Origin of the sequence: Variovorax sp. H27-G14 (genome assembly GCF_046156345.1) — a bacterium.
Classification (GTDB): Bacteria; Pseudomonadota; Gammaproteobacteria; order Burkholderiales; family Burkholderiaceae_C; genus Variovorax.
On sequence record NZ_JAYLVN010000001.1, the window covers coordinates 1 to 110,843 of the forward strand.

Here is a 110,843-nt window from a genome sequence, read left to right on the forward strand (position 1 = left end):
CGGGAGCCCAAGCCCACGCCGGCGCCGCAAGCGCCCGTCGGCGTGACGGAGCCGCCACCCCCTCCGGCGCCACCGGCACCGCCTGCCCCACCGGCGCCTCCCGCGCCGCCGCCCGCCCCGCCGGCGCCGCCCGCCGTGCAGTTGCCCTCGAGCAACGCCGATTACCTGCAGAACCCGAAGGCCACCTACCCCGCCATGAGCCGACGGCTCGGCGAACAGGGCAAGGTCATCGTGCGGGTGCTCGTGGGTGTCGACGGCATGCCCAGGAGCGCTGAAGTCAAGCGGTCCAGCGGCTTCGATCGGCTGGACGAAGCCGCCGTCGAATACATCATGAAATGCCGGTTCGTCCCCGGCAAGGTCAACGGCGTGGTTCAGGCCATGTCCTATGACGCCCCCGTCAACTACGTTCTGAACTAATTTTTCTCTGGAGCAACTTCGTATGGATTCCCAATTTGGCTTGATGAACGTCTGGAACCAAGGCGATTTCGTCACCAAGGCCGTGGCGGTGCTGTTGATCGGCATGTCGCTCGCGTCGTGGATCGTGATCATCGTCAAGGCACTCGACGTCATTCGCTACAAACGCCTGGCCAAGCACTCGCAGGACTTCTGGCACAGCGAAGACTTTGCGACGGCGCTGAACAAGCTCGGCACCGACGACACCAACCCGTTCCGCGCGCTGGCCCTGGAAGGCCGCGAAGCCGCCGCCCACCACCGCAACACCAAGGTGCATCTGCATGACGCTCTGGACGTGAGCGACTGGATCACGCGCTCGCTGCGCAACGGCATCGACGCCTTCACCGCGCGCCTTCAAACCGGCCTCGCGATCCTGGCGTCGGTGGGCTCCACCGCTCCCTTCATCGGCCTGTTCGGCACGGTCTGGGGCATCTACCACGCGCTGATGAGCATCGGTTCGGCCGGCCAGGCGACCATCGACAAGGTGGCCGGCCCGATCGGCGAGGCGCTGATCATGACGGCGCTCGGCCTGGCCGTGGCCATTCCCGCGGTGCTGGGCTACAACGCGCTGGTTCGCGGCAACAAGTTCGTGCTGACCAAGCTGAACGCCTTCGCACATGACCTGCACGCCTACTTCGTGACGGGCGCCCGCGTTCAGAGCGGCAGCGCAGCGATCGTGGTTCCGCTCAAGAAGGGCTGAGCATCATGGCTTTCGGTACACAAGACGAACCCGATGAGGTGATGAACGAGATCAACATGACGCCGCTGGTCGACGTCATGCTGGTGCTGCTGATCATCTTCATCATCACCGTGCCGGTGATGAAGCACGCAGTGAACATCGACCTGCCCCGCGCCAGCAGCGAGCCCGAGCAGCCCAAGCCGCAGAACATTCTGTTCAGCGTGACGGCGGACGGCACCTACTACTGGAACGAAGAGAAGATCGACGACAGCGTGCTGCCCGCGCGCCTGGCGGCCGAAGCCGCCAAGGAACCGCAGCCCGAGCTGCACATCCGTGGCGACAAGGCCGTGCGCTACGAGCGCGTGGCCAAGGCCATGTCGGAAGCGCGCGAAGCCGGCGTGCGCAAGATCGGCTTCATCACGGAGCCCGACGCGAAGTGAGCTGAAGGGGTTCGCAAAAAAATTCATCGCGACGATTGACTTTTTATTGCGAATCATTATCATTCACTCATCGCTTCGATAAGGGAACTCCAAATGCCAGCCTCGCCCAACGCCTTTTCTGTTCTGAACCATCCTTCGCTCGACCAATCGGGTGGCGGGCATGCGTCCATCCAGGCAGCGCGGCCGGCGCCGATGGTCGAAAGCACGGAGCTTCTGAAAGGAAGCAAGACCGTGGGCATCATGCACAACGGCTCCCTCTACCGGCTTCAGGCCACCAAACTCGGCAAGCTGATCCTGACCAAATAAGGTCGCTCAGCCCGCCCCTCGCAAGTTTCATCGTGGGGCGACTCGAGGAGATTCATCTCCAAAGGGTCGTTTTTTGCTAGCCAACGGTTCGCCGACTAGCCAAGCTTTTTTTCACGCTGAAGCATCCAAATGAAAACGCCGACCCGAGGGTCGGCGTTTTGCCTTGCGCGAAAGAAGAATCAGAGGCCGAGGGCCGCGATGCCTGCCTTGGCAATCTGTGCGTCTTCGTTCGACTTCACACCGCTCACGCCCACGGCGCCGATCACATGGCCGTCCTTCATGATCGGCACGCCACCTTCGAGCAGGCCCTGCACTGCGGGCGCGGTCAGGAACGCGGTGCGCCCACCGTTGATGATGTCTTCATAGACCTTGCTCTCGCGGCGGCCCATGGCGGCCGTGTGGGCCTTGGCGGGGGCGATGTGCGACGACAGCGCGGCGGCGCCGTCCAGGCGCTGCAGCCAAAGCAGGTTGCCGGCGTCGTCCGAAATGGCGATGGTCACGGCCCAGTTGTTCTTCAGGGCCTCGGCTTCCGCTGCGGCGGCAACGACCTTGACATCGGCGAGTTCGAGGAAGGATTTGGTCTTCATGGTGTGCTCAGTTTGCGTGAAACCCGACAGCATAACGGCCACGCCGCCAGCAGTGCCTTCAGCCCGGTGCCAAGCTAGGGAACAAGCTGCCCGCGGACTTTATCGAAACCTGCTCTTGCAGCCCCCTAGAATGCGCCCCAACTGCGTCTTCGCAGCAACCACAGGAGCTCCGGCCATGAACGACCGCGTTACCACCCTAGACACCTCTACCGGCTACGGCCAGCCACTGGCCCAAGCCGAACGCCAGCGCGTGCTGCGCAACACCTACTGGCTGCTTGCGCTGAGCATGCTGCCCACCGTGCTCGGCGCGTGGGTCGGCGTCAGCACCGGCCTGACGCGCTCGCTCACCGGCGGGCTCGGCCTCATCGTTTTCATGGGCGGCGCGTTCGGCTTCATGTTCGCCATCGAGAAAACCAAGAACTCCGCCGCCGGCGTGCCGGTGCTGCTGGCCTTCACCTTCTTCATGGGCCTGATGCTGTCGCGCCTGATCGCGATGGTGCTGGGCTTCAAGAACGGCTCCGAACTCATCATGACGGCCTTCGGCGGCACCGCCGGCGTGTTCTTGGTGATGGCCTCGCTGGCCACGGTCATCAAGCGCGATCTGTCGGGCATGGGCAAGTTTCTGTTCGTCGGCGCAATGGTGCTGATGTTCGGCGCGGTCATCAACGTGTTCGTGGGCTCGAGCACCGGCATGCTGGTGATCTCGGTGGCCGCCATCGGCATTTTCTCGGCCTACATGCTCTATGACCTGAAGCAGATCATGGACGGCGGCGAAACGAACTACATCACCGCCACCCTTGCGCTGTACCTGGACCTGTTCAACGTGTTCCAGAGCCTGCTGGCCCTGCTGGGCATCTTCGGCGGCGAACGCGACTGAGCGATTCACGCAACATCAAAAAAGGGCCCCGAGGGGCCCTTTTTCATTCCAGATCGAACACCGCGATCGACTCCACATGCGCCGTGTGCGGGAACATGTTGACCACCCCCGCGAAGGTGCAGCGGTAGCCCGCCTGGTGCACCAGCAGGCCGGCATCGCGCGCCAGCGTCGACGGGTTGCAGCTCACGTACACGATGCGCTTGGGCGGCGTCCAGCCGTCGGTGCGCAGCTCGGGCTGCTCATGCAGTTCGACGATGGCCTTGGCCAGCGCGAAGGCGCCCTCGCGCGGCGGATCGACCAGCCACTTGTCGGCGCTGCCATCGGCCACCAGCATCGCCGGGGTCATGTCGAACAGGTTGCGCGCCACGAAAGTTGCCGGTGACAAGGCGCGGCGCGCGGGCGTTGCGGGCTGGTTGCGCTTGAAGTTGTCGGTGGCGCGCGTCACCAGCGTGTCGCTGCCCTCGATGCCCAGCACCTCGCGCGCCCGGCTCGCCAGCGGCAAGGTGAAGTTGCCAAGGCCGCAGAACCAGTCGATCACCCGCTCGTGCGCCTGCACGTCGAGCAAACGCAGCGCCTTGCCGACCAGCGCGCGGTTGATGTGCGGGTTGACCTGCGTGAAATCGGTCGGCTTGAACGGCATCGTCACGCCGAACTCGGGCAGGCGGTAGGCCAGCGGCTCACCGCCCTCTTCCAGCAACTTGACGGTTTCGGGCCCCTTGGCCTGCAGCCACCACTGAACGCCTTTGTTCTGCGCCGCAAAGGCCTTCAGGCGGTCGATGTCTTCCGGCGACAGCGGCGCCAGGTGCCTCAGCACCAGCGCGATGGTGCCAAGCCCGATCGTGTCGGGCGCGTCGCCGCAGGCCAGTTCGATTTGCGGGCAGGTTTCGCGCGCGTCCATCGAGCCGATCAGCGCCCGCAGCGGCATCAGCATCGCGCTGACCTGCTTGGGCAGCACCGGGCACACCTGCATGTCGGCCAGGTAGCGGCTCTTGCGCTCGTGGAAACCGATCAACACCGTGCCCTTCTTGACCACATGGCGCACCGACAGCCGCGCGCGGTAGCGGTAGTGCCACGCGGGTCCTTCGAGCGGGCGCAGCAGGTTCTCGGGGCGCACCTTGCCCAGGTGCCACAGGTTGTCTTCCAACGCGCGCTGCTTCACGGCCACTTGCGCGGCGGGGTCCAGGTGCTGCATCTTGCAGCCGCCGCAGGCACCGGTGTGCAGGCCGAAATGCGGGCAGCCGGGGCGCACCCGCTGCGACGATTCGCGCCGGATAGTGGTGACCGTGCCTTGCTCCCAGTTGTTCTTGCGCCGGTGCACGTTGAATTGCACTTCCTCGAAAGGCAATGCGCCTTCGATGAACACGACCATGCCGTCGGCTCGGTGGGCAACGCCCTGTGCTTCGAGGTCGAGCGACTCGACCTGCAGCCACTCTTCGGAGGGCTTCACTGGAACTGTTGCGGGGTCGTTCGCGGGGGTTTTGTTTTCTTCGATGGATTCCGTCATTCCCCGATTGTCTCAGCGTGGAAGGCCTCGCTAGAACAGCGCGTCCCGCCCGACACCCGAGCGGGCCAGTTGACGGCGCATCTTGGCCAGCGCCTCGTTCTGAATCTGCCGCACGCGCTCGCGCGTGAGGCCCAGGCGCACGCTCAGCACCTCAAGGGTTTCGGGCTCGCGGTCGTGCAGGCCGTAGCGGCCTTCCAGCACCTCGCGCTCGCGCGCATCGAGGGCATGCACCCATTGGTCCAGCAGGCGCTCCACCTCGTGCGTGTGGGTCACCTCGGTCGGGCTGCCGTGCGCGTCCTCGGAGGCCACCGTGTCGGCCAGCGTGAAGCCTTCTTCGCCGCGCGCATCGCCCGCGTCCAGCGAGCGCGGCGCCTCGGACAGCGCCAGCAGATCGGCCACGGCCTGCACGTCGCGACCGAGCAGCGCCGCAATGTCTTCCACCCGCACGCCGTCGGGCCGGTGCGCCAGAAATTCCGCATCGCCTTCGAGGGTGCGGCGCGCGCGCAGCACCTGTTGCAGTTCACGCACCACATGCACCGGCAGGCGAATGGCACGCGCCTGCGTCATGACCGCCCGCTCGACGGACTGGCGAATCCACCAGGTCGCGTAGGTTGAAAAACGAAATCCGCGTTCGGGCTCGAACTTGGTGATGGCATGCATCAACCCGAGATTGCCTTCTTCGATGAGGTCCGACAGCGGCACGCCGCGGCCCAGGTAGCTCTTGGCAATGTTCACGACCAGCCGCAGGTTGTGCTCGATCATCGATTGCCGAGCATCGAAATCACCGGCGCGCGCGGCGCAGGCGGCCTGGTACTCCTGAGCGGGCGTGAAGAGCTCGGTGCGCCGGACCTGGCGCAGGTAGATGGTCAGCGCGTCTGCGCCTTCGCCACCTAGCCGTTCGCTCGCTGCACCGTGGCGCAGTGCCGAGTCGATCGCTTGCGGATCGGCCGCTGCGTCTACGGTGTCTGCTGCGTCTGCGGCAGAAAGGTTGTCTTCGGAAGGCTCTGGTGGGCTGCCTTTGCCCGCCGACCCGCGCACAGGCAGTGTGCGGCGGGGGCGGGAGGCAGCCATGGCATCACCGGCCGGGCAGGTAGCGCGAAGGGTCGACGGGCTTGCCCTGGCGGCGGATCTCGAAATGCAGCTTCACGCGGTCGGCGTCGCTGTTGCCCATTTCGGCGATCTTCTGGCCCTTTTGCACCGACTGGTCTTCCTTCACCAGCAGCGTCTGGTTGTGCGCATACGCCGTGAGGTAGGTGTTGTTGTGCTTCAGGATGATCAGGTTGCCGTAGCCACGCAAGCCGGCGCCCGCATACACCACGCGCCCGTCGGCGGCGGCGAGCACGGGGTCGCCCGCCTTGCCGCTGATGTCGTAGCCCTTGTTCTTGGCTTCGTCGAAGCCCGCAATCAGCGAGCCGCTCGCGGGCCAGATCCAGCCCAGGTCTTCGTCACCCGAATTACCGCTGCCCGGCGCCGATGGCGAAGCCGTGACCGGCGGCCTGACCGGGCTGCTGGCCGGAGGCGTTGGCACTAGGGCCGGCGGCGGCGTCACGGGCTTGGTAGTCGCGCCTTCGGAAGGCGACGTACTGACCGGTGGGGCTGCGGCAACGGCGGTGCCGTTCGGTGGAATCACGCGCAGCACCTGACCGACTTCGATCAGGTCGGGGTTGTCGATGTTGTTCCAGCGAACGATGTCCTGCCAGCGCTGGCCAGTGTCCGCACCAATGCGGCGGATGGAGTCGCCGGGACGCACGGCGTAGTAGCCGGGCTTGCCATAATTTTCGATACCTGCCAGCGGCTTGCCATTGGCGTCGGTGGTCATGGGAGGGCCGCCGGGCACTGCTGCGCCGGGTGCGCGCGTCATGGTGCCGCGGTCTTCGACCGGCGCCGGCCCACGCGGTGTGGAACAGCCCGCAATCACCAGCACAAAGGCCAACGTGACGCCAGCGAACCAACTCCGATTGCCAAAACCCTGCATGTGTTATTCCTTCAAGCGATGCCTGATTTTAGGGGGACAAAGTGAACCGCCTCAAGAATGAGCCGCTCCAGTCCCCGGGGGGTCTTGTCGATGACCACAAGGGCCTGGCCACCGCTGGCGGAATGCGTCGGCGCAACGATGCGCCCGCCCACCGCCAACTGGTCGATCCAGGCTTGCGGCACGGCCTCGCCGCCTGCCGCGGCAATGATGCCGGCATAGGGCGCGCCCTTGGCATAGCCGATCATTCCATCGCCCAGCATCAGGTGCACCGTGGCCAGCCGGAACGGCCGAAGATTCAGCCGCGCGCGCTCGTGCAGCCCGCGCAGACGTTCGATGCTGTAGACCTCCGAAGCCACATGGTTCAGCACTGCGGCCTGGTAGCCGCAACCCGTGCCGATCTCCAGCACGCGGCCGAGCTTGTCCTGCGGTTTTCCCGCCAGCGCGGGGGCACCCAGCAGCAGCTCGATCATTCGGGCGACCACGCTCGGTTTGGAGATGGTCTGACCCAGCCCGATCGGCAGGCTCGTGTCTTCATATGCCTGGTTGACCAGCGCGCTGTCGACAAAACCATGCCGCTCCACGGCGCTCATGGCGCGCAGCACGCGGGGATCGGAAACCCCCTGCGCCGTGAGCTTCTGCACCATGCGTGCGCGCACCGCGGCGGACGCCATCGAGGGCGTGGTCGGCACCATCGGCTTGAACGGCACGGCGGGCATGCGCCCGCGCGTGGCTGCGGAAGCGGTGGATGTCAGGCGAACCGGAAAACTGGGCCGTTGGGTGGCCATGTCAATTGCCGAGACGGGCCACCGTCTCGCGCCATTGGCCCAGGTTGGCGTGGTCGGTCAGGTCGATCTGCAGCGGTGTCAGCGCGATGTGGCCGGCCGCGGTGGCGTAAAAGTCCGTGCCCTCGCCGCTGTCCTTGGCGCCGCCCGCACCGGCGATCCAATACATGGTTTCGCCACGCGGGCTGTCTTGCGTGATCACTTTTTCAGCGGCGTGACGGCGGCCGAGCCTGCAGACCTTCACGGGCTTGAGTTCGTCGAACGGTTTGTTCGGCACATTCACGTTCAGCAGGAACGCCGGGCCTTCGAGCATGCGCTCGCGCTCGATCTGCTGCACCAGCCGCCGCGCCACCTGGGCGGCAGCGTCCACATGCGCCCAGCCCTTTTCGATCTGCGAGAACGCGATGGCCGGAATGCCGAACAGGTAGGCCTCCATGGCCGCGCCAACAGTGCCTGAATAGATGGTGTCGTCGCCCATGTTGGCGCCGTTGTTGATGCCCGAGACCACCAGGTCGGGCCGGTAGTCGAGCAGCCCCTTCAGCGCGATGTGCACGCAATCGGCCGGCGTGCCGGTCACGTAGCGAAAGCCGTTGTGGGCTTCGCGCACGTACAGAGGTGCGGCCAGGGTCAGCGCATTCGACTTGGCGCTGTTGTTGTGCTCGGGGGCGATCACCTCGACGTCGGCGATGTCCTTGAGCGCGTCGTGCAATGCGACGATGCCCGGCGCCTGAAAGCCGTCGTCGTTGGAAATGAGTATCTTCATGGTGTCCTGAGTGCGTCGGATTGTAGGCGTCGGGTGCGTCGCAGCAGGGACAAGCCCACCCCGGTGCGCCGCCTATCATCGCCCGCATTCATTGCCCCCACCCGACTTACACGAAGGAGACTCGAGCATGCACGCATGGCTTTGCGAAAACCCCACCGGCGTCGACGCCCTGACCTGGAAGGAACTGCCGACACCGACCCCGGGCCCGGGCCAGGTGCTGATCGAAATCAAGGCGGCGAGCCTGAATTTCCCCGACCTGCTGATCGTGCAGAACAAGTACCAGATGAAGCCGCCCCTGCCCTTCGTGCCGGGCTCCGAATATGCAGGTGTCATTCAGGCCGTGGGCGAAGGCGTCACGCACCTCAAGGTGGGCCAGAACGTGGCCTGCTTGTCTGGCACCGGCGGCTTCGGCACCCACACGCTGGCCCCCGCCGCGCTGTGCATGCCGCTGCCCGAGGGCTTCGGCCACGTCGATGCTGCGGCCTTCATCATGATCTACGCCACGTCTTGGCACGCGCTGATGGACCGCGCGCAACTCAAGGCCGGCGAAACCGTGCTGGTGCTCGGCGCGGCCGGCGGCGTGGGCACGGCAGCCATCCAGATTGCCAAGGCCGCCGGGGCCAAGGTGATTGCAGCGGCCTCGACCGACGAGAAATGCGAACTTTGTCGTTCCATTGGCGCCGACGCGACCATCAACTACACCACGCACGCACTGCCCAATGGATTCCGCGACGCCATCAAGGCAGCGACCGATGGCAAAGGCCCCGACATCATTTATGACCCGGTGGGCGGTGATTTTGCGGAGCCGGCCTTTCGCTCGATTGCGTGGCGCGGGCGGTATTTGGTTGTAGGTTTTGCGTCGGGCCCCATTCCGTCGCTGCCATTGAATCTGACGCTGCTTAAAGGTGCCTCGTTGGTAGGCGTGTTCTGGGGTGATTTCGCTCGACGCGAACCCAAGGCGAATGCCCAGATGATGGCCGAATTGGCGCAGTGGTACGGTCAGGGAAAGATCAAGCCCGTGATCGACAGCACGATGCCCATGTCCGAATTGAAGGCCGCATACGCCCACATGGGTTCGCGTGGGGTCAAAGGAAAACTCGTGATGGTGAACTGAGCCTGCGTCCGCCTCGTCGACACCCAATAAAAAAGCCCGCATGAGCGGGCTTTTTTATTGGGCAAATGCCCAGGAAACCAACAGGCGCTTACTTGATTTCGTAATCGGAAAGCGACTTGCCTGCGGCCAATGCCTCGGTCACCCAACGCGGCTTGCGGCCACGGCCACCCGACCAGGTTTCGCCAGACGGACCGCGGTATTTGGCGGCAGCCTTGGCGGGTGCAGCGCCACTGGAGCGCTTTGCCGATACTGCGCGGCCGGCCAGTTTCAGATCCGAAGCGGTCAATCCGTATTCGGCGATCTTGGCGCGCAACTCTTCGATCACGCCCGCGCGCTCATGGTTGCGCAAGTCTTCGGCTTGCTTGCGCAATTGCGCAATCAGCTCGTCATGCTTCTTGATCTGGGAATTGATATCGGCGAGGGTCGAAGCCATTGTTGGACTCCATAAATTGAAAACGGTCGAAGTTTAATTCAATTTTCTTTTGCCGCAAGTATCTATCGACGCAAAATAATTGCCGTGGCATTGCATTGATGCAACAACACGCAACAAGAGCGCTCCGTTTTGGGCGCGCCATACATCGAAAAAGAGGGAACGGTTGGGAGCGCGCGGCAAGAAAAAGCGGCGATCCGGAAATGACAACGCCGGGGCAAGCCCGGCGCTGGAATCCCTTGAATGCTATTGAGCAATAGCGCAAAGGAGATATTTTTTGGGGTGGCTGATGGGACTCGAACCCACGACGACCAGAATCACAATCTGGGACTCTACCAACTGAGCTACAGCCACCGCAGAGCCTTCGATTCTAGCGTCAAAAATCGCGGTTTACATGCTTCCAATGAAAAAGACGCGATTTGAAAGCCACATCAGCCCGCAACCAGCGCTCCGCTCGCCGTTGCGCCCTCCTGAATCTTGATTGATCCGTCGGGCCGTTCGTACGTGCCGATGATCAGACCGCTAGCGACCGCATGCGTCTTCAGCGTGTCGACCAACTCGTCGCGCCCGGGCGCTTCGGAGAACACTGGCACCTGCCCCAGCGCAAACAGCTGGAACGCATAACGGTGAACGCCATGTCCCGGAGGTGGGTCCGGCGGCAGCCAGGCAGCTTGCAACGCCGAATTGCGGCCCACATGCAAGCCACCGCCATCGTTGCCCTCGCTCGGCATCGCGGCCTCCGCCAACGAGGCTCCATCGACTGGCAACCCAACCACGATGGCATGCACCAGCGGGTTGGGCGTGGGCGAATCGGCATCCTCGACGATCAGCACGAGCGAAGCGGCGCCGGCCGGCACCCCCGTCCATTGCAACGGCGGGGAAACGCCCTCGCCATCGGGCGCGTCCGCGGTGCAGCGCGCCGGCAGCGGCGCGTGGTCCGCGAAGGCCACGCTGGTCAAAGCGATCGACGCCATCCCCTCGCGCATGCCGAGGGTGTTGAAGACGATGTTGTCCAGTCCGGCGCGCACGCCGCTCAGCGCATGGCCGATCACATCAGGGAGTTTTTCCAGCATGCGTACAGGTGTACCGCGCCCGCACAAGGCCGCCTGTAGGACGCCGCGCAGCCTCAGCGTCACGGCGGCAGGCAAAAATTTTCACCACCCGAATTCATCCACATTGGCGGACACATGCGCCCAAATCGCTCCGCTATCATGGCTTTTCGCCGCTCCACCTCACCCCCCAAAAGGAATTTCTTCATGAGCATCGTCTGGACCATCCTGATCGGTTTCGTTGTGGGTCTCGTGGCACGTGCCGTGAAGCCGGGCGACGATTCCGCAGGCTTCATCGTCACCACGGTCATCGGCATTGCCGGCTCCTTGATCGTCACCTACGTCGGTCAATCGATGGGCTGGTACACCGCAGGCCAAGGCGCCGGCTTCATTGCCTCCGTGCTCGGCGCGATCGTGCTGCTGGTGTTGTACGGCCTGATCAAGCGCAAGAGCTGATGGCCTCGCGGCCGCGCCGCGTCTCGCGGCCGGCCGCCAAGGATGTGGCGCCGCGCCGCATCAAACGAGCGGCCGCCACGGATGCCATGCCGCGCAAAGCGCGCGCCAGGCATCACGTCTATGTGATCGAACTCGACGACCGTGTCTGGAACAACGCCCGCTTCAGGCGCGCCAACCCCGAGTACCAACTCGGCAAGCCCTTCGTCTACGTCGGCATGACCGGCCTGGACCCCGACATTCGCTTCGACAAGCACAAGGCCGGCATTCAGGCCAACAGCTTTGTGCAAGCGTTCGGGCTGCACCTGCTGCCCGCGCTCTACGAGCGCTACAACCCGCTGACCTACGAAGACGCGCGACTGATGGAAGTGGACCTGGGCATCGCACTGCGCAAGGCTGGCTATGGCGTGTGGCAAGCCTGAGCCCGCCGGCCCGAGTCCCCAAGGCCTTCAGGCGTACGTGACCCAGTCCTCATACGCCGGCCCATCCAGATGCGGCAACGTGTTGTAGGTCACGAGCATGTGCCGCTTGGGCGTGAAGGCGAACTCCGTCACCGAAGAATTGCGGATGCGCAGGTTGAGCTCGATCGTCGTCTCCGCGCTCGTGCCGAGCACATGGCCGACCGCCGTGCTGATCGGCCCGCCGCTCGACACCACCAACACCTTCGCGCCGTGGTGCTTCTCGCGCACATGGTCCAGCGCAGTGGTTACGCCCGCCAGAAAATCAACGTAGCTGGGCATGCCGACCGGCGCCGTCTTGCCCTGCATCCACGCACCCAGGCCTTCGCGCAGCAGCCGAAAATGATGACGGTACATCTCGGGTGAATCGGGCTTCTCGAGCTTGCCCTCGTGGATCGTGGCAATGACCGCCTCGCTGTCGTATTCATTGAGTCCGGGCCATGGCAACACATCGTCGCGCGCGACGCCCAGGCCCTGGGCAATGCCCTCCCACGTCTGGCGGTGGCGCTTCAGGGTGCCGGTGATGACCGCGTCGAAGGTCATGCCGCGCTCGCGCCAGTAAGCCCCCAGACGCACGGCCTGCCGGTGCCCGAGCTCGCTCAGGTTGTCATAGTCGGCAGCGCCAAAACTGGCCTGTCCGTGGCGCACGAGGTAGAGGGTTCCCATGCGTTGATTCTGGCAAGAAGCAACGACCCCGCTTGTCCCTCGTGCGACCAGTTCGCGCGCCCCAAATGAAAAAGCCCGGGCCATGGGCTCGGGCTTTTTAGCGAGCGCCGCGAAGGCGGCGGCGCAGGGTCAGCGGCCTGCTGCAACCGGCAGCGTGTCCGCCGGCTTGGGCACCAGAATCTGAGCCTTGAAGCGCTCTTTCAGCAGGTTGTAGTAAGCCGCGTCCTCGGCAGCCGACACCGACTGGCCGACCTGCGCCTGCTCCTGCTTGGCGAGTTCTGGCGTGGGCGGCGTGCGCGGCACAACCTTGGTCACACGAACCACGGTGTAGCCTTGCGCGCCAAGGTCCACACCCACCAGCGTGGGCAGCTTGGTGGCGTCGGCGCGCAGCGCGGCGTCGATGACCGCCAGCGGCTGCGATTGCGCTTCACGGCGCGACACCGTCACCGGTGCACCGAAAGTCGCGCCATCGGCCTTGGCGGTCCAGGCCGCGAGCTTGGCTTCACCTTCGGTCTTGGCCAGCACTGCAGCACGCTCGGTGACCAGTTGCGCGCGGATCTTGGCCTTCACATCGTCCAGCGGCACCGCGTGCGCCGCCGTGTACTGCGTGACACGACCTGCTGCGAGCTGGCTGGAACCCACTTCGATGGCCTCGGTGTTCTGCTTGCGATTCAGCGAGTCGGGCGCGAACAGCGCGCTCAAGAAGTTGCGGCTGGCCAGCGCGCCGGTTGCACCGGGTGCGGGCGTGCGCGCCACGTTGTTCGCCGTCTGGATCGTGAGCTTGAGCTTCTCCGCGGCGGGCTTCAGGCTGTCGGGCGACTGGTACACCGCGTCGGTGAAGGCCTCGGCGGCCTTGGCGAATTCCTGCGTGGCCTGCTGCCCGCGCACTTCGTTCTCCAGCGTCGCGCGCACCTTCTCGAAAGGCGGCACCACGGCCGGCTTGATGTCGGTCACTTCGATGATGTGATAGCCGAACTCGGTCTCCACCACGCCACTGATCTCGCCCTTCTTGAGCGAGAACATCGCGTCCTCGAAAGGCTTGACCATCGCACCGCGGGTCACGAAGTCGAGGTCGCCGCCCTTCTCCGCCGAACCCGTGTCCTGCGAATTCTTGCGTGCTACATCAGCGAAGCTGGCGGGCGTCTTCTTCACTTCGGCGAGCAACTGTTCGGCCTTGGCCTTGGCCTTTGCGCGGTCGGCCGCAGGCATGCTGGACGGCGCCGTGATCAGGATGTGGCTGGCGCGGCGCTCTTCCTTCGTGCCGAAGCGCGCAGTGTTCTGCTCGTAGTAGGTCTTGAGGTCGGCGTCGCTCACCACGATGTTCTTCTTGGCCGCTTCCAGGTCGAGCACCAGGTACTCGATGCTGGCTTGCTCGGGCGCCTGGAACTGGGCCTGGTGGTCCTTGTAGTACGCCTCGATGTCAGCGTCGCTCACCGTCACCTTCGACGCAAAGCTCTCGGGGGTGAAGCGCGCGACCTGGATCTCGCGGCTGTCGTAGAAGGCGTTGATGGTGGTGGCGGCCAGCGCGGGCGGCGTGAAGGCCGTGCCCGACACGCCCAACAGCACCTGCTGCGTGGCCATGTCCGAGCGCACCGACGCTTCGTACTGCTCCGGCGTGCGGCCGGTCACGCGCTGGAAGGCGTCGCGGTCGAACTTGCCGTCGGGCGTGCGGAACGATGCCAGGCCCGTGTCCTGCGCGAAGATGCGCGACAGGCGATCTTCGGACACGGTCATGTTGCCCTTGGCGGCGGCAGCGGCCAGCACGCGGTCGCGCACCATGCGTTCCAGCGTGGCGTAGCGCAAGGCATCGGAGTCGAGCACGGTCGGGTCGACGTTGGGCGACTGCTGACGGATGCGGTCGGACTCCACGCGGTGCTGCTGGTCCCACTCGGGCTTGGTGATGTCCTGGCCGTTGATGCGGGCCACTTTCTCGTCGCTGCCGGAGCCCTGGTAGCGCTCGACACCGAAGAGCACGAACGAGGGAATGATCAGCAAGAACAAGAAAATCATGACGATCTTGTTGTACTTGCGGAAGAAATCAAACATGCTTGAACACTCTTTTTCGACGGATGTCGGACGGCAATAAAAAAGGCGAACTTGCGGTTCGCCTTTGCATCGGGTGGGTGGTGGGTGCTGAGGGGCTCGAACCCCCGACCTACGCCGTGTAAAGGCGGCGCTCTACCAACTGAGCTAAGCACCCCACTCGGAAATACGCTCCGAGTCTAACGCCTCAGTTCAGCGCGTCTTTCAGCGCCTTGCCGGGACGGAACTTCGGAATCTTGGCGGCCTTGATTTTAATCGCCTCGCCGGTACGGGGGTTTCGACCGGTGCGGGCCGCGCGCTTGCCGACTGCGAAAGTGCCGAAACCGACGAGCGACACAGAGCCGCCTTTCTTGAGCGTGGTACGAATAGCGCCAATGGTGGACTCGAGCGCACGGGTTGCTGCGGCTTTGGAAATATCGGCGTTCTTTGCGATGTGCTCAATCAGTTCGGTCTTGTTCACAAGGGCCCCTTGCAGAAAAAAAGTTGGTCGGCTTTCGTCAGCTGCGACCCGGCCGCGAGGTGTGCGACTCAAGAACCTGGCAGGCCTGACGCCTCGGCAGCGCACTGCCAGCGAGGATTACAACCACTGGTCTGCAGGGTGTCAATAAGACGCGAGGCCTTGCAGATCAGCGGAGCGCGCGATTCTAGGGGCGTTTTGTGAACAGCTTTTCTGCAGCGGCACAAACAGGTTCAGAGGGCCTGCGCAATCGCCTTGCCAAGGTCGCTGGTGCTTGCATTTCCACCGATGTCCGGCGTGCGCGGCGCTCCGCTTTGGGGCGCCAGCACCTTCTCGATGGTCGACAGGATGGCGTCGTGCGCCGCCTTGTGGCCCAGAAATTCGAGCATCATCGCGCCGCACCAGATCTGCCCGATCGGGTTGGCGATGCCCTTGCCCGCGATGTCGGGTGCCGAGCCGTGCACCGGTTCGAACAGCGACGGCGTGGTGCGCTCGGGGTTGAGGTTGGCGCTGGGCGCAATGCCGATGGTGCCGGTGCACGCAGGCCCCAGGTCGGACAGGATGTCGCCGAACAGGTTGCTCGCCACCACCACGTCGAAGAAGTCGGGCCGCTGCACAAAGTGCGCGGTAAGAATGTCGATGTGAAACTTGTCCAGCGCGATGCCCGGATAGCTCTTGGCCATCTCCACCACGCGCTCGTCCCAGTAGGGCATGGTGATGGAAATGCCGTTCGACTTGGTGGCGCTCGTGAGGTGCTTCTTGGGCCGCGACTGCGCCAGCTCAAAAGCAAACTTCAGCACCCGGTCCACGCCGATGCGCGACATCACCGTCTCCTGCACCACGATCTCGCGCGGCGTGCCCTGGTACATGCGCCCGCCAATGCTGGAGTACTCGCCTTCGGTGTTCTCGCGCACGATGTACATGTCGATCTCGCCGGGCTCGCGCGGCGTGCCGTCGCGGCGCACCACCGGCGCGATGATGCCGGGCATCAGCCGCGCGGGACGCAAGTTGATGTACTGGTCGAACTCGCGGCGGAACATCAGCAGCGAGCCCCACAGCGACACGTGGTCGGCAATCTTCTCGGGCCAGCCGACCGCGCCGAAGAAGATGGCGTCGTGCCCGCCGATCTGGTCCTTCCAGTTGTCGGGCAGCATCTGGCCGTGCTTTTCAAAGTAGTCCCAGCTCGAGAAGTCGAAGTGGTCGAACTTCAGGTCGATGCCAAACTTGCTCGCTGCCGCTTCGAGCACGCGCAGGCCCTCGGGCATGGTTTCCTTGCCGATGCCGTCGCCGGCGATGACTGCGATTCTCTGGGTGCTCATGGGGTGTCTCCTGCTTGCGGGGTCGGTGAAAAAAAGGCCAGCGCCTCGGCGAGCAAATCGTCCGGGGCCTCTTCGGGAACATAGTGGCCGCATGGCAATGCGCGGCCCGACACGTCGGCGGCGCGCTCGCGCCACAGCGCCAGCACGTCGAAGGCCTTGCCCACCGCGCCGTGCTCGCCCCACAGCACGCGCAGCGGTTGCGTCAGCTGTTGGCCGGCGGCGATGTCCGCGCGGTCGTGCACGAGGTCGATGGTGGCGGAGGCACGGTAGTCCTCGCAGATGGATTCGGCGGTGCCCGCGATGGCGGCGCAACGCTCGTATTCGGCCAGTACCTCGGGCGCGAACGGCGCAAGCCCCGCATGCCGCCCGCCCATCACGCTGCGGATGTAGCGCACCGGGTCGGAGCCAATCAGCGCCTCGGGCAACGGCGGCGGCTGGATCAGAAAGAACCAGTGCCAGTACGCCTTGGCAAAGGCCTCCGAGGTTTGCGCGTACATCGCCAGCGTGGGCGCGATGTCGAGCAGCAGCATGCGCTCGACCGCCTCGGTGTGGTCCGCCGCAAGCCGGTGCGCCACGCGCGCGCCGCGGTCGTGTGCCAGCACGCCGAAGCGCTCGAAGCCGTGGTGCTGCATGGCCGCCAGTGCGTCCAGCGCCATCTCGCGCTTGCTGTAGACCACATGCTCGGCGTCGGCCGCAGGCCGGCCCGAATCGCCATAGCCGCGCAAGTCGACCGCAACCACGGTGAAGCGCTCGGCCAGCGCCGGCGCCACGCGGTGCCAGATGGCATGCGTCTGCGGATGCCCGTGCAGCAGCAACAGCGGGGCGCCCTGCCCGCCGATGCGGCCATGGATGCGCACGCCGCTGCGCTCGGTGTCGAAACTGGGAAAGGAAAGGAAGGTCACGCAACGATTGTGCGTTGCACCCCGGCGATCATCAAGCAACAATCGGCCAATTCATACTTTCCATTTCGGCATGAATCCCCTCTCGATGGACCGCGGCGACCTGGCATTGGTGCTCGCCATTCGCGACCAGGGCAGCCTGGCCGGCGCGGCCGCCACGCTCGACGTGGTGCCCTCGGTCGTCACCAAACGGCTGGGTGCGCTGGAGGCTCGGCTGGGCCAGCGCCTGTTCGAGCGCACCACGCGCCGGCTCAGCGTCACGGCCGAAGGCGAAGCCGTGTGCCTGCATGCACGCACGCTGCTCGACGGCTTTGCCGCGCTCGAAAGCGAACTGGGCGAACGCCAGAACGCGCTGACCGGCACCATCCGCCTGGCCGCCACCTTCGGCTTCGGCCGGCGCTGGCTTGGCCCGGCGGTGGCCAGCTTTCAGGCGCGGCACCCGGCCCTGCAGATCGATCTGGTGCTGACCGAGCAGTTGCCCGACCTCGGCGCCCAGGGCTATGACGGGGCGGTGTGGCTGTGGGCCGTTCAACAGCGCCATGCGGCCGACTGGGTGTCGCGGCGCGTGGCGCGCAACCAGCGCGTGCTGGCCGCCTCGCCCGATTACCTGGCGCGCCGCGGCACGCCGGCCACGGTAGAGGCGCTCGCACTGCACGACTGCCTGGTCGCGCGTGAGAACGGCAACGACGGCCAGCGCCAGCATGCGCTCTGGACGCTGCGCCATGCGCGCGATGGCAGCACGGCGCGCGTGCGCGTGCAGGGCCCATTGGCCAGCAACTCGGGGGAGATGGTGCGCGACTGGTGCCTGGCCGGGCACGGCGTGATGCTGCGCAGCCTGTGGGACATCGCACCGCAACTGGCCAGCGGCGAGCTGGTGCGGGTGCTGCCGCAGCACGCCATGGCCGACGCGGACATCCACTGGATCGCACCCTGGCGACCCAAGACGCCGCGCCGCGTGCGCCTGCTGGTCGACCATCTGGTGGAACAGTTTCGCGGCGAGCCCTGGAAGCCGGGCAAGGCCGGCGCGCGCTGAAACGGGGAAAGAGGCAGCGGGCTCAGCGGCCGCTGCGCACCACCAGGCTCACGCCCGCGGCGGTGAGCGCAATGCCCAGCACCGTCACCAGCGTGATCGGCTCCGAGAACAACAGCCAGGCCATCACCGCCGTGCAAGGCGGCACCAGGTACAGCAGGCTGGTGACTGCAGTGGCCGTGCCGCGCTGAATCAGCATGTAGAGCAGCGAGCTGCCGCCCAGCGACAGCGCCAGCACCGACCACGCCATGGCGCCGCCGGAATAAGCGTTCCATTCGATGCCCTGCGATTCCATGGCCGCGAACGGCAGCGTAACCAGCAGCGCTGCCGCCATCTGCACCGCGCTGGCGCTGCGCACGTCGCAGGGCGCGACAAAGCGCTTCTGGTACAGCGTGCCTGCGGTGATGCTCAGCAGCGCCATCACGGCCAGCCCCATCGTCAGCGCATTCACCTCGGCGCCCTGCCCCAACTTGCGCGACACCACGAGCACCAGCCCCGCGAACCCCAGCAGCAGCCCGCTCCATTGCCGGCCTGAAATGCGCCCGCCGTTGAACGCCAGCCACACCGCCGTCAGCACCGGCTGAATGCCGACCAGCAACGCCACCAGCCCCGCGCCCATGCCGGCATGCACCGCGGCCCAGACCCCGCCCAGGTACCCCGCCTGCATCAGCACGCCAGTCACCGCCAGGTGCCCCCACTGCGCGCGCGCCTTCGGCCACGCGACCCGCGCCAGCGTGACCCACATGGCAAAGCACGCCAGCGACAACGCATAGCGCACGGCAAGAAACTTGAGGGGTGGCGCATACGGCATGCCGTAGCGCGCGACGATGAAGCCCGTGCTCCAGATCAGCACGAAGACCGCCGGCATCGCCCGCAGCCAGCCCGCGTGGCGGGCCGCGGCTGCCGCGGTCATTTGGTACGGGCCCGGATTTCCGGAATGGCCTTCTGCAGGTAATACACCATCGACCAGATGGTGAGCACCGCGGAAACCCAGATCAGCACCTGGCCCCACAGGCCGGTGTCGATCACCTTGAACAGGCGCCCGTCATAGAGCAGGAACGGAATGGCCACCATCTGCACGGTCGTCTTGACCTTGCCGATCATGTGCACCGCCACGCTCTTGCTGGCGCCGATCTGCGCCATCCATTCGCGCAGCGCCGAAATGGCAATCTCACGCCCGATGATGATGAGCGCCACGAACACGTCGGCCCGCTGCAAGTGCACCAGCACCAGCAGCGACGCGCACACCAGAAACTTGTCGGCCACCGGATCGAGGAAGGCGCCGAAGGCCGACGTCTGGTTGAGCTTGCGCGCCAGGTAGCCGTCGAGCCAGTCGGTCGCGGCAAAGACGATGAACATCACCGTGGCGATCAGGTTGCGCATTGGCTCGCTGATCGGCAGGTAGAACACGCCGACGATCAAAGGGATCGCGACGATGCGCGTCCAGGTCATGATGGTCGGTAGGGTCCAGAACATCGCTTGATTGTGTCATGGCGGCAATGACCTTCAACGGAAGGCCATGCCTCAGTGCAATGCCTTGTAGATCTCTTCAGCGAGCTCGGACGCGATGCCCTCCACCGAGGCGATGTCTTCCACGCTCGCGGCCGCCACCCCGCGGATGCCGCCGAAGCGCTGGAGCAAGCGGGCCCGCCGCTTCGGGCCGATGCCCGGAATGTCCTCCAGCTGGCTGCCGCCCACGCGCACCTTGGCACGCTTGGCCCGCATGCCGGTGATGGCGAAGCGGTGCGCCTCGTCACGGATCTGCGCGACCAGCATGAGCGCGGCCGAGTCCTTGCCCAGGTACACCTTTTCGCGGCCGTCGGCGAACACCAGTTCCTCCAGGCCAACCTTGCGGCCCTCGCCCTTTTCGACCCCGACGATCAACGACAGCGGCAGACCCAGCTCGCTGAATACCTCGCGCGCCATCGACACCTGGCCCTTGCCGCCGTCGACCAGCACCAGGTCGGGCATGCGCACGGTCCGGGTCTTGCGGGGGGTATCACCGGGATCGCCGTCATCGTCGCCCTTGCCATCGCTCTCCGCGTCGCCAGGGGCCAGCGCCTCGGTCTCCGCGGCCATCGCCTCGGCCAGCTTGCCGTAGCGCCGGTGCAGCACCTGGCGCATGGCCGCATAGTCGTCGCCGGGCGTGATGCCCTCGATGTTGTAGCGGCGGTATTCCTTGTTCTGCATGGCGTGGTGCTCGAACACCACGCACGAGGCCTGCGTGGCTTCGCCCGCGGTGTGCGAAATGTCGAAGCATTCCACGCGGAAGGTGTCCAGGTCGTCCGACGCCAGCTCCAGCGCGTCGGTCAGCGCGCGTGTGCGGGCCTGCTGCGAGCCCTCTTCGGCCAGCAGCCGGGCCAGCTGCAGCTTGGCGTTGGTCTCGGCCATTTCGAGCCAATGCCGGCGTTGCTCGCGCGGCTGAAACACGGCGGTCACGCGCGCGCCGGCGTGCAGCGAGATGGCCTCGATCAACGAACGGCTCACCTGCTCGCTCAGCACCAGCGTGGCGGGCACGGGCACGTCGATGTAGTGCTGGGCGATGAAGGCTTCGAGCACCTGCACCTCGATCGGGTCGGCGGCCACGGGGGGCACACCCTCCTCGCCGTCGTCGTTGTCCAGTTCGCCGTGGTGGATCTGCGCCGCGTCTTCCACATGCACCGGAAAGTAAGGCCGGTCGCCCAGGTGCCGGCCACCACGCACCATGGCCAGGTTCACGCAGGCCTTGCCGCCCTGCACCTGCACGGCCAGGATGTCCACGTCCTTGTCTGAGGCGATCTCGATCGACTGCTGGTGCAGCACGCGCGAGATGGCAGACATCTGGTTGCGAAGCTCGGCCGCCTGCTCGAACTCGAGCTTCTCGGCGTGCGTGGTCATGCGCAGTTCGAGCTTGGAGAGCACGAGCTGCGTGTCGCCCATCAGAAAGGCCTCTGCGCTGGCCACGTCCTGCGCATACGCATCGGGCGCGATGTGGCCGACGCAAGGCCCGCTGCAGCGCTTGATCTGGTACAGCAGGCACGGCCGTGTGCGGTTGGCGTAGACCGTGTCCTCGCAGGTGCGCAGGCGAAACACTTTCTGCAGCAGCTGGATCGATTCCTTCACCGCCCACGCGCTCGGGTACGGCCCGAAGTAGCGGTGCTTCTTGTCGGTCGCGCCTCGGTAGTAGGCCAGCCGCGGAAACGCGTGCGACGCGATCTTCAGGTAGGGGTAGCTCTTGTCGTCGCGAAACAGGATGTTGTAGCGCGGCTTGAGCGTCTTGATCAGGTTGTTCTCGAGCAGCAGCGCCTCGGCCTCGGAACGCACCACCGTGGTTTCCATGCGCACGATCTTCGAGATCATGTGACCGATGCGGGTGCCGCCGTGGCTCTTCTGGAAGTAGTTGGCCACCCGCTTCTTGAGGTTGCGCGCCTTGCCCACATAAAGCACCGCGCCGGCCGCGTCGAAATAGCGGTAGACGCCCGGCAACTGCGGCAGGGCCGCGACTTCGCTGAGCAATTGATCTGAATGCACGTCTGACATGGCGGCTATTGTGGCGCGCGGCGCGAAGGCATCGTGCTTGGCGACACCTTCACGCCCTGACGGCCACGGCGGGGCGTGTGGCTGGGTCGGCAACGGCCGCTGTCACGCGCCCCAGGAACGCAAGGATGCGCCAGCTCACGTCGGCGCCCTCCTCATGCAGCACCCAGTGCCCCGCGCCCTCGATGCGCTGCAGCTCGCCCTGGTCGCACAGGGCGATGCTGGGCTGGGCCATCTCGATGCCGAGCGCCTCGTCCTGCACGCCCCACAGCAGCAGCGTGGGCATGGTGATGCGCGCGTCGGCGTGGATGCGCGCACGGCTGCGCATCAGCGCGCGGTACCAGTTGAGCATGGCGGTCAGCGCACCCGGACGGCCCCACGCTTCGCGGTACAGCGCAATTTCCGCATCCGAAAAGGCACCGGGCCGGCTGCCCTGGCGCAGCACCCGCACCAGCCCGCGAAAGTCTCGGCGGCTCAGCAACCGCTCGGGCAAGCGCGGAATGCGGAAGAAGTGCATGTACCAGCTGCGCAGGCGCTGTCGCCCGCCGGCCATGTACCGCAGCATCACCGCCAGGTGCGGTGAGTTGACGATCACCAATCGCTCGACCAGTTCAGGATTTCGCGCCGCCACGCGCCAGCTCACCGCGCCGCCCCAGTCGTGTCCCAGCAGCGTCACCGACGCGCGGCCCGTGCTCTGGATCAGCGCGCAGACATCGTCGGCCAACGTCTCGAGGTCGTAGGCCTCCACGCCCTGCGGCTTGTCACTTTCGCCGTAGCCGCGCTGGTCGGGCACCCAGACGCGGTAGCCGGCCTTGGCCAGCGCATCGATCTGGCCGGCCCAGCCGCGCCAGAATTCCGGAAAGCCGTGCAGCAGCATGGCGACCGGCCCGTCGAGCGGGCCAGCCTGCACCACATGCAGGCGAATGCCGTTGACCTGCACAAAAACATGTTCAAGGGTGTGCTCGAACGCAGGCTCGAAAACATCGCTCATCGTGCGGCCCCGCTCACTTCGCCAGTTCCGACACCAGCCGGTACAAGAACTCGCGACCGTCGTACAGGCGCTGCACCTCGATGCGTTCGTCCAGCCCGTGCGCCCGCGCGTCCGACGGTTCCAGGAACATGCCGGTCACGCCGTACATCGGAATGCCCGCGTTGCGCATGAAGCGGCTGTCGGTGGCGCCGGTGCTCATGGCGGGCACCACGGGCACACCGGGCCACATCTGCTCGGTGAGCGATTCCACCGTCTTCACCAGGTCGCCGTTCAGCGGCGAGGCCGGGCTGCGCAACGGCTTGCCCATGTTGCGCACCACGATCTTGTCGTTGCCGACGGCCTGGGTCAGCAGGCGCTCCACTTCTTCGGGGTCGTCGTGCGGAAGGATGCGGCAGTTGACCGTGGCCTTGGCCGACTGCGGCAGCGCGTTTTCCGCATGGCCGGCCTGCACCATGGTCGCCACGCAGGTGGTGCGGAACTGGGCGCTGTACGCCGGGTTGGCCGACATGCGCTCGATGACGGCCGGCTCGGGGTTGCCCGCGCCCACCGCGCGCATGTCGTCGGCCAGCTGGCCGGTGGCAAAGGGCGCGCTGCGCGCGAAGTAGGTCTTCGTCACGTCCGCCAGCTTCACCGGAAAGGCGAAATTGCCCAGCCGTTCGAGCCCCGCCGACAGCGCATAGATCGGGTTGCTCTTGGTCGGCACCGAGCTGTGGCCGCCCACGTCGCGCACCTCCAGCATGTAGGTGGTGTACATCTTCTCGGCCACCTGCATGCGGTGCAGATTGGGCTTGCCGCCGCGCAGTTCGCCGCCGCCGCCTTCGTTGATGCCGAACTCCGCCTGCAGCAGCTCGGGCTTGTTGTTGATGAGCCAGAAGGCGCCGTTGCTCAGCGCGTCGCCGCGCTCCTCGTCGGCGGTCAGCGCCAGGATGATGTCGCGCTTGGGCTTGAAGCCTTCCTGCTTGAGTTGCCCCACCACCGACACCAGCGCCGAGGCCATGGCCTTGTCGTCGATGGCACCGCGCGCCGTGAAGTAGCCGCCGGTTTCCTGCAGCTTGAAGGGGTCGGTCTTCCAGTCTTCGCGACGGGCCTCGACCACGTCGATGTGCGCCAGAAGCAGCAGCGGCTTCTTGCTGCCGTCGCCCTTGAAGCGCAGCACCAGGTTGCCCTTCTTGGGAAAGGGTTCGAAGATCTGGATGTCGCCGGGCGCGAAGCCCGCGTCGATCAGGCGCTTTTGCATGGCGCGTGCCGCCACCGTGTTGTCGCCCACCGAGTGGGTGGTGTTGATTTCAACCAGCTCCTTGTAGATGTCATGAAAGCGCTGCTGGTGCGCGGTGAGCGCCGGCGGCGTCTGTGTTTGCGCCACGGCGGCGGTCAGGCCGCCCAGGGCCAGTGACACGGCAAGCACGGTTCTCGCGGCACGCAAGGTATGCATCTTCATGGTCATCTCTCTCCAATGGTTGTTGTGCGGCCAGCATAGCAAGCGGTGCTGAAGAACACGGCACACTCCCGGCCATGCAAACCATGCGCTGGGACATCTTCTGCCGGGTCATCGACAACCACGGCGACCTGGGTGTCTGCTGGCGCCTGGCCTGCCAATTGGCCGAGCGCGGCGAGCGCGTGCGGCTGTGGATCGACGACGCAACGGCGCTGCGCTGGATGGCGCCTTCGGGTTATTCCGGCGTCGAGGTGATCGACTGGCACGATGACGCCGCGCTGCATGCGGCTGTGGCGGGCCCGGCGCCCGACGTGCTGATCGAGGGCTTCGGCTGCGAGCCGGCGCCGGAACTGATCGCGCGCTTTGCCCAAGGGCCGGGGCGGGCCTGGATCAACCTCGAATACCTGTCCGCCGAACCTTATGTGGAGCGGCTGCATGGGCTGCCATCGTCGGTGTTCAGAGGACCTGGCGCCGGGCTCACCAAGCGATTTTTCTACCCCGGCTTCACGCCCGCCACCGGCGGGCTGCTGCGCGAACCGGGGCTGATGGAACGGCGCGTGCGCTTCGACCGCGCGCCGTGGCTGGCCGCGCAGCAGGTTGGCTGGCAAGGCACAGAGCGGCTGGTGTCGCTGTTCTGCTACGAGCCGACCGCGCTGGCCGCACTTCTCGCGCAACTGGCGCAGGGCCCCGAACCCACCCGGCTGCTGGTGACGGCGGGTCGCGCCACGCAGGCGGTACAGGCGCTTCTTTCAGATGAAAGCACGCCATCGCCATCACCATCACCATCACCATCACGCGCGTCGGTCGAGCGTGGCGCGCTGTCAATTTCATACCTGCCGTACCTCACGCAGCCCGATTTCGACCACCTGCTGTGGTCCTGCGACCTGAACTTTGTGCGCGGAGAAGATTCATGGGTGCGCGCGCTCTGGGCCGGCGCGCCGTTCGTGTGGCAGATCTACCCGCAGGACGACGACGCGCATCACGTCAAGCTGAATGCCTGGCTCGACTGGCTCGGCGCCCCGCCCTCGCTGCGGCTGTTTCACCACACGTGGAACGGCTTCGGCGACACCGCCTTGCCGCAGCTGGAAACACAAGGCCCGTGGCAGGAAACGGTGCTGTCGGCCCGCACCCGGCTGCTTGCGCAAGACGACCTGGTCACGCAGCTGTGCAAACTGATCGGCCAAAAAAGCTAAAATAGCGGGCTTTGCGGATTTCGGCCCGGATCTCGAAGATCCGAGATGCTCTCCGCTGAACCCCTACCCAACCCGCCGTTAGACATGTAACGCGAGGCCAGACAAACCGGCAAACGTCGACGCGTCGCCGATGGCCCCGTGCACCGAGCGGCCAACATCCAGAGACCCTGTTATGAAAATCGCTCAAGAAATCCGCGCCGGCAACGTCATCATGCACGGCAAGGACCCGATGGTCGTGCTGAAGACCGAATACAGCCGCGGCGGCCGCAACTCCGCCACCGTGCGCATGAAGCTCAAGAGCCTGATCGCCAACTTCAACACCGAACAGGTGTTCAAGGCCGACGACAAGATCGACCAGATCGTGCTCGAGAAGAAGGAATGCACCTACTCCTACTTTGCCGACCCGATGTACGTCTGCATGGACACCGAGTTCAACCAGTACGAAGTCGAAGCCGAGAACATGGGCGACGCGCTGAACTACCTCGAAGACGGCATGACTGTCGAAGTGGTGTTCTACGACGGCAAGGCCATCTCGGTCGAACTGCCCACCAGCGTCGAGCGCGAAATCACCTGGACCGAGCCGGCCGTCAAGGGCGACACCTCGGGCAAGGTCATGAAGCCCGCCAAGATTGCCACCGGCTTCGAAATTGGCGTGCCGCTGTTCGTGGCGCAAGGCGACAAGATCGAAATCGACACGCGCACCGGCGAATACCGCAAGCGCGTCTGAGCCTCGACGGCACCGGCCACCAGGCCGACCACACCCTTCAAAAAGGCTCCGCAAGGAGCCTTTTTTGTTGTCTGGGCACGCCGATTGCAACGCTGCACAATCACTCGGGTACTCCTGTCTGGTTTTCTCATGAACAACACGCACAACCTTCACGACAAACGCCTGGCCGACGCATGGGCCACGCTGCACTCCCATGCGGACAAGGGCCTGCCCCTGGACCCCGATCCGTCGCGCATCGCCTTCGCCGACCCGGAGTTTCTGCTGCGCCGCGAGACCCGCGGCATCCGCATGCAGCTCGAGCTGATGAAGCCCGACATCGAGCAGCGCGCCCACGGCATCGAGAACACCGTGGTGGTGTTCGGCAGCGCACGCTTTCGCAGCGAGGAAGACTCCACCGCCCTGATCGCGCAGGCCGATGCAGCCGGCGACACGGTGGCCTCGGAGCGCTGGCGCCGGCTGGCGCGCAACTCGCACTACTACGAGAAGGCACGCGCCTTCGGCAAGCTGGTGGCGCAGTACAGCAACGACAAGGAGCCTCAGGACAAGCTATTCGTGTGCACCGGCGGCGGCCCCGGCATCATGCAGGCCGCCAACCGCGGCGCGCATGAAGGCGGCGGCCTTTCGGTCGGCCTGGCCATCGCACTGCCAATGGAAGAAGAAGCCAACCCCTACGTTACGCCGGCGCTGAGCTTCAAGTTCCATTACTTCGCGATCCGCAAGATGCATTTCATGATGCGTGCGAAGGCATTGGTGGCGTTCCCGGGCGGCTTCGGCACGCTGGACGAGCTGTTCGAAGTCATCACGCTGGTGCAGACGAAGAAGTCGAAGCCGGTGCCGATCGTGCTGTTCGGCTCGGACTACTGGAAGCGGATGATCGACTTCGATTTTCTGGTAGACGAAGGCGTGATCTCCCCCGGCGACCTGAAGATGTTCGAGTACGTGGACGCACCCGACGACGCATGGAGCGCCATCAAGCGCTTCTACAAGCTCTGAGCTGAGCCCGATCGACTCCTGCACTGCCGGCACCCCACCGGCAGAGCGAGTCTGGCGCTCTCAGGCCCTCAGACATTCAGGCCTTCAGGCCCCAGGTCGCCCGCGCGCCGACCACCACCACGGCGCCCACCACCCAGAACACCCCGCCGATGCCGATCACCGCGCCCAGCGAGCCGAACAGCATCGGCATGGCCACGCTCGACGCATTGATGGTCATGAGCCGAAGCCCCAGCGCCTCGCCGTGGCGCGCATGCGGCGTGATCTGGTGGAGCATGCTCATCACCATCGGCTGCACAGCGCCCAGCGCAAACCCGAGCACCACGGAGCAGATGCCCATGCTCAGGGCCGAGTCCAGCAGCGGGTAGACCGAGAACACCAGCGCCGTCACCAGCGTGGAGCTCAGGATCACGCTGCGCTCCGATGCGCGCGCGGCCAGCACCGGCAGCACCACGCGAATGACCGCCGCCGCAATGGCGAAGGCGCCGAGGATCGAGCCGATCACCGACGCGCTGATGCCCCGCTCGTGCCCCAGCACCGGCAGCACGAAGGCATGCACGTCCCAGCTCGACGACTGCAGCCAGTTCACGAACAGCAGGCGCCTGAACATCGGCTCGCGCAACAGGTCCCAGGCCCGTGTGGGCACCGCGCCCGCCACCGGTGCGGCGGGGGCCGGCTCGTGCGCGCCGCGTGCGAGCAGCCAGCACAGCAAGGGCAGCGCCGCCATGGCCGCAAAGCAGATGCGAAAGGCAAGCATGTCCGCGGGCGCGCGGCCGGCGTGGTCGATCAGAATGCCGGCCAGAAACGGCCCGACGAAGTTGGACAGGGCCGGCGCAATGGCCAGCCAGCTGAACACGCGCTTGAGCTGCGTCGGGTTGTGGGCCGAGCGCCCCACGTGCCGCTGCAACGCAATGACGGTTGCGCCTGTGGCACCGCCGGTCAGCAATGCCGCGACGCACATCGCCGGAAAGACCGGGAACACCGCCACCAGCGCCGCACCCGCCACCGCGGCAATCACCGAAAGCCACAGCGGCCGCTTGAAGCCGTAGCGGTCGGCAAAGCGCCCGGCCGGCAGCGCGAGGAACACCTGGGTCAGCGCGAACAGCGAGATCAGCACGCCGACTGCCGCGGCGCTGTAGCCCTGCTGCAATGCCAGCAACGGCGTGGCGAGCCGCATGCCGGCCATGGTCGCGTGCAGGCACACCTGGGCGCCGATGACACGCAGCAGTTCGGAACCTTTCACGGGGTGTCTTCGTCCTCTGTGTCGGTACCGGCCGTGGGCGGCAGCAGCGCCTGCGACTGCGCCTCGGGCAGCGCCTCGACCTTGCGCAGCGCCAGGCGCATCTGCTTGGCTCGGGTGTCGGCCTTGTCGAGCGTGTCGGAGGCCTTGGCCACCTGCTCCTTGATGCGCGACACCCATTCGCCATAGCGCTCGAATTCGGTCTTGACCGCGCCCAGCACCTTCCACACCTCGGAGGCCTGCTGCTCCAGCGCCAGCGTGCGAAAGCCCATGTGCAGGCTGTTGAGCATGGCCAGCAAGGTGGTGGGGCCGGCCAGCGTCACGCGGTGCTGGCGCTGAATGGCGTCCATCAGGCCGGGCCGGCGCAGCACCTCGGCATAGAGGCTTTCCACGGGCAGAAACAGGATGGCGAAGTCGGTGGTGTGCGGTGCGGCCAGGTAGTTCTCGGCAATCGATTTGGCCTCGGTGCGAATGCGCGCCTCCAGCGCCTTGGCGGCCAGCTCCGCACCTGCGGCATCGGCGCGCTCGTGCGCGTCGATGAGGCGCTCGTAGTCGTCGCGCGGAAACTTGGCGTCGATGGGCAGCCACACCGGCGCACCGTCGTCACCCCGGCCGGGAAAGCGAATCGCAAAGTCCACGCGCTGCCCGCTGCGCGGCTTGGTCTCGACCTGCTTGGCGTATTGCTCGGGCGTGAGCACCTGCTCGAGCAGGGCTTCGAGCTGCACCTCGCCGAACACGCCGCGCGTTTTCACGTTGGTCAGCACGCGCTGCAGACTGCCCACACCCACGGCCAGCGTCTGCATTTCTCCCAGGCCCTTGTGCACCTGCTCGAGCCGGTCGGCCACCTGCTTGAAGCTTTCGCCCAGCCGCGCCTCCAGCGTGCTCTGCAGCTTCTCGTCGACCGTCTTGCGCATTTCGTCGAGCTTGGCGGCATTGCTCTGCTGCAGCTGCGCGAGCTGGGTTTCCATGGTTGCGCGCACCTCCGACAGGCGACGCGCATTCGCATCGCTCAGGCCTTGCAGCTGCGTGTTGAGGGTGTCGGCCAGCGTCTTCTGCAGCGAGGCCAGCTGAAGGGAGAAGGCGTCGAGCTGTGCGTTCTGCGTGCGCGTGGCCTCGGCGCCTTGCTGCACCAGCGCGCGCTGGAAGGTGGCGAAGGCCTGCGTGGTTTCCTGGCGCGCGCCGCGCGAACTGTCGGCAATTTCGCGGCGCAGTTCGCGCTCGGTGCGCTCGCTGGCGGCGCCCATGGTGGCCAGCACGCGCAACAGGTCACTGTGGTCTGCGGGAGGCTGGCGGCGCGCAAGCAGCCAGATCACCAGCACGAGCTGAATGACCGCAAGCGCGGCCAGCGCGATGAGTATCAAGTCTGAATAGGAATCCAAGGTCGGGGGCGGTGCCGCTGCTCGCTTGTTTTTCTTTTATTTGCCGGCCGAAGGAACCGGAGTCACAGGCGTCAGGGCGCCCTTGCCGCCGAAGTACGCAATCAGGTTGTCAGCCGCCAGGTCGGCCATGGCGCGGCGCGTGGGCACGGTGGCGCTTGCGATGTGCGGGGTGAGCACCACGTTGGGCACGCTCAGCAGGTCGGGGTGCACCTTGGGCTCGCCCTCGAACACGTCCAGCCCGGCGGCGGCGATGCGCTTGTCGCGCAGGGCCGCGGCCAGCGCTGCGTCGTCGACGATGCCGCCGCGCGCAATGTTGACGAGCGTGGCGGTCGGCTTCATCAGTGCAAGCTCGGCCGCGCCAATGGTGTGGTGCGAAGCGGCCGAGTACGGCACCACCAGCACCACGTGGTCAGCGGTCTTGAGCAAATCTTCTTTGCTCACATAGCTGGCCTTGCATTCGGCCTCGAGCGTGGCGTCGAGCCGCGAACGGTTGTGATAGATCACCTTCATGCCAAAGCCGTGCGCGCCGCGCTTTGCAATGCCCTGCCCGATGCGGCCCATGCCGATGATGCCCAGCGTCGAGCCGTGGATCTCGGCGCCGGCGAACATGTCGTAGCTCCACTTCTGCCACTTGCCTGCGCGCAGGAAGTGTTCGCTCTCGGTGATGCGCCGCGCGGTGGCCATCAGCAGCGCAAAGCCGAAGTCGGCGGTGGTCTCGGTCAGCACGTCGGGCGCGTTGGTGCCCAGCACGCCGTGCGCGGCCATCGCGTCAACGTCGAAGTTGTTGTAGCCCACGGCCATGTTGGCGCACATCTTCAGATCCGGGCACGCGTCGAGCAAGGCGGCGTCGATGCGCTCGCTGCCGGTGGTGAAGGCGCCCTGCTTGCCTTGCAGCTTGGCAATCAGCTGCTCCTTGCTCCAGCTTTCGTCGGCCTGGTTCGACTCGACCTCGAAGTGCTGCGACAGGCGCTCGATGGTCTCTGGAAAGATCGCGCGCGCGACCAGGATCTTGGGCTTGCTCATGGTGTTTTTGTCTCTTGTCGAAGTGCAGGTCAGCGGAAGAAGATGAAGGTGGACACGACGAACAGCGGCACCAGAATGGTCACCGACCACGCCATGTAGCCGAAGAAGCTCGGCATGCGCACACCGCGGCTCTCTGCAATGGCCTTCACCATCAGGTTGGGTGCGTTGCCGATGTAGGTGTTGGCGCCCATGAAGACCGCGCCGGCCGAGATGGCCGCCAGCGTGCTGGCATAGGTGGTCATGAGCGCGGCCGGGTCGCCGCCCGCGGTGTTGAAGAACACCAGGTAGGTCGGCGCGTTGTCCAGGAACGAGCTCAGGATGCCGGTGGCCCAGAAATACATGGCCGGGTCAGGCTGGCCGTCGGCGCGGGTCACGGCCGACACGATGGCGCCGAACGGGCCTTGCGCGCCGGCCTTGAGCATTGCGATCACCGGAATGATCGTCAGGAAGATGCCCGCGAACAGCTTGGCCACCTCGGCCATCGGGCCCCACTCGAACTGGTTGTCGGCATGCACCTTGGCCGGCGTGATCTTCAGCGACAGCAGCGTGATGGCGATCAGGCCCACGTCGCGCACCAGGCCCGGCAGGCCCACCTGCGTGCCGAAGACATCGAAGCCGACCGGCGACTTCCAGAAGCCGCTGAGCAGCACGAAGAAGATCACGCCGCCCAGCAGCCAGAAGTTGATGGCGCCATCGAACCCGACGCGCGGGGTGTCGGGTGTCGGGTCGACCGGCAGCACGCCTTCCTTGCGGTAGTAGTGGCGGTCGATGACGTAGAACAGCGCGAGCAGCACGGCCAGGATGAACAGCGTGTCGGGCAGGATGTTCTTCGCGGTCCAGAAGAAATCGACCCCCTTCAAAAATCCGAGGAACAGCGGCGGATCGCCCAGCGGCGTGAGCGAGCCGCCCGCGTTCGACACGATGAAGATGAAGAACACGACCACATGCACCCGGTGCACGCGGTTGTCATTGGCGCGAATGAGCGGGCGAATCAGCAGCATCGACGCGCCCGTGGTCCCCATGAAACTCGCCAGCACCGCCCCGATGGCGAGCAGGCCCGTGTTGAGCCCCGGCGCGCCGTGCAGGTTGCCCCGGATGTGAATGCCGCCCGCCACGGTGAACAGCGCAGTGAGCAGGATGATGAACGGGATGTACTCCTCCACCATCGCATGCACGAGCTGCGCGCCGGCCAGCGGCACGCCATAAGTGGTGGCAAAAGGCAGCACGAAGGCCAGCGCCCAAACCGCCGCGATCTTGCCGTAGTGGTGATGCCAGAAGCCCGGCGCCAGCAACGGAAACAGCGCGATCGACAGCAGGATGCCGGCAAACGGAACACCCCACAACGGCGACAGCGCGGCACCGTTGAAATCGGCGGCCATCGCCCATGCAGGAAACATCAGCGGCAGCAGCGCGGCCACCGCAAGGCGAAAGGTCTTTTTCATGGGGCCGTACCGTACCAGACGGGGCTGCCGCACAGCACGGTACAGCCTTCAGCCGGCGGGTTGTTCGATCTCGAAGACCTGACGCAGGTAGGCCAGGTATTTTTCGTCGTCGCACATGTTCTTGGAGGGCGTGTCAGACAGCTTGGCCACGGGCTGGTCGTTGCAGTGGATCATCTTGATGACGATCTGCAGCGGCTCGTAGCCCAGGTCGTTGGTGAGGTTGGTGCCAATGCCGAAGGCCAGCTGGCAGCGCCCGCGGAACTGCTGGTAGAGCTCGATGGTGCGCGGCACCGTGAGGCCGTCGCTGAAGATCAGCGTCTTGGTGCGCGGGTCGACCCGGTTGGCTATGTAGTGGGCCAGCATGCGCTCGCCCCACTGGAACGGGTCGCCGCTGTCATGGCGCGCGCCGTCGAAGAGCTTGCAGAAGTACAGGTCGAAGTCGCGCAGGAAGGCGTTCATGCCGTACACGTCCGACAGCGCGATGCCCAGGTCGCCGCGGTACTCGCGCGCCCAGCTCTCGAAGCCGAAGATCTGGCTGTCGCGCAGCCGCGGGCCGAGCGCCTGGCAGGCCTGCAGGTATTCGTGCGCCATGGTGCCGAGCGGAATCAGGCCCTGCTTCATGGCGAACAGCACATTGCTGGTGCCGGCCAGTTGCGGCAGCCGCGCGCCCGGCGTCGAAGGCACGCCTGGCGAGGTCACCGCGCCAAGGCGGGCGCTCAGGGTGCGCAGCACCTCTTCGTGCCAGTCCTTGGAGAAGCGGCGGCGCGTGCCGTAGTCGGCAATCTTCAGGTCGGTGAGGCCATCGTCCTGCAGCTGCGAAATCTTGGTTTCCAGGCGGCGGCGGCCTTCTTCGAGGTCGGGCTTGCTCTGCGTATTGCGGAAGTACACCTCGTTGACGATGGCCAGCACCGGAATCTCGAACAGGATGGTGTGCAGCCACGGCCCCTTGATGCGGATCTCGAGCTCGCCCGAGGGCTGGGGAATGATGTTGATGTACTTCTCGTTGAGCCGGAACAGCCCGAGGAAGTCGACGAAGTCGCTCTTGATGAAGCGCATGGAGCGCAGGTAGGCGAGCTCGGCGTCACGGAACTGCAGCGAGCACAGGCTGCGAATCTCGTCGCGAATCTGACCCGCGAACTGCGCCAGGTTCACGCCAGGGTTGCGGCACTTGAAGCGGTACTCGACGCGGGCCCCGGGAAAGTGGTGCAGAACCACCTGCATCATCGTGAACTTGTAGAGGTCGGTGTCGAGCAGGCTGTGAATGATCATGATGCTGGCCGCGTGCAGTGCGGTGCAGGCGTTGCGTTGGGAAAAACTCAAACTTTCGGCGTCCGTTCGATTATCACGGGAGGCGTCGGCCTCTGCCTACGGGGCGTGAACAGCACGTCCTACCAAGGGGGTGAATCCACCGAACGACATTGATTTCACGGCGGCAACAAGGCACCGCCGAATCAACTTCTCAAAGGAGATTCGCATGAACAAGGACACCATCGAAGGCAACTGGAAGCAGCTCAAGGGCAAGGTGAAGGAACAGTGGGGCAAGCTGACGGACGACGACTTCGACGTCATTGCCGGCAAGCGCGACCAGCTGCTGGGCCGCATCCAGGAACGCCATGGCATCAGCCGCGACGATGCCGAAAAGCAGGTGAAGGATTGGGAAACGCGCGACGGCCGCACGCCTGACGCGCTCTGGTTCGAACGGTACTGAGTCGCCTCGCCAGCGGGCTCACTCTCGTACCTTCTTCTGCATTCCATCGAATTGGAAAGGAACACATCCATGAAAAAACATCTGATCGTGCTCGCTCTGGCCTCGACCTGCTTCATGGCCACGCAGGCCAGCGCCATGACCAAGGACGAATACAAGGTCGCCAAGGAAAAGGTCGAGGCCGACTACAAGGTCGCAAAGGCGCAGTGCGACACCATGAAGGACAACGCCAAGGACGTCTGCCAGAAGGAAGCCAAGGGCAAGGAAGACGTTGCCAAGGCCGAACTGGAACAGCAATACCAGCCGAGCGACAGCCATGCCCGCAAGGTGGCTGAAGAAAAGGTGAAGGCCACCTATGAAGTCGCAAAGGAAAAGTGCGACGACCAGAAGGGCGATGCCAAGTCTGCTTGCCAGAAGCAAGCCAAGGCTGATGAAGCCCAGGGCAAGGCCGACATCAAGGCCATGAAGAAGACGATGTAAGTCTTTAGCTCTCGAGAAAAGATCAGCGGCGCCTGCGGGCGCCGTTTGTCATTGAAGCTCGCTCAGGCCTTGAGTGAGTCCACAACCTGCTGCAACGCGTGTGGCAGCGGCACCGGACGCTGCGTGGCGCGGTCGACGTACACATGAATGAAATGGCCCTGCGCGGCAGCGCTGTCAGAGGCTTCAGCGAACAGCGCGATCTCGTAGCGCACGCTGGAGCGGCCCGCCTGCGCCACGCGAATGCCCGCCTCCACGGTCTGCGGGAACGCGATCGGCGCGAAGTAGTTGCAATGGGTCTCCACCACGAAGCCGATGGTCTGGCCCTGGTGGATGTCGAGCGCGCCACGCTCTATGAGCAGCGCATTTACCGCGGTGTCGAACCAGCTGTAATAAACGACGTTGTTGACGTGGCCGTACATGTCGTTGTCGGCCCAACGCGTGGGGATGCTGCGGAAAGCGCGGTAGCTGCTGCGCGCATGGGGAGTGGGTTTTGTGGTGGTGCTCATCGCGCGGGATTTTGCCAGCGGCTCCCCCTGTCGAAGGTCACTTGCAGGTCACTGAAAGTGCGCGCGCCGAGGCCCCTTTCAGGCGTTTGTCCAGATTTAGAAAGCACGTTCTAAATTGCTGCACAGCAGCAAAAACCCCTTGATCGCAAAACTCAGCTGCCTATACTTCAGGCATGCTGCAGCGCAACATAGACGGCGAGACAGCGCAACGTGACCCGACCACTCAATCCTTCTGGAGATACCAAATGGCCCTGACCGCTGACCAATTCCTCGCCGCCCAAAAAGCCAACCTCGAAACCCTGTTCGGCCTGACCACCAAGGCTTTCGAAGGCGTGGAAAAGCTGGTCGAACTGAACGTCACGGCCTCCAAGGCTGCCATGGCCGAAGCCCAGAGCACCGCCCAGGCCGCCATGAGCGTCAAGGACGCCCAGGAGCTGCTGACGCTGCAAGCCAGCCTGTTCCAGCCCCTGGCCGAAAAGACCGCCGCCTACAGCCGTCATCTGTATGACATCGCCCAAGGCACCAGCGCTGAATTCAGCAAGGCCTTCGAAGCCAAGGCTTCCGAAGCCCAGCAAGCCTTCGTCGGCATGGTCGACAGCGCTTCCAAGAACGCCCCGGCCGGTTCGGAAACAGCCGTTGCCGTCATGAAGAGTGCCGTGGCTGCCGCCAACAACGCTTTCGAATCGGTTCAAAAGGCCGTTAAGCAAGCTTCGGACGTTGCCGAAGCCAACTTCAATGCCGTGTCGTCGCAAGCCGTTGCTGCTGCGAAGACCGCGACCGCCACGCGCAAGCGCTGAGCCGTCGACCACCACCAGTTGTCTCCTTGGGTCCTCACGGATCCAATTCAGGGCCTCATCTTCGGATGAGGCCTTTTTTTTGTCATGTTGCTCGCCCCCAGGCTGCGCGCACTTCGTGTCGCTTCTCCTTCCCCCTACCGGGGGCAACACCGGTGGCCCGGCAAAGCCGGTTCCACGGTGTTTCTGGCATTTGCTTGCGTCTTCGATAATGCTTGGCTCATCTCAGGAGACTTTCAATGCAGATCGACGGCAAGGTTTTTATCGTGACCGGTGGCGCTTCGGGCCTCGGCGAAGGCACGGCGCGCATGCTGGCCGCCAATGGCGCCAAGGTGGTCATCGCCGACATGCAGGCTGACAAGGGCGAAGCGGTCGCCAAAGACATCGGCGGCGTGTTCGTCAAGTGCGACGTGAGCCAGGAAGCCGACGGCCAGGCCGTGGTGGCCGCAGCCGTCGCGCTCGGCAAGCTGGTAGGCCTGGTCAACTGCGCCGGCATCGCACCGGCCGAGAAGACCGTGGGCAAGAACGGGCCGCACGCGCTGGCGGTGTTCAGCAAGACCGTCACGGTCAACCTGATCGGCAGCTTCAACATGATTCGCCTGGCAGCCGACGCCATGGGCAAGAACGAGCCCGAAGCCACCGGCGAACGCGGCGTGCTCATTTCCACCGCCTCGGTCGCGGCCTACGACGGCCAGATCGGCCAGGCCGCGTACAGCGCCTCGAAGGGCGGCATCGTCGGAATGACCCTGCCGATTGCGCGCGATCTGGCGCGCAGCGGCATCCGCAACATGACCATTGCCCCCGGCATCTTCGGCACGCCCATGCTGTTCGGCATGCCGCAGGAAGTGCAGGACGCGCTGGCCGCCAGCGTGCCGTTCCCCTCGCGCCTGGGCACGCCCGACGACTACGCCAAGCTGGCCAAGCACATCATCGAAAACGACATGCTCAACGGCGAAGTGATTCGCCTGGACGGAGCAATTCGGCTGGCTCCGCGCTGAGCGGCGCCTTCGGCGGCACCACGCTGCCGGTGCGGTCCAGGCGCTCGTAGTTCGCGATCACCTGGGCCCCCAGCAGCACCAGCGTGGCGGCAATCTCCAGGCTCAGCAGCACCACGATCGCCGTGGTGAGCGAGCCATAGACCACGTTCACCTGCGACAGCGTCGAAAAGTACCAGATCAGCACGCGCCGCGTGGCTTCCCACAGCAGCGCGGCCGTCACCCCGCCCAGCAGCGCATGCTGCAGCGACATGCGCCCGGCCGGCATCACGAGGTACAGCGAGGTCAGCATGAAGATCTCGCCGCCCAGCCCCAGCAGATACAGCAACAGGCCCGAAATGCCCGACAGCGACCAGCTGCGCCCCAGCAGGTCGACGCTCTCCTGCCCCACCAGCTGCAGCGCACCCGACACCAGCGTCACCAGCAACAGCCCCACGCACAGGCACAGGATGTAGACATAGGGCATGGCCACAGACACCAGAAAGTGGCGCTTGTGGTCTGCCTTGCGGTGGTGAAAGATCACCGCCATGGCGCTTTCGAGCACGCTGAAGGCCAGCGAGCTGAAGAAGATCATCGTCACCAGCAGCACCGGCCCCAGCACGTCGCGGTGGTCCAGAAAGCTCGACAGCTCTGACACGATCGCCTTCGACTGGCCTGGCAGCAACCATTCCAGGTACCGCCCGATGGTGCGCAGCAACTCGGCCTGCTCGATGACGTGCGAGAGCGCAATCACGCTCACGATCAGCAGCGGCACGATGGAAAGCAAGGCGTAGTAAGCCACCGCGCCGGCGAGCAGAAGCCCCTGGTTGGCGCGAAATTCCTTGAGTGCTTCCCAGATGAATCGCAGGGGGTGGCGCAGCAGCGGCGCGGCGTGTTTCAGGGGGTTGGGCGTCGTCATGCTTGGATTCCGGACGCTTTCAGTATGCCGCCGGCCCACGGGCATGGCGCCGCATGCGTATGATTTGCCGCTCTTCGCCTACATGACCATCCCCGCTTCATTCATCCAGGAACTCATCGCGCGCGCCGATGTGGTCGAAATCGTCGGCCGCTACGTGCAGTTGAAGAAGGCCGGCGCCAATTTCATGGGGCTGTGCCCGTTCCACGGCGAGAAATCGCCCTCTTTCTCCGTCAGCCCGACGAAACAGTTCTATCACTGCTTCGGCTGCGGGGTGCATGGCAACGCCATCGGCTTTCTCATGGAGCATGCCGGCATGGGCTTCGTCGAGGCGGTGCACGACCTGGCCGGCCAGTACGGCCTGCAGGTGCCCGAGGACGACGCCTCTCCCGCCGAACGCGCCCGCGCCGCCACCCAGCGCCAGAAACAGGCCACGCTGACCGACGTGCTCGAAAAAGCCGGCGACGCCTACCGCAAGCAGCTGCGCCAGGCCCCCGGCGCCATCGACTACCTCAAGGGCCGCGGCGTCTCGGGCGAGATTGCCAAGCAGTTCGGCATCGGCTATGCGCCGGCCGGCTGGCGCTCGCTGGCCAGCGTGTTCCCCGACTACGACGATCCCTTGCTGGCAGAAAGCGGGCTGGTGATCGTCAACAACGAGGAAGGCCAGCTCAGCGAGGCCGACGCCAAGCGCTACGACCGCTTTCGCGACCGCGTGATGTTCCCCATCCGCAACGTGAAGGGCGAATGCATCGGCTTCGGCGGCCGGGTGCTCGGCGACGAAAAGCCCAAGTATCTGAACTCGCCCGAAACGCCCGTCTTCAGCAAGGGCCGCGAGCTCTACGGCCTGTACGAAGCGCGCGCCGCCTTCCGCGACCGCGGCTATGCCCTGGTGACCGAGGGCTACATGGACGTGGTGGCGCTGGCCCAGCTCGGCTTTCCGAACGCGGTGGCCACGCTGGGCACCGCGTGCACCGCGGAGCATGTGCAAAAGCTCTTCCGCTTCACCGAGTCGGTGGTGTTCAGCTTCGACGGCGACGCCGCGGGCCGGCGTGCCGCGCGCAAGGCGCTGGACGGCGCCCTGCCCTACGCCACCGACGTGCGCAGCATCAAGTTTCTGTTTCTGCCGGCCGAGCACGACCCCGACAGCTTCATTCGCGCGCACGGCGCGGAGGCCTTCGCCGGCTTCGTGAACGAGGCCACGCCGCTGTCGCGCTTCATGCTCGAAGCCGCCCGCGAAGGCTGCGACCTGACGACCGCCGAAGGCCGCGCGCACATGACCAGCAATGTGCGCCCGCTCTGGAGCGCGATGCCCGACGGCGCGCTCAAGCGCCAGTTGCTGAGCGAAATTGCGAGCTTGGTTCAGCTCGACGCGCCGGCCCTGTCGGAGCTCTGGGCTTCCATACCCGGCCCGCGCAAGGTGGGTGGCGCGCCCGCGCCGCAGCGCTACAGCGAGCCGGGTGGCTACAACGGTGGTGGTGGGATGGGAGGAGGCGACGACTACTACCCAGACATGCCGCCGCCCCAAGATTACGAACCACAGCGCTACGAAAGCGATAGCAAACCCAAGTTCCAACAGCGCAAGTTCGTCAAAGGCAAGCGCTGGGGCGGCAAGTTCGAGGAACCCATCGAGCCCCTGCGCGGGCGCGGCGCCCCGCCGAGCCGGCCCGACGTTGCGGTGCGCCTGCTGCTGTCGAACATGGCCCAGTGGGACGCGCTGTCGCACGAACTCCACGTCATGCTGTGCGATCTGCCCGGCCCGCACGGCGCGCTCTTCACCTGGCTGGACAGCCAGTTGCACGAACACGGCGTGCGGCCCTGGGCGGCGCTGCGAGAAGGCATGCGCGGCATGGATTTCGAAGGCCTGGCCGAGCGGCAGATGTCCGTCGCGGAAGCGCGGCCAATTCCCGAAGGCGAAGAGGCGCAGCGCCTGGCCGAAGCCGCCCGCGAACTCACCAGCGTGCTCGATTTCATGCTCGACGACCGCCTGAAGGCCCAGCAAAGCGAGGCCATCGCCGCCGTGGGCACCGACCCCAAGGCGCTTGAACGCTACAAGGCGCTGGAGACCCGCCGGCTCGAATTGCGGGCACGGATTCGCGCTTCTGGTGCAGAAACAACTTGAAATCTGCGCAACGCGCTATAATGTAGGGCTTCGCAACTGGCGAATTAGGCAAGAGCGACAGCAGCACCTCCGGGCCGACCCCTAGCGCAACGCACTCCAACGGTAAATTCCGACGGAAAGGGTCAATAACCGCAAGGACTGCACACCAAATGTTCGCCCGACATCTTGCCTTTTTGAGGAATTAATTCCTCTTTCCCAATTGTTTGAGTCCGTGCCTGTGCACGGGCTGTGGTGGCGCTGTCCGTGTGACGGTGCGCCTGTGATTTCGCTTGTCTTTTCTTGTCGTAACGAGGTCGTATGCCCAGTTCAAAGAAGCCTGCTCCTTCACTTGCCAAAAGCGTCGCCACCAAGCCCGCAGCAGAAAAACCGTTGAAAGCCGGCGCGAAGCCAGCAACTAAGACGGGTGTCGCCGTGTCCAAGGCGGCAGCCGCAACGAAAGTGAAAAACGTGCCCACGAAATCGACTTCTTCTCTCGACGATCCCAAAAAAGCAGCCGCCCCCGCAGCCAAGAAGGTCGGCCGTCCGCCCAAGGCCGCCGCCGCTGCTGCTGGTTCTGCCTCCCCCGCCACCGGCGCCAAGCGCGGCCGCAAGCCCAAGGCTGACAAGGATGCGCCCGAGAGCGACATCGACCTGTCGGACATCGAAGAAGACATCGCGGGCGACGAGCCCGTGGCAGCCACCACGACCGAAGAAAAGGTCAAGCCGCTGCGCATGAAAATCAGCAAGGCGAAGGAACGCGCCTTGATGAAGGAGTTCGGCCTCGACGAGACCGTGCTCTCCGAAGAAGACATGGCCAAGCGCCGCTCGCGCCTGAAGACCCTGATCACGCTGGGCAAGACCCGCGGCTACCTCACGCACGGCGAAATCTCCGACCACTTGCCCGACAAGCTGGTGGACGCCGAGACCATGGAAGTCGTGGTCACCATGCTCAACGACATGGGCGTGGCGGTGTACGAGCAAACGCCCGACGCTGAAACCCTGCTGCTGAACAACACCGCGCCCACCGCCACCACGGTGGAAGAAGCCGAGGAAGAAGCCGAAGCGGCTCTGTCCACGGTGGACAGCGAATTTGGCCGCACCACCGACCCGGTCCGCATGTACATGCGCGAAATGGGCACGGTCGAGCTGCTGACGCGCGAAGGCGAAATTGAAATCGCCAAGCGCATCGAAGGTGGCCTGATGGCCATGATGGAAGCCATTTCGGCCTCCCCCGCCACCATTGCCGCCATTCTGGAAATGGCCGCCACGATCCGCGAAGGCAAGGTCGTCATCTCGACCATCGTCGACGGGTTCTCCAACCCCAACGAGGCCGACGACTACGTGGCCGAAGAAGACTTCGACGAATTCGACGAAGAAGACGACGACGACGGCAAGGGCGGCTCCAAGGCCCTCACCAAGAAGCTCGAAGAACTCAAGAACGAGGCGCTCACGCGCTTCGACCGCATCGCCGGCATGTTCGAGAAGGTCCACAAGACCTACGACAAGGAAGGCTACGGCACGCCCACGTACGTCAAGGCCCAGGAGGCCCTGTCCGAAGAGCTGATGACCATCCGCTTCACGGCCAAGACCATCGAAAAGCTGTGCGACCTGGTGCGCACGCAGGTCGACGACGTGCGCAAGAAAGAGCGCGAACTGCGCCGCATCATCGTGGACAAGTGCGGCTTTCCGCAGGACGAGTTCATTCGCGACTTCAGCGGCTACGACAAGAACGGCAACCGCATCGCGTCGAACCTGCTGAACCTGAAGTGGGTAGAAAAGCAGGCCGCCGCCGGCAAGCCCTGGAGCGCCGTGCTCGCGCGCAACATTCCGCCGGTGCAGGAACTGCAGCAGCGCCTGGCCGACATCCAATCGCGCGTGGTGGTGCCGCTGACCCAGCTGAAGGACATCAACAAGCGCATGAACGAAGGCGAATCGTCTTCGCGTGACGCCAAGAAGGAAATGATCGAGGCCAACCTGCGCCTCGTGATTTCCATCGCCAAGAAGTACACCAACCGCGGCCTGCAGTTCCTGGACCTGATCCAGGAAGGCAACATCGGCCTGATGAAAGCGGTCGACAAGTTCGAATACCGTCGCGGCTACAAGTTCTCGACGTACGCCACGTGGTGGATCCGCCAGGCCATCACCCGCTCGATTGCCGACCAGGCGCGCACCATCCGTATTCCGGTGCACATGATCGAGACGATCAACAAGATGAACCGCATTTCGCGCCAGCATTTGCAGGAGTTCGGCTTCGAGCCCGACGCCAGCATCCTGGCCGCGAAGATGGAAATTCCGGAAGACAAGATCCGCAAGATCATGAAGATCGCCAAAGAGCCGATCTCCATGGAAACGCCGATCGGCGACGACGACGATTCGCACCTGGGCGACTTCATCGAGGACAGCAGCAACACGGCCCCCATCGAGGCCGCCATGCAAGCCGGCCTGCGCGACGTGGTCAAGGACATCCTCGACTCGCTCACGCCACGCGAAGCCAAGGTGCTGCGCATGCGCTTCGGCATCGAGATGAGCACGGACCACACGCTGGAAGAAGTCGGCAAGCAGTTCGACGTGACCCGCGAGCGCATTCGCCAGATCGAAGCCAAGGCGTTGCGCAAGCTGAAGCACCCGAGCCGTTCCGACAAGCTGCGCAGCTTCATCGACACCCTGTAATCCGGGTTCGCTGAAGCCAAAGCGCCCGCCTTGCCCCTCACCCGGGCGGCGGGCGTTCTCTTTTTTTGCTCTAGACAACCCCAAGTACCCACGGAGGCGCTGACCCCATGAATCCCGATGCAGACAAACTCTGGCAAGCCCCGCGCTGGGCGCTTGCCGTGCTGCTCGCCGTGCTGGGCATGCTCGGGCCCTTTTCCATCGACACCTACATCCCGGCGTTCTCGGGCATTGCGCAGTCCATTGGCGCCACGCCTGCCGAGATGCAGCAGACGCTCTCGGCCTACCTGTTCGGCTTTGCGTTCATGAACCTGTTCCACGGCGCGCTGTCGGACAGCTTCGGGCGCCGGCCGGTGGTGCTGTGGGGCCTGGCGGTGTTCACCATTGCCTCGCTGGGCTGCGCGCTGTCGCAGAACATCACGCAGCTGGTGCTGTTTCGCGGCCTGCAGGGCCTGTCGACGGGCGCGGGCATCGTGGTGTCGCGCGCGGTCATTCGCGACATGTTTCCGCCGGCAGAGGCGCAGCGCGTCATGAGCCAGGTGACCATCTACTTCGGCGTGGCACCGGCCATTGCGCCCATCGTGGGCGGCTTTCTGTTCGTGCATGCGGGCTGGCATGCGATCTTCTGGTTTTTGGTGGCGGTGGGCGTGGTGCTGTTCGCGGCCAACTACAAGCTGCTGCCCGAAACGCTGCACAAGGACCACCGCCAGCCGTTCCAGGTGCGCCACCTGATGCGCGGCTACCGCGACTTGTGTTCCGACCCGCGTTTTCTGCTGCTGGCCTTTGCCAGTGGCGTGCCCTTCAACGGCATGTTCCTCTATGTGCTGGCCGCACCCGCTTTCTTGGGCGACCACCTGGCGCTGCAGCCGCAGCAGTTCTTCTGGTTCTTCCTGATGACCATCGGCGGCATCATGCTCGGCGCGCGCGCCAGCGGCCGCATGGCCGGCAAGGTGGCGCCCAAGCGGCAGATTCGCGATGGCTTTCTCATCATGCTGGTGACGTCGGTGGTCAACGTGGTGGCCAACTTCTTCTTTCAGGCCCACGTGGCATGGGCGCTGTGGCCGCTGGCGGTGTTCGCCTTCGGCTGGGCGCTGATGGTGCCGGTGGTCACGCTGCTGGTGCTCGACCTGCACCCCGAGCGCCGCGGCATGGCTTCGTCGCTGCAGGCCGTGATCGGCTCCACCGCCAACGGCGTGGTGGCCGGCGCCATTGCGCCGCTGGTGATGCATTCGACGCTCGCGCTCGCGCTGACCTCCATGACCATGCTGGTGATCGGGCTCGTGGCGTGGGTGTGGCTGCACGGGCGCTGGCCGGAGATCGGGCGCATGGTGGCCCACGAAGGTTGAGCAGAGGGGCGCGGCGATGCGGCTCGATGCCCTCCTTGCTCATGCCCGTGCCTGGCTGCCGGGCCGCAACACTGTCGATGCCCGCGAGCGACTGCGCGCGGTGGCGGGCGCCGGGCTGGGCCTGCTGCTCACGGCCTTGCTGTCGCATTGGCTGGCGGGCCCGCTGCATGCCGGCGTCTGGCTGATTGCGCCGCTGGGCGCCAGCGCGGTGCTGGTGTTCGCGCTGCCGGCCAGCCCACTGGCGCAACCTTGGGCGGTGATTGGCGGCAACACCTTGTCGGCGCTCGTCGGCATTGCCGCCGCCAACTGGATTCCCGACCCCGCGCTGGCTGGTGCGATCGCTGTCGCAGCGGCCATCGGCCTCATGTTCTTCACGCGCTGCCTGCACCCGCCCGGTGGTGCTGCCGCCTTGCTCGCGGTGCTGACGCACACCACGCATTTTTCGTCCGCCCTCTTCCCGGTGCTCGCCAACTCGGTGCTGCTGGTGCTGGCGGGCGTGGCCTACAACACGCTCACCGGCCGGCGCTATCCGCATGTGCAGGTGGCGCGGCCGCCGGCCGCCAATGCCCTTGATGCACGCGACGCACGCTTCAGCCAGGCCGACCTCGACGCCGTGCTGGCCCGCTACAACCAGGTGCTGGACATCAGCCGCGACGACCTTGCGTCACTGATTCAGCAGACCGAGCTTGAGTCGTACAAGCGGCGCCTGGGCACGCTGCATTGCGCGGACATCATGTCGGGTGCGCCTGTGTCGGTGGAGTTCGGCACGCCGCTGCAGGAGGCCTGGGCGCTGATGCACGAGCGCCGCATCAAGGCCCTGCCCGTTATCGACCGCACGCGCCGCGTGGTGGGCATCGTGACGCAAGCCGACTTCTTGCGCCAACTCGACCTGCAGCACCACGAAGGCATCGCCGGCAAGCTGCGCGAGTTGATCCGCGCGACGCGCACGGTGATGTCGGACAAGCCCGAGGTGGTCGGCCAGATCATGACGCGCCAGGTGCGCGTGGCCAGCGCCGACCGGCCGGTGGTCGACCTGGTGCCGCTGTTCTCCGAAGGCGGGCACCACCATATTCCGATCATCGATGCCGAGAAAAGGTTGACCGGGATGATCACGCAGTCGGATTTCGTGCGGGCGTTGTACCGCGCGGTAGGCCCCGCATGACTCCCTCCCCTCCCGGGGGAGGGTTGGGGTGGGGGCACGACGGCACTCGATGAGGCACTGCCCCGAACAAGCGCCGCTCGCCCCCATCCCCGCCTTCCCCCGGAAGGGGAAGGAGCAAGACCTTCATTCCAGGACGACGTTCGCCTTCTTCACCAGCGCCGCATAACGCGCCGCTTCGCTGCGGAAGAAGCTCGTCGCCTGCTCCGGCGTCGTGGGCTTGATGACGTTGCCCTGCTTGTCCATCGCCTCGCGCACCTCGGCGCTGGTGAACGCAGCAACCACGGCGGCATGCACGCGCTGCACGTCTGCGGCCGGCATCTTCGCCGGGCCGATCACCGCGAACCAGCCCTCGACCGCGTAGTTGGGCAAGCCCTGCTCCGCAATGGTCGCAATGTCGGGCGCGGCCGGCGAGCGAGTTGCGCCGCACAGGCCAATGGCGCGCAGCGCACCGCTCCTGATGTGCTGCTGCACCGCCGGCAGCGCCACCACGCCCATCTCGACCTGTCCGCCGATCATGTCGGTCATCATCGGCCCGGTGCCCTTGTACGGAATGTGGCGCGCCTTCACGCCCGCTTCGTCCATGAACATTTCATCGGCCAGGTGCAGGATGGTGCCGTTGCCCGACGACGCATAGTTGTAGCCGCCCGGCTTGGCGCGCAGCAGCGCGATCAGCTCGGGCACGTTCTTCGCCGCCAGCTTCGGGTTGGCGACCAGCACCAGCGGCGTGGCGCCGACCACGCTGATCGGCGTGATGTCGTTGATCGCGTCGAAGGGCATCTTCTTGTAGACCGCCGGGTTGATGACGTGGTTGTTCGACACCATGCCCAGCGTGAGCCCGTCGGGCGCGGCCTTGACGATGGCCGCCGCGCCCGTGATGCCGCCCGCGCCCGGCAGGTTCTCGATGACTACCGGCTGGCCGAAGGCCTTGCCGAGCGCCACCGAAGCCGCGCGCACGATGGTGTCGACGCCCGAGCCCGCGCTGATCGGCAGGATGAAGCGAATGGGCTTGTCGGAGCCCTGCGCAATGGCGGGAAAGGCTGCCACCGCGGCGGCGCACGCGCCAAAGCCGAGCACCGTGCGGCGGTTCATCGGGGGAAATGTCTTCGTCATGGTCTTGTCTCTCTTTATGTTTTTTGAAAAGTCGCTGCGTGCGGCTCAGGCCACAGCCGCATCGGCCTGCAGCGCGTCCACCTGCTCGCGCCCGTAGCCCAGCTCGGTCAGCAGCTCGCGCGTGTGCTCGCCCAGCGTGGGCGGATGCAGCCGCACGCCAAGGCGCTCACCGCCCAGCGTGATCGGGAACAGCGTGGTCTGCGCCATTTCGCCGGCCCGCTCGCCGTCGGGCAGGCGAATGTCCACCAGCCCGCCGGTGGCCTTCAGGTGCGGGTCGTTGTAGAGGTCTTCGGGCCGCGTGATAGGCGCAAAGGGCAGCCCATTGGCCTCGAAGAGGGCCGACAGTTCCGCCGCCGACCGTTCGGCCAGCCGCAGTCGCAGGTCGGCCAGCAGCGTGGGCCGCAGGCGCACGCGGTCGTTGTTGGTACGCAGGGCCGGGTCGGCCTTCAGATCGTCGAAGCCCATCGCGTCGCAAAACGTTTTCCATTGCGCGTCGCTCACCGCGGCCAGAAAGATCTGCTCGCCGTCTTTCACCGTGAACACGTCGTACAGCGCCCAGGCAGAAATGCGCTCGGGCATCGGCGCCGCCGCCTGCCCCGTGATGGCGTACTGCAGCATGTGCTGGCCGACCAGGAACACGTTGTTCTCGAACAGCGCGGACTGCACCTCCTGCCCCTTGCCAGTCTCGCCGCGCTGCATCAGCGCGGCGATGGCGCCGATGGCACCGAACATGCCGCCCATGATGTCGTTCACGCTGGTGCCCGCGCGCAGTGGGTCGCCCGGCCGGCCCGTCATGTAGGCCAGCCCGCCCATCATCTGCACCACCTCGTCGAGCGCGGTGCGGTGCTCGTACGGGCCGGGCAGAAAGCCGGTGTGGTTGACGTACACCAGGCGCGGGTTGAGCTTGCCGAGCGCCGAATAGCCCAGGCCGTATTTGTCCATGGTGCCGGGCTTGAAGTTCTGCGCCACCACGTCGGCCGTGGCGCACAGGCGCAGCGCGGCTTCCAGCCCCTGCGGGTGCCTCAGGTCGAGCGCAATGCTCTTCTTGTTGCGGTTGAACATGGGGAAAAAGCCCGCGCCCGCGCCCAGCAAATGCCGCGTGCGGTCGCCCTCGATGGGCTCGACCTTGATGACCTCGGCGCCCAGGTCCGCCAGCACCATGCCGCAGGTCGGGCCCATCACCATGTGCGTGAACTCGACCACGCGGATGCCGGCCAGCGGCAGGCGCTTTTCTTGCGCGTGGGTCGTGCTCATGCCGCGACCCCTTCGGCCACTACGGCCGTGGCCGTGAAGGTCTTCGGAAAGCCCGCGCGCCACACCGTGCCCTGCAGGGTTTCGCCTTCGAGCCAGCCCGCCACGCGCTGGCGCAGGTCGAGCAGTTTGGGCAGGTCGACGCCGGTGGCCACGCCCATGCTCTGGAGCATGAACACCAGGTCTTCGGTGTCGACGTTGCCGCTGGCACCGGGCGCGTGCGGGCAGCCGCCGATGCCGGCCAAGCAGGCGTCGAAGCGCGTGATGCCGACTTCGAGCGCCGCATACACGTTCGCGAGCCCCATGCCGCGCGTGTCGTGGAAGTGCCCGCACCACAGGCGGTCGCCCGCGATGCGCAGCGCGCGCTCGAACAGGCTGCGCACCATCGCCGGATCGGCATAGCCGACGGTGTCGGCCAGGCTCACGCGGTCGGCGCCGGCGTCCAGCAGCGCCTGCATCAGCCGCAGCACCTCGTCGGGATCGACATGGCCCTGCAGCGTGCAGCCGAAGGCCGTGCCCACGCCGCCGTCGATCAGCGTCTTGGAGCCCGCCGCGTCGCGCGCCGCGCGGATGCGGCCGACCTCGGCCACCACCTCGTCGGGCGTCTTGCGCAGGTTGGCCAGGCTGTGCGAGTGGCTGGCCGACAGCGGCACGATCATCAGATCAGCCTCGCCCGCAATGGCACGCTCGGCGCCCTTCAGGTTGGGCACCAGCACCGAGGCAAAGAGCCCCGGCAGCGTCTTGGCGTAGGCCAGCAGTTCGGCCGTGTCCGCGAGTTGCGGCAGCAGGTGCGCGGGCACGAAGGAGCCCACTTCGATCTCGCGCTGGCCGGCCGCATGCGCGTCGCGGATCCATTCGAGCTTGCGTGCGGTCGGCAGCACGCGGGCAATGCTTTGCAGGCCGTCGCGCAGGCCCACTTCTCGGACGACCGCGCGTGGCGGCAGGAAGGCGTGAATCAAAACTTGTCTCCGTCGTGAGGGGTACGACGCCATACTAGAAGTTCCGATTGGGTCCAGAAGGTATATTTTGGAAGCCATCAGATTCCAGAGTGGAACACCAAGAAAGCACCATGCGCGACCTCGACCTGACCACCCTGCGCCTCTTCGTTTCCGTTTGCGAAACCCGCAGCATCGCGCGCGCCGGCGAGCAGGCCAGCATCGTCGGCTCGGCCATCAGCAAGCGGCTGGCGCAGCTCGAAGACACGGTGGGCACGCCGCTGCTGCTGCGCAAGCGCCACGGCGTGGTGCCCACCCCGGCCGGCGAAACCCTGCTGGAGCACGCCCGCGCCATGCTCGGCAGCGCCCACCGCATCGAGCGCGACATGGCCGCCTACGTGGGCGGCGCGCGCGGGCATGTGCGCATCCTGGCGTCGGCCTCGGTGATGGCCGAGTCGCTGGCCGAAGACGTGGCCGGCTTTTTGCAGAACCCGGCCAACCGCAACATCCGCGTCGACATGGAAGAGCGCGTGAGCCCGGAGATCGTGCGCGGCATCCGAGAAGGCAGCGCTTCCATCGGCCTGTGCTGGGACGCCGCCGACCTCGACGGGCTGGAGCGGCGCGACTACCGCTCCGACCACCTGGCCATCGTCGCGCACCCGTCGCATCCGGTGGCGCAGCACGCGCAGGTGCGCTTCGAGCAGGCGCTCGACCACGAGTTCGTCGGCATGCCCGCGTTGAGCGCCGTGCAACTCATGCTGGCGCGCGAGGCGGCGGTGGCGGGCAAGCCGCTGGTGTACCGGGTGCTGGTGTCCAACTTCGACGCCGCGCTGCGCGTGGTGCGCGCCGGGCTGGCCATCAGCGTGGTGCCGGTGGAAGTGGCCCGCCCGTTCACCGATGCCTTCGGCCTGCGGCTGATGCCGCTGACAGACACCTGGGCACGGCGGCGGTTTGCGATCTGCTTCAGGGGCGACGCCACGCTGTCGCCTTCCGCGCAATTGCTGGTGGCGCACCTGGAGCGCTGCGCGACGGACTGAGGGTGCGGCATGCATTCGCCCGGAATCCGAAACTATTCATTGCCCTGAAGCGGGTTTTTCATTCGATTCACGCAACCTACAGTGCAAAGGTACGTGCTGTCATCCAATGAAAGACCCCTTATGTTCCGCAGAACCCTGTTGTCCGCCGCCGCCCTGGCCGCCTCGTTGAGCCTTGCGCCGCTGATCGTTCAAGCGGCAAAGGCCACCCCGCCGCTGCAGCTTGAGGTCTACAACCCCGGCACGAAGTCGATGTTCCCGGTGTCCTCGGAAATCGTCACCGGCCAGACCGACGCCGTGCTGATCGACGCGCAGTTCCAGCGCAACGACGCGCAGGCGCTGGTGCAGAAGATCAAGGCCACGGGCAAGAAGCTCACCACGGTCTACATCAGCCACAGCGACCCCGACTACTACTTCGGCCTCGACGTGGTGCAGGCCGCCTTTCCCGACGCCAAGATCGTCGCCACGCCGCAGACCGTGGCCGCCATCCAGGCCTCGAAGGACGGCAAGCTCGCGCACTGGGCCCCGATCCTGAAGGGCAATGCGCCCCAGACGCTGGTGGTGCCTGAAGCACTGGCCGGCGACACCATCGTGCTCGAAGGCCGCAAGATCCAGATCGTCGGGCTCGACAGCCCCACGCCCGAACGCACCTTCGCATGGATTCCGTCGCTCAAGGCCGTGGTCGGCGGCATTCCGGTGTCGGCCAACATCCACGTGTGGATTGCCGACACGCAAACGCCCGCCTCGCGCCGCGACTGGCTCAAGACGCTGGACCGCATCAGCGCGCTGCACCCCAAGACCGTGGTGCCCGGGCATTACCTGCCCAATGCGAACGGCTCGGCGCCATACTCGCCGGCCTCGGTGAAGTTCACGCGCACCTACCTGAAGGCCTTCGAGACCGAGGCCGCAAAGGCCAAGGACTCGGCAGCGCTGATCGCCGCCATGAAGCAGCGCTACCCCAAGCTGGAAGACACCTCGTCGCTGGAACTCGGCGCCAAGGTCATCAAGGGAGAAATGAAATGGCCCCAATGAACGACATGCCGGACGAGCCCAAGGGCGCCGTGCTGCACTACATCTTCGACCCGATGTGCGGCTGGTGCTACGCCGCCGCGCCGCTGGTGGCCGCGGCGCGCGGCGTGCCCGGCCTGCGCGTGGCGTTCCATGGCGGCGGCATGATGACCGGCGCCAACCGCCGCGCCATCACGCCGCAATGGCGCGAGTACGTGATGCCGCACGACCGCCGCATCGCCGAGATGACAGGCCAGCCCTTCGGCGAAGGCTACTTCGAGGGCCTGCTGCGCGACACCGGCGCGGTGATGGACTCAGAGCCGCCGACCACCGCCATCCTTACGGCCGAGTCGCTGCGCGAAGGCGGCGGGCTGGACATGGTGCACCGCCTGCAGCGCGCGCACTATGTCGAGGGCCGGCGCATCGCCGACGTGGAGGTGCTGACCGCGCTGGCCGCGGAGCTGGGCTTCGACGCCGAGGCCTTCGGCACCGCGTACGTCAGCCTCTCGGGTGCGGCCACCGCGCAGCACATGGCGCAAAGCCGCCAGTTCCTCCAGCGCGCAGGCGGCCAGGGCTTTCCGACCTTCGTGCTGGCGCAGGCCGATGGCTGCGCCAGCCGCATCGACATCGGCCCGTGGCTGGGGCGTGCCGACGACTGGAAGGTGAAGCTGGCCGGGCTGCTCTTAGCGCGCCACGCCCAGCAGCCGGTCGAGCACCTGCGGCTGCGTGCGCAGCAAGGCTGCGTTTTCCGTGTGCACGATGGTGCCGTGGTCGAGCACCACCGCTTCGTCGGAAATCGCCAGGATCGCCTGCGGGTGCTGCTCCACGATGATCGCGGCCAGCCCCTCGTCCTGCGTGATGCGGCGGATGGCGCGCAGCAGCTCTTCCACGATGATGGGCGCGAGCCCTTCGAGCGGCTCGTCGAGCAGCAGCAGCTTGGGGTTGAGCACCAGCGCGCGGCCCACGGCCAGCATCTGCTGCTCGCCGCCCGAAAGCTGCGTGCCCAGGTTGGTCTTGCGCTCGGCCAGGCGCGGGAACATCTCGTACACGCGCTGCGGGTTCCACTTGCCTTGCCGCTCCACGGCCGTGAGGTTCTCGTGCACCGTCAGCGACTTGAAGATGTTGCGCTCCTGCGGCACCCAGCCAATGCCGGCCGCCGCGCGCTGGTGAGGCGCCAGCTTGTGCAGCGCCAGCCCGCCCAGCGTGATGCTGCCGCCGTGCTGGCGCGTGGCACCCGCCAGCGTGTTGATGAGCGTGGTCTTGCCCGTGCCGTTGCGGCCCAGCAGCGCCAGCGTCTGGCCTTCGCCAAGCGTGAACGCCACGTCGTGCAGCACCACGGCTTCGCCGTAACCGGCGCTCAGGTTTTCAATGCGCAAGAGCTCAGACATGGGCACTTTCTCCGTGGCCCAGATAGACCTCTTTCACCTTCGGATCGTTGGCAATGGTTTGGGGGTCGCCTTCGGTCAGCAGCGTGCCGTTGACCAGCACGGTCATGCGGTCGGCAAAGCTGAACACCAGGTCCATGTCGTGCTCGATGAGCAGCACCGACACATCGGCCGGCAGCGCGGCCACGGTCTGCAGCAGCTCTTCGCGCTCGCCGGCGGGCACGCCCGCCACCGGCTCGTCGAGCAGCAGCACGCGCGGCTCGCAGGCCAGCGCAATCGCAATCTCCAGCAACCGGCGCTTGCCATAGGCCAGGTGCTTCACCTGCTGCTGCGCCACGTCGCCCAGGTGGAACTGCTCCAGCAGCTGCGTGGCGCGCTCGGCCACCGCCTTGCTGGCGCCCAGCGGGCGCCACCATTGCGCGCCGATGCCCTGGTGTTGCGACACCACGAGCGCCAGCGTTTCCAGCGGGGTCATCGAGTCGAACAGCTGGTTGATCTGAAAGGTGCGCACCAGCCCGCGCGCCACGCGCTTGTGCGGCGCCAGCGTGGTGATGTCCTCGCCCAGCAGCGTGATGCGGCCTTCGCTGGGCGTGAGCACGCCCGTGAGCTGGTTGATGAGCGTGGTCTTGCCCGCGCCGTTGGGGCCGATGAGCGCATGGCGCGCGCCACGCTTGAGCTCCATCGTCACGTTGTTGGTGGCCGTGATGCCGCCGAAGCGCATCACCAGGCCGTGGGTGGAAAGCACGGTGTCGGTCATGCCGCACCGCCCTTCTTCTTGCCCATGCCGAACCATGTCCAGGGCTTGAGCAGCCGCTCGCGCCCCGTGAGCACCATCAGCACCAGGATCAGGCCGATCCAGAACATCCAGTACTGCGGCGTCACGGCCGACAGCCAGGTCTGCAGCAGCTTGAATACGATGGCACCCGCCACGCCGCCATACAGCCAGCCCACGCCGCCGATGACCAGCATCAGCAGCACGTCGGCCGAGCGGTCGAAGGCCAGCACGTCGAGCGACGCAAAGCCCGTGGTCTGCGCCAGCAGCGCACCCGCGGCGCCGGCCACGCCGGCGGCAATGGTGTAGACCGTGGCCAGGCGCGACACCACCGGAATGCCGATGGCCATGGCGCGCAGCCGGTTGTCGCGAATGGCCTTCAGCGTGGCGCCGAACGGCGAATGCACCAGGCGGCGCATAAGCAGAAACAGCACCAGCATCACGGCCAGTGAGTACCAGGCGGCCGTGCGACCGTACAGGTCGAAGTCGAACAGGCCGAGCACCGGCCCCATCACCACGCCCTGCAGGCCGTCGGCGCCGCCGGTGAGCCAGTCGAGCTTGTTGGCGAGTTCGAGCAAGAGCAGCGCGGTGCCCAGCGTGACCATGAGCCGCGTGAGGTCGCTGCCGCGCAGGATGGTCACGCTGGCCGCGAGGCCCAGCACGGCCGACAGCACGGTCGCCACCAGCAGGCCCACGGTAGGGTCGGGCATGACGAGCTTGGCGAAAAGCGCCGCCGCGTACGCGCCAAAACCGAAGAACGCCGCATGGCCGAGCGACACGATGCCGGTGTAGCCCAGGATGAGGTCGAGCGACATCGCGAACAGCGCGACGATGGCAATCTCGTTGACCAGCAGCGAGTGCGAAGGCATGACCAGCGGCAGCGCAAAGGCCACGGCCCAGGCCACGAATTCGAGCGGGTGCCAGCGCGCCTTGCGCAGCAGGGCCGACTGAAAGCCGGCGGCGGTGGGAGGCGTGCGCATCAGCGGCCTCCCTTGCGGGTGAACAGGCCCTGGGGCCGCCACATGAGGATCAGGATCATCAGCAGGTAGACGGTGAACGCCCCCATCTTCGGAATGAAATACTTGCCCGCCACGTCGGCAATGCCCAACAGGAGCGCCGCGGCAAGCGGACCGGTGATGGACGAGGTGCCGCCAACGGACACGACGATCAGAAAATAGATCATGTACTTGAGCGGGAATGTCGGGTCGAGCCCGAGGATCTCCGCGCCCAATGCGCCGCCGAGCCCGGCAAGGCCGGAGCCCACTGCAAAGGTCAGCAGGAACACGATGTTCACGTTGATGCCCAGCCCGGCGGCCACGCGCGGATCGTCGACGGCGGCGCGCAGGCGGCTGCCGAAGCGGGTCTTGGACAAGATGAGCTGCAGCACGACGGTGAGCACGGCGCACACGCCGATGATGAACAGCCGGTAGTGGCCCATGCCGAGCATGAGCGCGCCGTCACCGATTTCGGTGCGTCCGCGCAGCCACTCGGGCAGTTGTACGTTCTGCTGCGAGGAGCCGACGAAGTAGTCGATGGCGGCCACGGCCATGAAGGCGAGGCCGATGGAAAAGAGCACCTGGTCGAGGTGCGACTTGCCGTACATGGGCCGGTAGAGGGTGCGTTCGAGCAAGGCACCGGCCAGGCCGACGACGATGAATGCGAGCGGCAGGCAGGCCAGAAAGGGCAGGCCGAGTTTCTGCATCGCGAACACGGTGAGGTATCCGCCGGCCATGGCAAACGCACCGTGCGCAAGGTTGATGAAGTTCATCAAACCGAGGGTCACGGCAAGGCCTACAGCGAGCACGAAAAGCAGCATGCCGTAGGCGATGCCGTCGAAAAGAATGGTCAGCATTTCAGGTCTTCATGGGGCTGTTGTGAGGGCTCTTGTTCGGGGTACGTGCGAAGGCCACCGGGTGTCTCCCTCCGCGAATGTCCCCCGCCTTCGGCTCCTCCTTTATTTCGCTGCGGGAGACACCCGATGCCCTTCGCACGAGAAGCGCGGCGGTTGATCCGCTCGATCAACCAGAGCTCTGAAAACGCGCACGCCGATGGGGTGCTCTGCGCAGCGAAATAAAGGAGGAGGCCGCAGGCCGGGGGACATTCGCGGAGCAGAGCACCCCGTCGGCGTGAGCGCGCCCTGAACGACCGAGCCCCAAGCCCGCAGCAAAAATCACTTCGTCTTGCCAGGATCCTTGACGCTCTTGATCACGTCGAACTCGACGTTGTAAAGCTGCCCGTCCTTCTTCTCGACCTTGCGCAGGTACACGTCCTGCACCACGTCACGGGTCTGCGCGTCGATCATCATCTGGCCGCGCGGGCTCTCGAAAACCTGGCCCTTCATGGCCGCCAGCAGCGCGTCGCCACCGCCCTGACCCTTGGTCGTCTTCAGCGCTTCGTAGATCACACGCATGCCGTCATAACCACCCACCGCCATGAAGTTGGGGCGCAGCTTGGGGTTGGCCTTCTGGAAGGCTTCGACGAACTTCTTGTTCATCGCCGAAGGATGCGCGGCCGAGTAGTGGTGCGAGGTGACCACGCCCAGCGCACCGTCGCCCATGTCGTTCAGTTGATCGTCGTCCGTCACGTCGCCGGTGGCAATCAGCTTGATGCCGGCCTTGTCCATGCCACGCTCCAGAAACTGCTTCATCACCGCGGCACCCGCGCCCGAGGGCACGAACACGAACAGCGCGTCGGGCTTGGCGTCGCGCACCTTCTGCAGGAACGGCGCGAAGTCGGGGTTGCGCAACGGCACGCGCAGCTTGTCGATCACCTTGCCGCCGTTGAGCTGAAAGCGCTCGCTGAAAAACTTCTCGGCGTCGTTGCCCGGGCCGTAGTCGGCCACCAGGGTCACCACCGTCTTGATGCCGTTCTTCGGCGCCCAGTCGCCCATGGGCACCGACACCTGCGGCAGCGTGAAGCCCGAACGAATGATGTACGGCGATGCCTCGGTGATGCTGGACGTGGCCGCGGCCATCACGAGCTGGGGCGTCTTCGACTGGGTGGCGATGGGCGCCACGGCCAGGGCCAGGGGCGTCAGGCCAAAGCCGGCCAGCACGTTGACCTTGTCGTTCACCACCAACTCCTGCGCCATGCGCTTGGTGACGTCGGGCAGGCCGGTGTCGTCCTTCACGATCAGCTCGACCTTCTTGCCGGCCACGGTGTCGCCGTTCTGGGCCATGTACAGGCGCGCGGCAGCTTCGATCTGGCGGCCGGTGGAGGCCGACTGGCCGGTCATGGGCAGGATCAGGCCAATCTTGAACTTGTTGTCCTGGGCGCTGGCCAGCGGGACCGAAAGAACCGTGGAAACCGCGAGCGCCGACAGGGCGGCGGTCTGGATGAGATGGCGTCTTTGCATGTTTTTTCCTTCAGGGACGGAACTCGAAACCGGGGCTATTTTCAACACTTTGCAACATTCGGCGAAGCAGGCAATCACCTACCTCGGCCCGCTCGCGGGCCTTTGTTGCGCGATCAACAAATGAACTGCGCGATGATCGCGCAAACCGGCAGCCACCCTGCTGTGCGGGTGTTGCGGCGTCAGTGGTCGGCGCGGTACGCGGAGTCGAGCGTGAGCGTACCCACGGCGCGTGACACGCAGGCGCAAATGCGCGTGGTCGACGCTTTCTCGTGTTCGCTCAAAAACACGTCGCGGTGGTCGATTTCGCCGTCCACCGCCAGCACGTCCATGGCGCACAGGCCGCATTCACCGCGCTTGCAGTCCCACAGGGTCTGCACGCCGGCGGCGTCGAGTGCTTCCAGCAAGGTGCTGTCGGTCGGTACGGTGATCGTCAGGTCGTGCCGCGGAATGCGCACCTGAAACGGCTGCGTCGCCAGGCGCCCGCTGCTGCCGAATGTCTCGAAGCGCAGATCCGCCAGGGGGCGGCCGGCCGCGTGCCAGGCGCGCTTGAGGGCTTCGAGCATCGGCACCGGGCCGCAGGTGTAGAGCTGGCCGCCCGTCGGCAGCGCGTCGATGGCCGCGGCAAAGTCGATGGGGGCCGAGCCTTCGTGCGCCGTGACGCCCTCGCCCAGCGCTTCTTTCAGATGCGCCAGGTAGCCGAACTCCTCGGCATTGCGCGCGCCGTAGAGCATGGTCACGGGCACGCCAGCGCGCTTTGCGTGCGCGGCCAGCCGCTGCGCCATGAGCACCAGCGGCGTGATGCCGATGCCGCCCGCCACCAGCAGGTAGCCGGGCGCCGAGAGGTCGAGCGCAAAGTGGTTCTGCGGCGCGCTCACCTGCAGGCGGTCGCCCTCGGCCAGCCGCCACATCGCAAGCGAGCCGCCACGGCCGTCGTCCAGCCGCTTGACGGCAATGCGCCAGCAGCGGCCATCGCCCTCGCCCACCAGCGAGTAAGAGCGGGTCTGCAGCTTGCCCTGCGCCGTCATCACCTGCACCTGCAGGTGGGCGCCGGGTTCATAGGCGCCGACCAGGGCATCCACGCCCTCGTCGCTCTGGGGGCGCAGTTCGAACTCGCGCACGGTGGGCGTGACGTCGCGCAATGCGACGACCTGCGCCTGCATCCATTGAAGATCGCTTTTCATCGGGGCAATACCAAAGACGGGGAAAAGAAAAAACGGCTCAGCCGCGGCGGCGAATCAGCTGCACGCCCGGCAGCGGGCGCTGCTCGGCGCTGGGCGTGCCGTGCAACGCCTCGCGCAGGTTGCGCCGCGCGATGCGGCTGTGCTCGCGCATCAGCGCCTCGGCGCGCGAGCCCTCGCCGGACTCGATGGCGTCGAGCACCTGCAGGTGCTGGTCTTGCGCAATGACGAGCATGTCGCGCGCCGCCGGCGAATTGGCCTGCACGATGACAAAGCCCGAAGGCGACGCGAACGGCAGGTTGACCACGCGCTCCAGCTGCTGCGCAATGACCGGGCTGCCCGCCATTTCGCACAGCAGCGCATGAAAGCGCTCGTTGTGCGTCACGTAGCGCGAGAAGGCCGCGTCGTCCAGCGCGGGCTCGCGCAGCAGTTCGTCGATGCGCTGCAGGCAGGCGCGCGCCTCGCGCAGCACCACGGGCGCCGCGCCGCGCTCGGCCGCGAGCCGCGCGACCAGGCCTTCGAGCGTGCCGCGCAGCTCGATGGCGTCGGCCACGTCGCGCTCGGAAAACGTGCGCACCGCATAGCCACCGTTGGGCAGCGCCTCCAGCAGGCCCTCTTGTTCGAGCCGCATCAGCGCGGTGCGCACCGGCGTGCGCGACACGCCGAGCTGCTCGGAGATCGCCACCTCGGCAATGCGCGCGCCGCCGGGCAGCTCGCCCGCCAGAATCATTTCGCGCAGCCGCAGTTGCGCCTTCACGCCTTGCGAGCTGCCGCTGTCGCCGGGCTCGGTGCTGGGGACTGCCGCGACCTTCATGCGGCCTGCTTGCTGGCGGTGTCCACGGGGCGGATCGGAATCGGCGCGCGCGCGGGCTTTTCCTTCTCGACCATGCGGTCGATGAGCCGGCGCGCCCACATCGAGCCGGCGTCGATGTTGAGGTTGTAGAACTTGTGGTCGGGGTGGTCGTCCATGGCCTTCTGCTGCGCCTCCAGCACCAGCTCGTCTTCGCGGAAGATGCCGGCCACGCCTTCGCGCAGCTCGTGCGTGAGGCGCTGTTCGCCGATGCAGTAGTTGCGCGAGAAGGCCCAGAAGTACAGGCAGGTCTTGTCGGTCTCGGGCGTGATGGTGTTGAGCACGTAGCCGTTCACGCCCTTGCTGCGGTCGCCGGGGTTGTCGCCCTTGGGCACCGCGCCGCTGCCTGCCTCGGCCACGCCCACGTCGATGTTCACCGTGCACGGGCCCTCGAAGCGAATGATCTGCCAGCGGTCGACCTTGCCCGTGTAGCCGCGCGCATGGCGAATCTGCCCGCCCCAGAACGGCGGCGGGTCGATGCTCTCCATCCAGCGCGTGACGGTGGCCGAGCGGTCGCCGTGCGTGGCCACGAAGGGTGCCTCGGCCACTTCGCGGTTGCCGATGGACGAGCCATGCACGAAGGTCTCGTGCGTGAGGTCCATGAGGTTGTCGACCACCAGGCGGTAGTCGCAGTTGACGCGAATCATCTTGCCGTCGCCGGCCCAGGCCGGGTCGTCGTTCCAGTGCATGTCGGGGATGAGCGCCGGGTCGGCCTTGGCCGGGTCGCCGGGCCAGATCCACACGAAGCGGTGTTTTTCCACCGCCGGAAAGTTGCGCACGCAGGCCGAGGGGTTCAGCGTTTCCTGGCTCGGCATGTGGATGCAGCGGCCCTGGCTGTTGTAGACCAGCCCGTGGTAACCGCAGACCAGCTCGTCACCTTCCAGGCGGCCCAGAGAGAGCGGCATCAGCCGGTGCCAGCAGGCGTCTTCCAGCACGGCCACCTGGCCGTCGGTGCGGCGGAACAGCACCACCTTCTGGTTGCAGATGGTGCGCGGCAGCAGCGCGTGACGCACTTCGACGTCGTAGGCGGCGGCATACCAGGCGTTCAGTGGAAAGGCGGTCGTGGGCGTTTTCATGAATACCCAATGTATACAGAAACACAGAAATTTCCAGCACTTCCGCGCAATTCAAGGGTAAACACCCACCCCTCTGTATACAGACATCGACATTACGAAGGCGATACGATGCTGCTCGTTCCCCCCAAACAACGACGGAGTCATCCATGTCACAGCACGCCGCCTTGCCTGCCCGCTACGACCACGTGGGCAGCTTTTTGCGCCCCAAGTACCTGCTCGAAGCCCGCGAGCAAAAGGCCAAGGGCGAGATCACGCCCGAGCAGCTTCGCCTGGTCGAAGACAAGGCCATCACCGAGATCGTCCGCTTCCAGGAAGACATCGGCCTGAAAAGCATCACCGACGGCGAGTTCCGCCGCACGTATTTCCACATCGACTTTCTCGACCAGCTCGGCGGCGTGAAGACCGACATTCCGGTCACCATCCGCAAGCCCGACGGCACCGAAGAACTGGCGCCGCCCGCCATGCGCGTGATCGACAAGGTGCGCCATGTAAAAGACATTCAGCTCGCCGACTTCCAGTACCTGAAGAGCCAAGTCTCGGCCGGCAACATGCCCAAGGTGACGATTCCCTCGCCGACGATGCTGCACTTTCGCGGTGGCCGCGCCGGCATCAGCAAGGCGCACTACCCCGAGCTAGACCCCGAGTTCTACGACGACGTGGCCAAGGCCTATGGCGACGAGCTGCGCTCGCTGGCCGCGGCCGGCTGCACCTACGTGCAGATGGACGACACCAACCTCGCCTACCTGTGCGACGAGCACATGCGCGAAGCCGCCCGCAAGCGCGGCGACGACCCGAACGAGCTGCCGCACCGCTACGCCGCCTTCATCAACAAGGTGGTGGCGCAAAAGCCGCCCGGCATGCTGCTGGCCATGCACCTGTGCCGCGGCAACTTCAAGAGCACCCACGCCGCCGCCGGCAACTACGAGCCGGTGGCCGAGGCGCTGCTGTCGGAGATGGACCTGGATGCGTACTTTATGGAGTACGACGACGCCCGCTCGGGCGACTTCAAGCCGCTGCGCTACCTGCCCAAGGGCAAGACCGTGGTGCTGGGCTTGGTGACCACCAAGTTCGGCCAGATGGAAGACAAGGACGAGCTGAAGCGCCGCATCGACGAGGCCGCCAAGTACGCCTCGCTCGACCAGCTGGCGCTGTCGCCGCAGTGCGGTTTTTCCAGCACGGTGCACGGCAACAACATTGCGGTGGAAGCGCAGCGCGCCAAGCTGCGCCTGGTGGTGGAGACGGCGCAGGAAGTCTGGGGCACGACCTGATGCACAACCTGATGCACAACCTGATGCATTGAGGGGCGGTTTCTGGTCAAGTCGCACCCCATGACGATGCACATCTACTCCGGCCCCCTCAGCATGTTCGGCGCCAAGGTCGAGATTGCGGCGCGCGAAAAAGGCGTGCCTTTCGAACTGACCATGGTGCCCTTCACCAAAGACGACGCCTACGAGCCCAAGCACCCGGAGGTGCTTCGGGTCAACCCGGTGAAGCAGCAGGTGCCGGTGCTGACGGACAGCAGCGACGACACCGACCGCGTAGAGAGCGGCGTGGGCGGCGTGGGCGGCGTGGCGCTGTTCGACTCGACGCAGATCTTCGAGTACCTCGAAGACCGCTACCCCGCCCCAGCGCATCTCGCGCTGTGGCCCGCGGGCATTGCCGAGCGCGCCCGCGCGCGGCAGCTGGAGCACCAGTCTGACGAGGTGTTCTTTCCCAACGTCATTCGGCTCTTCGGCCTGCAGCACGACATGAAGAGCGCCCCGGCGGTTGCGGCCTGCGCCGCCTGCGCGCGCTTCTACGAAACGCTCGAAGCGCAGCTCGCCACGCGCGAGTACCTGGCCGGGCCCTACTCTTTTGCCGACATCGCCTTCTACATGGCCTGCGTGTTCGCCGACCGCAAGGGCGCCGGCATGACCGAGGCCACGCCGCGCCTGCTGGCCTGGCGCGAGCGTGTGGGCGCACGGCCCGCGGTGCGCGCGGTGGTCGACCCGATGATGCGTTTCCTGGCCTCGCAGGGGCGCGGCGTGCCGACATTCCTGCAGCGCTGAAAGCGTTCGAACAGGGGCCGCGGCGCAACGCTGAGGCATCATCGGCCCATGCCTACTGCAAGCGTCTCAAGGTTTGACTGGCTGCCCTCTCCTTCGCAGCATTTCCTCGTCGTCACTTTCGCGTTGCTGGTCTATGTGCTGACCACCCGCGCGCGCCGCGAGCAGCGCGCGCCCACCACGGCCATCGCCTGGGTCATGGGGCTGGTGCTGATGCCCTACCTCCTCCTGCCGATGTACCTGCTGTTCGGCCAGCGCAAGCTGCGCCCGGCCGGCTCGCCCCGGCCACCGCGCTCCGTGCCACCGGGCCACTGGGCGGCCGACCTGATCGAGAGCTTCGGCCTGGCCGCGCCGGGGCGTTGCGCCATCCGCATGCATGCCGACGGCGAGGCCGCGCGCGAGGCGCTGTGGCGGGTGATCGACGGCGCGCAGGAGCGCATCGACGTGTGCACCTTCATCATCGGCAACGACGCGCTCGGCCATGCCGTGCTCGACCGGCTGGCCCAGCGCGCGCGCGAAGGCGTCAAGGTGCGGGTGCTGCTGGACGGCTTTGGCGCCCTTTCATTGCCGCGCCATCACTTCGACCGGCTGCGCGCGGCCGGCGGCGAGGTGGCCGTGTTTCGCCCCTTCTTCAGCCTGCGCCGCATCGGGCCGCGCAACCTGCGCAACCACCGCAAGTTCACCATTGCGGACGACAGCTGGCTGTGGTCGGGCGGGCGCAACCTGGCCGGCGAATACTTCACCGGCAACGACAAACACCCGCAGGCCTGGCTCGACCTGTCGTTCGACCTGCGCGGCAGCGTGGCCGCCGCGGCGGCGCGCCAGTTCGACCACGACTGGAGCTCCGTGAGCAGCCGCAAGGCCCGCGCCATCACCTGCGACGACATGCCCGAAGGCCCGGGCACCGCCATGGCGCAGTTCCTGCCGAGCGGCCCCGACCAGACCGAAGACACCGCGCATGCGCTGCTGATCGACGCGTGCTTTCGGGCCGAGCACCGCATCCTGGCGATCACCCCGTACTTCGTGCCCGGCGACGGCCTGCGCGATGCGCTGCGGCTGGCCGCACGGCGCGGCGTGCAGGTCACCATCGCCATGCCCGCGCAGTCGAACCACCGGCTGGCCGACTTCGTGCGCGCACGCGCCATGCGCGACCTGGCGCGCGCCGGCGTGAGCTTTCGCATGCTGCCCTTCATGGCGCACGCCAAGGCGGTGGTGGTCGATGAAGAGCTGGCCCTGTGCGGCTCCATCAACCTCGACCTGCGCAGCCTGCTGCTGAACCACGAGGCGGCCGTGGTGTTCTACGGCGCCGACGAAATCGACTGGCTGGCCGAGTGGATCGAGACCACCGCCTCGGCCGGCGAGCCCTACCGCGCGCGGCGCCCGGGGCTGATGCGCGACGTGGTCGAAGGGCTGCTGCTGACGGTCGCTTTCCAGTTGTAATGTTCGGTGCACAGATGCAACGCTTGTGCAACCAATAGAACGCCAACCTTAAAATGCCCACCGGTTTCGGTGGTTGACACGCTGGCCTGCCGCTGAATTGTTTGCCGGCCGGCGCTGGCAAATGCCCTGAGCCCCCTGCGTCGCGGGGCCGCCCGCCCCGGGCCCGGCATGTTGCACGTGCCCACCCAGGCGCCCCTTTGGTTTGAGTTTCATGCCCCGGCGCCGGGGAACGACCGATGCGAGCCTTCTTCTCGCTCATTTCAAGGGTGACGCGGATGACACGGGCGACGCGGATCCACGTGTCGCTTCTGCTGCCAGTTCTGCTCGCGCTCTCTGGAATGCCGACTGCTTTCGCAGCCATGGACGACATAGGCCGCGCCGCGCCCAGCACGCACCGCCTGAAGTTCATCGTCGACCCCGCGCTGGCCGCCGACATCGGCGCCGCCGAGGCCGGCCGCCGGCTCGCGCAGTACGTGGCCGACGTCAACACCGTGTTCACGCGCGAAACCGTGCGCAGCTTCGTCTTCGACCCCAGCGCCGATCTGCAGCTGGTGCTGCCCGCCACCGCCCCGCAGTGCAGCTACAGCGGCCTGGTCAATGGCGAGGTGGTGGTGTGCATCGGCAAATCAGCGCGCGGCTACAGCCACGGCGGGCTTTCCACCAGCTGGACCTTTCCGCAGAAGGGCGTGACCTGGAACCTGAACTGGGTGGCCATTCACGACCCGCTTCGCCTGTCGCGCGCGCCCAGCGCGGCGGCGCCCGAGTCCACCGAGAAGGACTACCTGGGCCGACAGCTCAAGACCCTGCTGCACGAGCTGGAGCATGTGTTTGGCGCCGGCGCGGGCGAGTACTACAACGGCATTGCCGTGACCGACACCACCGGCGTGGCGCCCATCGCCGACCTGGCCCTGGCCAACGACAGCGACCGCTACTGGTGGACCCGCCAGAGCTGGCGCCTCGACCCGCTGCTGGGCAGCGTGTTCGAGCAGCGCCTGAACCCGGCGGCCAACCGCATCGCCACGCTGGAGATGATTCGCTTCACGCCCGGCACCAAGGCCAACATCGACACCGACTGGACCGACTGGCCCAAGCTGGGCAGCTCCAAGTTCATGGCCGGCACCACCGCCACCCAGGTGCGCGTGACCGACCGCGACAGCGGCGCAGCGCTGGCCGGCGCGCAGGTGACGGTGTGGCGCAACCCGGGTAACGGCAAGCCGCTGGTGATGCTGGTGACCGGCGTGGCCGATGCAGCAGGCCGCTTCGTCTTCGACTGGGACTGCGGCTTCAGCTGCTTTGCCGTGGGCAAGACCACGCTGCTGGTGAAGGCGCATGCGCAGAGCCGCGCGCCGGGCGCGAGCTGGTTCACCATCTTCGATGCGTTCGAGCAGAAGGCCGTGCAGGGCCAGGGCATGTTCACCATCGACCTGGCGCTGGGCGGCATCGACGTGACGCCGCCCACCGTTTCGCTGGCCGCGCCTTCCACGGCCACGGTGGGCCAACCCACCGTGATTGCGCCGGCGGTGATCGACAACGTGGGCGTATGGGGCGTCAAGGTGCTGGGCAGCGACAGCATTCCCATCTGCACCTTCACTGCCCCGCCCTACACCTGCAGCTGGACGCCCACGAGCGCGGGCATGCAGACGATTCGGGTGGTGGGCGTGGACGCCGCGGGCAACAGCACGGTGGCGTCGGCCCAGGTCATCGTGCAGCCGCCTTCCATTGCCACACCACCGGTGGTCGCCATGGCGATACCCCCGGCAGCCACGGCCAAGGCCCCTGCGCAGTTGGAGGCCGATGCATCGGCCGGCGTGGCGCAACTGAGCTTCATCGTCGACGGCAAGACCGTGTGCAGCCTGCGGGCCGCGCCCTTCTCTTGCCGCTGGACGCCATCGGCTGCGGGCTACGCCAACATCGAGGCGCGCGCGGTGGATGCGGCGGGCAACACCGCCAGCGTGTCCGCGGTGACGCGCGTCACGCCCCAGGCGTCGTTTTCTTCTGCTTCACCGCCTTCTTCGACTGGTTCTTCTTCGACTGGTTCTTCTTCTCGCTCTTCGCCTCTTTGAGTTCCTGCGGCATCGGCGTGTTGGTAAAGCTCACGTTGCCCAGCCCCGTACCGATGGTCAGCACGCCCCAGTGCTTCACGTCGCGCATGAAGGGCAGCTCGCTCAGGCCCTGCACCACCGCGTCGTTGTGCATCAGCACCAGCATCGGGTCGGCGCCCAGCATCAGCATGCGGCGCCACACGGCGGTGGGCAGATGGAAGGCATGGCTTTCCCAATCGCCGGGCAGGTTCTGCGCGCCGCGCGCAATGGAGCCGTCGGAGCGAATGAGCCCCGGGCAGCCGATGCCGATGAAGGGCGCCAGCCGAATCTTCTTGCGCTCGCTGTAGCGCACCATGTCCATCAGCATGTCGGCGATGTGCTCGACCATGAAGCTGCGGTTGGGGCCTTCGTCGGCATGGCGCCATTTCTCACGCCGCACCACCTCCGCGCGCGAGAAGTCTTGCGTCTTGCGGTAGCGCGTCTTCACGATGCCGCAGCGCACGTTGGTGCCGCCAATGTCCACTGCAAGGATGGCGTCGTACTTCTTCAGCAGCGCCTCGGGCGTGAGGTGCACCCAGCCGATCAACCCGCCGTCGTCCACGTTGTGCGACAACCGGCCCAGCTGCACATGCAGGCCCAGTTCTTCAAGGATGGCGCCGGTCTGCAGCACCGCGCGCTCGCCCACGTCGCTCTCCGGAAAACCGCCGCCGATCACGATGCGTTCCACCTTCTGCCACGACGGCTGGCGCAGAAAGCGCTGGATCACCGAGGCCAGTTCTTCCGTGAACTCCTCGATCACGCCGTGCATCACATCGGCAGCCTCCGAGGCCTTCTTGGCGCTGAGTGCGCGGTCGAGGTCCTTCTTGCTCAGGTCGCGCGAATGCAGCTCGCCCAGTGGGTCCTTGCCGTTCTTGCGGCGGCGCTTGCGCCAGCGCTCCAGCAGTTCCCTGAACGCGGTCTGGCTGGCCTGGTCGCCGACAAAACCGTCCTTGTCGCGCAGCTGCAGGCTGTAGCCATCGACATGCACGCCGGGCAGTTCGCGCAGGCCGTGCACGTCGGCGGCGGGCAACGGATCGGGCCGGTCGGCAGCAGGTTCGGAGGGACGTGCGACCGGCTTTGCGGGCTGTGGAGATGAGGTCTTCATGAAACAGAATGATGCGCGCCCAAGGCACGCCGGCGCATCGGTTGCGCGCACGACGGCGTGTAGGAGATTGGCGGGTACGCCGAACGCGGCGTTGTCTATAAACTGCCCGCGATGCACCCCTTGCCTAGCTTGCACCGCTTGCACCGCCGCTCCAGCCTTCGCTTCTGGCACCTCGCATCGCTGCTCTTGCTGAGCTGGTTCGGCATGGCTTGCGCCGCGCAGGCTGCCGATGACACCTTGCGCGTCGGCTCCAAGCGCTTCACCGAGTCGTACATCCTGGCCGAGCTTTTGGCGCAGACCGCCGCGCCGCACACCGCGTCGCCACCCGTCGTGCGCCAGGGCCTTGGCAACACCGCCATCGTGTACGAGGCGCTGCGCTCCGGCGCCATCGACATGTACGCCGAATACACCGGCACCATCGCGCAGGAGATCCTCAAGGGCCAGCCGGCGGACACGCGCGAGGCCATGAACGCGTCGCTCGCGCCGCTGGGCCTGGGCGTGGCCATTCCATTGGGCTTCAACGACGGATACGCCCTGGCGGTGCGTGCCGCCGATGCCGACAAGCTCGGCCTGCGTACCTTGAGCGACCTGGCGAAGCACCCCACGCTCAAGCTCGGCCTGTCGAACGAATTCATCGGCCGCGCCGACGGCTGGAAGGGCCTGGCGCAGCGCTACGGTTTCACGCAGGTGCCGAACGGCCTGGACCACGGCCTGGCCTATGACGCGTTGGCTGCAAAGCAGATCGACGTGATCGACATCTACACCACCGACGCGAAGATCGAGCAGCTCGGCCTGCGCGTGCTGGAGGACGACAAGAAATACTTTCCGCGCTACGACGCCGTGGTGCTCTACAAGCTCGACCTGCCCACGCGCCTGCCGCAGGCGTGGGCTGCGATGAAGACGCTGGAAGGCAAGGTCGACGAGCACGCGATGATCGCGATGAACGCGCGTGCCGAGCTGCAGAGCGTGCCCTTCGACACGATTGCGCGCGACTTTCTTGCAAGCACGGGCAAGGACGCGAAAACACAAGCGCAGGCACAGCCCCAGGAGGCACGCCGCGGCTTCATGGCCAAGCTGTTCGGCCCCGACCTGTGGAAGCTGGCGCGGCAGCACTTGTTGCTGGTGGCGGTGTCGGTGGGCATCGCCATTCTCATCGGCGTGCCGATCGCGATTCTGGTGTTCCCGCATGTGCGCTTGCGCGCGGTGGTGCTGGGGCTGGCCAGCCTGATGCAGACGGTGCCGTCGCTGGCGTTGTTGGCGGTGTTGATCTCGATGCTCGGCGCCATCGGAGCCTTGCCGGCGTTGATTGCGCTGACGCTGTATTCGCTGTTGCCGATCATGCGCAACACGGTGACGGGCCTGACGGAGGTGCCGCAGGGTCTGCGCCTGGCGGGCACGGCGCTGGGCATGACGCCGCCGCAGAGTCTTCGCCTGGTGTTGTTGCCGCTCGCTTTGCCGACGTTGTTGGCGGGCGTGAGAACGGCGACGGCCATCGCCATCGGCACCGCGACCATCGCCGCCTTCATTGGCGCGGGCGGGTTCGGTGAGCGCATCGTGACGGGTCTTGCCTTGAACGACCGTGAGCTTTTGATAGCGGGTGCGTTGCCGGCTGCGGCGTTGGCGTTGATCAGTGAAGGGGTGTTCGAGCTGATCGAGTTCTTGATGCGTCGGGGGCGGAAGGCGGCGTCGTCTTGAGTGTTGTTGCGGGAGTCATTCAGGGCGACGCTCACGCCGACGGGGTGCCTTGCTCCGCGAATGTCCCCCGGGGCTTCGCCCCTCCTCCTTTATTTCGCTGCGCAAGGCACCCCATCGGCGTGAGCGTTGGACAGAGCAGTGGTTGATCGCGCGATCACTCAGAACGTGCCCAGGTGCACAGGGCGTCGGGTGCTCCCGCAGCGAAATAAAGGAGGAGGCCGCAGGCCGGGGGACATTCGCGGAGGGGAGCACCCGGCGGCCTGTGCACACGCCCTGAATGAACGTAACAGCGCCCAAACGACGGAGCCCAAAAAAACAAAAGCCCCCAAAAGGGGGCTTCCAAAAACCAGCAAAAAATCAAGCCAACGTATAGGCAGTCTTCACAGTAGTGAAGAACTCCTGCGCGTACTTGCCCTGCTCACGCGGACCATAACTCGACCCCTTGCGACCGCCGAACGGCACGTGGTAATCGACACCCGCCGTCGGCAGGTTAACCATCACCATGCCCGCCTGACTGTGACGCTTGAAGTGCGTCGCGTACTTCAGTGACGTGGTGGCGATGCCGGCGGACAGACCGAACTCCGTGTCATTCGCCGTGGCCAATGCCTCCTCGTAATTTTTTACCCGAATCACACTCGCCACCGGGCCGAAGATCTCTTCCTTGTTGATGCGCATCGCCGCAGCCGATTCGCTGAACAACGCCGGCGACATGTAGTAGCCATCCGTCTCCAGCTTCAACAGCTCGCCACCCGCCGCCAACGTGGCGCCCTCGCCCTTGCCGATGGCGACGTACTCCATGTCCTGGTCGAGCTGCGACTTCGACGACACCGGGCCCACATCGGTCCCTTGCGCCAAAGCATCGCCCACCTTGATCTTGGCCATGCGAGCCTTCATCGCCTCGATGAACTTCGGATAGATGCCTTCGGTGACGATCAGGCGGCTCGAGGCCGTGCAACGCTGACCGGTCGAATAGAACGCGCTCTGCACGCTCAGCTCCACCGCCTGCGCCAGGTCGGCGTCGTCAAGAATCACCTGTGGGTTCTTGCCGCCCATTTCGAGCTGCACCTTCTTGTGGTTGGTGACGCACTGGATCGCGATATTGCGGCCCACGCCCACCGAGCCCGTGAAGCTGATCGCATGAATGCCGGGGTGCTTGACCAGCGCCTCGCCGATCACGCTGCCGCGGCCCATCACCAGATTGAACACGCCAGCCGGAATGCCCGAGCGGCTGATGATTTCGCTCAGCGCCCAGGCGCTGCCCGGCACCAGGTCCGCGGGCTTGAGCACCACGCAATTGCCGAAGGCCAGCGCAGGCGCGATCTTCCAGGCCGGAATGGCGATGGGGAAGTTCCACGGCGTGATGAGGCCGACCACGCCGACCGGCTCGCGTGTGATCTCGACGCCGATGTTCGGCCGCACCGAAGGCAGCAGCTCGCCCGACAGGCGCAGGCACTCGCCCGCGAAGAACTTGAAGATTTGCCCCGCGCGCGCGGCTTCGCCCATGCCTTCAGCCTTGGTCTTGCCTTCTTCGCGCGCCAGCAGCGTGCCCAGCTCTTCCTTGCGCGCGAGGATCTCGGTGCCGATCTTGTCGAGCGCGTCGGAGCGCGCCTGGATGCTGCCCGTGGCCCAGGCCGGGAAGGCTGCGGTGGCGGCTGCCACGGCGGCGTCTACATGTGCGGCGTCGCCCTGGGTGTACTGGCCGAGCACGTCGGACAGGTTGCTCGGGTTGATGTTGGCGCTGTAGCTTGCGCCAGCACGCCATTCGCCGGCGATGAGGTTGTCGAAGTTCTGCATTGCGTCGTTTCCTTCAGCGCACCATGCACGGGCGCTTGTTGTCGAAAGTCCAGTTGGGAATCAGATATTGCATCGCCTGCGCATCGTTGCGTGCGCCCAGGCCGTGCTTCAAATAAAGCTGGTGCGCCTTCTCGACCTCGACCATGTCGAGCTCCACGCCCAGGCCGCCGCGCGTGGGCACCTGCACGAAGCCGCTTTCGATCTGCAGAGGCGCCTTGGTGAGGCGTTGGCCGTCCTGCCAGATCCAGTGCGTGTCGATGGCCGTCACCTTGCCCGGTGCGGCAGCCGCCACGTGCGTGAACATCGCGAGCGACACATCGAAGTGGTTGTTCGAATGCGAACCCCAGGTCAGGCCCCAGGCCTGGCACAGCTGCGCCACGCGCACCGAGCCCTGCATGGTCCAGAAGTGCGGGTCGGCCAGCGGAATGTCGACCGACTGCAGCGACAGGCTGTGCACCAGCTCGCGCCAGTCGGTGGCAACCATGTTGGTGGCGGTGGGCAGGCCGGTGGCGCGGCGAAATTCCGCCATCACCTCGCGGCCCGAGAACACGCCTTCGGCACCGCACGGGTCTTCGGCATAGGCCATCACGCCATGCAGGTCGCGGCACAGGCGAATCGCGTCCTGCAGCAGCCAGCCGCCGTTGGGGTCGAGCGTGACGCGGGCCTGCGGAAAGCGCTCGTGCAGCGCGCGGATGGCCTCGACCTCTTCCTCGCCGCGCAGCACGCCGCCCTTGAGCTTGAAGTCGGTGAAACCGTAACGCGCATGCGTGGCCTCGGCCAGGCGCACGATGGCCTCGGGCGTCATGGCTTCTTCATGGCGCAGGCGGAACCAGTCGTTGTCTGCGCCGGGGTCGGTCTGGTATGGCAGGTCGGTCTTTGTGCGGTCGCCCACGTAGAACAGGTAGCCCAGCATCTGCACCGCGTCGCGCTGCTGGCCTTCGCCGAGCAAGGCGGCCACCGGCACTTCGAGGAACTGGCCCAGCAGGTCGAGCAGCGCGGCTTCCACGGCGGTGACCGCATGGATGGTCACGCGCAGGTCGAAGGTCTGCTGGCCGCGCCCGCCGCTGTCGCGGTTGGCGAACTCGCGGCGCATGCTGTTGAGCACGGCGTTGTGGTTGCCGATGGGCTGGCCGACGATGAGGCTGCGCGCGTCTTCCAGCGTCTGGCGGATCTTTTCGCCGCCGGGCACTTCGCCCACGCCGGTGCGCCCGGCGCTGTCGGTCAGGATCAGCAGGTTGCGCGTGAAGAACGGGCCGTGCGCGCCGCTCAGGTTCATCAGCATGCCGTCGTGGCCCGCAACGGGAACCACGCGCATGGCGGTGATGGTGGGGGTCTGGTGGTGGCTCATGGGCGTCAGGTGCGAACGGCTTGGCGGGCCAACAGTTTCCAGCTTCCGCCCTGTTTTTGCCAGACCCCGAGGATCTTCAGCGCCACCTTGCCGGGCTTGCCCGAATCGTTGGTGTCGGCCGCGAGCGCGTGGCGCACGATGGCGGTGTTGGCGTCCACCACCTTGATGGTCTGCTCGGTGATGACGATGGTGACGAAGTCGGACTTGCCGTCCACCAGGTCGGCGATGAAGCTGGCCTTGGTGTCGACCTTGCCGCCCGAGTGGCCGTAGCTCAGGTCGTCGGCCACCAGCGCGCTCAGCGCCGCGGCGGTGGGGTCGATCATGGCGATGCGCAGGCGTTCGGCTGCAGCAGCCACTTCGGCCTGGGCAGAGGCCGCCGGCGCACCGCCGCCCGCGGGCATCATCGCGCAGCCGGAGAGCGTTGCGGCCGCGGCGGCCATGAGGAAGAACTTCTTGAGGGACATGTCGTCTTGTCTCGGTTGTTGTTGCTGTCGTTTTTCACCGGCCGACCTGCCGACCGGCGCACCGCCGCAGGTTTTTTTGTTTTTACTGCGGGCCGAGCGCGTCGATCAGCGCCTTGAGCTCTTCCATCTCGGAGGGCTTCAGGTCGGTGAGCGGTGCGCGCACGGGGCCGGCGTCGTGGCCGACGATCTTGGCGCCGGCCTTCACGATGCTCACGGCGTAGCCGGGCGTGCGGTTGCGCAGCTCCAGGTAGGGCATGAAGAAGGTCTTCAGCAGGTGGTGCTGGGTCTTCAGGTCGTCGGCGGCCACGGCCTTGTAGAAGTCCATGGCGGTCTTCGGAATGAAGTTGAAGACAGCCGACGAGTACACCGGCGTGCCCATGGCCTTGTAGGCGGCTGCATAGACCTCGGCCGTGGGCAGGCCGCCCAGGTAGGCGAAGCGGTCACCCATGCGCTGGTAGATGGCGACCATGGCTTCGATGTCGCCGATGCCGTCCTTGAAGCCCACCAGGTTGGGGTTGCGCTCGGCCAGGCCGGCCAGCGTTTCGGGCTTGAGGCGGCTCGACGCGCGGTTGTAGACGATCACGCCAAACTTCACGCTCTTGCACACCGCTTCCACATGCGCGGCCAGACCTTCCTGGCCGGCTTCGGTGAGGTAGTGCGGCAGCAGCAGGATGCCGTGCGCGCCGGCCTTCTCGGCGGCTTGCGCGCACTGAATGGCAAAGCGCGTGGGGCCACCGGCGCCGGCAATGATGGGGACCACGCCGCGGCAGGTGTCGACCGCGGTCTTGATGATGCCGGGGTACTCCTCGCCCGTCAGCGAGAAGAACTCGCCCGTGCCGCCGGCCGCGAACAGCGCGCTCGCGCCGTAGGGCGCCAGCCATTCAAGGCGCTTGACGTAGCTTTGCGCGTTGAAGTCGCCGTTGCTGTCGAAGTCGGTCAACGGGAACGAAAGCAGGCCGGAGCCCATGATGGTCTTGAGTTCTTGCGGGTTCATGGGGAGAGTCCAGTGAAGGTTTGAAAAATGAAATGAAAGGACTGAAAAAGAAGCGAGGCCGGCCGCTCAGTCGAGCTTGACGTTGGCTTCCTTGATGACCTGCGCCCAGCGCGCGCGTTCCTTGGCGAAGAACTGGTCCTGCTCCGGCGAGGTCATGGTCACCACCTCGGCACCCTGGCCCGCGAGGCGGGCGCGGATGTCGGCCGTGCGAATGATGCGCACCAGCTCGCGGTTCAGTCGTGCGACCACCGCGTCGGGTACGCCGCGCGCCGCCACCACGCCTTGCCAGGTGCCCGACTCGTAGCCGGGCGCGCCCTGCTCCGCAATGGTCGGCACGTTGCCGATGAGCGGCATGCGCGTGGCCTTGGACACGGCAATCAGCTTGAGCTTGCCGGCCTGCACCTGCGGATAGGTGGCGAGCATGCCGTTCATCAGCACCTGGGTCTGGCCCGAAACGGTGTCGAGCACGGCCTGCACGCCGCCCTTGTAGGGCACGTATTCCCACTTGGCACCCACCTTGCGCTGCAGCTCGATGCCGGCCAGGTGCGCGGTGCTCCCACTGGCAGTCACGGCAAAGTTGAAGTCGCTCTTCTTCGACAGCTCGACCAGCTCCTTCAGCGAATTCGCCTGCACCGAGGGGTGCACCACCAGCAGGTGCGGCGAGTAGGCCAGCATGGCCACGCTGCGCAGGTCCTTCGACGGATCGAACGGCAGCTTGGGGTACAGCGACGGGCTGATGGCCAGCGCGCCCAGGTCGCACAGCATGAGGGTGTAGCCGTCGGCCGGCGCCTTGGCCAGCATGTCGGCGCCCAGGTTGCCGTTGGCGCCCGCGCGGTTGTCGATGATGACGGACTGCCCCAGCGCCTCCGACAGCGGCTGGCTGATGGAGCGCGCAATGATGTCCGACGAGCCGCCCGGGGGGTACGGCACGATGAGCTTGATGGGCCGCAAGGGCCAGTTGGCGCCCGCGCCTTGCGTGCCCTGCGCTGCTTGAGCGAAGGCGCGCACGGGCAGGCTGGCAGCCAGTGTGGTGGCAAGGGCGGCACCGAGTGCGCCGCGTCGGTTGATGGTCATGCTTGTCTCCTGATTGTTCGATGAGGTCACGGCCTCGCACGCTCCACCGTGCAAGTTATCAGTCATCGTACAACTACAAAAACAACTTGTCCAGATCGAGGGACAAGAAAAAGTCAGCGGGGCGAGCGACCAGGCGAAGGCGCGGCCGTGCCCGCGGCGCCCTGCCCTGCGCCGCCGGCATCGGCCTCGGCCTTGGCCTTTTGCTGCGCGGCTTCCTGCGCCATGCGCAGCCGCTCGCGGCTGTTGGTCAGGTGGATGCGCATGGCCGCGCGCGCCGACTCGGGGTCGCGCCGCGCAATGGCCGCGTAGATCTCTTCATGCTCGCGGTTCACGCGGCTCAGGTAAGGCGCCCCGCCCTCGTGCGTGCGAATGGCGCTGATGCGCGTGCGCGGAATCAGCGTGGTGCCCAGGTGCCGCATGATGTCCGCGAAGTACGGGTTGCCGGTCGACTGCGCAATCTGCAGGTGAAAGCGAAAGTCGGGCCCCACGGTGTCGCCGGCCACGGCCACGTTCTTCTCGAAGTCGTCGAGTGCATCGCGCATGGCCACCAGCTGTTCGTCGGTGCGGCGGCTGGCGGCCAAGCCGGCCGATTCGGTCTCCAGGCTGATGCGCAGCTCCAGCACGGCCAGCACGTCGACGGAGGCGGCAATTTCGCCAGGGTCGAGGCGAAACACACCGCTGGCGCGCGGCTGCAGCACGAAGGTGCCCACGCCGTGCAGCGTTTCGACCAGCCCGCCGGCCTGCAGCTTGGACAGCGCCTCGCGCACCACGGTGCGGCTCACGCCATAGGCCTGCATGATGGCCGACTCGGTCGGCAGCTTGTCGCCCGGTCGCAGCGACTGGCTGCGAATTTTCTCGCCCAGGTCTTCCACCAGACCGTGGGCCAGGCCACGGGCCTTCGGCCGCGGGCGACCCACGAACGCGGCGCCCGCCCCCAAGCCGCCCGGCGCGGTTTCCACCGGCGCCGCTGATACCAAGGGATTACCCGCAATCGACTGAACCATGGTCACGATGATAATCCCCAACAAGTTGTACGACAACAGATAACTTATCACTCAAATCGCTTGGAAGCCGCGCCGCAGGGCGCCTTCGGCTCCAGGAACGCACGACGCTCCGCACGGCATTCACATGAAGTATTCGCTCGACTTCGCTCCGCTGGCATCGTACTGGCCCGTTTTCATCAACGGTGCCTGGCTGACGCTGAAGATGACCGCGCTGGCGGTGGTCATCGGCGTTTGCATTGGCACGCTGGTGGCCTTTGCCAAGCGCAGCCAGATCAAGCCGCTGTCGCGCGCCTGCACCGTCTACATCGAGATCGTGCGCAACACGCCGTTCCTGGTGCAGATCTTCCTGCTGTACTTCGGCCTGGCCAGCTTCGGGGTACGCATGCCGACCTTCGCGGCCGCGGTGCTCGCAATGGTCATCAACATCGCGGCCTACGCCGCCGAGATCATTCGCGCCGGGCTGGAGTCGGTGCCGCGCGGGCAGATCGAGGCGGCCGAATGCCTGGGGCTGTCCAAGTGGCGCATCGGCTGGCACGTGATGCTGCAGCCGTCCATCGAGAAGGTGTACCCCGCCCTCACGAGCCAGTTCTTGCTGATGATGCAGGCCTCGGCCATGGCCTCGCAGATCTCGGCCGAAGAGCTCACGGCCATTGCCAACACGGTGCAGTCGGACACCTTCCGCTCGCTGGAGACCTACATCGTGGTGGCGGCGCTGTACCTGATGCTGTCGCTGTTCATCAAGCTGGTGACGTGGGCGCTGGGCGAGTACATGTTCCGCCGCCGCCGCGTCATTCGCCGGGCCACCGCGCAGGCGGGCAAGGCGCAGCCCACGGCTGCAGCGGTCACCGTGGCCGCGCACGGCGGTGCCGCATGAGCATCGGCCACTTTACCTTCACGCACCTGATGTACCTGGTGCAGTCGATCGGCTGGACGCTGCTGCTGTCTGCGCTCGCCTTTGTGCTGGGCGCCATCGGCGGCTTCGGGCTGATGCTCGCGCGCATCTCGCCGCGCACGTGGCTGCGCTGGTTCGCGGTGCTGTACATCGAGTGCATTCAGGGCATTCCGCTGCTGATCCTGCTGTTCATCGTGTACTTCGGGCTGTCGGTGTACGGCCTGTCGCTGCCCTCGCTGGTGGCCGCCGGGCTGGCGATGATGATCTACGTCAGCGCCTACCTGGGCGACATCTGGCGCGGCTGCATCGAGGCCATGCCCAAGCCGCAATGGGAGGCGTCCGAATGCCTGGCCTTCTCGCGCTGGCAAACGCTGCGCCTGGTGATCATTCCGCAGGCGGTGCGCCTGTCGCTGCCGCCCACGGTCGGCTTTCTGGTGCAGATCATCAAGATGACCTCGCTGGCCTCGGTGATCGGCTTCGTCGAGCTCACGCGCGCCGGGCAAATCATCAACAACACCATCTTCCAGCCCTTCCTGGTTTTCTTCCTGGTCGGTGCTTTCTATTTCGCCCTGTGCTATCCGCTGTCGCGTTGGAGCGAAGCGATGGAGAAGAAGCTCAATGTCGCCAATCGTTAAGCTGGACCACGTCTACAAGAGCTTTGGGGCCAATCAGGTTCTGAAGGGCGTTTCGTTCGAGGTCGCCAAGGGCGAGATGCTCGCCATCATCGGCGCCAGCGGCTCGGGCAAGAGCACGGCGCTGCGCTGCATCGACCGGCTGGAAGTGATCGACAAGGGCACCATCGAGGTCTGCGGCATGCGCGTGGACAGCCCCGGCGTCGACCTGAAGCAGTTGCGCCTTGAAGTGGGCATCGTGTTCCAGAGCTACAACCTGTTCCCCCACCTCACGGTGCAGGAGAACATCATGCTGGCGCTGCGCCACGTGAAGAAGCAGTCGCGCGGCGAGGCGGCCGACGTGGCCGTTCGCGTGCTAGACCAGGTCGGCCTGAAGGCCAAGGCCGACGCCTACCCCGAACAACTCTCCGGCGGCCAGCAGCAGCGCGTGGCCATTGCGCGCTCGCTCGCAATGTCGCCCAAGGTGATGCTGTTCGACGAGGTCACCTCCGCGCTCGACCCGCAGCTCACCGGCGAGGTGCTGCGCGTGATGGAAGACCTTGCGGCCGGCGGCATGACCATGCTGCTGGTCACGCACGAAATGGCCTTTGCCAAGCGCGTGGCCGACCGAATCATCTACATGCACCAGGGCACGGTCTGGGAGACCGGCCCCGGCGAAATGCTCGACGCGCCCAAGACGCAAGAGCTGCGCGCCTTTCTGAACAACGGGCTGTAGGCAGGCAGCCCGCGTCATTCAGCTCCCATACCAATTCACTCCAGGAGACACTCAATGAAACTCGGCAACACCTTCACCCGCACCTGCATCGCGCTGGCCCTCGTGGGCGGCGTCGCGCAAGCGGCGTTGGCCGACCAGCTCGACGACATCAAGAAGGCCGGCAAGGTTCGCGTGGCCATTGCCATGGGCACCCCGCTGTTCTCGTTTGCCGACGCCAACCTGCAGCCCACCGGCTCCGACGTGGACACCGCCACGCAGCTGGCAAAAGACCTGGGCGTGAAGCTCGAAATCGTGTCCATCACCAACGCCGCGCGCGTGCCCACGCTGCAGGCGCAGCGCGCCGACCTGGTCATTGCCGACCTGTCGATCACGCCCGAGCGCGAGAAGGTCGTCGACTTCTCGGTGCCCTACGCCGTCATCAGCATCATCGTGGGCGGCCCCAAGAGCATCAAGGTGGCCGACTACGCCGACCTGAACGGCAAGCGCATCGGCCTGACGCGCGCCACCGTGAACGACACGCTCACCACGCAGCAAGCCAAGGGCGCGGAAATCGTGCGCTACGAGGACGACGCCACGCTCATCACCTCGATGGTCACGGGCCAGATCGACCTGTTCTCCAGCACGCCGTCCAACCTCAGCGAAATGGTGAAGCAGGCGCCCACCAAGAACCTGGAGCTGAAGTTCGCGCAGAAAGACTTCGACCTGGGCATCGCACTGAACAAAGAGCAGCCCAAGCTCAAGGAATGGGTGAACAACTGGGTCGTCACGAACCAGAAGAACGGCAAGCTGAACGCGATCTACAAGAAGTACCACGGCCGCGACCTGCCCGAACGCATCACCAAACTCTGAACGGACGCGCCACGATGGAAGCCTCGAACAACAAACTCAACCGGCTGCTGCTGACCGGCGCGGCCGGCGGCCTTGGCAAGGTGCTGCGCGAGCGGCTCAAGCCTTATGCAGAAGTGCTGCGCCTGTCCGACATCGCCTCGCTGGCGCCCGCCGCCGATGCGCACGAAGAAGTGCAGCCCTGCGACCTGTCGGACAAGGCCGCCGTGGATGCGCTGGTGAGCGGCTGCGACGCCATCGTTCACCTGGGAGGCGTGTCGGTCGAGCGGCCTTTCGAGGAAATTCTCGAGGCCAACATCAAGGGCGTGTTCCACATCTACGAGGCCGCGCGCCGCCATGGCGTGAAGCGCGTGGTGTTCGCCAGCTCCAACCACGTGATCGGTTTCTACAAGCAGAGCGAGCACATCGACGCGCACGCCACGCGCCGCCCCGACGGCTACTACGGGCTGTCGAAGTCCTTCGGCGAAGACGTGGCGCAGTTCTACTTCGACCGCTGGGGCATCGAGACGGTGAGCATCCGCATCGGCTCCTCATTCCCCGAGCCGCTCAACCGCCGCATGATGAGCACCTGGCTGAGCTACCGCGACCTCACCACGCTGATCGAGAAGTCGCTGTTCACGCCCGACGTGAAGCACACCGTGGTCTACGGCATGTCGAACAACCGCGACGTGTGGTGGGACAACAGCGCCGCCGCGCACCTGGGCTATGTGCCGCAGGACGGCTCGGAAGTGTTCCGCGACAAGGTCGAGCAGCAGCCCGCCGTGGCGCCCACCGACCCCAACGCCATCTACCAGGGCGGCGCCTTCACCGCGCAAGGCCCGTTCGGCGATGCCAGCTGAACTCGTTCTCGACGCGCGCAACGCCACCGGTGAAAGCCCGGTGTGGCATGCCGCGCAGCAGGCGCTGTACTGGGTGGACATTCCCGCGCGCACGCTGAACCGCTGGCATGCGAGCCAAGGCCATGCGCAGTGGACGGCGAACGAAATGATCGCCTGCATCGCACCGCGCGCGGATGTGCCCGGCGAATGGATCGCCGGCATGGAGAGCGGCCTGTTCTCGCTGGCGCCGCAGGCCGACGGCACCCTGGCCGCCACGTCGCTTGCGCCCGTCGAACACGCCGCGCCGGCCATGCGCTTCAACGACGGCCGCTGCGACCGGCAAGGCCGCTTCTGGGCCGGCACCATGCTGCTGGACATGGCCGCCGGTGCGCGCGTTGGCAGCCTCTACAGCTACGCCAAGGGCGACAGCAGCGCCGCCCTTCGGCTGGACGACTTCATCGTGCCCAACGGCCTGGCCTTCAGCCCCGACGGCCGCACGATGTACCTGTCGGACTCGCACCCCACGGTGCAGGCCGTCTGGGCCTTCGACTACGACACCGACAGCGGCACGCCCGCCAACCGCCGCCTGTTCATCGACATGAAGCCCCTGCCCGGGCGCCCCGACGGCGCCGCCATGGACACCGACGGCTGCTACTGGATCTGCGGCAACGACGCCGGCCTGGTGCACCGCTTCACGCCCGACGGCCAGCTCGACCGCTCGCTGCATGTGCCGGTGAAAAAGCCCGCCATGTGCGCCTTTGGCGGCGCGGGCCTGGACACGCTGTTCGTCACCTCCATCCGACCCGGCGGCATCGACCTGTCGGACCAACCACTGGCCGGCGGCGTGTTTGCGCTGCGGCCCGGCGCACAGGGCCTTGCGGAGCCCGCTTTCGGCCTCTGAGCCGGTCGCTCATCCGCTGCGTTTTCCTTTCATCCACCGAGGAGCATCAAAAATGAAATCACTACAAATGAAGAAGCTGTCGGGCCTGATCGCGATCGGACTGATCGCACTCACGGCATCTCACATCACCATGGCGCGCACCTTCCGTTCCGCCGAGGTGCATGCCAAGGACTTTCCCACCAACCAGGCGGTGAAGTTCATGGGCGACGAGCTGTCGAAGGCCACCGGTGGCAAGGACAACATCAAGATCTTCGCGGACAGCTCGCTGGGCTCGGAGAAGGACACGGTCGAGCAGGTGAAGATCGGCGCGCTGGACATGGTGCGCGTGAGCAGCGCCTCGTTCCACGGCATCGTGCCGGAGTCGGTGATTCCGTCGCTGCCCTTCCTGTTCCGCGACATCGAGCATTTCCGCAAGGCCATGTACGGCCCGGCCGGCGACAAGGTGCTGGCCGCTTTCGAGAAGGCCGGCTTCATCGGCCTGTGCATGTATGAGAGCGGCGCGCGCTCGGTGTATGCCAAGAAGCCGATCAAGTCGGTGGCCGACATGAAGGGCCTGAAGATCCGCGTGCAGCCCTCCGACCTGATGGTGAGCCTGGTGAGCGCCACCGGCGCCTCGCCCACGCCCATGCCCATCGCCGAGGTCTACACCGGCCTGAAGACCGGCCTGGTGGACGCCGCCGAGAACAACTACCCCTCGTACGAAGAGGCCAAGCACTTCGAGGCCGCGCCGGTGTACTCCGAGACCATGCACGTCATGACGCCAGAGGTGCTGGTGTTCTCCAAGAAGATCTGGGACACGCTCACCAAGGAAGAACAGACCGCGATCCGCAAGGCCGCCAAAGACTCGGTGCCCTACTACGTGAAGCTGTGGGAACCGCGCGAGAAGGACGCCAAGGCGGCCGTCATCAAGGGCGGCGCCAAGATCGTGGCGGCCTCGGAAATCGACCGCAAGGGCTTCGTCGAGGTCGAGAAGCCGGTGTGGGACAAGTTTGCGACCACGCCGGAGCAAAAGGCGCTGGTGCAGGAAATCGTCAACACCAAGTAACGCACGCCGGACATGAGCTTGCTTACCTCACTGAACGCACGGCTGTCGCGCTGGGCCATGTACATCGCGTGCGTGTGCCTTGTCGGCCTGCTCGGGGTCGTCGTCTATGGCGTGGTGCTGCGCTACGTCTTCAACGACGCCCCGCCCTACGTGGAGCAGGTCGCGCTGCTGCTGGTGATTTCGGTCGCCATGTTCGGCGCGTCCGCCGGTGTGCGGGACGCCGGCCACATCGGCCTGGATTCGCTGGTGAAGGCGCTGCCGCCGCAGGTGCAGTTCTGGTGCAAGACGCTTGTCTATGTGCTGACCATCGGCTTTGCCATTGCGTTGTTCGCGGGCGGCGCCGAAATGGCCGCCTCCACGCGCGAATCGACCATTCCCACGCTGGGCATGTCGGAGGCCGTGCGCTACGTGCCGATTCTCTTCGCGGGGGTGCTGATCACCCTCTTCTCCCTCGAGCACCTGGCTGCTCAGTTCACTGGCCAGAAGGTCGTTCCATCATGGCATTGACAGTGCTGTCGCTGAGCTTCGTGCTCTTCCTGCTGCTTGGCATGCCGGTGGCGTTTGCCATCGGGCTGAGCTGCCTGGCCACCTTCGCCTTCGAGGGCCTGCCGTTCGAGACCGCCATTCAGATGATGGTGTCGGGCATGAACGTGTTCTCGTTCCTGGCCATTCCGTTCTTCATCTTCTCGGGCGAGCTGATGCTGCATGGCGGCATTGCCGACAAGATCGTGGCCTTCGCGCGCAGCCTGGTGGGCCACTGGAAGGGCGGCCTGGGGCTGGCCAACGTGGTGGCCTCCACGCTGTTTGGCGGGGTCTCGGGCTCGCCGGTGGCCGACACCTCGGCCATGGGCGGCGTGATGATCCCCATCATGAAGCGCGAGGGCTACAGCGCGGCCTATGCGGTGAACGTGACGACGCATGCGTCGCTCTCGGGCGCGCTGATGCCGACCTCGCACAACATGATCATCTATGCCTTTGCCGCGCAGGCGGCGGTGGGCACCATAGACGGCCACATCATCAAGGGCGTGTCGATTGGCGACCTGATGTTCGCGGGCCTGATCCCGGTGTTCTGGATCATGGTGTGCATGCTGGTGGCGGCCTACTGGCAAGCGGCCAAGTACGGCTACCCCAAGCGCACCGACGGCAGCACCATGGTGGAGCGCTTTCCGGGCTGGGGCATGGTGGCCAAGACCTTCCTGGCGGCCATTCCCGGCCTGATGGTGATCGTGATCATTCTGGTGTGCGTGATGAAGGGGGTGGCCACGGCCACCGAGGCGGCGGCCATTGCGGTGACCTACTCGCTGCTGCTCACGGTGGTGGCCTACCGCACCATGACGCGCGAGAAGCTCTTCAAGTCGCTGGCCAAGGCCTCCAAGACCACCGGCGTGATCCTGCTGCTGATCGGCGTGTCGAACATGCTGCGCTACCAGATGGCCTACCTGGAGATTCCGGACGCCATTGAAACGGTGCTGCTGGCCGCCACCTCCAGCCCCTGGCTGATGCTGCTGTACATCAACATCATTCAGATCTTTCTGGGCATCTTCCTGGACATGGCGGCGCACATTCTGATCACCACGCCGCTGTTCCTGCCGCTGGCCATCCAGATGGGCGTGGGCCCGGTGCAGTTCGGAATGATGCTGCTGCTGAACTGCGCGCTGGGCCTGGTGCATCCGCCGGTGGGCACGGTGCAGTTCATTGGCTGCGCAATCGGCAAGATTTCCATAGGGGAGGCGACGAAAACCGCCTGGCCCTACTATCTGGCGATTTTCATCGCCATCACCCTGGTGACCTACGTGCCGGCCTTCTCCACCTGGCTGCCCACGATGCTGACCGGCCACAAGGTGCTGTAAGCAACAAAAGGTCCTCACGATGAGCCATCCCGCCTCTGGAGCCTTGCCGCTCAACGCTCCTCTTTACATCCGCATCCATGCCAGCGACAACGTGGCCATCGTCGCGAACGACGGCGGCCTGAAGGCAGGCGCCACGTTTGCCGACGGCCTCGTGCTGGTGGACAACGTGCCACAGGGCCACAAGGTCGCGCTGGCCGACCTGGCCGAGGGCGACGAAATTCGCCGCTACAACGTGGTGATCGGCTATGCCCTCAAGGCGCTGCCGCGCGGCAGCTGGGTGCACGAGCGCGTGATGCGCATGCCGGTGGCGCCCGAGCTGCACGGCCTGCCCATCGCCACCATCAAGCCCCCTGTCCTGGCGCCGCTGGAGGGCTACACCTTCGAGGGCTACCGCAACGCCGACGGCTCGGTGGGCTCGCGCAACATCCTGGCCATTACCGAGACCGTGCAGTGCGTGGCCGGCGTGATCGACTTCGCGGTGCAGCGCATCAAGGCCGAGCTGCTGCCGAAGTACCCGAACGTGGACGACGTGGTGGGCCTGGCACACAGCTACGGCTGCGGCGTGGCCATCGACGCGCCCGACGCCATCGTGCCGATTCGCACGCTGCGCAACATCAGCCTCAACCCGAACTTCGGCGGCGAGGTGATGGTGGTGAGCCTGGGCTGCGAGAAACTGCAGCCAGAGCGGCTGTTGCCGCCAGGAAGCATTCCCATCGTCGACAAGCGCGGCGAGGTGGAGGGCAGCGCCGCGCTCGACGTGGTTTGCCTGCAGGACGACGAGCACGTCGGCTTCATGTCGATGATCGACGCGGTGATGCGCCAGGCCGAGGAACACCTGGTGCGCCTGAACGCGCGCCGCCGCGAGACCGTGCCCGCCAGCGAGCTGGTGGTGGGCGTGCAGTGCGGCGGCAGCGACGCTTTTTCGGGCGTCACCGCCAACCCCGCCGTGGGCTTTTGCACCGACCTGCTGGTGCGCGCGGGCGCCACGGTGATGTTCTCCGAAGTGACCGAGGTGCGCGACGGCATCGACCAGCTCACCGCGCGCGCGTCCACCCCCGAGGTGGCCGCGGCCATGATCCGCGAGATGGCATGGTACGACGCCTACCTGGAAAAAGGCCGCGTCGACCGCAGCGCCAACACCACGCCGGGCAACAAGAAGGGCGGGCTGTCGAACATCGTGGAGAAGGCGATGGGCTCGATCGTGAAGTCGGGCTCCGCGCCCATCACCGGCGTGCTCGCACCCGGGGAGAAGGTCGCGCAGAAGGGTCTGATCTACGCCGCCACGCCGGCCAGCGACTTCATCTGCGGCACGCTGCAGCTGGCCGCCGGCATCAATCTGCATGTGTTCACCACCGGTCGCGGCACGCCCTACGGGCTGGCCGAGGTGCCGGTGATTAAGGTGGCCACGCGCAGCGACCTGGCGCGCCGCTGGCACGACCTGATGGACGTGAACGCAGGCCGCATCGCCGACGGCGAGGCCAGCATCGAGGACGTGGGCTGGGAGCTGTTCCGCCTGATGCTCGACGTGGCCAGCGGCCGCAAGAAGACCTGGGCCGAGCACTGGAAGCTGCACAACGCGCTGGTGCTGTTCAACCCGGCACCCGTCACCTGACAGCTTCTCTCACAGCACACACGGAGCACCTACCCATGGAAGACCTGAAGGACAAGACCGCCCTCGTCACCGGCGCCAGCACCGGCATTGGCGCGGCGGTGGCCATCGCCTTTGCCGCGCGCGGCATGCGCGTGGCGGTGCACTACAACAGCTCGGCCACCGCGGCCAACGACGTGGTCGAAACCATTCGCGCGGCCGGCGGCGCGGCCATTGCCGTGAAGGCCGACGTGCGCGACACCGCCGCCATTCGCGACAGCGTGAAGCAGACGGCGGCCGAGTTCGGGCGCATCGACGTGCTGGTGAACAACGCCGGCAGCCTGGTCAAGCGCGTGCCCATCGCCGAGTTCGACGACGCGCTGTTCGACGAGGTGATGCACATCAACGCGCGCTCGGTGCTCGCCTACTGCCGCGAAGTGGTGCCGCTGATGCGCGCGCAGGGCGGCGGCAACATCATCAACGTGACCTCGGTGGCGGCGCGCACCGGCGGCGGCCCGGCCGCCTACCTGTACGCGGGCTCCAAGGGCTTCGTGAGCACGGTGACGCACGGGCTGGCGAAGGAGCTGGTGGGCGACCGCATCCGCGTGAACGCGGTGGCGCCGGGGGTCATTCAAACGCCTTTTCAGGAGCGCTTTTCGACGCCCGCGATGCTGGAGAACTTTCGCGCCAGCATTCCGATGGGGCGCATCGGCGAGCCCGAGGAATGCGTGGGCGCCTTCCTGTACCTGGCCTCGGAACAGCTCTCGGGCTATGTCACGGGGCAGGTCATCGAAGTGAACGGCGGGCAGTACATGCCCTGACCTGTTCGCCCGCGTTTTTTCTGCCAGCAATACCCATATCGGAGACAAAAAAGACATGACGACAACGAAATTCCTGCGCAAGGTGGCCGCACTGTCCGCAGCAGTCGGCCTCGCAGCCGGCGCTCTTGGCTTTGCTGCGCCCGCCGCCCTCGCGGGCCCGAGCGACTACCCTGACCACAGCGTCGAACTCATCGTGCCCTACCAGCCCGGTGGCGGCACCGATGCACTGGCGCGCGCCTTTGCCGATGCCAGCCGCAAGCACATGTCGCAAAGCATCGTGATCGTGAACCGCCCCGGCGCGGGCGGCGCCATCGGCTGGAACGAGGTCATCCACTCGCGGCCCGATGGCTACAAGCTCGCGGTGCTCACCGTGGAGCTGCTCACGCTGCCGCACCTGGGCCTGGCCAAGTTCAACTACGACGACTTTCAGCCGATTGCGCAGCTCAATGCCGACCCGGCCGCCATCACCGTCAAGGCCGATGCGCCCTGGAACACGGTCGAAGAATTCCTGGCCGCGGCCAAGAAAAAGCCCGATGAAATGCGCGTCGGCAATTCGGGCACGGGCTCGATCTGGCACCTTGCGGCTGCCGCGCTCGAAGACAAGACCGGCGCCAAGTTCAACCACATTCCGTTCCAGGGCGCAGGCCCGGCGGTGCTGGCGCTGCTGGGCGGCCACATCGACGCCGTGGCCGTGAGCCCGGCGGAAGTGTCGAACTACGTGCAGGCCGGCAAGCTCAAGATGCTGGTGGTGATGGCCGACCAGCGCCTGAAGGCCTTCGACAAGGTGCCGACCGCCAAGGAGCGCGGCATCGACCTGACGATCGGCACGTGGCGCGGCCTGGGCGCGCCGAAGAACACGCCACCCGAAGTGATGGCCAAGCTGCGCGAGATCACCGCCAAGACCGCCGCCGAGCCGCTGATGCGCGAAGTGATGGACAAGCAGAACCTGGGCTACGTCTACACCGACGGCGCCGTGTTCAAGGACACGCTGGCCAAGGACAACGTGTACTTCAAGCAGCTGATCACCAAGCTCAACATCAAGCCCTGAGCACAGTCGCCATGAAAGCAACCACCACCATTGCGTCGCTGCTGTGGCTCACCGCCGCTGCAAGCGGCCCGGCTTCGGCCGCGACCTGGGTCTATGTGTCGAACGCCGACAGCCAGGACATCTCGGTGCTCGAGCTCGACCGCGCCCAGGGCGTGCTCAAGCCGGTGCACACGCTCAACGTCGGCGGCACGGTGATGCCGATGGTCGTGAGCCAGGACAAGCGCGTGCTGTACGCCGCGCTGCGCTCGCAGCCGTTTCGCGTCACGGCGCTGTCGATCGACGGCGCCACCGGCCAGCTGCGCAAGCTGGGCGAGGCGCCGCTGGCCGACAGCATGGCCAACATCGACCTGGACGCGAGCGGCAAGTGGCTGTTTGCGGCCTCCTACCAGGGCGGAAAGATCACGGTGAACGGTGTCGGCAAGGACGGCACGGTGGGCCCCATCCACCAGCTGATTCAGACGGGGCCCAACGCCCACGCGATCCATGCGGACGCCAGCAACCGCTTCGTGCTGGCCACCAGCCTGGGCGGGGACAACGTGTCCAGCTGGCGCTTCGACGCCGACAAGGGCCTGCTGTCGCCCAACGATCCGCCGCTGACCGCCACCGCCGCCAAGTCGGGCCCGCGCCACTTCGTATGGGACAAGGCACAGCGCCATGTGTACCTGCTGGACGAGCTCGACGCGGCGCTGCACGTGTATGCGTGGGACGCCGCGCGCGGCACGCTCAAGCTCGAACAGAGCACCACCACGCTGCCCGCCGGCTTCACCGGCAAGCCATGGGCCGCCGACCTGCACCTGACGCCCGACGGGCGCTACCTGTATGCATCGGAGCGCACGTCGAGCACGCTGTCGACGTTCAAGGTCGATGCCGCCACCGGCCAGCTGCAGCCGCTGGGCCAGACGCCGACCGAAAAAAGCCCGCGCGGTTTTGCGATCGACGCCAGTGGGCGCTACCTGATTGCAGCGGGGCAGGAATCGAACGGCATCTCGCTGTACGCCATCGACGGCGCCACCGGCGCATTGGGCAAGCCGCAGCATCTGGACGTGGGCAAGAACCCGAACTGGATCGAGATCGTCGACCTGCCCTGAGCAGAGCCGCGCCGCTCCCCGCCACCGAACAAACAAACCAAGGAGACATTCACATGCAACGCAGAACACTCATTCGAACCGCCCTGGCCACCTCGCTGGCCGCGGGCCTGCCCGCCGCCTTCGCGCAAAGCGGCAACTGGCCCACCGGCAAGGCCATGACCTACCTCGTGCCGTTCCCGGCCGGCGGCACCACCGACGTGCTGGCCCGCCTCATTGCGCAGAAGCTCGGCACCGTGCTGGGCACGAGCGTGATCATCGACAACAAGGGTGGCGCCGGCGGCAGCGTGGGCTCCGAAGTGGGTTCGCGCGCGGCACCCGACGGCTACACGCTCATTGGCGGCACCATCAGCTCGCACGCCATCAACGTGAGCCTGTACCCGAAGATCGGCTACGACCCGCAGAAGTCGTTTGCGCCGGTGACGCTCATCGGCACCAACCCGGTGGTGCTGGTGGTGAACCAGGCCAGCCCCTACAAGACGCTGAAGGACGTGATGGCGGCGAGCAAGGCCAAGTCGGGCGGGCTCTCTTCGGCCTCGGCCGGCACGGGCACGTCGCAGCACCTGGCGCTGGAGCTCATGGCCTTCAAGTCGGGCGTCAAGTTCACGCACATTCCGTACAAGGGCAGCGGCCCGGCCATTCAGGACGCCATTGGCGGCCAGGTCGACATGATGTTCGACACCACGGTGGTGGCCGGCCCGCACATCCAGAGCGGCAAGCTGCGCGCCATTGCGGTCACATCCTCCAAGCGCCTGGCCTCGATGCCCGACGTGCCGACGGTGGCCGAGTCCGGCGTGCCGGGCCTGCAAGACTTCGAAGTGGTGTCATGGCAGGCGATCTTCGTGCCCGCGGGCACCCCGGTGCCGGTGGTCGACCGGCTGCACACCGAGATCCGCACGATCCTGGCCGCGCCGGACATGCAGGAAAAGCTGAAGGGCTTCGGCATGGAGCCGGCCGACCTGAGCACCAAGCAGATCGCGGCCTTCCAGAAGGCCGAAGTGGAGAAGTGGGCGCAGGTGATCAAGGCGGCGGGCATCAAGGCCGACTAGCCCAACGGCGCCGCGCGGGCGCAAAGCCCGCGCGCGCAAAACCCCGCGCGGGGCGCCGAACCGAGGGAAGCTTCCTACGCCTGCCGCGGGAAGCCCTTTATAGAATGCCCCTCCCACTCCGCATTCCAGGCCCTCCCCACGTGTCCGACCGCTCTGCCGTACTGCCCCAATACCTGTTTCCCAAACAGGCCCTGACCAACTTTGCCGGCTGGGTCGCGGGCAAGGAACGGGGCGCCGTGACCACGTGGATCATCCGGCGCTTCGTGGCCAAGTACGGCGTGAACATGGGCGAGGCGCTGGAGTCGGACATTCACCACTACAAGAGCTTCAACCAGTTCTTCACGCGCGCGCTGAAACCCGGCGCGCGGCCGCTGGCGCAGGCCGACCTGATCTGCCCGGTGGACGGCGCCATCAGCCAGTTCGGCGCGATCCAGGGCGACCAGATCTTCCAGGCCAAGGGCCACAACTACACCACCACCGCGCTGGTGGGCGGCGACGCCACGCTGGCCGCCAGGTTCGCGCACGGCAGCTTCGCCACGCTGTACCTGAGCCCCAAGGACTACCACCGCATCCACATGCCCTGCGACGGGCGGCTGGTGCGCATGATTCATGTGCCGGGCGAGCTGTTTTCGGTGAACCCGACCACGGCGCGCGGCGTGCCGGGCCTGTTCGCGCGCAACGAGCGCGTGGTGTGCGTTTTCGAGTCGGCGCGCGGGCCCTTCGTGCTGGTGCTGGTGGGCGCCACCATCGTCGGCAGCATGGCCACGGTGTGGCACGGCGTGGTCAACCCGCCGCGCGTGGGCGAACTGCGCGAGTGGAGCTACAACGACCAGCAGATCGACATCCGCAAGGGCGACGAGATGGGCCGTTTCCTGCTTGGCTCGACGGTCGTCATGCTGTTTCCCAAGCGTGCGTTGGCGTTCAATCCGGCGTGGGTGCCAGGCCGGGCGATTCGGTTGGGTGAAGCGATGGCGAACGACGTTGCGGCCTGACACGGCTGTTCAAGGCCAATTTGTGAGGCTTTGTCTCACAACCCGCATGCAGCATGCCCTGACAGCTATAAAACTAGTAGCACCGTACACCTTTGCGCTATAGTGGCCGGCCAACGAGACGGTCCCTGACCAACCACAAGAACACGTGCCATCGGTCGGCCCCCTGGCCGGTGGCTCGCCCCGCTTCGAGGAGATGATGTCGATGAGTACCAAGGAAAACGCAGCTGTCAGCCAGTTGCTCGCCCTGCTCGAAGCCCGCTACGCATTGCGCGTGCTCTGGGCCCTGCGCGACGGCCATGCCCAGACCTTCCGCCTGCTGCAGGACAGCGTGGGCGGCATCACTCCCAACACGCTGAACACCCGCATCAAGGAACTGCGCGAGGCCGGTCTGGTCGGCCACGGCAGCGACGGCTACAGCCTCACGCTGAGCGGGCAGGACCTGCTCAAGCGGCTGTCCGACCTGCAGGCCTTCGCTGGCAAATGGCAGCTGGGCCAGATCAAGAAGGCCGCGGCTCCGGCGGTGCCGCCTGCCTCCGCAGCATCGAGCGCGGCCCCGGTCGCACCCGGCGACCCCCCCGCCCCCACGGCGGCGCCTGCGCCCACGTCGCCATCGCCCCCAGACGACAGCAGCCGCGGCTGAGCGACGACAAGGCCGCCGCGCCCGGCCTCGGTAAACTCCTCGCCTTCGATTCCATTTCACACCCCTCGACGCAAGGAGCGTTTCCCATGCCTACCACCCCCTCCGGCCTGCAATACGAAGACACCGAAGTCGGCACCGGCGCTGAAGCCAAGGCCGGCCAGCACGTGCATGTGCACTACACCGGCTGGCTCTACAACGACGGCGTGCAAGGCGCCAAGTTCGACTCCAGCCGCGACCGCAACGACCCGTTCGCTTTCTCGCTGGGCGCCGGCCAGGTCATCAAGGGCTGGGACGAAGGCGTGGCCGGCATGAAGATCGGCGGCAAGCGCACCCTGGTGATCCCCGCGGCCCTGGGCTACGGTGCCCGCGGCGCCGGCGGCGTGATCCCCCCGAACGCCACGCTCAAGTTCGACGTCGAACTGCTCGACGCCCACTGAGCCACCCAAACCCGGCTCAAAGGCCCGATTCCGGGCCTTTTTCATGTCCGCAAGGCCTTTTGGGCCGCATTTTTTCGCTTGAAATGCCCTGGGCCAGCCCCAAGTGGCTGGCTATCGTTTGTTATTCCGGTTCACACCGGTTCTTTGAAAAATGACTGACCCGCAACAATCCGCACAGAATTCGCAAATGCTGCAAGGCGAGCCCAGCCCCGAAGAACTGGAGGCCGCGCACGCCGCCAATGAAGCCGATGCCCTCGCCGCCCTGGCACAGGCCCAAGGCGAACTGGCCACCCTGCAGGCCAAGAACGCCGAGCTGTCCGACCAGTACCTGCGCGCCCAGGCCGACGTTCAAAACGCCCGCCGCCGCGCCGACGACGAGATCACCAAGGCCCGCAAGTTCGCCGTCGAGGCGTTTGCCGAAAGCCTGCTGCCGGTGACCGACAGCCTCGAAGCCGGCCTGGCCATCACCGACGCCACCCCCGAGCAGATCCGCGAAGGCGCCGAAGCCACGCTGCGCCAACTGAAGAGCGCGCTCGAACGCAACAAGGTGATCGAAGTGGCCCCGGCCGCCGGCACCAAGTTCGACCCGCACCAGCACCAGGCCATCTCGGTGGTGCCCGCCGACCAGGAACCCAACACCGTGGTGACCGTTCTGCAGAAGGGCTACACCATCAACGAGCGCGTGCTGCGCCCGGCGCTGGTCACGGTCAGCGCGCCCAAGTAAGCGCGCAGCGCACATCGGCACACAAGATTTCCACAGGAAACCCCCGCTTCATCCCTTGAATCGCGCCGGGTTATCCACAAGTTCATAACAACATATTTTTCAGGTTTTCAGGAGTACTTCAACATGGCAAAGATCATCGGCATCGACCTCGGCACCACCAACTCGTGCGTGTCGATCATGGAAGGCAACACCACGCGTGTGATCGAGAACTCGGAAGGTGCGCGCACCACGCCGTCGATCGTCGCGTACCAGGAGGACGGTGAAGTCCTCGTCGGTGCCTCGGCCAAGCGCCAGGCCGTGACCAACCCCAAGAACACGCTGTACGCGATCAAGCGTTTGATCGGCCGCAAGTTCGAGGAAAAGGAAGTGCAGAAGGACATCAACCTGATGCCCTACACCATTGCCAAGGCCGACAACGGCGACGCATGGGTGGAAGTGCGCGGCAAGAAGATGGCCCCGCAACAGGTCAGCGCCGACATTCTGCGCAAGATGAAGAAGACCGCCGAAGACTACCTCGGCGAAACCATCACCGAAGCCGTGATCACGGTGCCGGCGTACTTCAACGACGCACAGCGCCAGGCCACCAAGGACGCCGGCCGCATTGCGGGCCTGGACGTCAAGCGCATCATCAACGAGCCCACCGCTGCAGCCCTGGCCTTTGGCCTGGACAAGCACGACAAGGCCGACCGCAAGATCGCCGTGTATGACCTGGGCGGCGGCACCTTCGACGTGTCGATCATCGAAATTGCGGACGTCGACGGCGAGAAGCAGTTCGAAGTGCTGTCGACCAACGGCGACACCTTCCTGGGCGGCGAAGACTTCGACCAGCGCATCATCGACTACATCATCGGCGAGTTCAAAAAGGAACAAGGCGTCGACCTGGGCAAGGACGTGCTGGCCCTGCAGCGCCTGAAGGAAGCCGCTGAAAAGGCCAAGATCGAGCTGTCGAACAGCGCGCAGACCGACATCAACCTGCCCTACATCACGGCCGACGCCTCGGGCCCGAAGCACCTGAACATCAAGCTCACCCGCGCCAAGCTGGAGAGCCTGGTCGACGAGCTGGTCGAGCGCACCATTGCGCCTTGCCGCCTGGCCATCAAGGACGCCGGCATCAGCGTGAGCGACATCAACGACGTGATTTTGGTCGGCGGCATGACCCGCATGCCCAAGGTGCAGGAAAAGGTGAAGGCCTTCTTCGGCAAGGAACCGCGCAAGGACGTGAACCCCGACGAAGCCGTGGCTGTCGGCGCCGCCATTCAGGGCCAGGTGCTCTCGGGCGACCGCAAAGACGTGCTGCTGCTGGACGTGACCCCGCTGTCGCTCGGCATCGAGACGATGGGTGGCGTCATGACCAAGATGATCACCAAGAACACCACGATCCCGACGAAGTTTGCACAGACCTTCTCGACCGCGGAAGACAACCAGCCTGCGGTGACCATCAAGGTGTTCCAGGGCGAGCGCGAAATTGCCTCGGGCAACAAGGCGCTGGGCGAGTTCAACCTGGAAGGCATTCCGCCGGCATCGCGCGGCACGCCGCAGATTGAAGTGAGCTTCGACATCGACGCCAACGGCATCCTGCACGTGGGCGCCAAGGACAAGGGCACGGGCAAGGAAAACAAGATCACCATCAAGGCGAACTCGGGCTTGAGCGAAGACGAGATCCAGAAGATGGTGAAGGACGCCGAGCTCAACGCCGAAGACGACAAGAAGAAGCTCGAAATCGTGCAGGCCCGCAACCAGGGCGAAGCCATGGTGCACAGCGTGAAGAAGTCGCTGGGCGAACATGGTGCAAGCCTGGAAGCCGCCGAAAAGGAAGCGATCGAAGCCGCTATCAAGGACCTGGAAGAAGCCCTCAAGGGTGAAGACAAGTCCGCCATCGAGGACAAGACCAACACGCTGATGACGGCCAGCCAGAAGCTGGGCGAGAAGATGTACGCCCAGTCGCAGGCCGACCAGGCCGCGGCAGGCGCCTCGGCCGCCACCGGCCCGGCGGGCGCGCAAGCTTCTGCACACGCGCAGGCCGACGACAACGTGGTCGACGCCGAAGTCAAGGAAGTCAAGAAGGGCTGATCTTCAGCCCCTTGCGCAAGGCTGGAACACCTGAAAAGGTGCTCCAGCCTTTCTCGCTTCCGAGTTACCCGAATTTCTGCTGCCTCCCCTGACCTGTTGAGCGACCTGCCATGGCCACCAAACGCGACTATTACGAAACCCTCGGCGTCCCCAAGAACGCAAGCGAGGAAGAACTGAAAAAGGCTTATCGCAAGCTTGCGATGAAGCACCACCCTGACCGCAACCACGGCGACACCAGCAAGGACGCCGAGGCCAAGTTCAAGGAGGTGAAGGAAGCCTACGAAATGCTGTCCGACGGACAGAAGCGCGCGGCCTACGACCAGTACGGCCACGCCGGCGTCGACCCCAACATGCGCGGCGGCCCTGGCCAGGAAGGCTTCGGCGGCTTTGCGGAAGCGTTCGGCGACATCTTCGGCGACGTGTTCGGCGGCGGCGCAGGCCGCGGCGGACGCACCAGCAGCGGACGCCAGGTGTTTCGCGGCAGCGACCTCAGCTACGCGATGGAGATCACGCTGGAAGAAGCGGCGGAAGGCAAGACCACCGAAATCCGCATTCCCACCTGGGACGAGTGCGACACCTGCCACGGCTCGGGCGCCAAGCCCGGCACCAAGCCCATCACCTGCACCACCTGCCACGGCGCGGGCGCGGTGCAGATGCGCCAAGGCTTCTTCAGCGTGCAGCAGACCTGCCCGACCTGCCATGGCAGCGGCAAGATCATTCCCGAACCCTGCGTCGCGTGCCACGGCCAGGGCAAGATCAAGCGCAACAAGACGCTCGAAGTGAAGATCCGCGCGGGCATCGACGACGGCCAGCGCATGCGCGTCACCGGCAGCGGCGAGCCAGGTGTGAACGGCGGCCCGCCGGGCGACCTGTACATCGAGATCCGGCTGAAGAAGCACGAGATCTTCGAGCGCGACGGCGACAACCTGCATTGCGTGGTGCCCGTGAGCATGACCACGGCGGCGCTGGGCGGCGAGATCAACGTGCCCACGCTGAAGGGCGCGGCGGCCATCGACATTCCCGAAGGCACGCAAAGCGGCAAGCAGTTCCGCCTGCGCGGCAAGGGTATCAAGGGCGTGAACTCCAGCTATCCGGGCGATCTGTACTGCCACGTGCGCGTCGAAACCCCGGTGAAGCTCACCGAGCATCAGCGCAAGGTGCTCAAGGAGCTGGACGAGTCGCTCAAGAAGGGTGGCGAAAAGCACAGCCCGACCGACAAGGGCTGGTTCGACAAGGCGAAGGAATTCTTCAGCTGAGTGGGTGCAAGGCCGGGCCCTTCGGCCCGCCGGCACCAAAGGTGTGCGAAGGAAGGGCGACGGCCCTTTCGCAGAGGCCGACTGGTCCCTGCCCATGGCGGTTACATTTTTTTCTCTCGTGAGATGTAACACCGGCGGCTTCGTTCAAGGCCGCCATACCGTTTCCTCAAGGGCCGCACAGCGGCCCTTTTTCACGTCTGGCGCTTCAGCACGGTGCATTCGGACGCGTGAAGCACGCTGGACGCACCGTGGCGGTGGCTGCCGCACCGTCTCGGCACACACCCACCCGCATCTGACCAGCCTCCCCGCGCGTACAAGCCACAAGCTGCTCTGCAGAAGTGGCGCGAGGATTGCTTTTATATTTTTTCTGCTGAGCAATAAACCAAACGGCAGATCGCGCGTTATTGAAGAAGACGCCTGTTTTATTGAGCCCCAAGGCTCAATAGGCGGTGCTTTCCCGGAAAGAACATAAAAATGGACGATGGCCATTCGTCATAGGTGTTTCACCCGGGGAGAATTGCGAAAGCGAGCTTTTGAATTTCGCCGAATTTGAAAATCAGTTCCGTGTTTTTCGAGGAACTTTACTTGCCGACAGGGTTCTGATTTAACAAATGATTTGCCAGGTTCAATCTTTGCTTTATGCTGATTGTTAGTTGATTGTTGTAAGGGAGTTTTCCGCGGCATGCAGCCACGGGCAGGCACACCTTTAAAAGTTGCGCATTGCCTCAACTGCACGCTTTCGGGCCAAAAGCCCACTGACTTGATGGAGGCGTGACCATGGATGTGATCAGCAACTTTGCCGCCCGCTACGAGCGCACCCGCGAGGAAGTCATCTCGCTGCAGGACTACCTGGACACCTGCAAGCGCGACCGCACGGCGTATGCCAGTGCGTCCGAGCGCATGCTCAAGGCCATTGGCGAGCCCGAACTGGTAGATACCCGAAACGACCCGCGTCTTTCGCGCATCTTCGCCAACAAGGTCATCAAGATCTACCCGGCGTTCAAGGAGTTCTATGGCATGGAAGACGCCATAGAACAGGTGGTGTCCTATTTCCGGCACGCCGCGCAGGGGCTGGAAGAAAAGAAGCAAATCCTTTACCTGCTGGGCCCGGTGGGCGGCGGCAAGAGTTCGATTGCCGAGCGGCTGAAGCAGCTCATGGAGCACGTGCCGTTCTACGCCATCCAGGGTTCGCCGGTCAATGAATCTCCGCTGGGCCTGTTCGACAACACCGAAGACGGCGAAATTCTTGAAAAGGAATACGGCATCCCCCGGCGCTACCTGAACCGAATTCTCTCGCCCTGGGCCGTCAAGCGGCTCGAAGAGTACGGCGGCGACATCCGCCAGTTCAAGGTGGTCAAGCGCTTCCCGTCGGTGCTGCGGCAGATCGCGGTGGCCAAGACCGAGCCCGGGGACGAGAACAACCAGGACATTTCCTCCCTGGTCGGCAAGGTCGACATCCGCAAGCTGGAGACCTATGCCCAGGACGACCCCGACGCCTACGCCTACTCCGGCGGCCTGTGCCTGGCCAACCAGGGGCTGCTGGAGTTCGTGGAAATGTTCAAGGCGCCCATCAAGGTGCTGCACCCTCTGCTGACCGCCACGCAGGAAAGCAACTTCAAGGGCACGGAAGGCTTCGGCGCCATCCCGTTCGACGGCATCGTGCTGGCCCACAGCAACGAGAGCGAGTGGAAGGCCTTTCGCAACAACAAGAACAACGAGGCCTTCCTCGACCGGATCTACATCGTCAAGGTGCCCTACTGCCTGCGCGCCTCGGAAGAAATCAAGATCTACGAAAAGCTGGTGCGCAACTCCTCGCTGGCCCAGGCGCCCTGCGCCCCCGGCACCTTGCGCATGATGGCGCAGCTGTCGGTGCTCACGCGGCTGAAGGAGCCGGAAAACTCCAGCACCTTCAGCAAGATGCAGGTTTACGACGGCGAGAGCCTGAAAGACACCGACCCCAAGGCCAAGTCGATCCAGGAGTACCGCGACTATGCGGGTGTGGACGAGGGCATGAGCGGTGTCTCCACGCGCTTCGCCTTCAAGATCATTTCCAAGGTCTTCAACTTCGACAGCTCCGAAGTGGCCGCCAACCCGGTGCACCTGATGTACGTGCTCGAACAGCAGATCGAGCGCGAGCAGTTCGCCCCAGAGGTCGAGCAGAAGTACATCAGCTACATCAAGGAGCTGCTGGCACCGCGCTATGCCGAATTCATCGGCAAGGAAATCCAGACCGCGTACCTGGAGAGCTACAGCGAGTACGGCCAGAACATCTTCGACCGCTACGTGACCTACGCCGACTACTGGATCCAGGACCAGGAGTTCCGCGACGTCGATACCGGAGAGGTGTTCGACCGGGCCTCGCTGAACGGCGAGCTCGAAAAAATCGAGCGGCCCGCGGGCATCGGCAACCCGAAGGACTTTCGCAACGAGATCGTCAATTTCGTGCTGCGCGCGCGGGCCGGCAACAGCGGGCGCAACCCGGCCTGGACCAGCTACGAGAAGCTGCGCTCGGTGATCGAGAAGAAGATGTTCTCCAACACCGAAGAGCTGCTGCCGGTGATCAGCTTCAACACCAAGAGCAGCGCCGACGAGCAGAAGAAGCACGAGGACTTCGTGACCCGCATGGTCGAGAAGGGCTACACCGCCAAGCAGGTTCGCCTGCTCTGCGAGTGGTACCTGCGGGTGCGCAAGAGCTCCTAGCCATGGCTCGCCCAGGCTACGCGCACTTCGTGTCGCTTCGCCAATTCCCTACCGGGGGCAACACCAGAGGCCCGGCAAAGCCGGTGCCTCGGTGTTCCAAGTAGGACCGCGTCGTGATCCGTCTTTGAATGGAGGTTTGACATCGTGGCCATCCTGCAGCAGATCATTGACCGCCGGCTTTCGGGCAAGAACAAGTCCATTGGCAACCGCGAGCGCTTTCTCCGGCGCTACAAGGGGCAGATCCAGGAGGCGGTGCGGCGCGCGGTGAGCGGGCGCAACATCCGCGAACTGGAGCAAGGCGAAGACGTGACCCTGCCGCGCCACGACGTGTCCGAACCCGTGTTCGGCCATGCCCGTGGCGGCGACCGCGAGTACGTGCACCCCGGCAACCAGGAGTACCTGAAGGGCGACCGCATCAAGCGCCCCGAAGGCGGGAGTGGCGGCGGCTCCGGCAGCGGCGAGGCGGGCGACAGCGGTGAAGGCGAAGACGACTTCGTCTTTCGCCTGACCCGCGAAGAGTTCATGCGCGTGTTCTTCGACGACCTGGCGCTGCCCCACCTCATTCGCACGCAGATTGCCGACGTGCCCGAGTGGAAGAGCCACCGCGCCGGCTTCACCAGCGACGGCTCGCCCAACAACTTGCACGTGGTGCGCTCGATGCGCGGCGCGCTGGCCCGGCGCATTGCGCTGGGCGGCGAGCCGCGCAAGGAGCTCAAGCGGCTGGAGGCGCACCTGGTGCACCTGAAGCAGCATCCGCAGGCCGCGCAGGCCTTCATCCAGACCGAGATTCGCGAGACCGAAGAGCGCATTGCCGAGCTGCGCCGCACCATGCGGCACGTGCCCTACATCGACCCGATCGACCTGCGCTACCGCAACCGCGTGAAGACGCCGGTGCCCAGCGCCAAGTGCGTGATGTTCTGCCTGATGGACGTGTCGGGCTCCATGGACGAGGCGCGCAAGGACATGGCCAAGCGCTTCTTCATGCTGCTGTACATGTTTCTCACGCGGCACTACGAGACCATCGACCTCGTGTTTTTGCGCCACCACACGCAGGCCCAGGAGGTGACGGAGGAAGAGTTCTTCCATGCCACCGAGACCGGCGGCACCGTGGTGTCGAGCGCGCTGGTGCTGATGGACGAGATCATCAAGGCGCGCTACCCGAGCGGCGAGTGGAACGTGTACGGCGCGCAGGCCAGCGACGGCGACAACTGGCACCAGGACAGCGGTCGCTGCCGCGAGTTGCTGGTCAACGACATCCTGCCGGTGGTGCGCTACTACGCCTACGTGCAGGTGGCCGAGACCGAGCAGAACCTGTGGCAGGAGTACGCGCAACTCGAAGGCGTGCAGCCCAACTTTGCGATGCGCAAGGTCTCTGACGCGCAAGACATCTATCCGGTTTTTCGCGACCTGTTCAAGAAGGAAGGGGTCACGTCATGAGCGCCGCGCCGGGCCGCCCCAAGCAAGCTCGCACCGCAGTGCGCAGCACGAAGGTACTCTAATGAACACAGTCATCTCCGCGCCACCGCTCGCCAGCAGCCTGCCCCGGCTGGAGCGCCTGCCCAGCCCCTCGGACTGGACCTTCGATCTCATCGAGACGTACCACACCGAGATAGCCAAGACCGCCAGGAGCTACGGCCTGGACGTGTACCCCAACCAGCTCGAGGTGATCACCGCCGAGCAGATGATGGACGCCTACGCCAGCGTGGGCATGCCCATGATCTACAGGCACTGGTCGTACGGCAAGCAGTTCATAGCCACCGAGAAGAACTACAAGCGCGGCCACATGGGGCTGGCGTACGAGATCGTCATCAACTCCGATCCGTGCATTGCCTACCTGATGGAAGAAAACACCATGGCCATGCAGGCCCTGGTGATTGCGCACGCGGCCTACGGGCACAACAGTTTCTTCAAGGGCAACTACCTGTTCCGCATGTGGACCGATGCGTCGTCGATCATCGACTACCTGGTGTACGCGCGGCACTACATCGCCGAGTGCGAGCAGCGCCACGGGCTGGACGCGGTGGAAGAACTGCTCGACTCCTGCCACGCGCTGATGAACTACGGCGTGGACCGTTATCGCCGTCCGCAGAAGCGCTCGCTGGCGCAAGAAAGCGCGCAGCGTGCCGAGCGCGAGCGCCACATGCAGCAGCAGGTGAACGACCTGTGGCGCACGCTGCCCAAGCGCGCCGACCAGGCGGCCGAGTCGGACGCCGCGCGCCGTTTTCCGTCGGAGCCGCAGGAGAACCTGCTGTACTTCATCGAGAAGAACGCCGCGCTGCTCGAGCCCTGGCAGCGCGAGGTGGTGCGCATCGTGCGCAAGATTGCGCAGTACTTCTATCCGCAGCGTCAGACGCAGGTGATGAACGAAGGCTGGGCCACCTTCTGGCACTACACGTTGCTCAACACGATGTACGACCGGGGCCAGTTGGCCGACGGCTTCATGATGGAGTGGCTCAGTTCGCACACCGGCGTGATCTACCAGCCGCCCGTGGGGCACCGCGCCTACAGCGGCATCAACCCGTATGCGTTGGGCTTTGCGATGTTCACCGAGTTGCGCCGCATCTGCGAGAAGCCCACCGAGGAAGACCGCCGCTGGTTCCCGGACTTCGCGGGCACCGACTGGCTGACCACGCTGGACTACGCCATGCGCAACTTCAAGGACGAGAGCTTCATCGGCCAGTTTCTCAGCCCGAAGACGATGCGCGACTTTCGGTTGTTCTCGATCCGCGACTTTCAGAGCGAGTCGGAGCTGCAGGTGTCGGCCATTCATGACGACAGTGGCTACCAGGCGTTGCGCGAATCGCTCTCGCGTCAGTACGACATCAGCAGCCGCGAGCCGGACATTCAGGTGTGGAACGTGGCCACGCGCGGCGACCGTTCGCTCACGCTGCGCCACACGCAGCGCAACAACCTGCCGTTGCATGACGGCGCGGAAGAAGTGCTGAAGCATGTTGCGCGGCTCTGGGGCTTCGATGTGCACTTGGAGAGCGTCGACAGCGCCGGGCGCACCAGCCGCAGTTGGAAGGCCTCGGCGCCCAAGCAGCAGTACTGACCGAATACGGCACTGGTGTTCAGGGCGGCGCTCACGCCGACGGGGTACCTTGCTCCGCGAATGTCCCCCGGCCTGCGGCCTCCTCCTTTATTTCGCTGCGCAAGGCACCCCATCGACGTGAGCGTGTTCGGAGCCGGGGCTGCTCGGCCGAACACCAAAAGCGTGGGCGTTGCTCAGAGCACCGGTTGATCAGCGAACACCAGCAGAGTGCTCAGGTGCACAGGGCGTCGGGTGCTCCACGCAGCGAAATAAAGGAGGAGCGAAGCGGGGGACATTCGCGGAGGGGAGTACCCTGCGGCCTGTGCACACGCCCTGAACAAAGGCGCCCCGTGCACAAGCCCAGAACTCAAGCCGAAGGAACCAGCGCAGCAATAGCCAGCGTGTAGCCCTTCACCCCCAACCCCACGATGATCCCGCGCGCCGCCGGCGAAATGTAGGAGTGGTGACGAAACTCTTCGCGCGCGTGAACGTTGGAGATGTGCAGTTCGATCACCGGCACGCTCGCGCCCTTGATCGCGTCGTGCAGCGCGATGGAGGTGTGCGTGTAGGCGCCGGGGTTCATCACCACGCCCAGCATGTGACCAGCCGCCACCTCGCGGCCCGCCTCCTGAATCCAGTCGATCAACACGCCTTCGTGGTTCGACTGACGGCACTCGATCTCCACGCCAAGCTTGGCGCCGGTGTCCTTGCACATGCGCTCGACGTCGGCCAGCGTGTCGCGGCCGTACTGTTCGGGCTCGCGCGTGCCAAGCAGGTTGAGGTTGGGGCCGTTGAGGACGAGGATTTTCTTCATGATGAATGAGGGTCGAAGGCCTGAGCCGGGGGCGTCGATTATGGTCTTGCGGTACGGTATCGCCGCCACACTGCCGCCACTGCCACCGCGCTGCCCTCCCCCACGCCCCATGAACACACAAGACACCGCCACCTGGCACCCCGTCGCTCCCAGCGCCGACCTGCGCGCCGGCGACAACATCGTTGCCGGCTTTGCCGCCGGCCAGGAGCTCGCCCTCTGGCGTGCCGCCGACGGCAGCGCGCAAGCCTGGGAAAACCGCTGCCCGCACCGCAGCGTGCGCTTCACGCTCGGCCAGGTGATCGACAACCGCCTGGCCTGCGCGTACCACGGCTGGCAGTACGCGGCGGGCACCGGACAATGCACCAGCATCCCGGCTCACCCCGCCATGCCGGCGCCGCGCAACGTGTGCGCGAAGACCTTTGGCGCGGTGGAAGCGGCGGGCATGCTGTGGGTCCAACTCGCGCCAGCGACGCTGCCTGCACCGCCAACACTGACCGACGCCGTGCCCGCCGGCTGGCACTTCTGCCGCACGCTGACTGTTCGCGCGCCGGCTGCCCAGGTGCGCGAAGCGCTGGCCCGACACGGCCTTGCCGCCGACCAAACAACAGGCACCTGGCGCGGTCTGCTCGGCGGCACGGACACGGCCGCGCTCGTGCTCGACGCCCAACCCCAGCTCGCCTTCGTGCACCTCTGGACCGACGCCGCCCCGGGCAACCCCGCCATGCAGACCCTGCACACAGCCGCACGCGGCCTGCGCAGCGCCATCGAAGCCCTCGGCTGAAAGACAGACCCCCATGCCCTTCGTCACCGACGACCCCAACATGCTGGACGATTGGCTCGTCATCGGCCCGGCCACTGCCGCCTCTGCAGCTCGCACCACCCGCCTGCTCGGCGAGCCCGTACAGCTGTGGACCGACGCCGACGGCACGCCGCAATGCCACCTGCACGGCCAGCCGCTCGCGGTGCAGTCCCGCTACGGCTACCTCTGGGTCTGCCCCAGCGGTCGCCCTGCTCGGCCCTTGTTCGACTTCCCTGAATACAGCGAGCCCGGCCGCCGCACCATTGACTGCGGCGGCATCGGCGTGGCGGTGTCGGGGCTGCGCGTGATCGAGAATTTTCTGGACATGGCGCACTTTCCCTTCGTGCATGCCGACTACCTCGGCAAGGTGCCGCACACCGAGGTGGCGCAGTACCAGGTGCAGGTGGCACCGGACACCGGTGAGATCTGGGCCACCGACTGCCGCTTCTGGCAGCCCCGCGCCTCGGCCGCGCACGACAGCGGCAGCGAGGTGCTCTACAAGTACCGCGTGATGCAGCCCTTCTCGGCCATGCTCTACAAGTCGAGCTTTCGCGCGGGCGCGCTCGACGCCATCGGCCTGTTCCTGCAGCCGGTCGACGACGAGCACGTGATCGCGCACACGGTGCTGGCCTGCTACGACGACGACTCCACCGACGCCGAGCTCATCGCCTTCCAGCACACCATCTTCGGGCAGGACAAACCCATTCTGGAGAACCACGCCTTCAAGCGCATGCCGCTCGAAGGCCGCGCCGAAACACCCACGCGCGGCGACACCTCGTCAGTCACCTACCGGCGCTGGCTGCGCGAGCGCGGCATGCGCTTTGGCGTGAGGGCCGCGGCATGACCTTGAAGCTCTACGACTACCCGCTGTCGGGCAACTGCTTCAAGGTGCGGCAGATGCTGGCGTGGCTGGGCCTGGCGTACCAGGCCGTGCCCATCGACTTCTTTCCGGGCCGCCAGCACAAGTCCGCCGCCTTCCTGGCGAACGTCAACCCGCTCGGCCAGTTGCCGGTGATCGACGACGACGGCTTCGTGCTGCGGGACGCGCAGGCCATCCTGGTCTATCTGGCGAGCCGCTACGACACCCAGGGCCACTGGTATCCCGACGACGCCAAGCTGCGCGGCCAGGTCGCCATGTGGCTCGCCACCGCCGACGAAATCACCCGCACGGCCTCTGCCGCGCGGCTGCACGACGCGCTGGGCTACGGCCACCTGAACATCGACGCCTGCCGCCGTGGCGCACGCGACGTGTTCCGCCTGCTCGACGACCACCTGGCGGAACAGGCGAGCCTGCAGATGCGCTGGCTCGCCTCGGCGCCGGAGCCGACCATTGCCGACCTGGCCTGCTTTCCGTACGTGGCCTTGGCCGGCGAAGGCGGCATTGCGCTCGACGAATTTCCCGCACTGCGAAACTGGGTCTGGAATTTCCGCCACCTGCACGGGTTCATCGGCATGTCGGGTATCTTCCCTGCTGGCCCCGCCTGAGAACCCCCATTCCTCCCGCTTTCTGAACACCCCCCAACACCATGAAAACCAAAGCTGCCGTCGCCTGGAAATCCGGAGAACCCCTCACCATCGAAACCGTGGACCTGCAAGGCCCGAAGTTCGGCGAAGTGCTGGTCGAGATCAAGGCCACCGGCATCTGCCACACCGACTACTACACGCTCTCGGGCGCCGACCCCGAAGGCATCTTCCCGGCCATCCTGGGCCATGAAGGCGCGGGCATCGTGGTCGACGTGGGCCCCGGCGTCACCACGCTGAAAAAGGGCGACCACGTCATTCCGCTCTACACGCCGGAATGCCGCCAGTGCAAGTTCTGCCTGAGCCGCAAGACCAACCTGTGCCAGCTGATCCGCGGCACGCAGGGCAAGGGCCTGATGCCCGACGCCACCTCGCGCTTCAGCCTGGACGGCAAGCCCATCTTTCACTACATGGGCACCAGCACGTTCAGCAACTACACGGTCGCGCCTGAAATCTCGCTCGCCAAGATCCGCGAAGACGCCCCGTTCGACAAAGTCTGCTACATCGGCTGCGGCGTGACCACCGGCATTGGCGCGGTGATCTTCACGGCCAAGGTGGAAGCCGGTGCCAACGTGGTGGTGTTCGGCCTGGGCGGCATCGGCCTGAACGTGATTCAAGGCGCCAAGATGGTGGGTGCGGACAAGATCATCGGTGTCGACCTGAACCCCGAGCGCGAGGCCATGGCACGCAAGTTCGGCATGACGCACTTCATCAACCCCAAGGACACAGAGAACGTGGTCGACGCCATCGTGCAACTGACCGACGGCGGCGCGGACTACAGCTTCGAGTGCATCGGCAACACCCAGGTGATGCGCCAGGCGCTCGAATGCACGCACAAGGGCTGGGGCCGCAGCATCATCATCGGCGTGGCCGAGGCGGGCGCGGAAATCAGCACGCGGCCGTTTCAGCTGGTCACCGGCCGCAAGTGGGAAGGCTCGGCCTTCGGCGGCGCGCGCGGCCGCACCGACGTGCCGAAGATCGTCGACTGGTACATGGAGAACAAGATCAACATCGACGACCTGATCACGCACACCATGCCGCTGGAAGACATCAACAAGGGCTTCGATTTAATGAAGCGCGGCGAGTCCATCCGCGGCGTCGTCATTTACTGACCGCCCGGAGGCACCGGCCATGACCCGCATGGAACCCTTGCGCAAGATCGAGGCCGGTGTGCTCGAAGTCGCGTACTTCGAAGCTGGCCCCGCAGACGGCCCGCCGGTGCTGCTGATGCACGGCTTTCCCTACGACATCCACGCCTACGCGGAGGTCGCGCCGATGCTGGCCGAACAGGGTTGCCGCGTGATCGTGCCGTACCTGCGCGGTTACGGCGACACGCGCTTCCTGAGCGACGCCACGCCGCGCTCCGGCGAACAGGCTGCACTGGGCGCGGACCTGCTCGCGCTGCTCGATGCGCTAAAGATCGAGCGCGCGGTGCTGGCCGGCTACGACTGGGGCGGGCGCGCAGCCTGCGTGGTCGCGGCGCTGTGGCCCGAACGCGTGGCGGGGCTGGTGTCCTTCAACAGCTACAACATCCAGAACATTGCGGCGGCCATGGCGCCCGACACGCCCGCCAACGAGCACAGCCTCTGGTACCAGTACTACTTTCACAGTGAGCGCGGCCGTGCCGGCCTGGCCAAGGACCGCCAGGGCCTGACCAAGCTGCTGTGGCAGCTGTGGTCGCCCACCTGGCGGTTCGACGACGCCACCTTCGCGCGCAGCGCCGCCGCGTTCGACCACCCTGACTTCGTGGACGTGGTGATCCAGTCGTACCGCCACCGCTTCGGCTTGGTGCCGGGCGACCCCGCGTACGCCGACATCGAACGCCGCCTCGCGGCCCAGCCGACGATCACCGTGCCCACCATCACCTTCGACGGCATCGACGACGGCGTGCGTCCGCCGGCCGAGCCCGCCGCCCATGCCCACCGCTTCGGCGCCGCGCGCTCGCACCGCCTGGTGCCCGGCGTGGGCCACAACATGCCGCAGGAAGCGCCGCGCACTTTTGCCGACGCAGTGCTCGAGCTGGTGCCCGCCTTGCGCAAGAACACCCCATGACCGACAACACACCCAAGACCCTTTCCTCGCACCACGCCTTTGGCGGCGTGCAGAGCTTTCATGAACACGCGTCGCATGAAATCGGCCTGCCGATGCGCTTTTCGGTCTACCTGCCGCCGCAGGCCGCGAACGAGCGCGTGCCCGCCCTGCTCTACCTGGCAGGCCTGACCTGCAACGAAGAAACCTTTGCGATGAAGGCCGCGGCGCAGCGCATGGCAGCCGGCCTGGGACTCGCGCTGATCGCGCCCGACACCAGCCCGCGCGGCGCCGAGGTGGAAAGCCTGCCGGGCGCCAAGGACAGCTGGGACTTCGGCATCGGCGCCGGCTTCTACCTCGACGCAGTGGCCGAGCCCTGGGCCACGCACTGGCGCATGGAAAGCTGGATCGTGCAGGAGCTGCTGCCGCTGGTGGCGCAGCACTTTGCGATCGACGGGGAGCGTCTCGGCATCTTCGGCCATTCGATGGGTGGGCACGGCGCGCTCACGCTGGCGCTGCGGCATCCGGGGCGCTTCAAGTCGCTCTCTGCCTTTGCGCCGATCTGCGCGCCCACGCAGTGCCCATGGGGCGAGAAGGCCTTTGCCGGCTACCTGGGCCAGGCGGGTGCCGACCGCGCGCAGTGGCTGGCGCACGACGCCAGCGCGCTCATGAAGTCGCAGGTGAGCGCGCCCTACCCGCAGGGCATCTTGATCGACCAGGGCCTGGCCGACAAATTCCTGGCCGAGCAGTTGCTTCCCGAGGTGTTCGAGGCCGCCTGCTCCGCCGCCGGCCAGCCGCTCACGCTGCGCCGCCACGCGGGCTACGACCACGGCTACTACTTCATCCAGAGCTTCATGGCCGACCACATCGCGCACCACGCGCAGACGCTGCGCGCCTGAGCCGACTTGCGCGCTGACAACAGCCGGAAACACCCGAGAAAAAGGGCTCGCGCCGTATCATCCAACGCATGTCCGCAGCCCAAATTCCCGCCTTCGAACTGCGGTCGCGCGAAGAAGGCCCCGAAGAAAACATGGTGCTGGCCGGCATCTGGCGCCGCGCCTGGATCGCGGCCAACCGCGGCGCCGCCGCCATCGAACCCATCGCCCACTGGCTGCACCGTGTGCAGACCGAGTTCGGTCCGCCCGCCGATGTGGTGCTGGCGGAACGCGACGGCCAGGTGCTGGCGTTCATGGTGCTGCTGGGCCGGCGCGAGTACGTGGCCCAGCTCTTCGTGGAGCCGCGCCTGCGCAGCCAGGGCCTGGGCAAGGCGCTGCTCGACGAGGCCTGCGTGCGCATTCCCACCGGCTGGCGCCTGCATGTGGCGGTGAGCAACACGTCGGCGCAGCGCTTCTACGAACGCTATGGCCTGGAACGCGGCGCGGTCGACCACCACCCGAGCAGCGGGCGTGAACGCATCGCCTACCATTGGTCCCCCTCGCGCCCGCCGTGGCGCGTGGGCTGACACCCTTCCTGTTCTCGCACCCATGCGCATCGACCCCATCGAAACTACGTCATGAGCGCCGCACCGGTCCGCCCCAGGCACTCACGCTCCGCAGTACGAAGCACAAAGGCAGTTGAATGAGCGCGTTCGTCGAAAGCCTGCACGAAGTCTTCGAGCGCCTGGGCCGCATCCAGACGCGCCGCATGTTCGGCGGCCACGGCGTCTGGCACGACGGCCGCATGATCGCGCTGGTGTTCAAGGACACGCTCTACCTAAAGGCCGACGCCGAGAGCGCCGAACACTTCGACAAACTGTCGCTGCCGCCCTTCACCTACGAGCGCCAGGGCAAGCCGATGCCCATGTCGTACCGGCAGGCGCCGGCCGACCTGTTCGAAGACCGCCATGAAGCCGCGCTCTGGGGCCGTCGCGCCTACGAGGCGGCACTGCGATCGGGCCAGCCACCCAAGCCAAAGAAACCACCTGCTGCCAAGAAGGCAGCGGCCAGAAAAACACCCGCCAAGAAAGCCGCAGTGAAGACAAAGACATTGAAAGCAACCGCCCGGTGAGCGACAACCCGAACCTTGCGCCGCTGCCCGAGCGCGAACAGATTGCGCTGCTCGAACCCTTCGACGGCCTGGGCCTGAAAGACATCGTGATCGTCGCCACGCCGCAGGACGCCGAGCGCGCCGCCGCCACGCTGCTGGCGGCCGGCATTGCCGGCTTCGACACCGAATCCAAACCCACCTTCGCAAAGAACGAGGTGTCGGGCGGCCCGCATGTGGTGCAGTTCTCCACGCCGCAAACGGCCTGGCTGTTCCAGCTGCACCGCACCGACTGCAACCCGGTGGTGGCCGATTTGATCGCCTCGACCGCGCTGCTCAAGGTCGGCTTCGGCCTGTCGGGCGACCTCACGCTCATTCGCAGCCGGCTGGGCATCGAGCCGGGCGCGGTGTTCGACATCGACACCGAATTTCGCCACCGCGGCTACCGCAAGTCGGTCGGCGTGAAGGCGGCGGTGGCGCTGGTGTTCAACCGCCGCTTTCTCAAGTCGCGCAAGGCGACCACCTCCAACTGGGCCAACAAGCAGCTCACCGAGTCACAGATTCGCTATGCGGCCAACGACGCCTATGCGTCCATTCGCGTGTACGACGCGCTGTTCGGCCGCGACTGACCGGCCGCGACTGACGCTGCAACCTGGCGGGCTCAGTCGCGCCCCGCCTCCACAATCGCCTGCGCCAGCCGCAGCGGGTTCGAGAAGAACATCTCGTGGCTGCCCGGGCACTCCACCAGCCGGAACAGCCCCAGCCGCTCCGACAGGCGCGGATGCCACGGCAGGCTGTGCGGCAGCGCCGTGTCCTGCTGGCAGTTGATGAACGACTTGCCCAGCGCCAATGCCGCCAGCGGCTGGCTCAGCGCAATCTTGTCGGTGAAGGTGCGGTACGGGTGCGGGTTGAGCTTGTCGTAGGCGGCCTGCGCGGTCGGCAGGTCGGCGTCGTTGATGAAGGATTCGCGCCAGACCTCGAACGGCAGGTTCACCGCGTTGGCATTGGCTGCGGCCAGCGCGTCGAACATCGCCACGTAATGCGGCGGCACCATGTCGTTGAGCGACTCGCCGTTCAGCGGCACGAAGGCGTTGATGTACACCAGCCGCTTCAGCCGCTGCGCGATGCGCTCGGCCACCCCCGAGATCACCATGCCGCCATAGCTGTGGCCCACCAGCCGCACCTGCGTGAGGTTCTTCTCCTCGATGTAGCGCACGGCGGAGCCGATGGCGTCTTCCAGCGTGGTGGTGGCGCGGTCGTCGCCGGGGCGGTTGCCGGCCAGCGTCGGGCAGTGCACTGTGTGGCCCGCGGCGCGAACGCCGTCGGCCACGGCTTCGATCTCGGCGCCGGTGTGCCACGCGCCGTGGACGAGAACATAAGTGTCTGGCATGGGGTTTCCTTGGATGTGACGAAGCCCCACTGTAGGAACGGCCGCAAGCCTCGGATGGCCGTTGCCCGCCAGCGCCATGGCCGATTCATGCCAGTGGGCTTGCTCCATTTCAATTATTCAAAGATACTTGAAATATGGAAGAAAACGATGTGGTCCGCTCCCTGGCTGCCCTGGCGCAGCCGATTCGCCTTCGCGTGTTTCGCGCGCTGGTCGTGGCCGGCCATGCAGGGCTGACGCCAGGCACGCTGACCGAATCGCTCGAGGTGTCGGGCACCAGCCTGTCGTTCCACCTCAAGGAGCTGATGCATTCAGGCCTGGTCTCGCAGGAGCGGCAAGGCCGCAACCTCGTGTACCGCGCGGCCTTCGAGCAGATGAACGGCCTGCTCGCCTACCTCACGGAAAACTGCTGCCAGGGCGAAGCGTGCGCCACGGGCTGCGCGCCCGCATGCTGACTGCGGCAGCGATCTTCGCCTTCACGCTGTTGCTCGTCATCTGGCAACCGAAGGGCCTGGGCATCGGATGGAGCGCGTGGCTCGGCGCGGCGACAGCGCTGGTCTGCGGTGTCGTGCACCTCGCCGACATTCCGGTGGTGTGGGGCATCGTGTGGAACGCGACCGCCACCTTCATTGCGGTGATCGTCATCAGCCTGCTGCTCGACGAGGCGGGCTTCTTCGAATGGGCGGCGCTGCATGTGGCCCGCTGGGGTGGGGGGCGCGGCGGGCTGCTGTTCGCGCTCAACGTGCTGCTGGGCGCCGCGGTGTCGGCGCTGTTTGCCAACGACGGCGCCGCGCTGATCCTCACGCCCATCGTCATGGCGATGCTGGTGGCGCTCGGCTTCTCGCCCGCGGCCACGCTGGCCTTCGTGATGGCCGCGGGCTTCATTGCCGACACGGCCAGCCTGCCGCTGGTGGTGTCGAACCTGGTGAACATCGTCTCGGCGGACTTTTTCAAGATCGGCTTCGGCGCGTACGCCTCGGTCATGGTGCCGGTGAACCTGGCAGCGGTACTCGCGAGCCTGCTGATGCTGTGGCTGTGCTTTCGCCGTGCCATTCCGGCGCGCTACGACGTGGCGCAACTCAAGCGGCCTGCCGACGCGATTCGCGACCACGCGACCTTCCGCGCCGGTTGGGCCGTGCTGGTGCTGCTGCTCGCCGGCTTCTTCGGCCTGGAGCCGCTGGGCGTGCCGGTGAGCGCGGTGGCGGCTTTCTGTGCCGTGCTGCTGCTGGTCGTGGCCGGGCGCGGCCCGGTGATCGGCATTCGCAAGGTGCTGCGCGGCGCGCCGTGGCAGATCGTGGTGTTCTCGCTGGGCATGTACCTGGTGGTGTACGGGCTGCGCAATGCCGGGCTGACCGACCACGTCGCCGCTCTGCTGAACGTGTTCGCGCAAGGCGGCGTGTGGGGCGCGGCCATGGGCACGGGCTTGCTGGCCGCGGTGCTGTCGTCGGTGATGAACAACATGCCCACGGTGCTGGTGGGCGCGCTGTCCATCGACGCGTCGGGCGCCACCGGCCTCGTGAAGGAGGCCATGGTGTACGCCAACGTGATCGGCTGCGACCTGGGTCCGAAGATCACGCCCATCGGCAGCCTGGCCACGCTGCTCTGGCTGCACGTGCTCGCGAAGAAGGGCATGGCCATCGGCTGGGGTTATTACCTCAGGGTCGGCATCGTGCTGACGCTGCCGGTGCTGTTCGTCACGCTGGCGGCACTGGCACTTAGATTGAGTTTTCGACTGAGTTTTTGACTGAGTTTTTGACTGGGCTTTCGACTTCCATGAACGACATCACGATCTATCACAACCCCGCATGCGGCACCTCTCGCAACGTGCTCGCACTGATCCGCAACACGGGCGACGAGCCCACGGTCATCGAGTACCTGAAGACACCGCCCGATCGCGCCACGCTGAAGCAGCTGATAGCGGCCATGGGCGTGCCCGTGCGCGACGTGCTGCGACAAAAAGGAACGCCGTACGACGAACTCGGCCTCGACGAGCCGACCTGGACCGACGAGCAACTCATCGACTTCATGCTGCAACACCCCGTGCTCATCAACCGCCCGATCGTGGTGACGCCGCGCGGCACGCGCCTGTGCCGCCCGTCGGAAGCGGTGCTCGACATCCTGCCGCGCCCGCAGCAGGCGGCGTTCTCCAAGGAAGACGGGCAGCCCGTCATCGACGCGAAGGGCCGGCATGCCGACAAGCCCTGACCTCCCCCACATCGACGAAGCGCATTTTCGCCAGCCCGACGTGCACCAGCTGGCACCGGCGCAGCGCGCCACGCACGCACCGCGCATCCTGCTGCTGTACGGCTCGGTGCGCGAGCGTTCCTACAGCCGGCTGCTCACCGAAGAGGCCGCGCGCCTGCTGCAGGCCATGAGCGCCGAAACCCGCATCTACGATCCGCGCGGCCTGCCCCTGCCCGACGACGCGCCCGAAGACCATCCGAAGGTGGCGCAACTGCGCGCGCTGGCCCAGTGGTCCGAAGGCATGGTGTGGTGCTCGCCCGAGCGGCACGGCGCCATGACCGGCATCATGAAAGCGCAGCTCGACTGGATTCCGCTGGCCGTCGGCTCGGTGCGGCCCACGCAGGGCAAGACGCTGGCGGTGATGGAGGTGTCGGGCGGTTCGCAGTCGTTCAACGCGGTGAACCAGCTGCGCGTGCTGGGCCGTTGGATGCGCATGATCACGATCCCCAACCAGTCGTCGGTGGCCAAGGCGTTCATGGAGTTCGAAGACAACGGCCGCATGAAGCCTTCGCCGTACTACGACCGCGTGGTCGACGTGATGGAAGAGCTGGTGAAGTTCACGCTGCTCACGCGCGACTGCGCGGGCTACCTGGTGGACCGCTACAGCGAGCGACGCGAGAGCGCGCAGGCGTTGTCCGCACGGGTCAACCTGCGCAGCATCTGAGCGCGGGCGCGCTCAGTGCCGCAGCAGCCGGCGCAACTCGCCCGGCGTGGCGCCCAGGTGCTTGCGGCACTGGCGCACGAAGTGCGATGCGTCCGCCAGCCCCACGCGACAACCGATCTGCGCAATGCTCAGCCGGTCGAAGCGCGCATCGGCCAGCATGCGGCGCGCTGCCTGCATGCGAAACCCCGCCAGCGCGGTAGCGAAGGTGGTGCCGCTTTCGCCCAGGCAGCGGTGCAGGCTGCGCTCCGACAGGCCCAGCCCGCGCGCCACGCTCGCGGCCGTGAGGCCCGGCTCGGCATGCAGGTCGCGCGTGGCGTCGAGCACACGGCGGCGCAGCGCGGCGCGGGCCTCGCTGGTGGCACCTGACGTGCCTTGAGCAGCCCGTTCACCTTGCCCA

At 65.9% G+C, this 110,843-nt stretch carries 108 protein-coding genes, 2 tRNA genes and 3 pseudogenes (1 of these 113 running past the window's edge); 64 read left to right on the forward strand and 49 right to left on the reverse strand.

Features of this window, described 5'->3' with window-relative positions:
- The 4 genes from VLK31_RS00005 to hemP all read left to right on the forward strand — a co-directional run.
- On the forward strand, positions 1-417 hold a 417-nt coding region (locus tag VLK31_RS00005), incomplete at its 5' end, for an energy transducer TonB (protein ID WP_409166324.1).
- Between the two features lie 22 nt (positions 418-439).
- Positions 440-1,153 (forward strand): MotA/TolQ/ExbB proton channel family protein, encoded by a 714-nt coding sequence (locus VLK31_RS00010; RefSeq protein WP_409166325.1) that lies wholly within the window; start codon positions 440-442, stop codon positions 1,151-1,153.
- 5 nt (positions 1,154-1,158) lie between these two features.
- Positions 1,159-1,572, forward strand: a complete 414-nt coding sequence (locus VLK31_RS00015) for an ExbD/TolR family protein (RefSeq protein WP_409166326.1) — start codon at positions 1,159-1,161, stop codon at positions 1,570-1,572.
- A gap of 93 nt (positions 1,573-1,665) precedes the next feature.
- A complete protein-coding gene (gene hemP / locus VLK31_RS00020) occupies positions 1,666-1,878 on the forward strand; it encodes a hemin uptake protein HemP (protein ID WP_409166327.1) in 213 nt (70 codons plus the stop codon).
- A 179-nt stretch (positions 1,879-2,057) separates the two neighbouring features.
- On the opposite strand, the gene VLK31_RS00025 is transcribed toward hemP, so the two are convergent.
- On the reverse strand, positions 2,058-2,465 hold the full coding sequence (locus VLK31_RS00025) for a GlcG/HbpS family heme-binding protein (protein WP_409166328.1): 408 nt from the start codon (positions 2,463-2,465) through the stop codon (positions 2,058-2,060).
- A 175-nt stretch (positions 2,466-2,640) separates the two neighbouring features.
- Here VLK31_RS00025 and VLK31_RS00030 point away from each other — a divergent pair, with 175 nt between their 5' ends.
- A complete protein-coding gene (locus tag VLK31_RS00030) occupies positions 2,641-3,342 on the forward strand; it encodes a Bax inhibitor-1/YccA family protein (RefSeq protein WP_409166329.1) in 702 nt (233 codons plus the stop codon).
- 43 nt (positions 3,343-3,385) lie between these two features.
- Here VLK31_RS00030 and rlmD read toward each other — a convergent pair whose 3' ends face one another.
- From rlmD to surE, 5 genes are read right to left on the reverse strand one after another with little or no spacing between them, the layout of a single operon-like run.
- On the reverse strand, positions 3,386-4,846 hold the full coding sequence (gene rlmD / locus VLK31_RS00035; RefSeq protein ID WP_409166330.1) for a 23S rRNA (uracil(1939)-C(5))-methyltransferase RlmD: 1,461 nt from the start codon (positions 4,844-4,846) through the stop codon (positions 3,386-3,388).
- 30 nt (positions 4,847-4,876) lie between these two features.
- Complete coding sequence (locus tag VLK31_RS00040) at positions 4,877-5,917, reverse strand: sigma-70 family RNA polymerase sigma factor (RefSeq protein WP_409166331.1); 1,041 nt, start codon at positions 5,915-5,917, stop codon at positions 4,877-4,879.
- Between the two features lie 4 nt (positions 5,918-5,921).
- Entirely contained in the window at positions 5,922-6,821 is a 900-nt protein-coding gene (locus VLK31_RS00045) for a peptidoglycan DD-metalloendopeptidase family protein (protein WP_409166332.1), read from the reverse strand.
- A gap of 11 nt (positions 6,822-6,832) precedes the next feature.
- Positions 6,833-7,606 carry a protein-L-isoaspartate(D-aspartate) O-methyltransferase gene (locus VLK31_RS00050; RefSeq protein ID WP_409166333.1) on the reverse strand — a complete coding sequence of 258 codons (774 nt, stop codon included), beginning with the start codon at positions 7,604-7,606 and terminating at the stop codon, positions 6,833-6,835.
- Between the two features lies 1 nt (position 7,607).
- Positions 7,608-8,366 (reverse strand): 5'/3'-nucleotidase SurE, encoded by a 759-nt coding sequence (surE, locus tag VLK31_RS00055; RefSeq protein WP_409166334.1) that lies wholly within the window; start codon positions 8,364-8,366, stop codon positions 7,608-7,610.
- 127 nt (positions 8,367-8,493) lie between these two features.
- On the opposite strand from surE, the gene VLK31_RS00060 reads away from it, so the two are divergent.
- Positions 8,494-9,480 (forward strand): NADPH:quinone oxidoreductase family protein, encoded by a 987-nt coding sequence (locus tag VLK31_RS00060; protein WP_409166335.1) that lies wholly within the window; start codon positions 8,494-8,496, stop codon positions 9,478-9,480.
- Between the two features lie 88 nt (positions 9,481-9,568).
- Here VLK31_RS00060 and VLK31_RS00065 read toward each other — a convergent pair whose 3' ends face one another.
- The 3 genes from VLK31_RS00065 to VLK31_RS00075 all read right to left on the reverse strand — a co-directional run bounded on the left by VLK31_RS00065 (position 9,569) and on the right by VLK31_RS00075 (position 10,983).
- Positions 9,569-9,913 (reverse strand): H-NS family nucleoid-associated regulatory protein, encoded by a 345-nt coding sequence (locus VLK31_RS00065; protein WP_409166336.1) that lies wholly within the window; start codon positions 9,911-9,913, stop codon positions 9,569-9,571.
- Between the two features lie 275 nt (positions 9,914-10,188).
- Positions 10,189-10,264: transfer RNA gene (locus VLK31_RS00070), tRNA-His, on the reverse strand.
- 77 nt (positions 10,265-10,341) lie between these two features.
- Entirely contained in the window at positions 10,342-10,983 is a 642-nt protein-coding gene (locus VLK31_RS00075) for a YbhB/YbcL family Raf kinase inhibitor-like protein (RefSeq protein WP_409166337.1), read from the reverse strand.
- A 183-nt stretch (positions 10,984-11,166) separates the two neighbouring features.
- Here VLK31_RS00075 and VLK31_RS00080 point away from each other — a divergent pair, with 183 nt between their 5' ends.
- Positions 11,167-11,415 (forward strand): GlsB/YeaQ/YmgE family stress response membrane protein, encoded by a 249-nt coding sequence (locus VLK31_RS00080; RefSeq protein ID WP_409166338.1) that lies wholly within the window; start codon positions 11,167-11,169, stop codon positions 11,413-11,415.
- Positions 11,416-11,501: 86 nt separating this feature from the next.
- Complete coding sequence (locus VLK31_RS00085) at positions 11,502-11,834, forward strand: hypothetical protein (protein WP_409167335.1); 333 nt, start codon at positions 11,502-11,504, stop codon at positions 11,832-11,834.
- Positions 11,835-11,861: 27 nt separating this feature from the next.
- Here the strand turns inward: VLK31_RS00085 and VLK31_RS00090 are convergent, their stop codons facing one another.
- From VLK31_RS00090 to VLK31_RS00115, 6 genes are all read right to left on the reverse strand, one after another.
- Positions 11,862-12,536 carry a histidine phosphatase family protein gene (locus VLK31_RS00090; protein WP_409166339.1) on the reverse strand — a complete coding sequence of 225 codons (675 nt, stop codon included), beginning with the start codon at positions 12,534-12,536 and terminating at the stop codon, positions 11,862-11,864.
- 129 nt (positions 12,537-12,665) lie between these two features.
- Positions 12,666-14,582 (reverse strand): SurA N-terminal domain-containing protein, encoded by a 1,917-nt coding sequence (locus VLK31_RS00095; RefSeq protein WP_409166340.1) that lies wholly within the window; start codon positions 14,580-14,582, stop codon positions 12,666-12,668.
- 78 nt (positions 14,583-14,660) lie between these two features.
- Positions 14,661-14,736 (reverse strand) — tRNA-Val (locus VLK31_RS00100).
- A 30-nt stretch (positions 14,737-14,766) separates the two neighbouring features.
- On the reverse strand, positions 14,767-15,039 hold the full coding sequence (locus VLK31_RS00105) for an HU family DNA-binding protein (RefSeq protein WP_099796196.1): 273 nt from the start codon (positions 15,037-15,039) through the stop codon (positions 14,767-14,769).
- A 230-nt stretch (positions 15,040-15,269) separates the two neighbouring features.
- Positions 15,270-16,355: a tartrate dehydrogenase gene (locus VLK31_RS00110; protein ID WP_409166341.1), complete on the reverse strand. Its 1,086-nt coding sequence runs from the start codon at positions 16,353-16,355 to the stop codon at positions 15,270-15,272.
- Entirely contained in the window at positions 16,352-17,257 is a 906-nt protein-coding gene (locus VLK31_RS00115) for an alpha/beta fold hydrolase (protein WP_409166342.1), read from the reverse strand. The genes VLK31_RS00110 and VLK31_RS00115 overlap by 4 nt, the downstream gene beginning before the upstream one ends.
- A gap of 70 nt (positions 17,258-17,327) precedes the next feature.
- On the opposite strand from VLK31_RS00115, the gene VLK31_RS00120 reads away from it, so the two are divergent.
- A complete protein-coding gene (locus VLK31_RS00120; RefSeq protein WP_409166343.1) occupies positions 17,328-18,287 on the forward strand; it encodes a LysR substrate-binding domain-containing protein in 960 nt (319 codons plus the stop codon).
- Positions 18,288-18,309: 22 nt separating this feature from the next.
- Here the strand turns inward: VLK31_RS00120 and VLK31_RS00125 are convergent, their stop codons facing one another.
- Genes VLK31_RS00125 through VLK31_RS00145 form a run of 5 tightly spaced genes read right to left on the reverse strand, consistent with a single transcriptional unit; the run spans position 18,310 to position 24,229 of the window.
- Complete coding sequence (locus VLK31_RS00125) at positions 18,310-19,197, reverse strand: DMT family transporter (protein WP_409166344.1); 888 nt, start codon at positions 19,195-19,197, stop codon at positions 18,310-18,312.
- A complete protein-coding gene (pgsA, locus tag VLK31_RS00130; RefSeq protein ID WP_409166345.1) occupies positions 19,194-19,760 on the reverse strand; it encodes a CDP-diacylglycerol--glycerol-3-phosphate 3-phosphatidyltransferase in 567 nt (188 codons plus the stop codon). Before pgsA ends, VLK31_RS00125 begins: the two co-directional genes overlap by 4 nt.
- Positions 19,761-19,808: 48 nt before the next feature.
- The gene (gene uvrC, locus VLK31_RS00135; RefSeq protein ID WP_409166346.1) at positions 19,809-21,803 is read right to left on the reverse strand and encodes an excinuclease ABC subunit UvrC; all 1,995 of its coding nucleotides are present in this window, start codon (positions 21,801-21,803) and stop codon (positions 19,809-19,811) included.
- 49 nt (positions 21,804-21,852) lie between these two features.
- Positions 21,853-22,791 carry an alpha/beta fold hydrolase gene (locus tag VLK31_RS00140; RefSeq protein WP_409166347.1) on the reverse strand — a complete coding sequence of 313 codons (939 nt, stop codon included), beginning with the start codon at positions 22,789-22,791 and terminating at the stop codon, positions 21,853-21,855.
- A 13-nt stretch (positions 22,792-22,804) separates the two neighbouring features.
- Positions 22,805-24,229, reverse strand: coding sequence for a M20/M25/M40 family metallo-hydrolase (locus tag VLK31_RS00145; protein ID WP_409166348.1), 1,425 nt, complete (start codon positions 24,227-24,229; stop codon positions 22,805-22,807).
- 74 nt (positions 24,230-24,303) lie between these two features.
- Between VLK31_RS00145 and earP the strand changes: the two genes are divergently transcribed.
- The 3 genes from earP to VLK31_RS00160 all read left to right on the forward strand — a co-directional run bounded on the left by earP (position 24,304) and on the right by VLK31_RS00160 (position 27,139).
- Positions 24,304-25,419, forward strand: a complete 1,116-nt coding sequence (earP, locus tag VLK31_RS00150) for an elongation factor P maturation arginine rhamnosyltransferase EarP (protein WP_409166349.1) — start codon at positions 24,304-24,306, stop codon at positions 25,417-25,419.
- Between the two features lie 172 nt (positions 25,420-25,591).
- Positions 25,592-26,146, forward strand: a complete 555-nt coding sequence (efp, locus tag VLK31_RS00155) for an elongation factor P (RefSeq protein WP_409166350.1) — start codon at positions 25,592-25,594, stop codon at positions 26,144-26,146.
- Positions 26,147-26,275: 129 nt separating this feature from the next.
- Complete coding sequence (locus tag VLK31_RS00160; RefSeq protein WP_409166351.1) at positions 26,276-27,139, forward strand: TIGR00730 family Rossman fold protein; 864 nt, start codon at positions 26,276-26,278, stop codon at positions 27,137-27,139.
- 76 nt (positions 27,140-27,215) lie between these two features.
- Here the strand turns inward: VLK31_RS00160 and VLK31_RS00165 are convergent, their stop codons facing one another.
- From VLK31_RS00165 to pncB, 5 genes are read right to left on the reverse strand one after another with little or no spacing between them, the layout of a single operon-like run.
- Positions 27,216-28,379 (reverse strand): MFS transporter, encoded by a 1,164-nt coding sequence (locus VLK31_RS00165; RefSeq protein WP_409166352.1) that lies wholly within the window; start codon positions 28,377-28,379, stop codon positions 27,216-27,218.
- Positions 28,376-29,755 carry a DNA recombination protein RmuC gene (locus tag VLK31_RS00170; protein WP_409166353.1) on the reverse strand — a complete coding sequence of 460 codons (1,380 nt, stop codon included), beginning with the start codon at positions 29,753-29,755 and terminating at the stop codon, positions 28,376-28,378. The genes VLK31_RS00165 and VLK31_RS00170 overlap by 4 nt, the downstream gene beginning before the upstream one ends.
- A gap of 36 nt (positions 29,756-29,791) precedes the next feature.
- Positions 29,792-30,778, reverse strand: a complete 987-nt coding sequence (locus VLK31_RS00175) for a 2-hydroxyacid dehydrogenase (protein ID WP_409166354.1) — start codon at positions 30,776-30,778, stop codon at positions 29,792-29,794.
- A gap of 29 nt (positions 30,779-30,807) precedes the next feature.
- The gene (locus VLK31_RS00180; RefSeq protein ID WP_409166355.1) at positions 30,808-32,220 is read right to left on the reverse strand and encodes a sodium:proton antiporter; all 1,413 of its coding nucleotides are present in this window, start codon (positions 32,218-32,220) and stop codon (positions 30,808-30,810) included.
- 48 nt (positions 32,221-32,268) lie between these two features.
- Positions 32,269-33,489 carry a nicotinate phosphoribosyltransferase gene (gene pncB, locus VLK31_RS00185; protein ID WP_409167336.1) on the reverse strand — a complete coding sequence of 407 codons (1,221 nt, stop codon included), beginning with the start codon at positions 33,487-33,489 and terminating at the stop codon, positions 32,269-32,271.
- A gap of 205 nt (positions 33,490-33,694) precedes the next feature.
- On the opposite strand from pncB, the gene VLK31_RS00190 reads away from it, so the two are divergent.
- Positions 33,695-33,928 (forward strand): CsbD family protein, encoded by a 234-nt coding sequence (locus VLK31_RS00190; protein ID WP_409166356.1) that lies wholly within the window; start codon positions 33,695-33,697, stop codon positions 33,926-33,928.
- Between the two features lie 69 nt (positions 33,929-33,997).
- Positions 33,998-34,405 carry a hypothetical protein gene (locus VLK31_RS00195; protein ID WP_409166357.1) on the forward strand — a complete coding sequence of 136 codons (408 nt, stop codon included), beginning with the start codon at positions 33,998-34,000 and terminating at the stop codon, positions 34,403-34,405.
- A gap of 62 nt (positions 34,406-34,467) precedes the next feature.
- On the opposite strand, the gene VLK31_RS00200 is transcribed toward VLK31_RS00195, so the two are convergent.
- The gene (locus VLK31_RS00200; protein WP_409166358.1) at positions 34,468-34,911 is read right to left on the reverse strand and encodes an acyl-CoA thioesterase; all 444 of its coding nucleotides are present in this window, start codon (positions 34,909-34,911) and stop codon (positions 34,468-34,470) included.
- A 245-nt stretch (positions 34,912-35,156) separates the two neighbouring features.
- On the opposite strand from VLK31_RS00200, the gene VLK31_RS00205 reads away from it, so the two are divergent.
- Positions 35,157-35,708 (forward strand): phasin family protein, encoded by a 552-nt coding sequence (locus VLK31_RS00205; RefSeq protein ID WP_409167337.1) that lies wholly within the window; start codon positions 35,157-35,159, stop codon positions 35,706-35,708.
- A gap of 236 nt (positions 35,709-35,944) precedes the next feature.
- Complete coding sequence (locus VLK31_RS00210; protein WP_409166359.1) at positions 35,945-36,703, forward strand: 3-hydroxyacyl-CoA dehydrogenase; 759 nt, start codon at positions 35,945-35,947, stop codon at positions 36,701-36,703.
- Here VLK31_RS00210 and VLK31_RS00215 read toward each other — a convergent pair.
- Positions 36,651-37,598, reverse strand: a complete 948-nt coding sequence (locus VLK31_RS00215; RefSeq protein WP_409166360.1) for a YihY/virulence factor BrkB family protein — start codon at positions 37,596-37,598, stop codon at positions 36,651-36,653. The two genes, VLK31_RS00210 and VLK31_RS00215, sit on opposite strands and share 53 nt — an antisense overlap.
- 82 nt (positions 37,599-37,680) lie before the next feature.
- Between VLK31_RS00215 and dnaG the strand changes: the two genes are divergently transcribed.
- Entirely contained in the window at positions 37,681-39,714 is a 2,034-nt protein-coding gene (gene dnaG / locus VLK31_RS00220) for a DNA primase (protein ID WP_409166361.1), read from the forward strand.
- A gap of 122 nt (positions 39,715-39,836) precedes the next feature.
- Here the strand turns inward: dnaG and VLK31_RS00225 are convergent, their stop codons facing one another.
- The gene (locus VLK31_RS00225) at positions 39,837-40,169 is read right to left on the reverse strand and encodes a hypothetical protein (RefSeq protein WP_409166362.1); all 333 of its coding nucleotides are present in this window, start codon (positions 40,167-40,169) and stop codon (positions 39,837-39,839) included.
- Here VLK31_RS00225 and rpoD point away from each other — a divergent pair.
- The 3 genes from rpoD to VLK31_RS00240 all read left to right on the forward strand — a co-directional run bounded on the left by rpoD (position 40,162) and on the right by VLK31_RS00240 (position 44,868).
- Positions 40,162-42,363 (forward strand): RNA polymerase sigma factor RpoD, encoded by a 2,202-nt coding sequence (rpoD, locus tag VLK31_RS00230; protein WP_409166363.1) that lies wholly within the window; start codon positions 40,162-40,164, stop codon positions 42,361-42,363. The two genes, VLK31_RS00225 and rpoD, sit on opposite strands and share 8 nt — an antisense overlap.
- A 107-nt stretch (positions 42,364-42,470) precedes the next feature.
- The gene (locus VLK31_RS00235; protein ID WP_409166364.1) at positions 42,471-43,706 is read left to right on the forward strand and encodes a multidrug effflux MFS transporter; all 1,236 of its coding nucleotides are present in this window, start codon (positions 42,471-42,473) and stop codon (positions 43,704-43,706) included.
- Positions 43,707-43,722: 16 nt separating this feature from the next.
- Positions 43,723-44,868: an HPP family protein gene (locus VLK31_RS00240; RefSeq protein WP_409166365.1), complete on the forward strand. Its 1,146-nt coding sequence runs from the start codon at positions 43,723-43,725 to the stop codon at positions 44,866-44,868.
- A 123-nt stretch (positions 44,869-44,991) separates the two neighbouring features.
- On the opposite strand, the gene VLK31_RS00245 is transcribed toward VLK31_RS00240, so the two are convergent.
- From VLK31_RS00245 to VLK31_RS00255, 3 genes are read right to left on the reverse strand one after another with little or no spacing between them, the layout of a single operon-like run.
- Positions 44,992-45,978 (reverse strand): tripartite tricarboxylate transporter substrate binding protein, encoded by a 987-nt coding sequence (locus tag VLK31_RS00245; RefSeq protein WP_409166366.1) that lies wholly within the window; start codon positions 45,976-45,978, stop codon positions 44,992-44,994.
- Between the two features lie 45 nt (positions 45,979-46,023).
- Positions 46,024-47,232 carry a CaiB/BaiF CoA transferase family protein gene (locus VLK31_RS00250; RefSeq protein ID WP_409166367.1) on the reverse strand — a complete coding sequence of 403 codons (1,209 nt, stop codon included), beginning with the start codon at positions 47,230-47,232 and terminating at the stop codon, positions 46,024-46,026.
- The gene (locus tag VLK31_RS00255) at positions 47,229-48,188 is read right to left on the reverse strand and encodes a hydroxymethylglutaryl-CoA lyase (protein ID WP_409166368.1); all 960 of its coding nucleotides are present in this window, start codon (positions 48,186-48,188) and stop codon (positions 47,229-47,231) included. Before VLK31_RS00255 ends, VLK31_RS00250 begins: the two co-directional genes overlap by 4 nt.
- Before the next feature lie 110 nt (positions 48,189-48,298).
- Here VLK31_RS00255 and VLK31_RS00260 point away from each other — a divergent pair, with 110 nt between their 5' ends.
- The 3 genes and pseudogenes from VLK31_RS00260 to VLK31_RS00270 form a co-directional block, all read left to right on the forward strand.
- Positions 48,299-49,201 (forward strand): LysR family transcriptional regulator, encoded by a 903-nt coding sequence (locus VLK31_RS00260; RefSeq protein WP_409166369.1) that lies wholly within the window; start codon positions 48,299-48,301, stop codon positions 49,199-49,201.
- 120 nt (positions 49,202-49,321) lie between these two features.
- Positions 49,322-50,224: pseudogene (locus VLK31_RS00265) on the forward strand (MBL fold metallo-hydrolase); the annotation flags it as partial.
- Between the two features lie 11 nt (positions 50,225-50,235).
- Positions 50,236-50,895, forward strand: a pseudogene (locus tag VLK31_RS00270) (DsbA family protein); the annotation flags it as partial.
- On the opposite strand, the gene VLK31_RS00275 reads toward VLK31_RS00270, so the two are convergent.
- From VLK31_RS00275 to VLK31_RS00310, 8 genes are all read right to left on the reverse strand, one after another.
- Entirely contained in the window at positions 50,890-51,594 is a 705-nt protein-coding gene (locus tag VLK31_RS00275; RefSeq protein ID WP_409166370.1) for an ABC transporter ATP-binding protein, read from the reverse strand. The pseudogene VLK31_RS00270 and the gene VLK31_RS00275 overlap by 6 nt on opposite strands.
- Positions 51,587-52,348 (reverse strand): ABC transporter ATP-binding protein, encoded by a 762-nt coding sequence (locus VLK31_RS00280; protein ID WP_409166371.1) that lies wholly within the window; start codon positions 52,346-52,348, stop codon positions 51,587-51,589. Before VLK31_RS00280 ends, VLK31_RS00275 begins: the two co-directional genes overlap by 8 nt.
- Positions 52,345-53,343 (reverse strand): branched-chain amino acid ABC transporter permease, encoded by a 999-nt coding sequence (locus VLK31_RS00285; RefSeq protein ID WP_409166372.1) that lies wholly within the window; start codon positions 53,341-53,343, stop codon positions 52,345-52,347. Before VLK31_RS00285 ends, VLK31_RS00280 begins: the two co-directional genes overlap by 4 nt.
- Positions 53,343-54,215, reverse strand: a complete 873-nt coding sequence (locus VLK31_RS00290; RefSeq protein WP_409166373.1) for a branched-chain amino acid ABC transporter permease — start codon at positions 54,213-54,215, stop codon at positions 53,343-53,345. The genes VLK31_RS00285 and VLK31_RS00290 overlap by 1 nt, the downstream gene beginning before the upstream one ends.
- A 318-nt stretch (positions 54,216-54,533) precedes the next feature.
- Positions 54,534-55,718 (reverse strand): ABC transporter substrate-binding protein, encoded by a 1,185-nt coding sequence (locus tag VLK31_RS00295; RefSeq protein ID WP_409166374.1) that lies wholly within the window; start codon positions 55,716-55,718, stop codon positions 54,534-54,536.
- Positions 55,719-55,897: 179 nt separating this feature from the next.
- Positions 55,898-56,899, reverse strand: coding sequence for a PDR/VanB family oxidoreductase (locus tag VLK31_RS00300; protein ID WP_409166375.1), 1,002 nt, complete (start codon positions 56,897-56,899; stop codon positions 55,898-55,900).
- Positions 56,900-56,936: 37 nt separating this feature from the next.
- Positions 56,937-57,710, reverse strand: coding sequence for a GntR family transcriptional regulator (locus VLK31_RS00305; protein WP_409166376.1), 774 nt, complete (start codon positions 57,708-57,710; stop codon positions 56,937-56,939).
- On the reverse strand, positions 57,707-58,822 hold the full coding sequence (locus tag VLK31_RS00310; RefSeq protein WP_409166377.1) for a Rieske 2Fe-2S domain-containing protein: 1,116 nt from the start codon (positions 58,820-58,822) through the stop codon (positions 57,707-57,709). Before VLK31_RS00310 ends, VLK31_RS00305 begins: the two co-directional genes overlap by 4 nt.
- A gap of 146 nt (positions 58,823-58,968) precedes the next feature.
- Here VLK31_RS00310 and VLK31_RS00315 point away from each other — a divergent pair, with 146 nt between their 5' ends.
- From VLK31_RS00315 to VLK31_RS00330, 4 genes are all read left to right on the forward strand, one after another.
- On the forward strand, positions 58,969-60,090 hold the full coding sequence (locus VLK31_RS00315; RefSeq protein WP_409166378.1) for a 5-methyltetrahydropteroyltriglutamate--homocysteine S-methyltransferase: 1,122 nt from the start codon (positions 58,969-58,971) through the stop codon (positions 60,088-60,090).
- A gap of 60 nt (positions 60,091-60,150) precedes the next feature.
- Positions 60,151-60,870: a glutathione S-transferase family protein gene (locus tag VLK31_RS00320; RefSeq protein WP_409166379.1), complete on the forward strand. Its 720-nt coding sequence runs from the start codon at positions 60,151-60,153 to the stop codon at positions 60,868-60,870.
- A 48-nt stretch (positions 60,871-60,918) separates the two neighbouring features.
- Complete coding sequence (locus VLK31_RS00325; RefSeq protein WP_409166380.1) at positions 60,919-62,307, forward strand: phospholipase D-like domain-containing protein; 1,389 nt, start codon at positions 60,919-60,921, stop codon at positions 62,305-62,307.
- 359 nt (positions 62,308-62,666) lie between these two features.
- The gene (locus VLK31_RS00330) at positions 62,667-64,370 is read left to right on the forward strand and encodes an Ig-like domain-containing protein (protein WP_409166381.1); all 1,704 of its coding nucleotides are present in this window, start codon (positions 62,667-62,669) and stop codon (positions 64,368-64,370) included.
- On the opposite strand, the gene VLK31_RS00335 is transcribed toward VLK31_RS00330, so the two are convergent.
- Entirely contained in the window at positions 64,279-65,493 is a 1,215-nt protein-coding gene (locus VLK31_RS00335) for an ROK family protein (RefSeq protein WP_409166382.1), read from the reverse strand. The two genes, VLK31_RS00330 and VLK31_RS00335, sit on opposite strands and share 92 nt — an antisense overlap.
- 204 nt (positions 65,494-65,697) lie before the next feature.
- Here VLK31_RS00335 and VLK31_RS00340 point away from each other — a divergent pair, with 204 nt between their 5' ends.
- Entirely contained in the window at positions 65,698-67,188 is a 1,491-nt protein-coding gene (locus tag VLK31_RS00340) for a glycine betaine ABC transporter substrate-binding protein (protein ID WP_409167338.1), read from the forward strand.
- Positions 67,189-67,545: 357 nt separating this feature from the next.
- Here VLK31_RS00340 and VLK31_RS00345 read toward each other — a convergent pair whose 3' ends face one another.
- The 6 genes from VLK31_RS00345 to VLK31_RS00370 all read right to left on the reverse strand — a co-directional run bounded on the left by VLK31_RS00345 (position 67,546) and on the right by VLK31_RS00370 (position 73,866).
- Entirely contained in the window at positions 67,546-68,982 is a 1,437-nt protein-coding gene (locus VLK31_RS00345; protein WP_409166383.1) for an aldehyde dehydrogenase family protein, read from the reverse strand.
- A 13-nt stretch (positions 68,983-68,995) separates the two neighbouring features.
- Positions 68,996-70,330, reverse strand: coding sequence for a glucarate dehydratase (gene gudD, locus VLK31_RS00350; RefSeq protein ID WP_409166384.1), 1,335 nt, complete (start codon positions 70,328-70,330; stop codon positions 68,996-68,998).
- 5 nt (positions 70,331-70,335) lie between these two features.
- Positions 70,336-70,794: a nuclear transport factor 2 family protein gene (locus VLK31_RS00355; RefSeq protein ID WP_409166385.1), complete on the reverse strand. Its 459-nt coding sequence runs from the start codon at positions 70,792-70,794 to the stop codon at positions 70,336-70,338.
- A gap of 82 nt (positions 70,795-70,876) precedes the next feature.
- Complete coding sequence (gene kdgD / locus VLK31_RS00360; protein WP_409166386.1) at positions 70,877-71,788, reverse strand: 5-dehydro-4-deoxyglucarate dehydratase; 912 nt, start codon at positions 71,786-71,788, stop codon at positions 70,877-70,879.
- A 66-nt stretch (positions 71,789-71,854) separates the two neighbouring features.
- Positions 71,855-72,862, reverse strand: a complete 1,008-nt coding sequence (locus tag VLK31_RS00365; protein ID WP_409166387.1) for a Bug family tripartite tricarboxylate transporter substrate binding protein — start codon at positions 72,860-72,862, stop codon at positions 71,855-71,857.
- A 113-nt stretch (positions 72,863-72,975) separates the two neighbouring features.
- Positions 72,976-73,866 (reverse strand): FadR/GntR family transcriptional regulator, encoded by an 891-nt coding sequence (locus VLK31_RS00370; protein WP_409167339.1) that lies wholly within the window; start codon positions 73,864-73,866, stop codon positions 72,976-72,978.
- Positions 73,867-73,990: 124 nt separating this feature from the next.
- Between VLK31_RS00370 and VLK31_RS00375 the strand changes: the two genes are divergently transcribed.
- The 23 genes and pseudogenes from VLK31_RS00375 (at position 73,991) to VLK31_RS00485 (ending at position 99,027) form a co-directional block, all read left to right on the forward strand.
- Positions 73,991-74,740, forward strand: coding sequence for an amino acid ABC transporter permease (locus VLK31_RS00375; RefSeq protein WP_409166388.1), 750 nt, complete (start codon positions 73,991-73,993; stop codon positions 74,738-74,740).
- Positions 74,737-75,393 (forward strand): amino acid ABC transporter permease, encoded by a 657-nt coding sequence (locus VLK31_RS00380; protein ID WP_409166389.1) that lies wholly within the window; start codon positions 74,737-74,739, stop codon positions 75,391-75,393. Before VLK31_RS00375 ends, VLK31_RS00380 begins: the two co-directional genes overlap by 4 nt.
- Positions 75,377-76,105, forward strand: a complete 729-nt coding sequence (locus VLK31_RS00385) for an amino acid ABC transporter ATP-binding protein (protein ID WP_409166390.1) — start codon at positions 75,377-75,379, stop codon at positions 76,103-76,105. The genes VLK31_RS00380 and VLK31_RS00385 overlap by 17 nt, the downstream gene beginning before the upstream one ends.
- Before the next feature lie 54 nt (positions 76,106-76,159).
- Entirely contained in the window at positions 76,160-76,954 is a 795-nt protein-coding gene (locus VLK31_RS00390; protein ID WP_409166391.1) for a transporter substrate-binding domain-containing protein, read from the forward strand.
- Between the two features lie 14 nt (positions 76,955-76,968).
- On the forward strand, positions 76,969-77,790 hold the full coding sequence (locus VLK31_RS00395) for an NAD-dependent epimerase/dehydratase family protein (RefSeq protein ID WP_409166392.1): 822 nt from the start codon (positions 76,969-76,971) through the stop codon (positions 77,788-77,790).
- Positions 77,780-78,670 (forward strand): SMP-30/gluconolactonase/LRE family protein, encoded by an 891-nt coding sequence (locus tag VLK31_RS00400; protein WP_409166393.1) that lies wholly within the window; start codon positions 77,780-77,782, stop codon positions 78,668-78,670. The genes VLK31_RS00395 and VLK31_RS00400 overlap by 11 nt, the downstream gene beginning before the upstream one ends.
- A 52-nt stretch (positions 78,671-78,722) precedes the next feature.
- Positions 78,723-79,715, forward strand: coding sequence for a TRAP transporter substrate-binding protein (locus tag VLK31_RS00405; RefSeq protein WP_409166394.1), 993 nt, complete (start codon positions 78,723-78,725; stop codon positions 79,713-79,715).
- 12 nt (positions 79,716-79,727) lie between these two features.
- Complete coding sequence (locus VLK31_RS00410; RefSeq protein ID WP_409166395.1) at positions 79,728-80,222, forward strand: TRAP transporter small permease; 495 nt, start codon at positions 79,728-79,730, stop codon at positions 80,220-80,222.
- Entirely contained in the window at positions 80,213-81,565 is a 1,353-nt protein-coding gene (locus VLK31_RS00415; RefSeq protein ID WP_409166396.1) for a TRAP transporter large permease, read from the forward strand. Before VLK31_RS00410 ends, VLK31_RS00415 begins: the two co-directional genes overlap by 10 nt.
- Positions 81,566-81,584: 19 nt before the next feature.
- Positions 81,585-83,177 (forward strand): galactarate dehydratase, encoded by a 1,593-nt coding sequence (gene garD / locus VLK31_RS00420; protein ID WP_409166397.1) that lies wholly within the window; start codon positions 81,585-81,587, stop codon positions 83,175-83,177.
- A 35-nt stretch (positions 83,178-83,212) separates the two neighbouring features.
- On the forward strand, positions 83,213-83,974 hold the full coding sequence (locus VLK31_RS00425) for an SDR family NAD(P)-dependent oxidoreductase (RefSeq protein WP_409166398.1): 762 nt from the start codon (positions 83,213-83,215) through the stop codon (positions 83,972-83,974).
- Positions 83,975-84,029: 55 nt separating this feature from the next.
- Entirely contained in the window at positions 84,030-85,022 is a 993-nt protein-coding gene (locus VLK31_RS00430) for a tripartite tricarboxylate transporter substrate binding protein (protein ID WP_409166399.1), read from the forward strand.
- Between the two features lie 11 nt (positions 85,023-85,033).
- Positions 85,034-86,110, forward strand: a complete 1,077-nt coding sequence (locus VLK31_RS00435; protein WP_409166400.1) for a lactonase family protein — start codon at positions 85,034-85,036, stop codon at positions 86,108-86,110.
- A gap of 53 nt (positions 86,111-86,163) precedes the next feature.
- Positions 86,164-87,156 (forward strand): Bug family tripartite tricarboxylate transporter substrate binding protein, encoded by a 993-nt coding sequence (locus tag VLK31_RS00440; protein ID WP_409166401.1) that lies wholly within the window; start codon positions 86,164-86,166, stop codon positions 87,154-87,156.
- A 140-nt stretch (positions 87,157-87,296) separates the two neighbouring features.
- Entirely contained in the window at positions 87,297-88,148 is an 852-nt protein-coding gene (gene asd, locus VLK31_RS00445) for an archaetidylserine decarboxylase (protein WP_409166402.1), read from the forward strand.
- A 202-nt stretch (positions 88,149-88,350) separates the two neighbouring features.
- Positions 88,351-88,653 (forward strand): annotated as a pseudogene (locus VLK31_RS00450) (winged helix-turn-helix transcriptional regulator); the annotation flags it as partial.
- A gap of 221 nt (positions 88,654-88,874) precedes the next feature.
- Positions 88,875-89,225, forward strand: a complete 351-nt coding sequence (locus VLK31_RS00455; RefSeq protein WP_409166403.1) for an FKBP-type peptidyl-prolyl cis-trans isomerase — start codon at positions 88,875-88,877, stop codon at positions 89,223-89,225.
- Positions 89,226-89,376: 151 nt separating this feature from the next.
- Entirely contained in the window at positions 89,377-89,949 is a 573-nt protein-coding gene (gene grpE, locus VLK31_RS00460) for a nucleotide exchange factor GrpE (protein ID WP_409166404.1), read from the forward strand.
- Between the two features lie 123 nt (positions 89,950-90,072).
- On the forward strand, positions 90,073-92,019 hold the full coding sequence (gene dnaK / locus VLK31_RS00465; protein WP_409166405.1) for a molecular chaperone DnaK: 1,947 nt from the start codon (positions 90,073-90,075) through the stop codon (positions 92,017-92,019).
- A gap of 110 nt (positions 92,020-92,129) precedes the next feature.
- Positions 92,130-93,275 (forward strand): molecular chaperone DnaJ, encoded by a 1,146-nt coding sequence (gene dnaJ, locus VLK31_RS00470; protein ID WP_409166406.1) that lies wholly within the window; start codon positions 92,130-92,132, stop codon positions 93,273-93,275.
- Positions 93,276-94,052: 777 nt separating this feature from the next.
- Complete coding sequence (locus tag VLK31_RS00475; protein ID WP_409166407.1) at positions 94,053-95,975, forward strand: PrkA family serine protein kinase; 1,923 nt, start codon at positions 94,053-94,055, stop codon at positions 95,973-95,975.
- Positions 95,976-96,119: 144 nt separating this feature from the next.
- Positions 96,120-97,412: a YeaH/YhbH family protein gene (locus tag VLK31_RS00480; RefSeq protein WP_409166408.1), complete on the forward strand. Its 1,293-nt coding sequence runs from the start codon at positions 96,120-96,122 to the stop codon at positions 97,410-97,412.
- A gap of 61 nt (positions 97,413-97,473) precedes the next feature.
- The gene (locus VLK31_RS00485) at positions 97,474-99,027 is read left to right on the forward strand and encodes a SpoVR family protein (RefSeq protein ID WP_409166409.1); all 1,554 of its coding nucleotides are present in this window, start codon (positions 97,474-97,476) and stop codon (positions 99,025-99,027) included.
- A gap of 346 nt (positions 99,028-99,373) precedes the next feature.
- Here the strand turns inward: VLK31_RS00485 and aroQ are convergent, their stop codons facing one another.
- On the reverse strand, positions 99,374-99,820 hold the full coding sequence (gene aroQ / locus VLK31_RS00490; protein ID WP_409166410.1) for a type II 3-dehydroquinate dehydratase: 447 nt from the start codon (positions 99,818-99,820) through the stop codon (positions 99,374-99,376).
- Between the two features lie 109 nt (positions 99,821-99,929).
- Here aroQ and VLK31_RS00495 point away from each other — a divergent pair, with 109 nt between their 5' ends.
- The 9 genes from VLK31_RS00495 to VLK31_RS00535 all read left to right on the forward strand — a co-directional run bounded on the left by VLK31_RS00495 (position 99,930) and on the right by VLK31_RS00535 (position 106,780).
- The gene (locus tag VLK31_RS00495; protein WP_409166411.1) at positions 99,930-100,601 is read left to right on the forward strand and encodes a Rieske 2Fe-2S domain-containing protein; all 672 of its coding nucleotides are present in this window, start codon (positions 99,930-99,932) and stop codon (positions 100,599-100,601) included.
- Positions 100,602-100,614: 13 nt separating this feature from the next.
- Positions 100,615-101,463, forward strand: a complete 849-nt coding sequence (locus VLK31_RS00500) for an aromatic ring-hydroxylating dioxygenase subunit alpha (protein ID WP_409166412.1) — start codon at positions 100,615-100,617, stop codon at positions 101,461-101,463.
- Positions 101,460-102,104: a glutathione S-transferase family protein gene (locus VLK31_RS00505; RefSeq protein WP_409166413.1), complete on the forward strand. Its 645-nt coding sequence runs from the start codon at positions 101,460-101,462 to the stop codon at positions 102,102-102,104. Before VLK31_RS00500 ends, VLK31_RS00505 begins: the two co-directional genes overlap by 4 nt.
- Positions 102,105-102,145: 41 nt before the next feature.
- Entirely contained in the window at positions 102,146-103,252 is a 1,107-nt protein-coding gene (locus VLK31_RS00510; RefSeq protein ID WP_409166414.1) for an S-(hydroxymethyl)glutathione dehydrogenase/class III alcohol dehydrogenase, read from the forward strand.
- A gap of 19 nt (positions 103,253-103,271) precedes the next feature.
- A complete protein-coding gene (locus VLK31_RS00515; RefSeq protein WP_409166415.1) occupies positions 103,272-104,192 on the forward strand; it encodes an alpha/beta fold hydrolase in 921 nt (306 codons plus the stop codon).
- On the forward strand, positions 104,189-105,067 hold the full coding sequence (gene fghA / locus VLK31_RS00520; protein ID WP_409166416.1) for an S-formylglutathione hydrolase: 879 nt from the start codon (positions 104,189-104,191) through the stop codon (positions 105,065-105,067). Before VLK31_RS00515 ends, fghA begins: the two co-directional genes overlap by 4 nt.
- Before the next feature lie 68 nt (positions 105,068-105,135).
- Positions 105,136-105,630: a GNAT family N-acetyltransferase gene (locus tag VLK31_RS00525; RefSeq protein WP_409166417.1), complete on the forward strand. Its 495-nt coding sequence runs from the start codon at positions 105,136-105,138 to the stop codon at positions 105,628-105,630.
- A 116-nt stretch (positions 105,631-105,746) separates the two neighbouring features.
- Positions 105,747-106,175 (forward strand): TfoX/Sxy family protein, encoded by a 429-nt coding sequence (locus VLK31_RS00530; protein ID WP_409166418.1) that lies wholly within the window; start codon positions 105,747-105,749, stop codon positions 106,173-106,175.
- Complete coding sequence (locus VLK31_RS00535) at positions 106,172-106,780, forward strand: 3'-5' exonuclease (RefSeq protein ID WP_409166419.1); 609 nt, start codon at positions 106,172-106,174, stop codon at positions 106,778-106,780. The genes VLK31_RS00530 and VLK31_RS00535 overlap by 4 nt, the downstream gene beginning before the upstream one ends.
- A gap of 32 nt (positions 106,781-106,812) precedes the next feature.
- On the opposite strand, the gene VLK31_RS00540 is transcribed toward VLK31_RS00535, so the two are convergent.
- Entirely contained in the window at positions 106,813-107,541 is a 729-nt protein-coding gene (locus VLK31_RS00540) for an alpha/beta fold hydrolase (protein ID WP_409166420.1), read from the reverse strand.
- Positions 107,542-107,675: 134 nt separating this feature from the next.
- Here VLK31_RS00540 and VLK31_RS00545 point away from each other — a divergent pair, with 134 nt between their 5' ends.
- The 4 genes from VLK31_RS00545 to arsH are packed head-to-tail and all read left to right on the forward strand — an operon-like array spanning position 107,676 to position 110,446.
- Complete coding sequence (locus tag VLK31_RS00545; RefSeq protein ID WP_409166421.1) at positions 107,676-107,993, forward strand: ArsR/SmtB family transcription factor; 318 nt, start codon at positions 107,676-107,678, stop codon at positions 107,991-107,993.
- A complete protein-coding gene (locus VLK31_RS00550) occupies positions 107,987-109,282 on the forward strand; it encodes an arsenic transporter (RefSeq protein WP_409166422.1) in 1,296 nt (431 codons plus the stop codon). The genes VLK31_RS00545 and VLK31_RS00550 overlap by 7 nt, the downstream gene beginning before the upstream one ends.
- 29 nt (positions 109,283-109,311) lie before the next feature.
- A complete protein-coding gene (gene arsC, locus VLK31_RS00555) occupies positions 109,312-109,743 on the forward strand; it encodes an arsenate reductase (glutaredoxin) (protein WP_409166423.1) in 432 nt (143 codons plus the stop codon).
- Positions 109,727-110,446 (forward strand): arsenical resistance protein ArsH, encoded by a 720-nt coding sequence (gene arsH, locus VLK31_RS00560; protein WP_409166424.1) that lies wholly within the window; start codon positions 109,727-109,729, stop codon positions 110,444-110,446. Before arsC ends, arsH begins: the two co-directional genes overlap by 17 nt.
- 12 nt (positions 110,447-110,458) lie before the next feature.
- Here arsH and VLK31_RS00565 read toward each other — a convergent pair whose 3' ends face one another.
- Positions 110,459-110,843: the final stretch of a helix-turn-helix domain-containing protein gene (locus VLK31_RS00565; RefSeq protein ID WP_409166425.1), read on the reverse strand. The gene runs 626 nt beyond the window's last position; the window shows 385 of its 1,011 coding nt (coding positions 627-1,011); the start codon falls outside the window, past its right edge; it ends in the stop codon at positions 110,459-110,461.

What these genes read in the sequence shown, in the direction of transcription:
- VLK31_RS00010 (WP_409166325.1), top strand. Translation starts at nt 440, where the DNA reads ATGGATTCCCAATTTGGCTTGATGAACGTCTGGAACCAAGGCGATTTC.
- VLK31_RS00015 (WP_409166326.1), top strand. Translation starts at nt 1,159, where the DNA reads ATGGCTTTCGGTACACAAGACGAACCCGATGAGGTGATGAACGAGATC.
- hemP (WP_409166327.1), top strand. Translation starts at nt 1,666, where the DNA reads ATGCCAGCCTCGCCCAACGCCTTTTCTGTTCTGAACCATCCTTCGCTC.
- VLK31_RS00025 (WP_409166328.1), bottom strand. Translation starts at nt 2,465, where the DNA reads ATGAAGACCAAATCCTTCCTCGAACTCGCCGATGTCAAGGTCGTTGCC.
- VLK31_RS00030 (WP_409166329.1), top strand. Translation starts at nt 2,641, where the DNA reads ATGAACGACCGCGTTACCACCCTAGACACCTCTACCGGCTACGGCCAG.
- rlmD (WP_409166330.1), bottom strand. Translation starts at nt 4,846, where the DNA reads ATGACGGAATCCATCGAAGAAAACAAAACCCCCGCGAACGACCCCGCA.
- VLK31_RS00040 (WP_409166331.1), bottom strand. Translation starts at nt 5,917, where the DNA reads ATGGCTGCCTCCCGCCCCCGCCGCACACTGCCTGTGCGCGGGTCGGCG.
- VLK31_RS00045 (WP_409166332.1), bottom strand. Translation starts at nt 6,821, where the DNA reads ATGCAGGGTTTTGGCAATCGGAGTTGGTTCGCTGGCGTCACGTTGGCC.
- VLK31_RS00050 (WP_409166333.1), bottom strand. Translation starts at nt 7,606, where the DNA reads ATGGCCACCCAACGGCCCAGTTTTCCGGTTCGCCTGACATCCACCGCT.
- surE (WP_409166334.1), bottom strand. Translation starts at nt 8,366, where the DNA reads ATGAAGATACTCATTTCCAACGACGACGGCTTTCAGGCGCCGGGCATC.
- VLK31_RS00060 (WP_409166335.1), top strand. Translation starts at nt 8,494, where the DNA reads ATGCACGCATGGCTTTGCGAAAACCCCACCGGCGTCGACGCCCTGACC.
- VLK31_RS00065 (WP_409166336.1), bottom strand. Translation starts at nt 9,913, where the DNA reads ATGGCTTCGACCCTCGCCGATATCAATTCCCAGATCAAGAAGCATGAC.
- VLK31_RS00075 (WP_409166337.1), bottom strand. Translation starts at nt 10,983, where the DNA reads ATGCTGGAAAAACTCCCTGATGTGATCGGCCATGCGCTGAGCGGCGTG.
- VLK31_RS00080 (WP_409166338.1), top strand. Translation starts at nt 11,167, where the DNA reads ATGAGCATCGTCTGGACCATCCTGATCGGTTTCGTTGTGGGTCTCGTG.
- VLK31_RS00085 (WP_409167335.1), top strand. Translation starts at nt 11,502, where the DNA reads ATGCCGCGCAAAGCGCGCGCCAGGCATCACGTCTATGTGATCGAACTC.
- VLK31_RS00090 (WP_409166339.1), bottom strand. Translation starts at nt 12,536, where the DNA reads ATGGGAACCCTCTACCTCGTGCGCCACGGACAGGCCAGTTTTGGCGCT.
- VLK31_RS00095 (WP_409166340.1), bottom strand. Translation starts at nt 14,582, where the DNA reads ATGTTTGATTTCTTCCGCAAGTACAACAAGATCGTCATGATTTTCTTG.
- VLK31_RS00110 (WP_409166341.1), bottom strand. Translation starts at nt 16,355, where the DNA reads ATGAGCACCCAGAGAATCGCAGTCATCGCCGGCGACGGCATCGGCAAG.
- VLK31_RS00120 (WP_409166343.1), top strand. Translation starts at nt 17,328, where the DNA reads ATGAATCCCCTCTCGATGGACCGCGGCGACCTGGCATTGGTGCTCGCC.
- VLK31_RS00125 (WP_409166344.1), bottom strand. Translation starts at nt 19,197, where the DNA reads ATGACCGCGGCAGCCGCGGCCCGCCACGCGGGCTGGCTGCGGGCGATG.
- pgsA (WP_409166345.1), bottom strand. Translation starts at nt 19,760, where the DNA reads ATGTTCTGGACCCTACCGACCATCATGACCTGGACGCGCATCGTCGCG.
- uvrC (WP_409166346.1), bottom strand. Translation starts at nt 21,803, where the DNA reads ATGTCAGACGTGCATTCAGATCAATTGCTCAGCGAAGTCGCGGCCCTG.
- VLK31_RS00140 (WP_409166347.1), bottom strand. Translation starts at nt 22,791, where the DNA reads ATGAGCGATGTTTTCGAGCCTGCGTTCGAGCACACCCTTGAACATGTT.
- VLK31_RS00145 (WP_409166348.1), bottom strand. Translation starts at nt 24,229, where the DNA reads ATGAAGATGCATACCTTGCGTGCCGCGAGAACCGTGCTTGCCGTGTCA.
- earP (WP_409166349.1), top strand. Translation starts at nt 24,304, where the DNA reads ATGCAAACCATGCGCTGGGACATCTTCTGCCGGGTCATCGACAACCAC.
- efp (WP_409166350.1), top strand. Translation starts at nt 25,592, where the DNA reads ATGAAAATCGCTCAAGAAATCCGCGCCGGCAACGTCATCATGCACGGC.
- VLK31_RS00160 (WP_409166351.1), top strand. Translation starts at nt 26,276, where the DNA reads ATGAACAACACGCACAACCTTCACGACAAACGCCTGGCCGACGCATGG.
- VLK31_RS00175 (WP_409166354.1), bottom strand. Translation starts at nt 30,778, where the DNA reads ATGAGCAAGCCCAAGATCCTGGTCGCGCGCGCGATCTTTCCAGAGACC.
- VLK31_RS00180 (WP_409166355.1), bottom strand. Translation starts at nt 32,220, where the DNA reads ATGAAAAAGACCTTTCGCCTTGCGGTGGCCGCGCTGCTGCCGCTGATG.
- pncB (WP_409167336.1), bottom strand. Translation starts at nt 33,489, where the DNA reads ATGATCATTCACAGCCTGCTCGACACCGACCTCTACAAGTTCACGATG.
- VLK31_RS00190 (WP_409166356.1), top strand. Translation starts at nt 33,695, where the DNA reads ATGAACAAGGACACCATCGAAGGCAACTGGAAGCAGCTCAAGGGCAAG.
- VLK31_RS00195 (WP_409166357.1), top strand. Translation starts at nt 33,998, where the DNA reads ATGAAAAAACATCTGATCGTGCTCGCTCTGGCCTCGACCTGCTTCATG.
- VLK31_RS00200 (WP_409166358.1), bottom strand. Translation starts at nt 34,911, where the DNA reads ATGAGCACCACCACAAAACCCACTCCCCATGCGCGCAGCAGCTACCGC.
- VLK31_RS00205 (WP_409167337.1), top strand. Translation starts at nt 35,157, where the DNA reads ATGGCCCTGACCGCTGACCAATTCCTCGCCGCCCAAAAAGCCAACCTC.
- VLK31_RS00210 (WP_409166359.1), top strand. Translation starts at nt 35,945, where the DNA reads ATGCAGATCGACGGCAAGGTTTTTATCGTGACCGGTGGCGCTTCGGGC.
- VLK31_RS00215 (WP_409166360.1), bottom strand. Translation starts at nt 37,598, where the DNA reads ATGACGACGCCCAACCCCCTGAAACACGCCGCGCCGCTGCTGCGCCAC.
- dnaG (WP_409166361.1), top strand. Translation starts at nt 37,681, where the DNA reads ATGACCATCCCCGCTTCATTCATCCAGGAACTCATCGCGCGCGCCGAT.
- VLK31_RS00235 (WP_409166364.1), top strand. Translation starts at nt 42,471, where the DNA reads ATGAATCCCGATGCAGACAAACTCTGGCAAGCCCCGCGCTGGGCGCTT.
- VLK31_RS00240 (WP_409166365.1), top strand. Translation starts at nt 43,723, where the DNA reads ATGCGGCTCGATGCCCTCCTTGCTCATGCCCGTGCCTGGCTGCCGGGC.
- VLK31_RS00245 (WP_409166366.1), bottom strand. Translation starts at nt 45,978, where the DNA reads ATGACGAAGACATTTCCCCCGATGAACCGCCGCACGGTGCTCGGCTTT.
- VLK31_RS00250 (WP_409166367.1), bottom strand. Translation starts at nt 47,232, where the DNA reads ATGAGCACGACCCACGCGCAAGAAAAGCGCCTGCCGCTGGCCGGCATC.
- VLK31_RS00260 (WP_409166369.1), top strand. Translation starts at nt 48,299, where the DNA reads ATGCGCGACCTCGACCTGACCACCCTGCGCCTCTTCGTTTCCGTTTGC.
- VLK31_RS00275 (WP_409166370.1), bottom strand. Translation starts at nt 51,594, where the DNA reads ATGTCTGAGCTCTTGCGCATTGAAAACCTGAGCGCCGGTTACGGCGAA.
- VLK31_RS00280 (WP_409166371.1), bottom strand. Translation starts at nt 52,348, where the DNA reads ATGACCGACACCGTGCTTTCCACCCACGGCCTGGTGATGCGCTTCGGC.
- VLK31_RS00285 (WP_409166372.1), bottom strand. Translation starts at nt 53,343, where the DNA reads ATGCGCACGCCTCCCACCGCCGCCGGCTTTCAGTCGGCCCTGCTGCGC.
- VLK31_RS00290 (WP_409166373.1), bottom strand. Translation starts at nt 54,215, where the DNA reads ATGCTGACCATTCTTTTCGACGGCATCGCCTACGGCATGCTGCTTTTC.
- VLK31_RS00295 (WP_409166374.1), bottom strand. Translation starts at nt 55,718, where the DNA reads ATGCAAAGACGCCATCTCATCCAGACCGCCGCCCTGTCGGCGCTCGCG.
- VLK31_RS00300 (WP_409166375.1), bottom strand. Translation starts at nt 56,899, where the DNA reads ATGAAAAGCGATCTTCAATGGATGCAGGCGCAGGTCGTCGCATTGCGC.
- VLK31_RS00305 (WP_409166376.1), bottom strand. Translation starts at nt 57,710, where the DNA reads ATGAAGGTCGCGGCAGTCCCCAGCACCGAGCCCGGCGACAGCGGCAGC.
- VLK31_RS00310 (WP_409166377.1), bottom strand. Translation starts at nt 58,822, where the DNA reads ATGAAAACGCCCACGACCGCCTTTCCACTGAACGCCTGGTATGCCGCC.
- VLK31_RS00315 (WP_409166378.1), top strand. Translation starts at nt 58,969, where the DNA reads ATGTCACAGCACGCCGCCTTGCCTGCCCGCTACGACCACGTGGGCAGC.
- VLK31_RS00320 (WP_409166379.1), top strand. Translation starts at nt 60,151, where the DNA reads ATGACGATGCACATCTACTCCGGCCCCCTCAGCATGTTCGGCGCCAAG.
- VLK31_RS00325 (WP_409166380.1), top strand. Translation starts at nt 60,919, where the DNA reads ATGCCTACTGCAAGCGTCTCAAGGTTTGACTGGCTGCCCTCTCCTTCG.
- VLK31_RS00330 (WP_409166381.1), top strand. Translation starts at nt 62,667, where the DNA reads ATGGACGACATAGGCCGCGCCGCGCCCAGCACGCACCGCCTGAAGTTC.
- VLK31_RS00335 (WP_409166382.1), bottom strand. Translation starts at nt 65,493, where the DNA reads ATGAAGACCTCATCTCCACAGCCCGCAAAGCCGGTCGCACGTCCCTCC.
- VLK31_RS00340 (WP_409167338.1), top strand. Translation starts at nt 65,698, where the DNA reads ATGGCTTGCGCCGCGCAGGCTGCCGATGACACCTTGCGCGTCGGCTCC.
- VLK31_RS00345 (WP_409166383.1), bottom strand. Translation starts at nt 68,982, where the DNA reads ATGCAGAACTTCGACAACCTCATCGCCGGCGAATGGCGTGCTGGCGCA.
- gudD (WP_409166384.1), bottom strand. Translation starts at nt 70,330, where the DNA reads ATGAGCCACCACCAGACCCCCACCATCACCGCCATGCGCGTGGTTCCC.
- VLK31_RS00355 (WP_409166385.1), bottom strand. Translation starts at nt 70,794, where the DNA reads ATGTCCCTCAAGAAGTTCTTCCTCATGGCCGCCGCGGCCGCAACGCTC.
- kdgD (WP_409166386.1), bottom strand. Translation starts at nt 71,788, where the DNA reads ATGAACCCGCAAGAACTCAAGACCATCATGGGCTCCGGCCTGCTTTCG.
- VLK31_RS00365 (WP_409166387.1), bottom strand. Translation starts at nt 72,862, where the DNA reads ATGACCATCAACCGACGCGGCGCACTCGGTGCCGCCCTTGCCACCACA.
- VLK31_RS00370 (WP_409167339.1), bottom strand. Translation starts at nt 73,866, where the DNA reads ATGGTTCAGTCGATTGCGGGTAATCCCTTGGTATCAGCGGCGCCGGTG.
- VLK31_RS00375 (WP_409166388.1), top strand. Translation starts at nt 73,991, where the DNA reads ATGAAGTATTCGCTCGACTTCGCTCCGCTGGCATCGTACTGGCCCGTT.
- VLK31_RS00380 (WP_409166389.1), top strand. Translation starts at nt 74,737, where the DNA reads ATGAGCATCGGCCACTTTACCTTCACGCACCTGATGTACCTGGTGCAG.
- VLK31_RS00385 (WP_409166390.1), top strand. Translation starts at nt 75,377, where the DNA reads ATGTCGCCAATCGTTAAGCTGGACCACGTCTACAAGAGCTTTGGGGCC.
- VLK31_RS00390 (WP_409166391.1), top strand. Translation starts at nt 76,160, where the DNA reads ATGAAACTCGGCAACACCTTCACCCGCACCTGCATCGCGCTGGCCCTC.
- VLK31_RS00395 (WP_409166392.1), top strand. Translation starts at nt 76,969, where the DNA reads ATGGAAGCCTCGAACAACAAACTCAACCGGCTGCTGCTGACCGGCGCG.
- VLK31_RS00400 (WP_409166393.1), top strand. Translation starts at nt 77,780, where the DNA reads ATGCCAGCTGAACTCGTTCTCGACGCGCGCAACGCCACCGGTGAAAGC.
- VLK31_RS00405 (WP_409166394.1), top strand. Translation starts at nt 78,723, where the DNA reads ATGAAATCACTACAAATGAAGAAGCTGTCGGGCCTGATCGCGATCGGA.
- VLK31_RS00410 (WP_409166395.1), top strand. Translation starts at nt 79,728, where the DNA reads ATGAGCTTGCTTACCTCACTGAACGCACGGCTGTCGCGCTGGGCCATG.
- VLK31_RS00415 (WP_409166396.1), top strand. Translation starts at nt 80,213, where the DNA reads ATGGCATTGACAGTGCTGTCGCTGAGCTTCGTGCTCTTCCTGCTGCTT.
- garD (WP_409166397.1), top strand. Translation starts at nt 81,585, where the DNA reads ATGAGCCATCCCGCCTCTGGAGCCTTGCCGCTCAACGCTCCTCTTTAC.
- VLK31_RS00425 (WP_409166398.1), top strand. Translation starts at nt 83,213, where the DNA reads ATGGAAGACCTGAAGGACAAGACCGCCCTCGTCACCGGCGCCAGCACC.
- VLK31_RS00430 (WP_409166399.1), top strand. Translation starts at nt 84,030, where the DNA reads ATGACGACAACGAAATTCCTGCGCAAGGTGGCCGCACTGTCCGCAGCA.
- VLK31_RS00435 (WP_409166400.1), top strand. Translation starts at nt 85,034, where the DNA reads ATGAAAGCAACCACCACCATTGCGTCGCTGCTGTGGCTCACCGCCGCT.
- VLK31_RS00440 (WP_409166401.1), top strand. Translation starts at nt 86,164, where the DNA reads ATGCAACGCAGAACACTCATTCGAACCGCCCTGGCCACCTCGCTGGCC.
- VLK31_RS00455 (WP_409166403.1), top strand. Translation starts at nt 88,875, where the DNA reads ATGCCTACCACCCCCTCCGGCCTGCAATACGAAGACACCGAAGTCGGC.
- grpE (WP_409166404.1), top strand. Translation starts at nt 89,377, where the DNA reads ATGACTGACCCGCAACAATCCGCACAGAATTCGCAAATGCTGCAAGGC.
- dnaK (WP_409166405.1), top strand. Translation starts at nt 90,073, where the DNA reads ATGGCAAAGATCATCGGCATCGACCTCGGCACCACCAACTCGTGCGTG.
- dnaJ (WP_409166406.1), top strand. Translation starts at nt 92,130, where the DNA reads ATGGCCACCAAACGCGACTATTACGAAACCCTCGGCGTCCCCAAGAAC.
- VLK31_RS00475 (WP_409166407.1), top strand. Translation starts at nt 94,053, where the DNA reads ATGGATGTGATCAGCAACTTTGCCGCCCGCTACGAGCGCACCCGCGAG.
- VLK31_RS00485 (WP_409166409.1), top strand. Translation starts at nt 97,474, where the DNA reads ATGAACACAGTCATCTCCGCGCCACCGCTCGCCAGCAGCCTGCCCCGG.
- aroQ (WP_409166410.1), bottom strand. Translation starts at nt 99,820, where the DNA reads ATGAAGAAAATCCTCGTCCTCAACGGCCCCAACCTCAACCTGCTTGGC.
- VLK31_RS00495 (WP_409166411.1), top strand. Translation starts at nt 99,930, where the DNA reads ATGAACACACAAGACACCGCCACCTGGCACCCCGTCGCTCCCAGCGCC.
- VLK31_RS00500 (WP_409166412.1), top strand. Translation starts at nt 100,615, where the DNA reads ATGCCCTTCGTCACCGACGACCCCAACATGCTGGACGATTGGCTCGTC.
- VLK31_RS00505 (WP_409166413.1), top strand. Translation starts at nt 101,460, where the DNA reads ATGACCTTGAAGCTCTACGACTACCCGCTGTCGGGCAACTGCTTCAAG.
- VLK31_RS00510 (WP_409166414.1), top strand. Translation starts at nt 102,146, where the DNA reads ATGAAAACCAAAGCTGCCGTCGCCTGGAAATCCGGAGAACCCCTCACC.
- VLK31_RS00515 (WP_409166415.1), top strand. Translation starts at nt 103,272, where the DNA reads ATGACCCGCATGGAACCCTTGCGCAAGATCGAGGCCGGTGTGCTCGAA.
- fghA (WP_409166416.1), top strand. Translation starts at nt 104,189, where the DNA reads ATGACCGACAACACACCCAAGACCCTTTCCTCGCACCACGCCTTTGGC.
- VLK31_RS00525 (WP_409166417.1), top strand. Translation starts at nt 105,136, where the DNA reads ATGTCCGCAGCCCAAATTCCCGCCTTCGAACTGCGGTCGCGCGAAGAA.
- VLK31_RS00530 (WP_409166418.1), top strand. Translation starts at nt 105,747, where the DNA reads ATGAGCGCGTTCGTCGAAAGCCTGCACGAAGTCTTCGAGCGCCTGGGC.
- VLK31_RS00540 (WP_409166420.1), bottom strand. Translation starts at nt 107,541, where the DNA reads ATGCCAGACACTTATGTTCTCGTCCACGGCGCGTGGCACACCGGCGCC.
- VLK31_RS00545 (WP_409166421.1), top strand. Translation starts at nt 107,676, where the DNA reads ATGGAAGAAAACGATGTGGTCCGCTCCCTGGCTGCCCTGGCGCAGCCG.
- VLK31_RS00550 (WP_409166422.1), top strand. Translation starts at nt 107,987, where the DNA reads ATGCTGACTGCGGCAGCGATCTTCGCCTTCACGCTGTTGCTCGTCATC.
- arsC (WP_409166423.1), top strand. Translation starts at nt 109,312, where the DNA reads ATGAACGACATCACGATCTATCACAACCCCGCATGCGGCACCTCTCGC.
- arsH (WP_409166424.1), top strand. Translation starts at nt 109,727, where the DNA reads ATGCCGACAAGCCCTGACCTCCCCCACATCGACGAAGCGCATTTTCGC.